Source organism: Microbacterium sp. 1.5R (assembly GCF_007667425.1).
Classification (GTDB): domain Bacteria; phylum Actinomycetota; class Actinomycetes; order Actinomycetales; family Microbacteriaceae; genus Microbacterium.
Window position 1 is genome coordinate 1,612,047 of record NZ_VDRC01000001.1, and the last position, 113,280, is coordinate 1,725,326.

Annotated in this window: 110 protein-coding genes and 3 tRNA genes (2 of these 113 running past the window's edge); 59 read left to right on the plus strand and 54 right to left on the minus strand. The window is 68.4% G+C overall.

Annotated features, from left to right (window positions below):
• Together trxB and trxA are read left to right on the plus strand one after the other, a co-directional pair.
• On the plus strand, positions 1–13 hold the final stretch of the coding sequence (gene trxB, locus FSY98_RS07760; RefSeq protein WP_144875477.1) for a thioredoxin-disulfide reductase. Its footprint begins 962 nt before the window's first position; the window shows 13 of its 975 coding nt (coding positions 963–975); its start codon lies off the left edge, out of view; its stop codon occupies positions 11–13.
• 67 nt (positions 14–80) lie between these two features.
• On the plus strand, positions 81–404 hold the full coding sequence (gene trxA / locus FSY98_RS07765; RefSeq protein WP_144875479.1) for a thioredoxin: 324 nt from the start codon (positions 81–83) through the stop codon (positions 402–404).
• A 51-nt stretch (positions 405–455) separates the two neighbouring features.
• On the opposite strand, the gene FSY98_RS07770 is transcribed toward trxA, so the two are convergent.
• From FSY98_RS07770 to rpmH, 12 genes are all read right to left on the minus strand, one after another.
• Positions 456–1,001, minus strand: a complete 546-nt coding sequence (locus FSY98_RS07770) for a GrpB family protein (protein ID WP_144875481.1) — start codon at positions 999–1,001, stop codon at positions 456–458.
• A 31-nt stretch (positions 1,002–1,032) separates the two neighbouring features.
• Positions 1,033–1,368: a tryptophan synthase subunit alpha gene (locus tag FSY98_RS07775; protein WP_096713593.1), complete on the minus strand. Its 336-nt coding sequence runs from the start codon at positions 1,366–1,368 to the stop codon at positions 1,033–1,035.
• A gap of 9 nt (positions 1,369–1,377) precedes the next feature.
• Positions 1,378–2,826 carry a sugar porter family MFS transporter gene (locus tag FSY98_RS07780; RefSeq protein ID WP_144875483.1) on the minus strand — a complete coding sequence of 483 codons (1,449 nt, stop codon included), beginning with the start codon at positions 2,824–2,826 and terminating at the stop codon, positions 1,378–1,380.
• 62 nt (positions 2,827–2,888) lie between these two features.
• Positions 2,889–3,854: a ParB/RepB/Spo0J family partition protein gene (locus FSY98_RS07785; protein ID WP_186307579.1), complete on the minus strand. Its 966-nt coding sequence runs from the start codon at positions 3,852–3,854 to the stop codon at positions 2,889–2,891.
• On the minus strand, positions 3,854–4,729 hold the full coding sequence (locus FSY98_RS07790) for a ParA family protein (protein ID WP_313955858.1): 876 nt from the start codon (positions 4,727–4,729) through the stop codon (positions 3,854–3,856). Before FSY98_RS07790 ends, FSY98_RS07785 begins: the two co-directional genes overlap by 1 nt.
• 1,814 nt (positions 4,730–6,543) lie before the next feature.
• Positions 6,544–7,002, minus strand: a complete 459-nt coding sequence (locus tag FSY98_RS07795) for an AAA family ATPase (protein ID WP_144875490.1) — start codon at positions 7,000–7,002, stop codon at positions 6,544–6,546.
• Between the two features lie 306 nt (positions 7,003–7,308).
• Positions 7,309–7,941, minus strand: coding sequence for a 16S rRNA (guanine(527)-N(7))-methyltransferase RsmG (rsmG, locus tag FSY98_RS07800; protein ID WP_260857317.1), 633 nt, complete (start codon positions 7,939–7,941; stop codon positions 7,309–7,311).
• Positions 7,942–7,975: 34 nt separating this feature from the next.
• Complete coding sequence (locus FSY98_RS07805; protein WP_144875494.1) at positions 7,976–8,467, minus strand: R3H domain-containing nucleic acid-binding protein; 492 nt, start codon at positions 8,465–8,467, stop codon at positions 7,976–7,978.
• Entirely contained in the window at positions 8,464–9,534 is a 1,071-nt protein-coding gene (yidC, locus tag FSY98_RS07810) for a membrane protein insertase YidC (protein ID WP_144875496.1), read from the minus strand. Before yidC ends, FSY98_RS07805 begins: the two co-directional genes overlap by 4 nt.
• 3 nt (positions 9,535–9,537) lie before the next feature.
• Positions 9,538–9,888 (minus strand): membrane protein insertion efficiency factor YidD, encoded by a 351-nt coding sequence (yidD, locus tag FSY98_RS07815; RefSeq protein WP_144875498.1) that lies wholly within the window; start codon positions 9,886–9,888, stop codon positions 9,538–9,540.
• Complete coding sequence (gene rnpA, locus FSY98_RS07820) at positions 9,885–10,229, minus strand: ribonuclease P protein component (RefSeq protein ID WP_144875500.1); 345 nt, start codon at positions 10,227–10,229, stop codon at positions 9,885–9,887. Before rnpA ends, yidD begins: the two co-directional genes overlap by 4 nt.
• 6 nt (positions 10,230–10,235) lie before the next feature.
• Positions 10,236–10,373 carry a 50S ribosomal protein L34 gene (rpmH, locus tag FSY98_RS07825; RefSeq protein WP_005054680.1) on the minus strand — a complete coding sequence of 46 codons (138 nt, stop codon included), beginning with the start codon at positions 10,371–10,373 and terminating at the stop codon, positions 10,236–10,238.
• A 319-nt stretch (positions 10,374–10,692) separates the two neighbouring features.
• Here rpmH and dnaA point away from each other — a divergent pair, with 319 nt between their 5' ends.
• From dnaA to FSY98_RS07885, 12 genes are all read left to right on the plus strand, one after another.
• Positions 10,693–12,087: a chromosomal replication initiator protein DnaA gene (gene dnaA / locus FSY98_RS07830; RefSeq protein WP_144875502.1), complete on the plus strand. Its 1,395-nt coding sequence runs from the start codon at positions 10,693–10,695 to the stop codon at positions 12,085–12,087.
• Between the two features lie 493 nt (positions 12,088–12,580).
• Positions 12,581–13,723 carry a DNA polymerase III subunit beta gene (gene dnaN / locus FSY98_RS07835; protein ID WP_144875504.1) on the plus strand — a complete coding sequence of 381 codons (1,143 nt, stop codon included), beginning with the start codon at positions 12,581–12,583 and terminating at the stop codon, positions 13,721–13,723.
• Positions 13,724–13,772: 49 nt separating this feature from the next.
• Complete coding sequence (gene recF, locus FSY98_RS07840) at positions 13,773–15,032, plus strand: DNA replication/repair protein RecF (protein WP_144875506.1); 1,260 nt, start codon at positions 13,773–13,775, stop codon at positions 15,030–15,032.
• Positions 15,025–15,543, plus strand: a complete 519-nt coding sequence (locus FSY98_RS07845) for a DUF721 domain-containing protein (RefSeq protein ID WP_144875508.1) — start codon at positions 15,025–15,027, stop codon at positions 15,541–15,543. Before recF ends, FSY98_RS07845 begins: the two co-directional genes overlap by 8 nt.
• Positions 15,544–15,661: 118 nt before the next feature.
• On the plus strand, positions 15,662–17,731 hold the full coding sequence (gene gyrB / locus FSY98_RS07850; protein WP_144875510.1) for a DNA topoisomerase (ATP-hydrolyzing) subunit B: 2,070 nt from the start codon (positions 15,662–15,664) through the stop codon (positions 17,729–17,731).
• Between the two features lie 174 nt (positions 17,732–17,905).
• Positions 17,906–20,464, plus strand: a complete 2,559-nt coding sequence (gene gyrA, locus FSY98_RS07855; RefSeq protein ID WP_144875512.1) for a DNA gyrase subunit A — start codon at positions 17,906–17,908, stop codon at positions 20,462–20,464.
• On the plus strand, positions 20,461–20,865 hold the full coding sequence (locus FSY98_RS07860; protein WP_144875515.1) for a DUF3566 domain-containing protein: 405 nt from the start codon (positions 20,461–20,463) through the stop codon (positions 20,863–20,865). Before gyrA ends, FSY98_RS07860 begins: the two co-directional genes overlap by 4 nt.
• 139 nt (positions 20,866–21,004) lie before the next feature.
• On the plus strand, positions 21,005–22,273 hold the full coding sequence (locus FSY98_RS07865; protein WP_144875517.1) for a histidine kinase: 1,269 nt from the start codon (positions 21,005–21,007) through the stop codon (positions 22,271–22,273).
• 52 nt (positions 22,274–22,325) lie between these two features.
• Positions 22,326–23,015 carry a response regulator transcription factor gene (locus FSY98_RS07870; protein WP_144875518.1) on the plus strand — a complete coding sequence of 230 codons (690 nt, stop codon included), beginning with the start codon at positions 22,326–22,328 and terminating at the stop codon, positions 23,013–23,015.
• Positions 23,012–23,983 carry a DUF4097 family beta strand repeat-containing protein gene (locus FSY98_RS07875; RefSeq protein ID WP_144875520.1) on the plus strand — a complete coding sequence of 324 codons (972 nt, stop codon included), beginning with the start codon at positions 23,012–23,014 and terminating at the stop codon, positions 23,981–23,983. The genes FSY98_RS07870 and FSY98_RS07875 overlap by 4 nt, the downstream gene beginning before the upstream one ends.
• An 83-nt stretch (positions 23,984–24,066) precedes the next feature.
• Positions 24,067–24,140 (plus strand) — tRNA-Ile (locus FSY98_RS07880).
• Between the two features lie 26 nt (positions 24,141–24,166).
• Positions 24,167–24,239: transfer RNA gene (locus FSY98_RS07885), tRNA-Ala, on the plus strand.
• A gap of 69 nt (positions 24,240–24,308) precedes the next feature.
• On the opposite strand, the gene FSY98_RS07890 is transcribed toward FSY98_RS07885, so the two are convergent.
• Complete coding sequence (locus FSY98_RS07890) at positions 24,309–25,133, minus strand: helix-turn-helix transcriptional regulator (protein ID WP_144875522.1); 825 nt, start codon at positions 25,131–25,133, stop codon at positions 24,309–24,311.
• 76 nt (positions 25,134–25,209) lie between these two features.
• Between FSY98_RS07890 and ilvD the strand changes: the two genes are divergently transcribed.
• The 3 genes from ilvD to FSY98_RS07905 all read left to right on the plus strand — a co-directional run bounded on the left by ilvD (position 25,210) and on the right by FSY98_RS07905 (position 28,408).
• The gene (gene ilvD / locus FSY98_RS07895; protein WP_144875524.1) at positions 25,210–27,111 is read left to right on the plus strand and encodes a dihydroxy-acid dehydratase; all 1,902 of its coding nucleotides are present in this window, start codon (positions 25,210–25,212) and stop codon (positions 27,109–27,111) included.
• Between the two features lie 169 nt (positions 27,112–27,280).
• Entirely contained in the window at positions 27,281–27,571 is a 291-nt protein-coding gene (locus FSY98_RS07900) for a hypothetical protein (protein ID WP_260857318.1), read from the plus strand.
• An 81-nt stretch (positions 27,572–27,652) separates the two neighbouring features.
• Positions 27,653–28,408 carry an MBL fold metallo-hydrolase gene (locus tag FSY98_RS07905; protein WP_144875526.1) on the plus strand — a complete coding sequence of 252 codons (756 nt, stop codon included), beginning with the start codon at positions 27,653–27,655 and terminating at the stop codon, positions 28,406–28,408.
• 32 nt (positions 28,409–28,440) lie between these two features.
• Here FSY98_RS07905 and FSY98_RS07910 read toward each other — a convergent pair whose 3' ends face one another.
• The 3 genes from FSY98_RS07910 to FSY98_RS07920 form a co-directional block, all read right to left on the minus strand.
• Complete coding sequence (locus FSY98_RS07910; protein WP_186307580.1) at positions 28,441–28,914, minus strand: DUF4383 domain-containing protein; 474 nt, start codon at positions 28,912–28,914, stop codon at positions 28,441–28,443.
• A gap of 113 nt (positions 28,915–29,027) precedes the next feature.
• Positions 29,028–29,531, minus strand: a complete 504-nt coding sequence (locus FSY98_RS07915) for a DUF3253 domain-containing protein (RefSeq protein ID WP_144875528.1) — start codon at positions 29,529–29,531, stop codon at positions 29,028–29,030.
• A gap of 70 nt (positions 29,532–29,601) precedes the next feature.
• Positions 29,602–30,609, minus strand: coding sequence for a LacI family DNA-binding transcriptional regulator (locus FSY98_RS07920; RefSeq protein WP_144875530.1), 1,008 nt, complete (start codon positions 30,607–30,609; stop codon positions 29,602–29,604).
• Between the two features lie 235 nt (positions 30,610–30,844).
• On the opposite strand from FSY98_RS07920, the gene FSY98_RS07925 reads away from it, so the two are divergent.
• Positions 30,845–36,892, plus strand: a complete 6,048-nt coding sequence (locus FSY98_RS07925; RefSeq protein WP_144875532.1) for a GH92 family glycosyl hydrolase — start codon at positions 30,845–30,847, stop codon at positions 36,890–36,892.
• A gap of 138 nt (positions 36,893–37,030) precedes the next feature.
• Here the strand turns inward: FSY98_RS07925 and FSY98_RS07930 are convergent, their stop codons facing one another.
• The 3 genes from FSY98_RS07930 to FSY98_RS07940 form a co-directional block, all read right to left on the minus strand.
• Positions 37,031–38,146, minus strand: a complete 1,116-nt coding sequence (locus tag FSY98_RS07930) for a Xaa-Pro peptidase family protein (RefSeq protein ID WP_144875534.1) — start codon at positions 38,144–38,146, stop codon at positions 37,031–37,033.
• A 112-nt stretch (positions 38,147–38,258) separates the two neighbouring features.
• Positions 38,259–39,443 (minus strand): lytic polysaccharide monooxygenase, encoded by a 1,185-nt coding sequence (locus tag FSY98_RS07935; protein ID WP_144875536.1) that lies wholly within the window; start codon positions 39,441–39,443, stop codon positions 38,259–38,261.
• Positions 39,444–39,553: 110 nt separating this feature from the next.
• A complete protein-coding gene (locus FSY98_RS07940; protein WP_144875537.1) occupies positions 39,554–40,000 on the minus strand; it encodes a hypothetical protein in 447 nt (148 codons plus the stop codon).
• A 147-nt stretch (positions 40,001–40,147) separates the two neighbouring features.
• Between FSY98_RS07940 and FSY98_RS07945 the strand changes: the two genes are divergently transcribed.
• Positions 40,148–40,570, plus strand: a complete 423-nt coding sequence (locus FSY98_RS07945; RefSeq protein WP_144875539.1) for an NUDIX hydrolase — start codon at positions 40,148–40,150, stop codon at positions 40,568–40,570.
• A gap of 11 nt (positions 40,571–40,581) precedes the next feature.
• Here FSY98_RS07945 and FSY98_RS07950 read toward each other — a convergent pair whose 3' ends face one another.
• Entirely contained in the window at positions 40,582–41,010 is a 429-nt protein-coding gene (locus tag FSY98_RS07950; RefSeq protein WP_144876661.1) for a YbaK/EbsC family protein, read from the minus strand.
• 83 nt (positions 41,011–41,093) lie between these two features.
• Positions 41,094–41,606, minus strand: a complete 513-nt coding sequence (locus tag FSY98_RS07955; protein WP_144875541.1) for a DNA helicase — start codon at positions 41,604–41,606, stop codon at positions 41,094–41,096.
• 145 nt (positions 41,607–41,751) lie between these two features.
• Here FSY98_RS07955 and FSY98_RS07960 point away from each other — a divergent pair, with 145 nt between their 5' ends.
• Positions 41,752–42,309 carry a peptidylprolyl isomerase gene (locus FSY98_RS07960; RefSeq protein ID WP_144875543.1) on the plus strand — a complete coding sequence of 186 codons (558 nt, stop codon included), beginning with the start codon at positions 41,752–41,754 and terminating at the stop codon, positions 42,307–42,309.
• A gap of 20 nt (positions 42,310–42,329) precedes the next feature.
• Positions 42,330–43,229 (plus strand): rhomboid family intramembrane serine protease, encoded by a 900-nt coding sequence (locus FSY98_RS07965; protein WP_144875545.1) that lies wholly within the window; start codon positions 42,330–42,332, stop codon positions 43,227–43,229.
• 201 nt (positions 43,230–43,430) lie between these two features.
• On the opposite strand, the gene FSY98_RS07970 is transcribed toward FSY98_RS07965, so the two are convergent.
• The gene (locus tag FSY98_RS07970; protein ID WP_144875547.1) at positions 43,431–43,670 is read right to left on the minus strand and encodes a cell division protein CrgA; all 240 of its coding nucleotides are present in this window, start codon (positions 43,668–43,670) and stop codon (positions 43,431–43,433) included.
• An 85-nt stretch (positions 43,671–43,755) separates the two neighbouring features.
• On the opposite strand from FSY98_RS07970, the gene FSY98_RS07975 reads away from it, so the two are divergent.
• Genes FSY98_RS07975 through FSY98_RS07980 form a run of 3 tightly spaced genes read left to right on the plus strand, consistent with a single transcriptional unit; the run spans position 43,756 to position 45,359 of the window.
• Positions 43,756–44,550: a class E sortase gene (locus tag FSY98_RS07975; protein ID WP_144875549.1), complete on the plus strand. Its 795-nt coding sequence runs from the start codon at positions 43,756–43,758 to the stop codon at positions 44,548–44,550.
• A gap of 21 nt (positions 44,551–44,571) precedes the next feature.
• A complete protein-coding gene (locus tag FSY98_RS16670) occupies positions 44,572–44,727 on the plus strand; it encodes a hypothetical protein (protein ID WP_186307581.1) in 156 nt (51 codons plus the stop codon).
• Positions 44,724–45,359, plus strand: coding sequence for an aminodeoxychorismate/anthranilate synthase component II (locus FSY98_RS07980; protein WP_144875551.1), 636 nt, complete (start codon positions 44,724–44,726; stop codon positions 45,357–45,359). Before FSY98_RS16670 ends, FSY98_RS07980 begins: the two co-directional genes overlap by 4 nt.
• A gap of 102 nt (positions 45,360–45,461) precedes the next feature.
• Here the strand turns inward: FSY98_RS07980 and pknB are convergent, their stop codons facing one another.
• From pknB to FSY98_RS08015, 7 genes are read right to left on the minus strand one after another with little or no spacing between them, the layout of a single operon-like run.
• Positions 45,462–47,165: a Stk1 family PASTA domain-containing Ser/Thr kinase gene (pknB, locus tag FSY98_RS07985; protein WP_144875553.1), complete on the minus strand. Its 1,704-nt coding sequence runs from the start codon at positions 47,163–47,165 to the stop codon at positions 45,462–45,464.
• A gap of 55 nt (positions 47,166–47,220) precedes the next feature.
• Positions 47,221–48,945, minus strand: a complete 1,725-nt coding sequence (locus FSY98_RS07990) for a serine/threonine-protein kinase (protein WP_144875555.1) — start codon at positions 48,943–48,945, stop codon at positions 47,221–47,223.
• Complete coding sequence (locus tag FSY98_RS07995; RefSeq protein ID WP_144875557.1) at positions 48,942–50,399, minus strand: penicillin-binding protein 2; 1,458 nt, start codon at positions 50,397–50,399, stop codon at positions 48,942–48,944. The genes FSY98_RS07990 and FSY98_RS07995 overlap by 4 nt, the downstream gene beginning before the upstream one ends.
• Before the next feature lies 1 nt (position 50,400).
• A complete protein-coding gene (locus tag FSY98_RS08000; RefSeq protein WP_144875559.1) occupies positions 50,401–51,786 on the minus strand; it encodes an FtsW/RodA/SpoVE family cell cycle protein in 1,386 nt (461 codons plus the stop codon).
• Complete coding sequence (locus FSY98_RS08005; protein ID WP_144875561.1) at positions 51,783–53,084, minus strand: PP2C family serine/threonine-protein phosphatase; 1,302 nt, start codon at positions 53,082–53,084, stop codon at positions 51,783–51,785. Before FSY98_RS08005 ends, FSY98_RS08000 begins: the two co-directional genes overlap by 4 nt.
• Before the next feature lie 7 nt (positions 53,085–53,091).
• Complete coding sequence (locus tag FSY98_RS08010) at positions 53,092–53,622, minus strand: FHA domain-containing protein (RefSeq protein WP_144875563.1); 531 nt, start codon at positions 53,620–53,622, stop codon at positions 53,092–53,094.
• Complete coding sequence (locus tag FSY98_RS08015) at positions 53,622–54,347, minus strand: DUF3662 and FHA domain-containing protein (protein ID WP_144875565.1); 726 nt, start codon at positions 54,345–54,347, stop codon at positions 53,622–53,624. Before FSY98_RS08015 ends, FSY98_RS08010 begins: the two co-directional genes overlap by 1 nt.
• Positions 54,348–54,618: 271 nt before the next feature.
• On the opposite strand from FSY98_RS08015, the gene FSY98_RS08020 reads away from it, so the two are divergent.
• From FSY98_RS08020 to FSY98_RS08050, 7 genes are all read left to right on the plus strand, one after another.
• Positions 54,619–54,701, plus strand: a tRNA-Leu gene (locus tag FSY98_RS08020).
• Positions 54,702–55,103: 402 nt separating this feature from the next.
• The gene (locus tag FSY98_RS16925; RefSeq protein ID WP_144875567.1) at positions 55,104–55,457 is read left to right on the plus strand and encodes a lactococcin 972 family bacteriocin; all 354 of its coding nucleotides are present in this window, start codon (positions 55,104–55,106) and stop codon (positions 55,455–55,457) included.
• A 183-nt stretch (positions 55,458–55,640) separates the two neighbouring features.
• A complete protein-coding gene (locus FSY98_RS08030; RefSeq protein WP_144875569.1) occupies positions 55,641–56,303 on the plus strand; it encodes a hypothetical protein in 663 nt (220 codons plus the stop codon).
• Complete coding sequence (locus FSY98_RS08035) at positions 56,300–57,340, plus strand: hypothetical protein (protein ID WP_144875571.1); 1,041 nt, start codon at positions 56,300–56,302, stop codon at positions 57,338–57,340. Before FSY98_RS08030 ends, FSY98_RS08035 begins: the two co-directional genes overlap by 4 nt.
• Positions 57,331–57,951 (plus strand): ATP-binding cassette domain-containing protein, encoded by a 621-nt coding sequence (locus tag FSY98_RS08040; protein ID WP_144875573.1) that lies wholly within the window; start codon positions 57,331–57,333, stop codon positions 57,949–57,951. Before FSY98_RS08035 ends, FSY98_RS08040 begins: the two co-directional genes overlap by 10 nt.
• The gene (locus FSY98_RS08045) at positions 57,948–59,015 is read left to right on the plus strand and encodes a hypothetical protein (RefSeq protein WP_144875575.1); all 1,068 of its coding nucleotides are present in this window, start codon (positions 57,948–57,950) and stop codon (positions 59,013–59,015) included. Before FSY98_RS08040 ends, FSY98_RS08045 begins: the two co-directional genes overlap by 4 nt.
• Positions 59,016–59,070: 55 nt before the next feature.
• Positions 59,071–59,625, plus strand: a complete 555-nt coding sequence (locus tag FSY98_RS08050) for a LysM domain-containing protein (RefSeq protein WP_144875577.1) — start codon at positions 59,071–59,073, stop codon at positions 59,623–59,625.
• Positions 59,626–59,699: 74 nt separating this feature from the next.
• Here the strand turns inward: FSY98_RS08050 and FSY98_RS08055 are convergent, their stop codons facing one another.
• Entirely contained in the window at positions 59,700–60,398 is a 699-nt protein-coding gene (locus FSY98_RS08055) for a GntR family transcriptional regulator (RefSeq protein WP_144875579.1), read from the minus strand.
• Between the two features lie 182 nt (positions 60,399–60,580).
• Here FSY98_RS08055 and FSY98_RS08060 point away from each other — a divergent pair, with 182 nt between their 5' ends.
• The 10 genes from FSY98_RS08060 to FSY98_RS08105 all read left to right on the plus strand — a co-directional run bounded on the left by FSY98_RS08060 (position 60,581) and on the right by FSY98_RS08105 (position 68,848).
• Complete coding sequence (locus FSY98_RS08060; RefSeq protein ID WP_222119126.1) at positions 60,581–61,927, plus strand: sugar ABC transporter substrate-binding protein; 1,347 nt, start codon at positions 60,581–60,583, stop codon at positions 61,925–61,927.
• Between the two features lie 32 nt (positions 61,928–61,959).
• Positions 61,960–62,928, plus strand: a complete 969-nt coding sequence (locus FSY98_RS08065; RefSeq protein WP_144875581.1) for a carbohydrate ABC transporter permease — start codon at positions 61,960–61,962, stop codon at positions 62,926–62,928.
• The gene (locus tag FSY98_RS08070; RefSeq protein WP_144875582.1) at positions 62,925–63,758 is read left to right on the plus strand and encodes a carbohydrate ABC transporter permease; all 834 of its coding nucleotides are present in this window, start codon (positions 62,925–62,927) and stop codon (positions 63,756–63,758) included. Before FSY98_RS08065 ends, FSY98_RS08070 begins: the two co-directional genes overlap by 4 nt.
• On the plus strand, positions 63,755–64,507 hold the full coding sequence (locus FSY98_RS08075) for a glucosamine-6-phosphate deaminase (protein WP_144875584.1): 753 nt from the start codon (positions 63,755–63,757) through the stop codon (positions 64,505–64,507). The genes FSY98_RS08070 and FSY98_RS08075 overlap by 4 nt, the downstream gene beginning before the upstream one ends.
• Positions 64,504–65,406, plus strand: a complete 903-nt coding sequence (locus tag FSY98_RS08080; RefSeq protein WP_144875586.1) for an N-acetylglucosamine kinase — start codon at positions 64,504–64,506, stop codon at positions 65,404–65,406. The genes FSY98_RS08075 and FSY98_RS08080 overlap by 4 nt, the downstream gene beginning before the upstream one ends.
• A gap of 2 nt (positions 65,407–65,408) precedes the next feature.
• Positions 65,409–66,101, plus strand: a complete 693-nt coding sequence (locus FSY98_RS08085; RefSeq protein ID WP_186307583.1) for an N-acetylmannosamine-6-phosphate 2-epimerase — start codon at positions 65,409–65,411, stop codon at positions 66,099–66,101.
• Positions 66,098–67,108: a Gfo/Idh/MocA family protein gene (locus FSY98_RS08090; protein ID WP_144875590.1), complete on the plus strand. Its 1,011-nt coding sequence runs from the start codon at positions 66,098–66,100 to the stop codon at positions 67,106–67,108. The genes FSY98_RS08085 and FSY98_RS08090 overlap by 4 nt, the downstream gene beginning before the upstream one ends.
• A 116-nt stretch (positions 67,109–67,224) precedes the next feature.
• The gene (locus tag FSY98_RS08095) at positions 67,225–67,818 is read left to right on the plus strand and encodes a sulfite oxidase-like oxidoreductase (RefSeq protein ID WP_144875592.1); all 594 of its coding nucleotides are present in this window, start codon (positions 67,225–67,227) and stop codon (positions 67,816–67,818) included.
• On the plus strand, positions 67,815–68,582 hold the full coding sequence (locus FSY98_RS08100; RefSeq protein ID WP_144875594.1) for an FAD-binding oxidoreductase: 768 nt from the start codon (positions 67,815–67,817) through the stop codon (positions 68,580–68,582). Before FSY98_RS08095 ends, FSY98_RS08100 begins: the two co-directional genes overlap by 4 nt.
• Positions 68,582–68,848, plus strand: coding sequence for a DUF6510 family protein (locus FSY98_RS08105; RefSeq protein WP_144875596.1), 267 nt, complete (start codon positions 68,582–68,584; stop codon positions 68,846–68,848). Before FSY98_RS08100 ends, FSY98_RS08105 begins: the two co-directional genes overlap by 1 nt.
• 75 nt (positions 68,849–68,923) lie before the next feature.
• Here FSY98_RS08105 and FSY98_RS08110 read toward each other — a convergent pair whose 3' ends face one another.
• Genes FSY98_RS08110 through FSY98_RS08125 form a run of 4 tightly spaced genes read right to left on the minus strand, consistent with a single transcriptional unit; the run spans position 68,924 to position 74,235 of the window.
• On the minus strand, positions 68,924–71,014 hold the full coding sequence (locus tag FSY98_RS08110) for a glycoside hydrolase family 2 protein (protein WP_144875598.1): 2,091 nt from the start codon (positions 71,012–71,014) through the stop codon (positions 68,924–68,926).
• Between the two features lie 2 nt (positions 71,015–71,016).
• Positions 71,017–71,928 carry a carbohydrate ABC transporter permease gene (locus FSY98_RS08115; RefSeq protein WP_144875600.1) on the minus strand — a complete coding sequence of 304 codons (912 nt, stop codon included), beginning with the start codon at positions 71,926–71,928 and terminating at the stop codon, positions 71,017–71,019.
• 2 nt (positions 71,929–71,930) lie between these two features.
• Complete coding sequence (locus FSY98_RS08120; RefSeq protein ID WP_144875602.1) at positions 71,931–72,848, minus strand: carbohydrate ABC transporter permease; 918 nt, start codon at positions 72,846–72,848, stop codon at positions 71,931–71,933.
• A 13-nt stretch (positions 72,849–72,861) separates the two neighbouring features.
• Complete coding sequence (locus tag FSY98_RS08125; RefSeq protein ID WP_144875604.1) at positions 72,862–74,235, minus strand: ABC transporter substrate-binding protein; 1,374 nt, start codon at positions 74,233–74,235, stop codon at positions 72,862–72,864.
• A 147-nt stretch (positions 74,236–74,382) separates the two neighbouring features.
• Here FSY98_RS08125 and FSY98_RS08130 point away from each other — a divergent pair, with 147 nt between their 5' ends.
• Positions 74,383–75,393 (plus strand): LacI family DNA-binding transcriptional regulator, encoded by a 1,011-nt coding sequence (locus FSY98_RS08130; protein WP_144875606.1) that lies wholly within the window; start codon positions 74,383–74,385, stop codon positions 75,391–75,393.
• A gap of 100 nt (positions 75,394–75,493) precedes the next feature.
• On the opposite strand, the gene FSY98_RS08135 is transcribed toward FSY98_RS08130, so the two are convergent.
• From FSY98_RS08135 to FSY98_RS08145, 3 genes are all read right to left on the minus strand, one after another.
• A complete protein-coding gene (locus FSY98_RS08135; RefSeq protein WP_144875608.1) occupies positions 75,494–76,330 on the minus strand; it encodes an aldo/keto reductase in 837 nt (278 codons plus the stop codon).
• A gap of 67 nt (positions 76,331–76,397) precedes the next feature.
• Entirely contained in the window at positions 76,398–77,198 is an 801-nt protein-coding gene (locus tag FSY98_RS08140; RefSeq protein ID WP_144875610.1) for a hypothetical protein, read from the minus strand.
• Positions 77,195–77,761 carry a mismatch-specific DNA-glycosylase gene (locus FSY98_RS08145; protein ID WP_260857319.1) on the minus strand — a complete coding sequence of 189 codons (567 nt, stop codon included), beginning with the start codon at positions 77,759–77,761 and terminating at the stop codon, positions 77,195–77,197. Before FSY98_RS08145 ends, FSY98_RS08140 begins: the two co-directional genes overlap by 4 nt.
• Positions 77,762–77,834: 73 nt before the next feature.
• On the opposite strand from FSY98_RS08145, the gene FSY98_RS08150 reads away from it, so the two are divergent.
• Entirely contained in the window at positions 77,835–78,311 is a 477-nt protein-coding gene (locus FSY98_RS08150) for a heme-binding protein (RefSeq protein ID WP_144875612.1), read from the plus strand.
• A gap of 120 nt (positions 78,312–78,431) precedes the next feature.
• Here FSY98_RS08150 and FSY98_RS08155 read toward each other — a convergent pair whose 3' ends face one another.
• Positions 78,432–79,043, minus strand: coding sequence for a hypothetical protein (locus FSY98_RS08155; RefSeq protein WP_144875614.1), 612 nt, complete (start codon positions 79,041–79,043; stop codon positions 78,432–78,434).
• Between the two features lie 881 nt (positions 79,044–79,924).
• Positions 79,925–80,407 (minus strand): hypothetical protein, encoded by a 483-nt coding sequence (locus tag FSY98_RS08160; protein ID WP_186307584.1) that lies wholly within the window; start codon positions 80,405–80,407, stop codon positions 79,925–79,927.
• 708 nt (positions 80,408–81,115) lie between these two features.
• Between FSY98_RS08160 and FSY98_RS08165 the strand changes: the two genes are divergently transcribed.
• Positions 81,116–82,105 (plus strand): 4-hydroxythreonine-4-phosphate dehydrogenase PdxA, encoded by a 990-nt coding sequence (locus FSY98_RS08165; RefSeq protein ID WP_144875618.1) that lies wholly within the window; start codon positions 81,116–81,118, stop codon positions 82,103–82,105.
• Complete coding sequence (locus tag FSY98_RS08170) at positions 82,102–83,418, plus strand: four-carbon acid sugar kinase family protein (protein ID WP_144875620.1); 1,317 nt, start codon at positions 82,102–82,104, stop codon at positions 83,416–83,418. Before FSY98_RS08165 ends, FSY98_RS08170 begins: the two co-directional genes overlap by 4 nt.
• Before the next feature lie 43 nt (positions 83,419–83,461).
• Here the strand turns inward: FSY98_RS08170 and FSY98_RS08175 are convergent, their stop codons facing one another.
• A complete protein-coding gene (locus tag FSY98_RS08175) occupies positions 83,462–84,613 on the minus strand; it encodes an ROK family transcriptional regulator (RefSeq protein WP_144875622.1) in 1,152 nt (383 codons plus the stop codon).
• Positions 84,614–84,800: 187 nt separating this feature from the next.
• Here FSY98_RS08175 and FSY98_RS08180 point away from each other — a divergent pair, with 187 nt between their 5' ends.
• The 4 genes from FSY98_RS08180 to FSY98_RS08195 are packed head-to-tail and all read left to right on the plus strand — an operon-like array spanning position 84,801 to position 90,253.
• Positions 84,801–86,963: an alpha-galactosidase gene (locus tag FSY98_RS08180; protein WP_222119127.1), complete on the plus strand. Its 2,163-nt coding sequence runs from the start codon at positions 84,801–84,803 to the stop codon at positions 86,961–86,963.
• The gene (locus FSY98_RS08185) at positions 86,963–87,892 is read left to right on the plus strand and encodes a carbohydrate ABC transporter permease (protein ID WP_144875624.1); all 930 of its coding nucleotides are present in this window, start codon (positions 86,963–86,965) and stop codon (positions 87,890–87,892) included. The genes FSY98_RS08180 and FSY98_RS08185 overlap by 1 nt, the downstream gene beginning before the upstream one ends.
• Before the next feature lie 4 nt (positions 87,893–87,896).
• Positions 87,897–88,853 (plus strand): carbohydrate ABC transporter permease, encoded by a 957-nt coding sequence (locus FSY98_RS08190; protein WP_144875625.1) that lies wholly within the window; start codon positions 87,897–87,899, stop codon positions 88,851–88,853.
• A 41-nt stretch (positions 88,854–88,894) separates the two neighbouring features.
• Entirely contained in the window at positions 88,895–90,253 is a 1,359-nt protein-coding gene (locus tag FSY98_RS08195) for a sugar ABC transporter substrate-binding protein (protein ID WP_144875627.1), read from the plus strand.
• Between the two features lie 79 nt (positions 90,254–90,332).
• On the opposite strand, the gene FSY98_RS08200 is transcribed toward FSY98_RS08195, so the two are convergent.
• Together FSY98_RS08200 and FSY98_RS08205 are read right to left on the minus strand one after the other, a co-directional pair.
• Entirely contained in the window at positions 90,333–91,322 is a 990-nt protein-coding gene (locus tag FSY98_RS08200; RefSeq protein WP_144875629.1) for an aldo/keto reductase, read from the minus strand.
• Positions 91,323–91,354: 32 nt separating this feature from the next.
• Positions 91,355–91,906 (minus strand): hypothetical protein, encoded by a 552-nt coding sequence (locus FSY98_RS08205; protein WP_260857320.1) that lies wholly within the window; start codon positions 91,904–91,906, stop codon positions 91,355–91,357.
• A gap of 207 nt (positions 91,907–92,113) precedes the next feature.
• On the opposite strand from FSY98_RS08205, the gene FSY98_RS08210 reads away from it, so the two are divergent.
• The 3 genes from FSY98_RS08210 to arr are packed head-to-tail and all read left to right on the plus strand — an operon-like array spanning position 92,114 to position 92,999.
• Positions 92,114–92,347 (plus strand): hypothetical protein, encoded by a 234-nt coding sequence (locus FSY98_RS08210; protein WP_144875631.1) that lies wholly within the window; start codon positions 92,114–92,116, stop codon positions 92,345–92,347.
• Entirely contained in the window at positions 92,344–92,601 is a 258-nt protein-coding gene (locus FSY98_RS08215; protein ID WP_144875633.1) for a hypothetical protein, read from the plus strand. The genes FSY98_RS08210 and FSY98_RS08215 overlap by 4 nt, the downstream gene beginning before the upstream one ends.
• Before the next feature lie 41 nt (positions 92,602–92,642).
• Complete coding sequence (gene arr / locus FSY98_RS08220) at positions 92,643–92,999, plus strand: NAD(+)--rifampin ADP-ribosyltransferase (RefSeq protein ID WP_144875635.1); 357 nt, start codon at positions 92,643–92,645, stop codon at positions 92,997–92,999.
• 46 nt (positions 93,000–93,045) lie between these two features.
• On the opposite strand, the gene FSY98_RS08225 is transcribed toward arr, so the two are convergent.
• From FSY98_RS08225 to FSY98_RS08245, 5 genes are all read right to left on the minus strand, one after another.
• Complete coding sequence (locus FSY98_RS08225) at positions 93,046–93,825, minus strand: Pr6Pr family membrane protein (RefSeq protein WP_144875637.1); 780 nt, start codon at positions 93,823–93,825, stop codon at positions 93,046–93,048.
• A gap of 47 nt (positions 93,826–93,872) precedes the next feature.
• The gene (gene manD / locus FSY98_RS08230; protein ID WP_144875639.1) at positions 93,873–95,099 is read right to left on the minus strand and encodes a D-mannonate dehydratase ManD; all 1,227 of its coding nucleotides are present in this window, start codon (positions 95,097–95,099) and stop codon (positions 93,873–93,875) included.
• Positions 95,100–95,187: 88 nt separating this feature from the next.
• Complete coding sequence (locus FSY98_RS08235) at positions 95,188–96,588, minus strand: MFS transporter (protein WP_144875641.1); 1,401 nt, start codon at positions 96,586–96,588, stop codon at positions 95,188–95,190.
• A 54-nt stretch (positions 96,589–96,642) separates the two neighbouring features.
• Positions 96,643–97,647, minus strand: coding sequence for an L-idonate 5-dehydrogenase (locus FSY98_RS08240; RefSeq protein ID WP_144875643.1), 1,005 nt, complete (start codon positions 97,645–97,647; stop codon positions 96,643–96,645).
• Positions 97,644–99,158, minus strand: coding sequence for a mannitol dehydrogenase family protein (locus tag FSY98_RS08245; protein ID WP_144875646.1), 1,515 nt, complete (start codon positions 99,156–99,158; stop codon positions 97,644–97,646). The genes FSY98_RS08240 and FSY98_RS08245 overlap by 4 nt, the downstream gene beginning before the upstream one ends.
• Positions 99,159–99,308: 150 nt before the next feature.
• On the opposite strand from FSY98_RS08245, the gene FSY98_RS08250 reads away from it, so the two are divergent.
• The 3 genes from FSY98_RS08250 to FSY98_RS08260 all read left to right on the plus strand — a co-directional run bounded on the left by FSY98_RS08250 (position 99,309) and on the right by FSY98_RS08260 (position 101,819).
• Positions 99,309–100,277 carry a LacI family DNA-binding transcriptional regulator gene (locus FSY98_RS08250; RefSeq protein WP_144875648.1) on the plus strand — a complete coding sequence of 323 codons (969 nt, stop codon included), beginning with the start codon at positions 99,309–99,311 and terminating at the stop codon, positions 100,275–100,277.
• Positions 100,278–100,377: 100 nt separating this feature from the next.
• Positions 100,378–101,565, plus strand: a complete 1,188-nt coding sequence (locus FSY98_RS08255) for an NAD(P)/FAD-dependent oxidoreductase (protein WP_144875650.1) — start codon at positions 100,378–100,380, stop codon at positions 101,563–101,565.
• Positions 101,566–101,633: 68 nt separating this feature from the next.
• A complete protein-coding gene (locus FSY98_RS08260) occupies positions 101,634–101,819 on the plus strand; it encodes a hypothetical protein (protein WP_144875651.1) in 186 nt (61 codons plus the stop codon).
• An 11-nt stretch (positions 101,820–101,830) separates the two neighbouring features.
• On the opposite strand, the gene FSY98_RS08265 is transcribed toward FSY98_RS08260, so the two are convergent.
• Positions 101,831–102,526: an aspartate/glutamate racemase family protein gene (locus tag FSY98_RS08265; RefSeq protein ID WP_144875653.1), complete on the minus strand. Its 696-nt coding sequence runs from the start codon at positions 102,524–102,526 to the stop codon at positions 101,831–101,833.
• Positions 102,527–102,584: 58 nt separating this feature from the next.
• A complete protein-coding gene (locus FSY98_RS08270) occupies positions 102,585–103,403 on the minus strand; it encodes a shikimate 5-dehydrogenase (RefSeq protein ID WP_186307585.1) in 819 nt (272 codons plus the stop codon).
• A gap of 555 nt (positions 103,404–103,958) precedes the next feature.
• Between FSY98_RS08270 and FSY98_RS08275 the strand changes: the two genes are divergently transcribed.
• The gene (locus FSY98_RS08275) at positions 103,959–104,165 is read left to right on the plus strand and encodes a cold-shock protein (RefSeq protein ID WP_144875655.1); all 207 of its coding nucleotides are present in this window, start codon (positions 103,959–103,961) and stop codon (positions 104,163–104,165) included.
• A gap of 92 nt (positions 104,166–104,257) precedes the next feature.
• Here the strand turns inward: FSY98_RS08275 and FSY98_RS08280 are convergent, their stop codons facing one another.
• Entirely contained in the window at positions 104,258–104,923 is a 666-nt protein-coding gene (locus FSY98_RS08280; RefSeq protein WP_144875657.1) for an HAD hydrolase-like protein, read from the minus strand.
• A gap of 129 nt (positions 104,924–105,052) precedes the next feature.
• Here FSY98_RS08280 and FSY98_RS08285 point away from each other — a divergent pair, with 129 nt between their 5' ends.
• Positions 105,053–105,460, plus strand: a complete 408-nt coding sequence (locus FSY98_RS08285) for a GPO family capsid scaffolding protein (protein ID WP_144875659.1) — start codon at positions 105,053–105,055, stop codon at positions 105,458–105,460.
• Between the two features lie 7 nt (positions 105,461–105,467).
• Here the strand turns inward: FSY98_RS08285 and nucS are convergent, their stop codons facing one another.
• Positions 105,468–106,163, minus strand: coding sequence for an endonuclease NucS (nucS, locus tag FSY98_RS08290; RefSeq protein WP_144875661.1), 696 nt, complete (start codon positions 106,161–106,163; stop codon positions 105,468–105,470).
• 34 nt (positions 106,164–106,197) lie between these two features.
• Positions 106,198–107,433: an MFS transporter gene (locus tag FSY98_RS08295; protein ID WP_144875663.1), complete on the minus strand. Its 1,236-nt coding sequence runs from the start codon at positions 107,431–107,433 to the stop codon at positions 106,198–106,200.
• Between the two features lie 60 nt (positions 107,434–107,493).
• Here FSY98_RS08295 and FSY98_RS08300 point away from each other — a divergent pair, with 60 nt between their 5' ends.
• The gene (locus tag FSY98_RS08300; RefSeq protein WP_144875665.1) at positions 107,494–108,555 is read left to right on the plus strand and encodes a LacI family DNA-binding transcriptional regulator; all 1,062 of its coding nucleotides are present in this window, start codon (positions 107,494–107,496) and stop codon (positions 108,553–108,555) included.
• A gap of 58 nt (positions 108,556–108,613) precedes the next feature.
• On the opposite strand, the gene FSY98_RS08305 is transcribed toward FSY98_RS08300, so the two are convergent.
• Together FSY98_RS08305 and FSY98_RS08310 are read right to left on the minus strand one after the other, a co-directional pair.
• Positions 108,614–110,119, minus strand: coding sequence for a hypothetical protein (locus FSY98_RS08305; RefSeq protein ID WP_144875667.1), 1,506 nt, complete (start codon positions 110,117–110,119; stop codon positions 108,614–108,616).
• Positions 110,120–110,164: 45 nt separating this feature from the next.
• On the minus strand, positions 110,165–110,638 hold the full coding sequence (locus FSY98_RS08310) for an L-rhamnose mutarotase (RefSeq protein ID WP_260857321.1): 474 nt from the start codon (positions 110,636–110,638) through the stop codon (positions 110,165–110,167).
• Positions 110,639–110,761: 123 nt separating this feature from the next.
• Between FSY98_RS08310 and FSY98_RS08315 the strand changes: the two genes are divergently transcribed.
• Positions 110,762–113,280: the 5' portion of a Na+/H+ antiporter subunit A gene (locus FSY98_RS08315; protein ID WP_144875669.1), read on the plus strand. Its footprint extends 424 nt past the window's final position; the window shows 2,519 of its 2,943 coding nt (coding positions 1–2,519); it begins with the start codon at positions 110,762–110,764; the stop codon falls past the right edge of the window.

Genomic DNA, 113,280 nt, shown 5'->3' on the forward strand with positions numbered 1-113,280 from the left:
CCTCACCGCCTGACCGGTCGGGAACACTTTCCACTCGCCCGCTGTTGTAGCAGGCGAACCTCGAATCAAGGAGAACTCTGATGAGTGCAAAGGCTACGAGCCAGGCGACCTGGGAGCAGGACGTTCTGCAGGCCGAAGGTCCCGTGCTGGTGGACTTCTGGGCCGAGTGGTGCGGTCCGTGTCGCATGGTCGCGCCGGTGCTGGACCAGATCCAGGCCGACAACCCCGACAAGATCACCATCGTGAAGCTGAACGTGGATGAGAACCCGCAGCTGGCGATGCAGTACCAGATCACCTCCATCCCCGCGATGAAGGTGTTCCAGGGCGGTGAGGTCAAGACGACCATCATCGGCGCAAAGCCGAAGCACGCCCTCGAGCAGGATCTCGCCGCCTACATCGGCTGATCCCCTGTCATGAGCCCACGGGCCGTCACCCTTCGGGGTGGCGGCCCGTTCTCACGTCCGCGGGGCCACGTGCTTGTCCGACACCGGCACAGAAGGCAGCCCCCGGGCGTCGCGAGCGGCATCCACGAGGTCCTGGATGACCGGCGTCTTCGCAGCGTTGTACGACGAGATGCCCCGCGCGGCCGCCGCGACCGCACCGCACTTCGCACGCGCGTATCGCGCCGCGTCCGCGGGATTCTCCCTCAGCCAGTCGCGGAGAATTCGCTGGTTCACCGTATCCCACTCGGCCGCGGTGAAGAAGTGGGCGATGGCCGAACGGATGCCGTCGCTCTCCCGCACCATCACCGGATGCGTCGTGACCGAGCTGCCGAGAGCCCAGCCGGAGGCCTCGAGATCGGGTCGCCGGGCTTCGAAGTCCTCGTGATCGCGGATTCGGATGGCGAGGTCGATGACGGGCTTGGCGCGCATCCCGGGAACAGCCGTCGACCCGATGTGCTCGACGATCCAGTCACCATCACCTGCAGAGCGGATGCCGTCTGCCAGTGCTGCGAACAGCGAAGGCCATGCGGGGTCGTAGTCGACGAGCATCCGTGGCATCGCTGCGCTCCCTGCGCTCCCTGCGGCGCCGTCAGGAGGCGTCGGCGATCGTGGGATCCCAGCGCCGATGGCGCTGCTTCTCGTCGAGAAGGCCCCACACGGCCGGTGTGAGCTCGGGGTACTCGAGAGCGATCTGACGGAGCACGCGGTAGTGGCGGGCCTCATTCGGGCGCACACCGTCGTTGGCGGTGATGTTGTCGGCCCGGAGCAGATACACGACGAGCTCGTCGACGCTGGGCAGCTCCTCCATGAACTCCCACGGGTCTTCACCGCCCAGCAGGCGCTCCTGGATGAGCACGGCGAGTTCGTCGGACGCCTCGGCGCGCAGCACTTCCAGGCTGGCGCGGCGGGGAACGGACTCGGTCATGCTTCCAGCCTACGTCTGCTTCCGACGCCCCCGGCGCTCCACGACCAACTCGTCGGACATCTCCTCGAGCTCCCGGCCCTTCGTCTCCGGCACCTTGAAGTACACGAAGAAGAACGACAGCAACGCGAAGAGCGCGTAGAAGCCGTAGGCGAAGGTGAGACCGATCTCAGCGAAGACGGGGAACGTGGTGGAGATGAAGAAGTTCGCCGCCCACTGCGCCGCCGCCGCGACCGCCAGGGCGCCCGCGCGGATGGAGTTCGGGAAGATCTCGCCCAGGAGCACCCAGACCAGGGGGCCCCAGGTGGCGCCGAAGAACACCACGAACCCGTTGGCGCAGATCAGGGCGACCGTCGCCCACGGGTCGGGCAGTGTCGCCGTCCCCTCGGCGTTCAGAGTGCCGAACGAGAACGCCAACGCCATCAGACCGAGAGTCACGGTCATGCCCACGGAGCCGACGAGGAGCATGATCCGTCGGCCGATCTTGTCGACCAGCAGGATCGCCACGATCGTCACGACGATGTTCGTCACCGAGGTGATCACCGAGGTGAGCAGGGCGCTGGACTCGTCGAAGCCGACGGACTGCCACAGCGTGGTCGAGTAGTAGAAGATGACGTTGATGCCGACGAACTGCTGGAACACCGACAGCAGGATGCCCACCCACACGATCGGCTTGAGCCCGAGCCGGCTGCCGCGCAGATCGCGCAGCGATTCCGACTTCTCGGTGTCGATGGTGCCGGTGATCTCCTTGATCTTGGCGTCGACGTCGACGGTTCCCGTGACGGTCTGCAGCACCTCCGACGCCTTGTCTATCTCTCCCTTGCGCACGAGATAGCGTGGCGACTCAGGGAGCCGTAGCGAGACCAGCCCGTACACGAGCGCCGGGATCGCCGCGACCATGAACATCCACCGCCAGGCCGTGAGGCCCCACAGCGGCTGATCCGCCTCTCCTGCGATGCCGGCGAGCAGCGCGTCGGAGAGGAGCGCGGCGAAGATACCGGTCACGATGGCCAGTTGCTGCAGCGATCCGAGTCGCCCACGGATGGCCGCCGGTGACACTTCGGCGATGTACGCGGGCGCGATGACGGATGCCGCGCCGACTCCGAGGCCGCCGATCACCCGCCAGATGATGAGGTCGACCACGCTGAACGCGAGGCCGGAGCCGATCGCGGAGATGAAGAACATCGCTGCGGCGACGACCATGACGGGGATGCGTCCCCGTTTGTTCGCGATGGGCCCGGCGAACCAGGCACCGACGGCGCAGCCGATCAGGGCCGACGACACCGCGAAGCCCTTGAGACCCACGTTGAGGTCGAAGCCCGACACGGTGCCCGCGAGAGCATCCACTGCTCCGTTGATGACGGCCGTGTCGAATCCGAAGAGGAAGCCACCGAGAGCCGCTGCGATGCTGACTGCTATCACCCGGCGCTGGATGCCCGTTGGATTCTTTGCTGTGGACATTGTCGTCCCCCTATCCTCACGATGACGCGAGTCTAGGGGACGCCTCCCTCAGCGCGGCGGCATCACGCCGATCCGTAGCCGGACTGGCCGAGCTCCTCGAGAATGCGGTTGAGGTCCTGGATCGACGCGAAATCAATCGTGACCTGGCCTTTGCGGGCGCCGAGAGAGATCTTCACTCGCGTGTTGAGTCGGTCGCCGAGCCCCCCGGCGACCTCATCGAGGTAAGCGCGGCGCGCACCGGGTGTGGGCTTCACCGAGCGACCGGGAGCCGAGGGCGCGTTCTTCGCCGCCTCCTCCGTCGCCCGTACCGACAGATCCTCATTGACGACCTTGTCGGCGAGGCGCTGCATCGCCTCGGGCGAGTCGAGGCTGAGGATCGCGCGCGCGTGGCCGGCCGTCAGCACGCCGGCGGCGACGCGCTGCTGCACCGGCACGGGCAGCTTCAGCAGGCGGATCGTGTTGCTGATCTGCGGACGCGAGCGCCCGATGCGGGTGGCCAGCTCTTCCTGGGTGATCCCGAAGTCCTCGAGCAGCTGCTGGTACGCAGACGCCTCTTCCAGAGGATTCAGCTCCGAACGGTGCAGGTTCTCGAGCAGAGCGTCGCGAAGAAGATCCTCGTCGGCCGTCTCGCGGACGATAGCCGGGATGGCGTCGAGACCCGCTTCGCGCGCTGCACGGGTGCGCCGCTCCCCCATGATCAGCTCGTAGTCGCCGTCGCCGTTCTTCCGCACGACCACCGGCTGCAGCACCCCGAACTCGCGCACGCTGTGCACGAGCTCGGCGAGGTCTTCAGGATTGAAATGCCTACGCGGTTGGCGAGGGTTGGGAACGATCTTCTGCGGGTCCACCTGTACGAGGTGGATGCCGGGGACCGATTCGAGGTCGGGGGCGTCGACGATCTCCGGGGCCGCCTGCTCAGCCGGGCGGATGTTCGCTCCGGGGAAGAACACGTCCACCGGACGCTCCGCCTGATCAGCCGTGGGGATGAGGGCCCCGATCCCGCGACCCAGCCCGGTGCGCTTCGCCATCATTTCTCCTTGCTCGGCGCCGCGGTGCGCGACGCGATCTCGACTGCGGCCTCGCGATAGGCGATCGCGCCGGCAGATTGCCCATCGTAGGCGATCACGGTCTGTCCGAAACTCGGTGCTTCCGATACCCGCACCGAGCGCGGGATGACGGTGTCCAGCACCTGCGCCGGGAAGTGACTGCGTACCTCATCCGCCACCTGCTGGGCGAGACGCGTACGTCCGTCGTACATCGTGAGCAGGATGGTGGAGAGGTGAAGACTGGGGTTCAGGTGCTTCTGGATCATCTGGATGCTGCCCAGCAACTGACTGAGACCCTCCAGTGCGTAGTACTCGCACTGGATCGGGATGAAGACCTCGGATGCCGCAGTGAAAGCGTTGATCGTGAGCAGCCCGAGCGACGGCGGGCAGTCGATGATCACGAAGTCCATCGGTGTCGTCTCGAGGTATTCGTGGAGTGCTCGTCGCAGGCGATGCTCGCGGGCGACCTGTGCGACGAGTTCGATCTCCGCCCCTGCGAGATGGATGGTGCTCGGCGCGCAATACAGGTTCTCGTTCTCCGGGCTCTGCTGCACGATGTCAGCGAGCGGGAACTCCTCGATGAGGACGTCGTAGACGCTGGGGGTGTCCGCATTGTGCGGCACACCGAGTGCCGTGGAGGCGTTGCCCTGCGGATCCAGGTCGATCACGAGGACTCTCGCACCGAGGTTGGCCAGAGCGGATGCGACATTCACCGCGCTCGTCGTCTTCCCGACGCCACCCTTCTGGTTCGAGACGGTGAACACACGCGTCTCCCCCGAGAACTCGACGTGCACGTTCTCCAGAGCCCGTCGACGAGCGGAGAGGTCTGCGATCTCCCGCGCGAGCGGTGTATCCATCCCGAAGGAGTCCTTCGGCGATGCCTGTTCGGATGGTTTCACGTGAAACATCCACTCCTTTCGGGGCCGTCTTCCACTCTAATCGCTCGGCGCGACGTTGCTGTTTTCACGGATGGGTACACGCTCGCCGTGTCCGCCTGTCAGGTCGGCAACTGTCTCGAGCCGATGCCCGATCTCCGTCACATCCACGTTTACGCCGTGTGAACGCCTGCCTGTCGATGAAAGAGCTACCCCGACACTCGCTGGAACGAGCGCAATCCTCGCTGGAGCCGCCGCAGTGCCCGCAGGAAACGTCTCAGTCGTCGCATGAGGCCCCATCCGCCGATGCAGGAGTCGACGCGTCGCTTGCTGGAACGAGCGCGGTCCCCGCTGGAGCGGGCGCGGTCTCCGACGAGATGCGCTCGGGCGACGTAGGAGACGCCGAGTTGTCCATGCAGGAGCCCGCGTGTCCCCCGCTGGAACGATGCCTCCGCTAGAACGCTGCGCACGCTGATCTTCTCGCCACCGACTCGCCGCATCGTCGTCCCGGGCATCGGCGTCGGATGGGAACGCACCCATCGAAGGAGCACCGACCGTCGAGGGGGCACACAGTGAGTGCACTCGAAAGGCGCGTTGAGTGCTTTGCCTTGCCGAGTCTCGACGTCGCCCCCAGGCGCGGAGTCAAGAAGGCCTACGCAGAGCTCCTAAGAATGCGTGTTTCACGTGAAGCGATGGACCTTCTCGTACGGCTGCGAGGACGCCGGTGTTCGTAACCGCCACTAGCCTGCGCCAGCGTCTGATGCGCGGTCGCGACCGACCTGTCGACCACTGCACGTGGCTCGAGGTCGGTTGCATGCGCGACCAGGAGGCCCACGAGTAACTTCGACAAGCGCGTTTCACGTGAAACAACCACCGGTCGACGGCTGCGTGACTGCAACAACCACTTACCTTCGTCCCGGCCGCCCATCAGTGTGGGGCGCAGATACGCGGTCAGGCGGTGACGGTGCGAGGACATCGGTTGCATAGTCGTGACGCCCGCCCGATGTGTGGCACTGAGGAACCGGGGGTATTTCCCCGGCTGTGCAGTAATCATTTCGCGCGCGGATGCATGCTGATACTCGCCCAGTGGGTGCCCTTGCGTGCCAAGCGCCCCAATGCGTGCCAAGCGCCCCAATGGGTGCCGAAGCTCGCCTATGCATGCCGACCCCCTCCGATGTGCACACGCACCAACTTCTACTCCGCCGACCGGACCGATGTACCCCGCTGCCGGTTTCGGCGATCCGTTACTGGGGCGACCGGCGTCCACTCCGGCGGTAGCCGCTGTGCCGAATCGCCCCTACCCTCTCGCCCTGCGCCATCTCCCCGCGACTGCGACTCAGCCTGTTTTGGGAAGCTTCGGTGTGGCCGCGTCTCTGCGATCGGTATTAGACCATCCCGCTCCCATGGCCAGTTCCGCGACCGCAGCCCGACGTCCTCGACATCATCATGCGCTCACGCCTCTCATTTCCGCCGAATCGCCTCGCTGGTGAGGATATCCGCGCCCGCGCCTATCGCGCGTCAGAGCCGGCCGCCTCGGCGCTGCAACCCACGGATCGCGTCCACGTTTCACGTGAAACATGACGTGCACGCGGCCAAGGTCCGCAGGGTCAGGACGAAAGATACGACGGTACGAGGTGGTTGATGCATGACGACCCGCGCTGCCTACCTGACCGTCCGTTTCACGTGAAACATCGACCTACAGCTCAGGCTTGCGGTGCCCACCTCCGCAGCGTCCCCTTCACCTGATCTACAACCGACACGCAACCCTGCTCATCCAAGCGAGCGCACACGATGTTTCACGTGAAACGCCGCGGCGTGTGAAGGAGATCACGGATCCGTTCCACGGTTACTTTCGCGGGGTGGGTTGTGTCCAGCTCGACCGTCGCCGTGGCGCGCAGCAGCGGCTCGACGGTAGCGGTGTACTCGAGGATCTCCTGGCGTTCGGCGTCCGTCTTCCCATACGGATTCCCGTGCCGGTCCGCGATCCGTTGAATCATGACTGATGTCGGCGCGGAGAGCAGAACCACGTGGTCGAACAGGTCGTAGAGAAGTCCTTGGTTCTCGACGGTCCCCGCGACGACGACGTCCTCGTGCGCGTCCAATAGAGCCCGGACTCGGTCGAGGTCCCACAGCTCTGGTGAGACCTTCCAGTCTCCGTAGTCCGTATCGACCGCAGTCACTCCTGCCACCGACAACGCTTCGACCACCGTCGACTTGCCGACTCCCGACATTCCCGTCACCAGTACTCGCGTCACACTCTCAACCTAGGCCCCAAACCCGCGCTGGAGACTCAGTGCTTGTGTTTCACGTGAAACAACCACGCCGCGAAGCGCCGCCAGGGTGCTCCTACCTGACGCCTTCGACGAGCCCCGGAAGGGCCCAGTCACACAAAGGACGTGAATACGACACATTCCTCCCTCACGCACAGAGTGCGACCAACAGGCAGGGCGAGGACGTCTCGTAGGACCGATGTCGGAAACCAAACCCTGCCGGACGGGTCTGGCTCCGCGGAGGAAGGAGTTCCCGCACGCGCTCGCACGAGATATGCGGAACAACCGAGCCTAGGAACGAACGCGAGCCCGAACCACTCGAGTGACCTCAGCCGCGGGGAGGACGCCTTCACCCAGGACCTCGACCCGAACGTCCGACAGGCGGTACTTCTTGATCTGCTTCTGTGCTGCGTCGATCTCGTTCGCCGCGTTCTGACCTTTGAGAAGGGCGAGCTCCCCTCCGTCACGCACGAGCGGCGCCGTCCACGGAAGGAGCGTGCGCAGCGCGCTGACTGCTCGCGCCGTCACGACGTCGAACCGCACAGAGCCGTCGACATCTTCCGCTCTCGCACGCAGAACGTCGACGTTGTCGAGTCCGAGATCCGCTACCTGCTCCGTGAGCCAGGCGACGCGACGTTCCATCGGCTCGATCAGCGTCAACTGGACGTCAGGTCGCGCGATGGCGAGCACCAGCCCTGGCAGTCCCGCCCCGGAACCGATGTCGGCCACCGAGCCGTGGAACAACGGCGCGGCAATGGCACTGTTCAGCACGTGCCTCGTCCAGAGCCGCGGGAGCTCGAGCGGACCGATGAGGCCACGTTCCTCCCCTTGCTCGGCGAGAGCCGCCGTGTACTGACGCGCGAGCTCGATGCGATCGCCGAAGAGATCCCTCGCGATCAGCGGCTCGGATTCGACCTCACTCACGCGGGGAACCGACCTCGATGTTCCACGTGAAACGTCAGCGCCGACGCAGAACGGTGTGACGCTCCGCGCCCTCGCCGTAGGACTCCGACACCAGGCCATGATCCGCCGCGATGTCGTGCACGAGCTTGCGCTCATAGCTCGACATGGCCGGCAGGGACGCCTGGGATGCACCATCGTCGAGCTTGACGACGGCCGCACTGACCAGCGTCTCGAGCTCACGGCGGCGGGTGTCGCGCGACCCCCCGATGTCGAGGATCAACCGTGAGAACGAGCCCGTCTTGTTCTGCACCGCGAGACGAGTCAGCTCCTGAAGAGCCTGAACGGTATCGGGAGCTGACAGCAGCGAGAGGGCATCACCCTCGGCCTCGACGGAGACGTACGCACGTCCCTGTCGCACGTCGAGGTTGAGGTCACCGTCGATGTCGGCGATGTCCAGCAGCTCTTCGAGGTAGTCCGCGGCGACGTCGCCCTCGTTCTCCAGCTGAGCGACCGTCGGCTCGACGGTCTCGGTCAGGTGGTCGGTCATGAACCGCTCCCCTTCTTCTTCGCACGCTTCTTGCCGACGGGCTGCTGACGCTTAGGTGCCTCGGACTTCACCCGCTCGGCTTCATCCAGCAGGCGCTGCTGCTCGGCCTCGTAGCTCGCCATGGAGACGACCTTGCCCGACGAATCGATCGCCTTGCCCTTCCGAGCGAGGCGCTCCTCGCGAGCCTTGGCGGCGTCGGATCCGGGAGTCGGCATCTCGCGGATGACGAGGAACTGCTGACCCATGGTCCAGAGGTTCGAGATGAACCAGTAGATGACCACACCGAGGGGGAAGAACACACCCGAGAAGATGAAGCCCAGCGGCAGGACGTAGAGCATGATCTTCTGCATCTGGTACGCCTGGCCGGTCTTGGCCTCGGGCGACAGGTTCTTGGAGATGATCTGCAGCTGCGTGAAGAACTGCGAGGAGATCATCAGCACGACGAGCGTCACGAGGATGATGATCGCGGTGGTGTTCTGCGCGTCGATCGCGTTGCCGAGCGTCTCGTGCAGCGATGCGACACCGAAGAGCTTGGCGTCGTAGAACTCCTTGGTGAGCTCCGGGCTGAGGAAGCCGACGCCGCCGATGCCCGCCTTGGCGTGCTTGCTCACATCGCTCAGCACGCTGTACAACGAGAAGAAGACGGGCATCTGCACGAGCAGAGGCAGACAGCTCGACATCGGCGTCGTGCCGTGCTTCTTGTACAGCGCCATGGTCTCGCGGCTCATCGCCTCACGGCTGAGCTGATCCTTCTTACCGCGATACTTCTCCTGAACTTTCCGCAGTTCAGGAGCGATTTCCATCATCTTTCGCTGGCTCTTGATCTGCTTGACGAACAGCGGGATCAGGGCAGCACGGACCACGATCACGAGGCCGACGATCGAGAGCACCCAGGTCAGGCCGGATGCCGCCGGCATGCCGACCGCTGTGAGCAGCCAGTGCCACGCGACGAGCACCATCTCGACGAGCCACTTGAGCGGCCACAGGATGGTCCCGAGCAGATCGAAGCCGCCGGACGCGGGCTCCGGCGAGGGGGTGGTACTGGCGAGCAGGAGGTCTAGACCCACCGTTCAATCCTTTCGGGCAGGGACGACGAAACCGCGAACGGTCAGGTCATGGCGGAAGTGTTCATGCGGACGGACGTCATCGACGCCGCCGCGAGTCCAGGGATTGCAACGGAGGATGCGCCACGCCGAGAGCAGGGCCCCCTTCACCGCGCCGTGCTGTTGCACCGCCCCTACAGCGTAAGCGGAACACGAGGGGTAGTAGGCGCACACGTCTCCATACAGAGGAGAGATCACCCTGCGGTACCCGGCGAGGAACCCGAGCACGAGGTTCCTCGGGACCAGTGGGATGCTGCGCACCACGTCACGGGAATCGAGGTGCGCTGACCCCACCGACGACGCCGGCAGCGCGGTCATGATCGCACCTGCGTCAGGCGCCCGAGACAGCGGTTCACATCGGCGCTGAGTTCGGCGTAGCTGGCGGAGGCGGACGCAGGAAGGGCACGGATGACGACATCCGTGCCCTCGGGCACTCGCTCGAGCGCCTCCGCACAGACGGCTTTCAACCGCCGACGCACGGTGTTGCGCACCACAGCGGTGCCGACCTGCTTACTGATGATGAACCCGAACCTCGCGGTCCTGCTCTCGCCCGTCGTCAGCATCGAGGTGACGACCCGGGCCCCGCCACAACGCGAACCGCGTCGAACGACCAGTCGATAGTCGCTCCCGCGTGTCAGACGAAACGGGCGGGCGAGCACAGCGGATTACGCGGAGAGCTCGGTGCGGCCCTTCGCACGGCGGGCCGAGAGGATGGACCGGCCGGCGCGGGTGCGCATGCGGGCGCGGAAGCCGTGCTTCTTGGCGCGACGACGGTTGTTGGGCTGGAAGGTGCGCTTGCTCATGGGATCACTCCGGGAATGCTGCCACCGGAACCTGTTTCGACCGGAGACATAGGGAACTGCCGTTCAGGCATAAGTCAACCGATTAAGGGTACGTCCTGGCAGCGCGCAGAGCAAATCTGCGCGCTGGGCCGGTCAGAGCAGCCGAGATCCGCACAGCTATTATCCACAACCTGTGCGCCGTACCTCCGTGCAACACGCACGCGTGTTTCCCAGGCCAGGTTGCCGTTGTCGGCGCCGGTGACTACCGTGGCATCCGAAGTTATCCACAGGGGGGCGCGTCCGACGGCGACCCTCCTCGAACCCCCACTCCCGGAGCGTCATGTCGTCACCAGCCCAGCCAGACGTTCCGATCTGGACCACGGTGCAGGAACTCCTCGAGGCGGACGATCGGGTGACACCCCAGCTGCAGGGCTTCCTGAGTCTTGCGGTGCCGGCCGGAGTGATGGCTGCGACCCTGTACCTGGAGGTTCCGAACGACCTGACGGCGGCGCAGATCAACAAGCGCCTGCGGCTTCCGATCATGGAGGCACTGTCGCACATCGGCGACGAGGTCACCTCCTATCGCACCGTGGTCAATCACGAGCTGGCCGAGCAGCCGACCGCTCCCATCGCCGTCGCCGATTTCGGCCGTCAGGAGCAGGTTCGCATCGACTCGCCGATGGAGCAGGCGCAGGCGCCGGTCCGTCACGAATCGCGGCTCAATCCGAAGTACACCTTCGACAACTTCGTCATCGGGCAGTCCAACCGCTTCGCGCACGCGGCGGCGGTCGCTGTCGCCGAAGCGCCGGCGAAGGCCTACAACCCGCTCTTCATCTACGGCGATTCGGGCCTCGGCAAAACCCACCTCCTGCACGCCATCGGCGACTACGCGCAGTCCCTCTATGCGGGTGTGAAGGTGCGGTACGTCTCGAGCGAGGAATTCACCAACGACTTCATCAACTCGATCGCCAACAACCGCGGAGCCGCTTTCCAGGCCCGCTACCGCGACGTCGACATCCTGCTCATCGACGACATCCAGTTCCTCCAGGGCCGCGCGGAGACGCAGGAGGCCTTCTTCCACACGTTCAACACGCTGCACGACCACAACAAGCAGGTCGTCATCACGAGCGATGTCGCGCCGAAGCACCTGACCGGATTCGAAGATCGGATGCGCAGTCGCTTCGAGTGGGGTCTGATCACGGACGTGCAGGCCCCCGACCTCGAGACCCGCATCGCGATCCTCCGCAAGAAGGCGCAGAGCGAGGCACTGCACATCCCCGACGAAGTGCTCGAGTACATCGCCACCGTCGTCTCGTCGAACATCCGCGAACTCGAGGGAGCATTGATCCGGGTCTCGGCCTTCGCCAGCCTCAACCGCTCCGCACTCGACATCTCCCTCGCCCAGACGGTCTTGCGCGACATCATCGACACCGCCGAAGACAACGTCATCTCGCCGACCGACATCATCACGGCGACGGCCCAGTACTTCAAGCTCACCGTCGACGACCTGTACGGGTCGAGCAGATCGCAGCAGATCGCGACCGCACGGCAGATCGCCATGTACCTGTGCCGTGAGCGCACGAGCCTCTCGCTGCCCAAGATCGGTCAGCTCTTTGGCAATCGAGACCACACCACGGTGATGTACGCCTACAAGAAGATCAGCGAGCTCATGAAAGAGCGCCGCTCCATCTACAACCAGGTCACCGAGATCACCACGCAGCTCGGTCGGCGCTGAACCGCGTCGCCGTCGTGAAGAGGGGTGCAGGGTCCGTGAGGGCGCTGCACCCCTCTTCTCGTCTCTGTGCGTGCCGATTCCGGCATCCACTCGATGCCCTTTTACACATGTGGATAACTTGTGGATGGATGGACCCGACATCGGGACGGATGTGGGGGAAACCCGGGAACCTGTGGATAACCGCGTGAGGAGTCGAGGGAGTCGGAATGCCCTCCACCCGCGGATTCCTCAGGGATTCCACAAGTGACAAACGTGTAGTTCCCTACTCGCGTCTGCTTTCCACCGACTTATCCACAGTATCCACAGGTGTTAACACCGTTAAGAAGTTAATTCGATTCAAGGGCGATCCGATCACCAGACGGTGGGGATACTCGACGGCGTCGGCGGAATCGGACAGGCGTAGGGAACGGAGCGACTGTGGGGCTAGCATGGGAAGCCCTGCACTGGCAGGACCCATCACCACGCGTCAGAGAACGACGACAAGGGAGCACCCGTGAGGTTTCAGGTCAACCGCGATGTCTTCAGCGAGGCTGTGTCCTTCGTCGTCAAGCTCCTCCCCCAGCGCAACCCGCAGCCGATCCTGGCCGGAGTGCTCATCGAGGCGGATGACACGGGTCTGACCCTTTCCGCCTTCGACTACGAGGCATCGGCGCGCACGACCATCGAGGCAACGGTCGAGACACCTGGCACGATCCTCGTCCACGGCCGTCTGCTCTCCGACATCGCGAGCCGTCTCCCCAACGCTCCGATCGAGATCGCCGTCGAGGACGACGGAGGCATCACGGTCACGTGCGGATCCGCGCGGTTCACTCTCGCGGCCATGCCCGTCGAGGAATATCCCTCGATCCCCGAGGTCTCCGGCTCATCGGGCGTCGTACCGGCTGACGACTTCGGCACGGCCATCGCGCAGGTCGGCTTCGCGGCCTCCCGCGACGACGTGACCCCCGTGCTCACCGGTGTGCAGCTCGAGGTCTCGGGTCAGAGCCTGAGTCTCGTCGCGACCGACCGCTACCGGGTGTCGCTGCGCGACGTGCCGTGGGATGGCGAAGCCGTCGAGAACACCGCGCTCGTCCCCGCTCGGACGCTGCTCGAGGTCGGCAAGACCTTCGGCCACGCCGGGACGATCCAGGTCGCGTTCTCCGGGGCGGGCGATCGCGAGATCATCGCGTTCACGGCCGGCAACAAGACCGTCACCTCGCTGCTCATCAAGGGCAACTTCCCGCCGGTCCGGCGACTCTTCCCCGAGCAGACCGACCACTACGCGGTGGTCAACACCGCCGATCTCGTCGAGGCCGTCCGCCGTGTATCCCTCGTGCTCGATCGTGCAGCGCCGCTGCGCTTCACGTTCTCGAGCGACAGCGTCACGATGGACGCGTCCGGGAGCGAGCACGCCAGAGCGTCCGAGTCGGTCGACGCGATCCTCTCCGGCGGCGACGAGGTCACTCTCGGCCTCAACCCCCAGTACCTCATCGAGGCGCTCGGTGCCGTCAAGAGCGAGTTCGTTCGCGTGACGTTCACCTCGAGCGACAACGCCAACAAGCTCAGCCCGGTGCTCATCACGAGCCAGACGTCCGTCGACCAGGCCGGTCTCGATTCGTTCAAGTACCTGCTGCAGCCGAACCTGCTCCTGCGCTGATCCCTGTCGCCGGCGGTCGACTGTCGGGGGCCGAAGGTAGGCTGACTGCGTGATCGTGGAGCATCTGAGTCTGGTGGATTTCCGCAATTACGCGACCGCCGAACTCGCTCTGCACAGGGGGCCGAACGTCCTCGTCGGCCGAAACGGACAGGGCAAGACCAATCTGGCCGAAGCCGTGGTCTTCCTCGCGACTCTGGGGTCGCATCGGGTGTCGTCAGATGCCCCGATGGTGCGCGACGGCAAGGACTTCGCCATCATCCGCGCCCGTCTCTCGCACGGCGAACGCCGGGTGCTGGCCGAGGTGCAGCTCAACCGGCAGGGCTCGAACAAGGCCCGCATCAACGGATCGCCGTCCAAGACGAGCGAGCTTCCGCGTTACGCGCACGTGGTGCTCTTCGCCCCCGAAGACCTGCAGATCGTGCGCGGTGATCCGTCGTCTCGGCGTCGCTTCGCCGACCAGCTGCTCATCCAGCGCACCCCTCGGCTGTCGGCGGTGCTCGCAGACTACGACCGCGTGCTCAAGCAGCGCACCGCTCTGCTCAAGTCGGCGAGGGCACGCGGCATCCGGGGCGACGCGCTGAGCACCCTCGAGGTCTGGGACGACAAGCTCGTCGCGCTCGGGTCGGAGATCATCGCCGCCCGCCAGCGGTTGGCCGCCGATCTGCAGCAACCGGTGAGCGACGCCTACACGGCGATCGCCGGCGCCGATCATCAGCCGCAACTCGAATGGGCTCTCTCGATCAGAGGGGGCGATCCCGAAGAGGGCGAGGCTGAGACGCTCATCGGCGACGACGGATCGCTGAGCCTCGCGAAGTGCGCGGAGATGTTCCGTGCCTCGCTGCTCGCGAAGCGCACCCAGGAGCTCGACCGCGGTCTCACACTCACCGGGCCGCATCGCGACGACCTGATCCTGCGCGTGCGGGGACTTCCTGTGAAGGGGTACGCCTCGCACGGGGAGTCGTGGTCGGTGGCGCTGGCCCTGCGACTCGCCTCGGCCGAACTCCTGCGCAGCGAATCCCCGGCCGGGGATCCCGTGCTGATCCTCGACGACGTCTTCGCCGAGCTCGATGCCGATCGCCGTCAGCGGCTCGCGACGCTGACGGCCGGCTACGAACAGGTGGTCGTCACTGCGGCGGTGGAGGAGGATATCCCCGAGATCCTGCATGCTCACGTGGTGCGGATCGCCGCCGGCACCATCAGCGACGAGCGGCAGACACCGACGGAGGAGTCGACGAACGGAAATTCGCCGGCACTCGACGTCACCGACACCGAGGGCGCGACCGGAGAGGAGGCTGCGGACGATGACTGAGACGACGACCGCTCCGGCCTCCGACGGCCCGGCCTCCGACACCCCTGAGACCGTCGCGACCTACCTGCGCCTGCGCGGACTCCAGCCCAGCTCGAAGAATTGGAAGCGCAAGCGACGCCTCGTCACCGATGACGACAACGCCCCGTTCACCCCCGGACGCGACCCCGGCTCGCTCGGTGCGGTGCTCGACAAGCTCAGCCGCGACTCCGGCTGGCAGACCACCCTCGCCAGGGAGGACCTGGTGCGGCAGTGGGCCGACCTCGCCGGTGCGGACACGGCGAAGCACTCCGAGCCGGTGTCGCTGGAGCGCGGGCTGCTCACGGTCAAGTGCGACTCGACCGCCTGGGCGAAGAACCTCCAGTACATGCGCGGGACCATCCTCACCGAGATCGGCCGACGCTATCCGGATGCCGGGGTCGAGAACCTCCGCTTCATCGGACCGGACGTACCCTCCTGGAAATGGGGTCCCAGAGTCGTTCCAGGACGGGGCCCGCGCGATACCTACGGGTAGGGCACCGTGCGAGGGGTCTGACACGCTCAGAAGGCCACACGCGGCCTCTGAGCCGCATTCCGCGTCGAAAGACCGCTAGACTGGGAGTTCGACATATCGATGTGGAGACTGCCCGCTGATGACGCCTGAATCCCCTGCTGACGAGACGGAATCGACCGACGGAGGCACCCCCGAGAACGCGGGCACCCCGGCACCGAAGGCTCAGCAGCCCGGTGAGTACGGCGCCGACTCGATCCAGATCCTCGAAGGACTCGAGGCGGTGCGCAAGCGCCCCGGTATGTACATCGGTTCGACCGGACCGCGTGGCCTGCATCACCTCGTGTACGAGATCGTCGACAACTCCGTCGACGAGGCCCTCGCCGGGTACGCCGACACGATCTTCGTCACTCTGCTCGAAGACGGCGGCGTGCGCGTGATCGACAATGGCCGCGGCATCCCCGTCGACCCGCACTCGTCCGACCCGAGCAAGTCGACCGTCGAGGTCGTGCTGACGATCCTGCACGCCGGCGGCAAGTTCGGCGGCGGCGCCTACGCCGTATCCGGCGGTCTGCACGGTGTCGGCTCGTCGGTCGTGAACGCCCTCTCCACCCGCTTCGAGGTCGAGGTCAAGCAGAAGGGCTTCGTCTGGCGGCACAGCTTCGCGAACGGCGGCGCTCCGCAGCAGCAGCTCGAGAAGGGCGAGGCCACCGACCAGACGGGTACGGCGATCACGTTCTGGCCGGATGCCGAGATCTTCCAGGAGACCGTCGAGTTCGACTACGACACGCTCCGCACCCGCTTCCAGCAGATGGCATTCCTCAACAAGGGTCTGCGCATCGAGCTGTCGGACGAGCGTCCGGGCTCCGCCTACGAGGTCGAACACGAGGGCGAGACCGTCACGAAGCAGCCGAATGACGTCTTCTTCTACGAGCGTGGCCTCGTCGACTACGTCGAGTACCTGAACAAGGTGCGTCACGCCGAGGTCGTGAACGAGGAGATCATCGCGTTCGAGTCGGAGGACACGGCGCGCAAGATCTCGCTCGAGGTCGCGATGCAGTGGACGACGTCGTACACCGAGAACGTGTTCACCTACGCGAACACCATCAACACGCACGAGGGCGGCACGCATGAGGAGGGATTCCGCGCAGCGCTGACCACACTGGTCAACCGCTACGCACGCGCGAACAACCTCCTCAAGGAGAAGGACGACAACCTCTCGGGCGACGACGTGCGCGAGGGCCTCACGGCTGTGATCTCGATCAAGCTCGGCGAGCCGCAGTTCGAGGGCCAGACCAAGACCAAGCTCGGCAACACCGAGGCCAAGGCCTTCGTGCAGAAGGTGGTCGGCGATCAGCTCGGCGACTGGTTCGATCGCAATCCGACGCAGGCCAAGAACGTGATCCGCAAGGCGATCGACGCCGCGACCGCACGCATGGCGGCCCGCAAGGCGCGCGAGACCGCCCGCCGCAAGAGCGTCTTCGAGTCGGCGGCGATGCCCGACAAGCTCAAGGACTGCACCAGCAAGGACCCCTCGATCAGCGAGATCTTCCTCGTCGAGGGCGACTCGGCCGGCGGCTCCGCGGTGCAGGGCCGCGACCCGCACACGCAGGCGATCCTCGCGTTGCGAGGCAAGATCCTCAACGTCGAGCGCGCCCGCCTCGACAAGGCCCTCGGCAACAAAGAGGTCCAGGCGATGATCCAGGCCTTCGGCACGGGCATCGGCGAGGACTTCGACATCGAGAAGGCCCGCTATCACAAGATCGTGCTGATGGCGGATGCCGACGTCGACGGTCAGCACATCACCACCCTGCTGCTCACGATGCTCTTCCGTTACATGCGCGGGCTCATCGAGGCGGGCTTCGTGTACCTCGCCATGCCGCCGCTGTACCGCCTGAAGTGGTCGAACTCCGCGCACGAGTACGTGTTCAGCGACGCCGAGCGCGACGCGCTGCTCAAGTACGGCCTCGACAACGGCAAGCGCATCCCGAAGGACGCCGGCATCCAGCGATACAAGGGTCTCGGCGAGATGAACGCCAAGGAGCTGTGGGAGACCACGATGGATCACACCACCCGCACGCTGCGGCAGGTGACCATCGAGGACGCCGCGGCGGCCGATGAGATCTTCAGCGTGCTGATGGGCGAGGACGTCGAGTCGCGACGCAGCTTCATCCAGCGCAACGCCAAAGACGTCCGCTTCCTCGACATCTGATCCCCATATACACACATCTACATATCCACGCTCGGGGCGCAGACCCGGCGGACGGCAGAGGGCGGAGGAATCTCGTCGGAGTGAGCATCGGGAGGGGCCCGCGAAGCGGGAGGGTCCCCGCTCTGCGAACGAAGACGAGATTCCGTAGCCCGGTCACCAGGACAGAGAAGACACATGACTGACGAAGAACGCCCCGAGCCGGAACACGACCACGGCAAGATCGACCAGGTCGATCTGCAGTCCGAGATGCAGCGCAGCTATCTCGACTATGCGATGGCCGTGATCGTGGGGCGCGCGCTCCCCGACGTGCGCGACGGGCTCAAGCCCGTGCACCGCCGTGTGATCTACGGCATGTACGACGGCGGATTCCGCCCGGACAAGTCGTTCTCGAAGTGCGCCCGTGTGGTCGGCGAGGTCATGGGTCAGTACCACCCGCACGGCGACTCCGCGATCTACGACGCCCTCGTCCGCCTCGTGCAGCCGTGGTCGCTGCGGTACCCGCTGGCTCTCGGCCAGGGCAACTTCGGCTCCCCGGGCAACATGGGTGCGGCGGCCCCTCGGTACACGGAGACCAAGATGGCTCCGCTCGCGCTCGAGATGGTGCGCGACATCGAAGAGGACACGGTCGACTTCACCGACAACTACGACGGGCAGACGCAGGAGCCGACCGTGCTCCCCGCACGCTTCCCGAACCTCCTCGTCAACGGCTCGGTCGGCATCGCGGTCGGCATGGCGACCAACATCCCCCCGCACAACCTCCGCGAGGTGTCGGCCGCGGCGCTGTGGGCACTCGACAACCCCGGTCTGCCCCGCGAGGAGCTGCTCGAGGGTCTGATCCAGCGCATCCCCGGTCCGGACTTCCCGACCGGTGCGCAGATCCTCGGCACCAAGGGCGTGCAGGAGGCGTACCGCACGGGTCGCGGATCGATCACGATGCGCGCGGTCGTCAACGTCGAGGAGATCCAGGGTCGCACCTGCCTCGTCATCACCGAGCTGCCGTACCAGGTGAACCCCGACAACGTCGCGGTGAAGATCGGCGACCTGGCGCGCGACGGAAAGATCACCGGCATCGCCGACATCCGCGACGAGTCGTCCGACCGCACCGGTCAGCGTCTCGTCGTCGTCCTCAAGCGGGATGCCGTCGCGAAGGTCGTGCTCAACAACCTGTACAAGCACACCCAGCTGCAGGAGAACTTCGGCGCGAATATGCTGGCGATCGTCGACGGCGTGCCGCGCACGCTCGGCGTCGACGGGTTCATCACGAACTGGATCACCCACCAGCTCGAGGTCATCGTCCGCCGCACCCGCTTCCGGCTGGCGAAGGCCGAGCGCCGCATGCATATCCTGCGCGGGTACCTGAAGGCGCTCGACGCCCTCGACGAGGTCATCGCGCTCATCCGCCGGTCGGCGACCGTGGAAGACGCCCGCGACGGGCTGAAGACGCTGCTCGACATCGACGACGACCAGGCGCAGGCGATCCTCGACATGCAGCTGCGTCGACTCGCCGCCCTCGAGCGTCAGAAGATCCTCGACGAGGCTGCCGAGCTCGAGCGCCTCATCGCCGAGTACAACGCGATCCTCGCCGACGAGGCGTTGCAGCGCGACATCATCCGCGAGGAGCTGACCGGCATCGTCGACCGCTTCGGCGACGACCGCCGCACCCACATCCTGCACGGGTTCGACGGCGACGTCTCGATGGAAGACCTCATCGCCGAAGAGGAGATGGTCGTCACCGTCACCCGCGAGGGATACATCAAGCGGACTCGCAGCGACAACTACCGGTCGCAGCACCGGGGCGGCAAGGGCGTGAAGGGTGCGCAACTGCGCGCCGACGACATCGTCGAGCACTTCTTCGTGACTACGACGCACCACTGGCTGCTGTTCTTCACCGACAAGGGTCGCGTCTACCGGGCGAAGACCTACGAGGTGCCGGAGGCCGGTCGCGACGCCAAGGGCACGCACGTCGCGAACCTGCTCGCTCTGCAGCCCGACGAGAAGATCGCGCAGATCCTCGACATCCGCGATTACGAGGTCGCCGACTACCTGGTCCTCGCCACGCGCGACGGCCTCGTGAAGAAGACGACGCTCACGAGCTACGACACCAACCGTCAGGGCGGCGTCATCGCGATCCGTCTGAACGACGAGGACGAGCTGGTCTCGGCGCTCATGGTCAACGCCGAGGACGACATCCTGCTCATCAGCCGGCGCGGCATGTCGGTGCGCTTCAGTGCCACCGACGAGGCTCTCCGCCCGATGGGTCGAGCCACCGCCGGTGTGAAGGGCATGAAGTTCCGCGAGAGCGACAGCCTGCTCTCGGCCTCGGTCGCGGCGCCCGGTCAGTACGTGTTCGTCGTCACCGACGGCGGGTACGCCAAGCGCACCGCGATCGACGAGTACCGGGTCCAAGGACGCGGTGGATACGGCATCAAGGTCGCCAAATTGAACGACGATCGAGGCACTCTCGCGGGGGGCCTGATGGTCTCCGACGACGACGAGGTCTTGGTGGTTCTGTCCAGCGGCAAGGTGGTACGCTCTGCCGTGGCCGAGGTGCCCGCCAAGGGCCGCGACACCATGGGAGTGGTGTTCGCGCGGACGACGGAAGCCGACCGCATCCTCGCCATCGCCCGCAACGGTGAGCGGGGCCTCGCCGAGGAGCTGGAAGCGGCCGAGGCGGAGTCGGACTCCCCCAGCGCCTCCCCCGAGACACAGAACCCTGAGGACACAGACGCATGAGCACAGTAGCCGACAAGCTGGCGAAGAAGTCCACGCGCAAGACCAGTGGCAAGCAGGTCCGCCTGCGCCTCGTCTACGTCGACTTCTGGTCGGCGGTGAAGCTCTCCTTCCTGGGGGCCGTCGCTCTCGCGATCGTGACGATGGTGTCCTTCTTCCTGATCTACCTCGTGCTGCAGGCCACCGGCATCATCGTGCAGGCCGATGACTTCGTCGGCACCATCACCGACAACTCGGTGCGGATCTCCGAGATCGCCGGTCTGCCGCAGGTCATGGCCTTCGCCGCCGTCGTCTCGATCCTGAATCTGATCGTCTTCACGGTGCTCGGCGCGGTGGTCGCCGGCATCTACAACCTCGCCGTGAAGGTGACGGGCGGGCTGCTCGTCGGTTTCATGTCGAACTGATCTCCTCGCACGACGAGAGGGGCGGATGCTGCGGCATCCGCCCCTCTCGCGTATCCGGCCCGACCGGTAGGGAAAACCCGAAACGGGGTGTCGGGATCCCTCGGTGTCGGCGCGATCACCGCGCCCGTACTTTGGAATCATGACCACACAGACAGCCACGCCTTCTCGGGCCACGGCCGCGAAGCCGCCGCTGCGCCTCTTCCTCACACTGCTCCATGTCGCGGGTGTCGGGGTGCTCGGCGGGATCATCTTCACCACTCTCTCCGGACTCCTCAGCGCCGGACTCGGTCTGCTCCTCGTCGCCGGCATCGGCATCGTCCTCCTCGTCGGTCTCGTGTACGCGCTGTTCGCCGTCGGCTGGTTCGAGGTGGCCCGCGTGAGCGGCCTCTACCGCACCCCGATCGCCCCGCTGCGCTGGCGGCCCCGCGATCGCCCCGGCTTCTCGGGGTGGATCCGGGCCCTCGGCAGGCAGGCCATCGACGGACGCATGTGGCGGGCGCTCGCGAACTTCGCCATCTCGGCGGTGCTCGGCTGGATCGTGCTGCGGCTCGCCTGGGGACTCGTCTGGTCGATCGCGATCTGCTTCGCGCCGCTCGTCGGCACGGGTACCGTGATCGGTCCGTTCGGTGGGATGGGGATCACCGCTCCCTGGGCGCCGCTCGTCGGCATCCTCGGCATCGCCGCCTGCGTGTTCGGCATGATCGGCCTGGCCGCGCTCCACCGCGTGCTCTCGCTCTCGATCGTCATCCGCGCGAAAGAGGCCGAGCTCACCGAGCGCGTGCGCACCAGCACGGCCCAGCGCGAGGGCGCCGTGCGTGCCGCCGACGTCGAGCGCACCCGCATCGAACGCGACCTGCACGACGGGGTCCAGCCGCGCCTCGTCTCGGTCGGCATGACACTCGGACTCGCGCAGCAGAAGATCGACAGCGATCCGCATGCCGCCAAGGAGCTCATCTCCGAGGCGCACACGTCGACGAAGGCGGCGATCACCGAGCTGCGACAGCTCGCCCGCGGCATCCACGCCTCGGTCCTCGACGACCGCGGTCTCGACGCGGCGCTGTCGGCGCTGGCCGGGAGGTCGCACATCCCCGTGAATCTCGACGTGCGGATGGACGGACGTTGCAGCCGCGAGGCGGAGGCCGCCGTGTACTTCTCGATCGCGGAGTCGCTGACCAACGCCGCCAAGCACTCTCGGGCCAGCGAGGCCAGGGTGACCGTCCGGCTCCGCGATGGAGGGACGCTGTGGGCCCGCGTCGAGGACAACGGCATGGGCGGCGCGCAGGTGCAGCCGGGCGGTGGCCTCGACGGCATCGCGAACCGCATCCTCGCCGCCGGAGGCACGTTCCGCCTCGAGAGCCCCCTCGGCGGACCCACCAGCCTGGAGGTGAACGTGCCATGCGCATCGTGATCTGCCTGCTCTCGAACAAGCGCGCCGACATCGACACGGACAGGGGTGGATCATGCGCATCGTGATCTGCGAGGACTCGGTCCTGCTGCGTGAGGGCCTCGTGCGCCTGCTCGAGGACGCCGGGCACACCGTGGTCGCCGCGCTGCCGGACACCGACGGGCTGACCGAGGCGGTGCGGGCCGAGGCGCCGGAGCTCTGCATCCTCGACGTCCGCCTTCCTCCCACGTTCACCGACGAGGGCATCCGCGCGGCGCTCGCCCTGCGGGCCTCCGATCCGTCGCTTCCGCTGCTCGTGCTGTCACAGTACGTCGAGGAGCGCTACGCGTCCGATCTCATCGCCGCGCAGGGCGGTCCGCTCGGCTACCTGCTCAAGGATCGGGTTGCCGACGTCGCGGAGTTCCTCGGCTCGGTGCAGCGCATCTCCGAGGGGGCGACGGTGCTCGACCCCGAGGTGGTGGCGCAGCTGCTCACCCGTCGTAACCGCGACGACCGGATGATGCGCCTCACCGAGCGGGAGCGCACCGTGCTCGCGCTGATCGCCGAGGGGAAGTCGAACCAGGCGATCGCCGGGCTGCTGTTCCTCTCGGAGGCGAGTGTCGAGAAGCACATCACCGCCATCTTCCAGAAACTCGGGTTCGAGCCCGACGAGTCGGGGAACCGACGCGTGCTCGCCGCCCTCGCCCACATCGAGAACACCGGCGGGACCACCCCGCCCACCGGCCAGACAGGAGCCGCACGATGACCACTCCCCGGAACGACGACGCTCACGACCCCCAGAACGGGCAGACGCCGCTGACCCCTCCGCCGGCTCCCGCAGCCGAGGCTCACCCGTCGGCCACCGAGCAGCCGCACGGAGGGCCGACGTCGACTCCCCCGGCCGCCGGGCCGGGGCGCTCAGGCCGCGGCCCCGGAGTCACGGCGATCGTCGTCAGCACGGCGGTGATCGGCGGCATCGCACTGCTCGGTTCGGGCGCCACGGCCGCGGTCGCCGCGACGGGCACCATGCTCTCCACCTCGGGTGACCGAGGCGATTCGGTGCAGACGGTGGATGCCGACGGCATCCGGAGCATCGACCTCGACGTCGACGCGGGCAACATGCGCGTCGAGTTCGGTGACGTCGACGAGGCCGAGTTGTCGGTCACCAACGCGCGGAACCCCGGCTGGACGCTCGACCGCCGGGGCGACGAACTCGTCGTGCGCAGCCCGGAGTTCCGGTGGGGCTGGTGGTTCGGCGGCTGGTTCGGCGACGACCAGTCGGCGGTGCTGACGCTTCCCGAGGATCTGCGCACAGAGACGGTCGCCGCCGACCTCACTCTCGACGCCGGCAGCCTCGACGTCCTCGGCGATTTCGGGGCGCTCGACCTCACGGTCAACGCCGGGGCGCTCGACGTCGAGGGGTCGGCTGCCAGCCTGGACATCGACATGAGCGCCGGTCGCGCCGACGTCGCACTCGACGACGTGGATCAGGCGGATCTCAGCGTCGCCGCCGGCGACATGAACGTCGAGCTGTCCGGTAGCGCGCCGACGCGGACGAGCATCGAGGTCAGCGCGGGCTCGCTCGACCTCACGGTGCCTGACACCTCGTACGCGATCGAGCAGGATGTCAGCGCCGGGACTCTGAACGCGAAGGTCGAGCAGGACGCGAGCAGCACGCGCACCATCGATGTCTCCCTCTCGGCGGGCAGCGCGACCATCCGTCCTGGTTCCTGATCAGTGCCGAGCGCGGGACTCTCCCGGGTCCCGCGCTCGATTGGGTAATTCCGAGAATCTCCGGTAAAGTCTTGGAGGTTGACGGGGCTATAGCTCAGGCGGTTAGAGCGCTTCACTGATAATGAAGAGGTCCCAGGTTCAAGTCCTGGTAGCCCCACTCCGTAACTCAAGAAGAACCCTCACGGGGCCTTAGCTCAGTTGGTAGAGCGCCTGCTTTGCAAGCAGGATGTCAGGAGTTCGAATCTCCTAGGCTCCACACTGTGTTGAGACAGTTCGAGAAGGCCCCGCCATCGTGCGGGGCCTTCTCGTTTCTCCGCTCGACCCTCTAGGCGCCCCCGGCGAAGCGGCGGCGCGTCTCGGCATCCGCGGTGTAGACGACCAGCTGCACGTCGGTCTGGTCAGACGGGCGCATCTGGTGATGCTCGAACACGAGTCGCCCCAGAGTCGGATGCTGGAACACCCGCTCCCGCGACTCGAACCCGCCGACGCCGTGGCTCTCCCAGCGTTCGCGGAAGTCGTCGCTCTCCTGCACGAGGCGTCCGATGAGGTCGCGATACCGAGGGTCGCCGAGACGCGGGCCGGCTTCGGCGCGGAACTCGGCGAGGAAGCGCCGACTGGTGTCGTCCCAGTCGTCGAGCAATGACCGCACGGCGGGGTCGGTGAAGATGAGCCGCAGCAGGTTGCGCTCCTCGGCGGGAGTGGTGGCGACGTTCGGGTAGAGCTTCTCGTAGGCGACGTTCCACCCGGCGATGCCCCAGTCCGGCGCGAGGGCGTACGCCGGGTGCTCGTCGAGAGCGTCGAGGAACCGCTGCACATGCGGCGGCGCGGTCTCGACGGCTTCGCCTCCGCCCGGCCGCTGCGGCGCGAATCCGGCGAGGGTGAGCACGTAGTCGTGCTCGGCGACGGTGAGGTGCAGGGTGGTGGCGACGGCATCCAGCACCTGCCTCGACGGATTGATGTCGCGCCCCTGTTCGAGCCAGGTGTACCAGGTCACGCTGACGCCGGAGAGGAACGAGATCTCCTCGCGGCGGAGGCCCACCGTGCGGCCGCGCCCGGCCGGAGGCAGGCCGTACCCGGTGCGGTCGAGCTGTTCACGACGGGCGCGAAGGAATGCGCCGAGTTCCTTCCGCTGCTGCTCGTCGGTGGCCACCTCACAAACCTAGTGCTCCCACTACTAGTTTCAGCGGCGACTTCCGGAACGTCGCACGACGCAGGAGGGTGGGAGGATGCCCACTCCCCTTCGCTCCCGCACCGTGACGCACGGTCGCAACGCCGCCGGTGCCCGCGCTCTCTTCCGCGCGGCCGGCGTGAACGCCGCCGATTTCGGCAAGCCGATGATCGCCGTCGCCAACAGCTTCACCGAGTTCGTCCCCGGCCACACGCACCTGCAGCCGGTCGGCCGCATCGTGTCCGACGCCATCAGCGCAGCGGGCGGCATCCCCCGTGAGTTCAATACGATCGCGGTCGACGACGGCATCGCGATGGGTCACGGCGGGATGCTGTACTCGCTCCCCTCGCGCGACCTCATCGCCGATTCCGTCGAGTACATGGTCAACGCGCACCAGGCCGACGCCCTCGTGTGCATCTCGAACTGCGACAAGATCACCCCGGGCATGCTGATGGCCGCGCTGCGCCTGAACATTCCGACCGTGTTCGTCTCGGGTGGTCCGATGGAGTCGGGCCGAGCCACCCTCGTCGACGGCAGCGTGCGCACCCTCGACCTCGTCGACGCGATCTCCGAAGCGGCGAACGACACGGTGTCGGACGCCGACATCCAGCGCATCGAGGAGAACGCGTGCCCGACCTGCGGGTCGTGCTCGGGCATGTTCACGGCCAACTCGATGAACTGTCTCGTCGAGGCGCTCGGTCTGGCGCTGCCCGGAAACGGCTCGGTGCTCGCCACTCACACCGCCCGCCGAGCGCTGTACGAGAAGGCCGGCGAGGTCGCGGTGCACATCACCCGCCGCTTCTACGACGAGGACGACGCGTCGGTGCTCCCCCGCGCCGTCGCGAGCTACAACGCCTTCGAGAACGCCATGGCGCTCGACATCGCAATGGGCGGCTCGACGAACACGATCCTGCACCTGCTGGCCGCCGCTCACGAGGCGGGCGTGGCGTTCGGCCTCGATGAGATCGACGCCGTCTCGCGCCGCGTGCCGTGCCTCGCGAAGATCGCCCCGAACCCCGCCTACGGCCGCATGTACTACATGGAGGACGTGCATCGGGCCGGAGGCATCCCTCGCATCCTCGGGGAGCTGCACCGAGCCGGCGCGCTCAACGACGACGTGTCGTCGATCCACTCGCCCTCACTGACCTCGTGGCTCGATGCGTGGGACATCCGCCGCGACTCGGTCTCCGACGAGGCCGAGGACCTCTGGTACGCCGCGCCCGGGGGCGTGCGCTCGTCGAGCGCCTTCTCGCAGTCCGAGCGCTGGCTCGAGCTCGACACGGATGCCGAGAACGGCTGCATCCGCGACGCCGCGCACGCCTACTCGGCGGATGGCGGGCTCGCCGTGCTCCGAGGCAACATCGCCGTCGACGGCGCCGTGGTGAAGACCGCCGGGGTCGATCCGTCGATCCTCGTCTTCTCCGGGCCCGCGGTGGTGTGCGAGTCGCAGGAGGAGGCAGTCGCGAAGATCCTGGGGAAGAAGGTGCAGCCGGGCGACGTCGTCGTGATCCGCTACGAGGGTCCGAAGGGCGGACCGGGCATGCAGGAGATGCTGCACCCGACGTCGTTCCTCAAGGGCCGAGGGCTCGGCAAGGTGTGCGCGCTCATCACCGACGGGCGCTTCTCGGGCGGCACGTCGGGGCTCTCGATCGGGCACGTCTCACCGGAGGCGGCGTCCGGCGGGGTGATCGCCCTGGTCGAGGACGGCGACATCATCTCGATCGACATCCCGACGCGCGACCTCACACTGCAGGTCGACGAGTCCGAGCTCGAGCGCCGTCGCGCGGTCCTGCTCGAGAACGGCGGATATCGTCCGCGGGAACGCCAGCGCGCCGTGTCTCTGGCGCTGCGCTCGTACGCGACGATGGCGACCTCGGCCGATCGCGGAGCAGTGCGCGACGTGGAGGCGGTGGAGCGCGCGCTGCGCGAACAGGAGCGCCGTGCGGCATCTCTCGTGTGAATCTCCTGATTGCGGTCCGGAATTCATCCACAGCTGTGGATGAATCTGTTAACAACTCTGACCTGGGATTCATGAGATTCACAGGAATGGATCGGCTGGCTCTTGTCACCTCGGCGACAGGATTGCAACCCCCCTTTTGTCGAACCCCGATACGGCGTACCGTGCAGGCATGAGTAACGTCGAATCTGTGCAGACGATGGTGCAGATCGAGGTGACGTTCGACGGGCGGGGATTCCTGCTCGCGCAGGAACAGGATCTCGGCGAGCTGAAGCACCAGATCGAAGAGGCCATGGTCACCCCGGGCACCTTCGTCGACCTCATCGTGGTCGGTAACCGCAAACTCAGCGTGCTCATCACCCCGCGCAGCCACGTGACGATCACCGAGGCGACCGTGCCCTTCGACGCGCGCGACACCGGAGACGTCGACTCGCCGTTCGGCGGGTACTACGACCTGCTCTGAACCGGCAGCCATCGGCTACCACCGAAGGACGCATCCGGCAAGGCTCCTGCGGGGTCACCGCGTGCAGCGCATCGTAGTGCGATGAGCATCCGAACCCGATGGACCGCGGTCGCAGACGGCGTGTACCGCCTCGAGACCGCGAACGTGAACTGCTACCTCGTCGTGACACCCGACGGGATGACTCTCGTCGACGGCGGTCTGCCCCGCACGCTCCCAGTGCTCGACGACCTCCTAGCCCATCTCGGTGCGCACCGCGGAGACATCGATGCGCTGATCCTCACCCACGCGCACTTCGATCACGTCGGGATGGCTCACCGCCTGGTCTCCGAGCGCCGCACGCCGGTGCACGTGCATCCGCGCGATCAGCGTCTTGCTCGGCATCCGTATCAGTACGCACATGAACGGCCGCGCATCACGTACCCGTTCCGCTACCCGAAGGCAGTGCCGACGCTGCTGGCGATGGCGGCGAAAGGTGCGCTCGGAGTGCGCGGCGTCGAGGCGGCGCCGACCGTGCATCACGCCACGCCAGTGGAGGCACCCGGTCGACCCGTCGCCCTGTGGACGCCGGGTCACACCGACGGGCACTGCGGCTTCTGGTTCGAGGACCTCGGTGTGCTGATGACCGGCGACGCGATCGTGACCCTCGACCCCTACACGGGAGGGGCGGGACCGCGGATCGTCGCCGGGGCGGCGACCGCCGACAGCGGGCGAGCCCTGAGCGACCTCGACGTGTTCCTGGCATCGAGCGCACGCACGCTGCTGCCGGGCCACGGAGAGCCGTGGCACGACGGAGCCGGGGCCGCTGTGGCCCACGCTCGTCGCGTGGGCCGCAGCTGACCCCGGCTCGGTTCTCGCCGGGTGGGCGGCGATCAGGCGCGGGCTGCGCGCCCATCGTTGCCGGGGACCCGCGGCGAGCGCGAGACGAAGACCCCGAGCAGGATCATGCCGATGCCGAGAACGAGGTGCAGCCAGTTGTCGGCGTCGTTCACGGGGATGAAGTTCAGCTGGTCGTTGCCGACCGCGATCAGGCCGTAGATCCAGACGACGAGGTAGGCCGCGCCACCCACGATCAGGTACAGGCGGGACCACCGTGCGCGGGCGGCCAACGCGATCCCGGCGACAGCGAAGGCGAGGTGCACGAAGTTGTGCAGCACCGAGACCTGGAAGAGTCCGAGCAGGTGCGCTTCGGAGCCCGCTCCCGCACCGTGCAGGTGCTCTGCGGAGTGCGTGAGACCGGGGATGAAGCCGGCGATGCCGACGAGGAGGAAGACGATGCCCACGACGAGGGCGGTCTTCTGGATGGGGGTTGCTGCGAAGCGCTCAGCGCGCGCGGTGTCACTCATGGTGTCCTCCGTGATCGGTGCTGCGGATGTCTGACGCTATCGATCTGCTGAGCGTCCGCAGCAGGCCATTGACGCCGGTGGGCGTCGAGGAATACCATCTCTGCCTTCTTCGCTCAGAGCGACGGGCCGCGCACGATCCGCACGGGCCCGCGGGCGTCGCGGATGCCGACCGGCGAACCCTTCTGCGTCACCACGATCTGATCGGCGTCGGCGAGGTCGGCGGCGACGCGCCGGACTTCCGGCATGAGCGTCCGCCACGACTCGCCGCCGACCGTTCGCGCGACGTCGCTCGGGCAGATCGAGGACTCCGAGCGTTTGCGCACGAGCGCCCGGATCGCCGCAGCGATGCGGGCGTCGAAGTCCTCGCCAGATCGCTCCTCCCACCAGGGCGCACCGCGCTCGCCGAGGGCGGTCTTGGCGTCGTTCACCCTTCGGCGCGCATCGGGCTCCGCGGCTTTCACCGCCCGGCGGGCCGCCATCAGCTCATCGACCAGCTCCTGCCGGAAGGAGTCGGGGATGGTGGGGTCGGTTGCCCGCCACCGCCTCCCGTCGATGACGACGTGATGACCGTCCTCGGTGAGCTGAGGTCCATCCGTCGCATCGCTGTCCTTGGTCATGACGGCAGTCTCGCGTGAGCGCCCCCGCTGCCGACAGGGTCTTGACGCGGGTGTCGGTCGTGCCCGCGTGTCACGCCCCGGTCGAGCGACGTGCGACGAGCCGCATCGGCACGGTGACGCTCTCGAACGGACGGGTGCGATCACTCAGCCGCGCGATGGCGAGACGCGCGGCCTGACGACCGAGTGTCTCGACGTCGCCCGCGACGACGCTCACGCCGAGCACGCGCGCCCACTCCGGGTCGTCGAATCCGATCACGGCGGGCCGGTCGGAGTGGCCGGCGACCTCCTCCATGACTCCGAGGAGGATGCGGTTGTTTCCGGCCACGACCGCCGTCGGCGCGGCATCGAGGGCCTGCAGCTCCCGCATGCATTCCCGCGCGGCGCTCGCGTCATGGATGTCGGTGCGGAGAAGGCGGCGCCAGTCGGCGCCGGCGGAGTCGAGCACATCCCCCATGCCGGCGAGGCGTTCGCGGTAGGTGGGGAGCCATGCGTAGTCACCGATGAAGGCGATGCGTCGGTGCCCGGCATCCAGCAGGTGCTGAGCGGCCAGCCTGCCGCCCTCGCGGTTGTCGAAGACGACGGAGTCGGCGGCCAGGTTCTCGGCCGGCCGGTCGACGAACACGACGGGGATGCCGCGGGCCTGCAGCTGGGCGTACTCACGGTGGTCCGTCATCGCCGACACCGTGATGACGGCTGTGGTCTGCCGGTCGGCGAGGTCGCGGGCCACCCGCCCCTCCTGCTCGGCCGACTCCCGTGAGTTCGCGACCGAGAGGTGCACACCGCGCGGACGGATCTCGTCTTCGATCGCCTGCGCGAGTGCCGAATAGAACGGGTTGGTGACGTCACCCGTGATGAGACCGAAGGATGCCGCGAGGCGACCGCTCGCGAGCAGGCTCGCCGCCGCGTTGCGCTGATAGTCGAGTTCGGCCGCGGCCGACAGCACGCTGGCGAGGGTCTTCGCGCTCACGTACGACTCCCCGGCGAGAGCGCGCGATGCCGTCTTCAGACTGACCCCGGCCCGCTCCGCGACCTGGGCCAGCGTCGGGCGCGACGTCGCGCCGGTCTGCGTGCTGGTCATGGATCCCCTTGTCGCCCGCGGATCGCGGATAGCTCATTATGGCCGTCGGCCACTGCTCCGGCCTCGAGTCGCCCCGTGAATCGGCCTGCCGTCGGCCACTGCATCGGCCTTCCGTCGGTGACGGACGCTGTGATAGCGTCCAGCGTATGACAGCGATGTCATATATCGGTCATCCCGACGACGAGTCGGAGAGGCCGCATCAGCGACACACCGTAGTGGAGTTAGAGGAGCAGTCATGAGGGTCCCCACCCCGAGCACCCACCGAGCCGCCAGACGGTCCTGGGCGGCCGCCGGTGTCGCCGTCACCGTCGGTCTGGGCATGCTCACTCCGCTGTCGGCGTCGGCTGCGGGCGAGACGACCTTCTCCTCCTCCTCCTTCGAGTCCGATGACGCGACGCCCGCCCTCACCGGTACCGGTGAGTCCGTGAACGTGACGGGCAGCCGCTTCGAACCCGGCAGCGTCCTCGGCGACGTAGTCGCCGTGACGGCATCCGCAGAGAACGCCCCGAACGAGTCGGCGGCCTTCGTCGCCGACGGCAACGCCTCATCGAAGTGGCTCGCCTTCGCGAACACGGGCTGGGTGCAGTATCGGCTGGGTGCCGCCCAGCCGATGGTGCGGTACACGCTGACCTCGGGCAACGACGCCCAGGAACGAGACCCCAGGGACTTCCGAGTGCAGGGCTCCAACGACGGCACCGACTGGGTGACCGTCGACGAGCGCTCCGGCGAACTCTTCTCCGGACGCGGTGAGACCCGCTCGTTCACCCTGGATGCGCCCAGCGCCGAGTACCTGTACTACCGCCTCGACGTCCTCGCCACGCGCACTCCGAGCGCGGGCATCGTGCAGCTCGCCGGATGGGAGCCGATCGCCGTGGACGGCGCGACCCCCGCGCCCGGCGACCTCTTCCTGCAGGTCGGCAACGGACCCTCCAGCTCCGACACGGCGAAGACCGGCGTCGGCTTCACGGGAACCCAGGCTCTGCAGTACGTCGGACGCCACCTCGACGCCGGTCCCGCCTCGTCGACGAGCGTGCTCTACGACGACGTGGCGATCGACGTCACCGACGACAGCGAGCTGTCGTATCTCGTCTTCCCCGTGCTCGACGGCGAGCAGACGTACGCCGCGACCTTCGCGGCCGTCGATCTCACGTTCGACGACGGCTCGACGCTGTCGGCGAGCGACGCCACGGACTCGTACGGCTACGGGGCGAACGCGCGTGCGCAGGGTCAGGCGAACGTGCTCTGGCCCAACCAGTGGAACAAGGTGACCGTCGACCTGAGCCAGTTCGCCGGGCGGACCATCGACGACATCCTCTTCCGATACGACCACCCGGGCGCCGACGTCACGGGCGTCGAGGTGCCGACCGGGGCGACCGCCTTCGGCGGGTGGCTCGACGACGTCACGATCGACGCGGCCGCGCAGCGCGACACGTCCGACGGACTCGTCTCATACGTCGACACCCGCCGCGGCACGAATTCGACGGGCGGATTCTCGCGCGGCAACAATCTGCCCGCGACCGCCTGGCCCAACGGGTTCAACTTCATCACCCCGATGACGAACGCCGACAACGTCGGCACGATCTATCAGTACCAGCGGGCGAACAACGCGCAGAATCTCCCCGCGCTCAACGGCATCGGGTTCTCGCACCAGCCGAGCATCTGGATGGGGGACCGCAACCAGATCGCCGTACTGCCCGCCGCGAACGGCAACCCCACATCGTCGCTAGACGACCGCAAGCTCACCTTCCGCCATGAGAACGAGACCGCTCGGCCCGACATCTACAGCGTCGAGTTCGACAACGGCATCGAGACGTCCGTCACCGCGACCGATCACGGCGCCGTCTACCGCTTCGCCTTCACCGGTGACGCGAGCTCCGTGCTCATCGATCAGCTCGTCGACTCCTCGAAGCTCCGCATCGACGGCGACACGGTCTCGGGTTGGGTCGACGGCGGCTCGGGGTGGCCAGGACGGACGCGCATGTTCGTCTACGGCACCTTCGATCGCGCGCCGCTGGCATCCGGGGCCACCACGCAGGGCGACCGCAACGACACCGCCCGATACGCCGCCTTCGACACCAGCAGCGACCGCACGGTCGAGTTGCGCCTGTCTTCGTCGTTCATCTCGCAGGATCAGGCGCGCAAGAACCACGAGTTCGAACTGCAGGGAGTCTCGTTCGATGGGGCGCACGCAGCGGTCCGAGACGCGTGGAACGAGCGCCTGGGCGTCATCCACGACGTGGAGGGTGCGACCGACACGCAGCTCGTGACCCTGTACTCGAGCCTGTACCGCCTGAATCTGTACCCGAACTCGCAGTTCGAGAACACCGGGTCGAAGGCCGACCCGGTCTACCAGTACGCGAGCCCGGTCTCGGCGACCGACGGCAGCGCCAGCGATGACCGGACCAACGCCAAGATCGTGGATGGCAAGGTGTACGTCAACAACGGCTTCTGGGACACCTACCGCACGGCATGGCCGCTGTACTCGCTGCTGTACCCCGACGTCACCGAAGAGCTCGTCGACGGATTCGTGCAGCAGTACCGTGACGGCGGGTGGGTGGCGCGGTGGTCGTCGCCCGGGTACGCCGACCTGATGACGGGCACCAGCTCCGACGTCGCGTTCGCCGAGGCGTACCTCGCGGGTGCGCTCGACACCGACACGGCGCTCGAGGCCTACGATGCCGCGGTCAAGAACGCCACCGTGCTGCCGGCATCCAACGCCGTCGGCCGGAAGGGACTCGCCCAGTCGATCTTCCTCGGATACACCGAGGCGACCACGCATGAGAGTGCATCTTGGGGCCTCGAGGGCTACATCAACGACTTCGGCATCGCGGAGATGGCGAAGAAGCTGGCGGAGGACCCGGCCACCCCGGCGGACCGCGTCGCGCAGCTGAGGGAGGAGGCGACGTACTTCGAGGCTCGTGCCGCGCACTACGTCGAGATGTTCAACCCCGACGCCGGGACCTTCACCTCCCGGAACGCCGACGGGTCGTGGACCTCGGGTGCCGACTTCGACAAGAAGGCGTGGGGCGGCGCGTTCACCGAGGCCAGCGCCTGGACCTTCGGATTCCACGCCCCGCACGACGTCGACGGCCTCGCCGCCCTCTACGGCGGCCGCCAGGGCCTGCTCGATGTCATGCACGACTTCCTCACCGTCCGCGAGAAGGCCGACTACTCCGGCATCCACGAAGCCCGCGAAGCACGCGACGTGCGACTCGGCATGCTGGGCATGTCGAACCAGATCGCCCACCACATCCCGTACGTGCTCGCCGAGGCCGGCGACCCCGCGGGAGCGCAGGCGCTGATCCGCGACATCCAGGACCGTCTCTTCGTCGGATCCGACATCGGCCAGGGCTACCCGGGCGATGAGGACAACGGCGAGTTCTCGGCCTGGTACGTCTTCTCGGCGCTCGGCTTCTACCCGCTCGAGGTGGGTTCGGGCGACTACACGATCGGCACTCCCCTGTTCGACAGCGCGACGCTGTCGATCGGCGGCACCGATCTCGTCGTGAACGCCCCGGGGGCCTCGGCAGGGGCCGACTACGTGGGCGGCGTGACCCTCAACGGTCAACCGATCACCGAGACCACGTTCGACGGCGACCTGCTTCGTTCCGGCGGCCGCCTCGACTTCTCGATGAGCGCGACACCGCAGGCATGGGGCGCGAAGGACCTCACCGAGAAGCTCGATGTGCCGACCACTCTCGTCGACGCCACGAAGGCCGGTCGCGGTGCGCTCGCCGCAGCGGACGGCACTCCCGTCGGCGCTCTCGTCGACGACAACATGAACTCGACCGTCGCGTTCGACGGCGACTCCGCCGAGCTGGTGTGGACCTCGCAGTCCGGCCCGGTCTCGATCGGCCAGTACACGCTGACCAGTGCGTCGAAAGCGGCCGCTCCCGCGAGCTGGACGCTCTCCGGTTCGCTCGACGGCACGTCGTGGACCGAGCTCGACAGCCGCGAGGGTGAGACCTTCGCGTGGGACTCTCAGACGCGTCCGTTCACGGCGCAGGGCAACAGTGGCTACACGAGCGTCAAGCTCGAGCTGAAGAGCGGTGGGCCCGCGCTGGCGCTGTCGGAGATCGAGCTGTTCGCCTCCGCATCCGCGGCCGACGGCCTCACGATCTCGGCCGGCGCCCCGCAGCGCATCGCGGTCGGGACGGAGTTCACCGGACCCCTCGCCACGATCGTCGGCACCGAGACCGAGGCCTCCGGGTACGACGTCACGGTCGACTACCGCGACGGCGAGGCCGTGGACGACGTGGTCCTCACCCGCGACGAGCTCGGCGGATGGAAGGTCACCGCCCCGCACACGTTCACGGCGCCCGGCACGTACTCGGCGGTCGTCACCGTGCGCGACTCCTCGGGGGCGACGGCGCAGGCCGTCGCGACGATCGAGGTGTTCCGCGACGAGACGCTGGTGGGCGGGTTCAACAACGTCTGCATCGGCGATCTCGGCGTGACCGCGGCGAACTGCGACTCGCAGGGCCACGGCTACTTCCGCGACAAGCTCGCGGCGGACGGCTTCGTGCAGGGCGAGACCCTGACGGTGCCGGGGACGACGCTGACGTACGACCTGCCCGCCGTCCCGGCCGGCGCGCCCGACAACATCACGGGCGAGGGCCAGACGGTGAAGTTCTCGCTCGGGACGGGCGCGACGCAGATCGCGTTCGTCGGCACCGCCACCGAGAGCAACCGCGACTCGGATGCCGTGCTGCACTTCACCGACGGCACGACGCAGACCATCACCATCAGCCTCGGCGACTGGGTGGGCGCCTCGGGCAACCCGTACAAGGGGAACACCGTGCTCACCGTGTCGGAGGGTCGCCTCTCGGGCACGGCGGCGGAGTCGAGCGTCAAGAACACGGCGATCTACGCCACCGCGCCGATCGCCCTTGCTCTCGACGACGACGGCGCACCCAAGGTGGTCGAGTCGCTGACGATGCCGAAGGAGGCGGGGTCGCTCAACGACGGACGCGTGCACGTGTTCGCGATCGCCTCGGACGGCGACCGCTCGGCATCCACCGAGCTCGCGGTCGAGGCCGGCGTCGTCGACGAGCAGGTCACCGACGTCGAGTTCACCGCGGCCTTCGCCACCGTGACCGGCGGTCTCGGCGAGACGACCGCGGTCGTGAACTGGGGCGACGGATCGCCCGTCTCCCGGGTCGACGTGGTCGACGGCGCGGTCGAGGGAACCCACACCTACGGGCGGGCCGGCACCTACACGGTCAGCATCACCGCCGACGACGGCGTGAAGTCGGCTGCTACGCAGCTGACGATCGTGGTGGCGGACCCCGTGCCGGTGTACACCCCCGAGATCCAGGCACCGGCCCAGGCCGCGCCGGGCGAGACGGTCGAGATCACCGGCATCGGCTTCGCTCCCGACGAGAACGTGTCGCTGCGCATCGATGACGAGCAGCCGGTCGCGGTGCAGGCCGGCCGGGACGGGTCGATCAGCGGATCGATCGTCGTGCCGAGCGGCGCCCTCGACGGCGACCACCCGGTCATCGCGCTCGGTGACGTGTCGCTGGTCGAGGCGAGGACGTCGCTGCTCGTCGTCGGCGAGACGACGATACCGAAGTCCACGTCCGTCTCACTGACGGCGGGCTCTGACGACCCCGTCGCCGGCGAGACCATCCCGCTCGTCGCCACGGTGACGCCGTCGGGCGCCGCGGGAACGGTGGAGTTCGTCGAGGGCGACCTCGTCGTGGGGTCGGCGAGTGTCTCCGCCGGAGTCGCCACCGCCGACGTGCGCATCGCGACCTCGGGGCAGCACACCTACACGGCCCGGTTCGTGCCGGCCGACGCGGACGCGTTCCTGCCGTCGACGTCGTTGCCGCTGACGATAGACGTCCGAGACACCCCGGTGCTGCAGGCCGAGATCGTGATCGGACAGGATCGTGTCGTGCAGGGCGGGACGGTCGAGATCGTGGGTCGCGGCTTCGCCGCCGGCGAGCTCATCACCATCACGCTGTTCTCGGAGCCGGTGCGCCTCGCCGAGGTCACGGGCGACGGGACGGGAGGGTTCCGCGCGACGGTCACCATTCCGGCGGAAACCGCGGTCGGCGTCCACACGGTGGTGGCCGAGGGAACGGCATCCGACCTCAGTGCGGAGGGTGCGCTCGAGGTCACCGCGGCAGCATCGACGGGTGGCGGTCTCGGTGGAGGTCTCGGGGACGGCCTCGCCGGCACCGGTGGTGCGGTGCCCATCGCCCTGATCGCGCTGATGCTCGGTCTGCTCGCGACGGGCGGCGTGCTGTTCCTGCGGCGTCGGCGGACCGAGGTCTGATCAGGCTCACCGTCTCGGGAGGAGAACTCGCCCTTGGGAGGAGGATCCGCGCGGATTCCTCCTCCCAAGGCCGAGATGTTCGCCCGCACGACACGCGGCGAGGCGGATGGGACCGAGGATGCCGCGGCCGACGCCGCCTCAGACGGCGGTGAGAGCGTGCGGGGTCTCGTTCAGCCGCTCGCACCCGTCGGCGGTCACGACGACGATGTCCTCGATGCGGGCACCCCACTCCTTCGCGAAGTAGATGCCGGGCTCGATGCTGAACGCCATGCCCTCGCGCAGCACCAGGTCATTTCCCGGGGCGATGTAGGGCTCCTCGTGCACCGAGACGCCGATGCCGTGCCCGGTGCGGTGCAGGAACGCCTCCGCCAGGCCGGCCTCGGCCAGCACGCCGCGCGCCGCCGCGTCGACCTGCTCGGCGGTGACCCCCGGCCGCACGGCGTCGACGGCAGCCTGCTGGGCACGCACGAGCACCGCGATGCGCTCGGCCGCGACGGAGTCGGGCGTGCCCACGACATAGGTGCGGGTGCTGTCGGAGTTGTAGCCGCTCGGCACCGCTCCCCCGATGTCGACCACGACGACATCGCCGTCGACGATCACCCGGTCCGACACCTCGTGGTGCGGGTCGGCGCCGTTCGGCCCGGAGCCCACGATCACGAACTCGACCGTGCGGTGACCCTCGTCGACGATCGACGCGGCGATGTCAGCGGCGACCTCGCGCTCGGTGCGCCCGGCGCGCAGCCACTCGGGCACGCGCCGATGCACGGCATCGATCGCCCTGCCGGCTCGGCGCAGTTCGGCGATCTCGTCGGCATCCTTGATCATGCGCCCTTCACGCAGCACGGGTGTCGCGAGTTCGAGGCTGACCCCGAGAAGGTCGGCGAGCGGGATGACGTGCAACGCCGGCAGGGCGTCGGACACGCCGACGCGGCTCGCGCCGGTGAGGATGCCGGCGACGAGACCATGCGGGTCGTCGCCGTCGACCCAGTCGGAGATCGCGAGACCGAGATCCCCGACGGCGGTGCTGCGCACCTTCGCGAGCTCCATGCGCGGCACGACGACGGTCGGAGCGATGCCCGGCCCGAGCACGAGGGCGGTGAGGCGCTCGATCGTGTCGCCCTCGACACCGACGAGGTACTGCAGATCAGGGCCGGGGCCGACGACGATGCCGTCGAGACCGGCCTCGGCGGCGAGGGCGGAGGCGCGGTCGAGACGCGAGGCATGGACGGATGCGGGGAACGACGTGGTGGTCACGGCATCCACGCTACTGCGCGACGATCCGCAGCGAACCCGAGCCTCGCCCTCCCGGCGGACCGGGAGGGCGAGGTCGGCAGCGGTCCAGCGACCGCGGTCGGTGACCGGACGGTCAGTGGCTGTGCGTCACGGGCTGCCAGAGCGACAGGGCGGTGATCCACGACGGGTCGCCCCAGGAGCGGTGCGTCTGCACCGCTCGGTAGACTACGCCGTCATGCTGGCGCAGGTCGCCACGCGTGTAGACCCCGGTCGGGCTCCAGACCGCGACGCCCTCGACGGGCGGGGCCACCGGGGGAGTGGGGGGTGTCGTCGGGGTGGGCGGCGATGTGGGCGGTGCGGTGGTCGGAGTGGTGGTCGGTGCCGCGTTCGTCGTCACGGTGAGGACGGAGCCGGTCGTCTCGCCGGCGGCTGAGACGGCGACGATCCGATAGCGGTAGGTCGTCGAAGCGGCGAGTCCCGTGTCGAGATGACGCGGTTGCGTCGCCGTGCCGACCGACGTGAACGCGACGCCGTCGGTCGACCGCTCGACGCGGTACGACGTTGCCCCCTGGACGCCCTCCCACATGAGGTCGACGCTCGAGGCGGTTCGGCCCATCGCGTGCAGCCCGGTGGGTGCGCCCGGCGCCGACGGTGTGGCCGGCGGAACCACCGGCGGGGTCGGGGGCGTGGTCGGGGGCGTGATGCTCGGGCCGCCGCCCCGCACGTCGATGTCGATCGTGTTGTAGAAGGCGTTCGCCGTGTCGGCGATGTCCCACACGGCGTAGATCACGTGATAGCCGGTGCGGTCCGACGGGATGGTGAGGGTGTGCGTGGTCGGCACACCGGGGATCCCGCCTCCGCCGTCGAAGGTCGCGAGCAGCTCGAGGTCGCCGCGGTCCAGGGGCGCGTCGACGTCCCATCCCTGCGTCGTGATGAAGTAGCGCCACTGCGCGGTGCGGTGCGCTGCCGTGAGGGTCCACGAGACCTGCACCGGTCCCGCCTGCACGACGTTCTTCGCCCAGCGGGTCGCGGACTGCTCGTCGAGAGTCTCGCCGAACAGGCCGCCGGCCGAGGCGAGCCGGCCGTCGGCCGGCCCGCCCGCGGGGAAGCCCTTCGGAGCCTCGAGGCTCTGCGGCTCGTAGGCGACATCGCCGCGGTCCGTGTTGGCCGTCCAGGCCGCGCGCGAGATGAGAGATGACGTGTCACCGCCGACGTATCCATGTGCGAGGGCCGACGGTGCGGGAGCGGCGAGCAGCCCGGTGGCTGCGACGGCGGCGACCGCGAGGGACGCGAATCCGATTCTGGGGAGAGTTTTCACCCTCCAGGAATACCGATGTGCGTCTCGGCATCCAAGGATCCGGCGGTATATAGCGTCGTGTCGCGGAGCAGGGACCGCACCCGGCAGGTCAGCCGCGCCGAGCCCTCAGGTCATGCCACCGCCGCTCGAACCCGCTCGGTCAGGAACTCCCTGTTCGCCGCATCGAGTTCCAGCACGGCGTAGGCGGTCGGCCACAGGGTGCCGTCGTCGAGGTTCGCGGGCTGCTCGAACCCGAACGTGCCGTACCGCGTCTTGAACTTGCCTGCCGGCTGGAAGAAGCACAGCACCTTGCCGTCCTTCGCCCACGCGGGCATGCCGTAGTACGTGCGGGGCACCAGGTCGGGGGCAGCCTCGGACACGAGCACGTGCAGGCCCTCGGCGATCGCGCGATCGTCGTCGCCGAGCTTCTCGATCGCCGCCTTCAGGTCCGCCTCGCCCTCGGCTCTGGCCTGTTGGGGTGACTTCTTCGCCCGCGACCGCGCCTTGCGCTTGTCGGCCGCGGCCGCCTTCATGGCGTCGCGTTCTTCGGCACTGAATCCCGCGTCGTTCTCGGCCATCGTCGGCTCCTCTTCCAGGTGATTCGGTATGCACTCACCATACGGATGCCGACTCCTCGCCGCACCATGAATCGTGACCGATCGCCCGTGCCGAGCCGGCGGCGTCGGATCCGACCGCAGTGCATGCGGGGCGATTAGGGTGGACGCATGGACATGCGTGTCGCGGCATATGCGGTCGTCACCGACGACGACGGGCGGGTGCTCCTGGCGCGCTGGATCGAGGGTCGCCGTGTCGCCTGGACCATGCCGGGCGGCGGACTCGAGCCCGGGGAGGCACCCGACGCGGCGGTCCGTCGGGAACTCGTCGAGGAGACCGGCTACACCGTGAAGGTCGGTGAGCTCCTCGGCATCCACTCGCGCGTCATCCCCGCCTCGCAGCGCGTCCAGAAGACGGATCAGCCGCTGCACACCCTGCGCATCGTCTATCGTGCGACGGTCTCGGGCGGGCACCTGCAGTACGAGACCGACGGGTCGACGGACATGGCCGAGTGGTTCTCGTTGGATGCGGTCGCTGACCTGCAGCGGGTCAAGCTGGTCGACATCGCGCTGCGCATGGCAGGGCTCATCTGACGAGCGTCGCGTCAGTCGCGGGGCTGCTCCGGCACGGAGATGTCGGCGACCGTCGCACCGTACGCGGCGATGAGGTCGTCGGCGTCGACGAAGAGGCTGTATCCGTGCGTGCCGGCTCCCATGGCGATGCGCTGACCGACGATCGTCTCGTCGGCGAACACGGGCCACTCGGTGGTGCTGCCGATCGGCACGATGGTGCCGCGCTCGTACCCGGTGGCGGCGAGAGCCAGATCTGCCTCGGGCAGTCGGAGCTTGTTCACCCCAACGACAGCGCGCAGCTTCGCCCAGGAGATGGAGCGACCGCCCGGCACGAGTGCGAACAGGTAGGTGTCGTCGGATCGCTTGACCACGAGGGTCTTCACGATCCCCTCCGGAGGGATGCCGAGGAGCTCGGCCGCCTCGAAAAGACTGCGGGCCGCCGGCCGCTCGCGGATCTCGATGTCGAGATCACGAGCAGCGGCGGCCTCGCGCACGCGTGCGTGGATGTCCGCCGACTCCGCAGCCGGGGACTCGAAATCGCTCGTCACGCCTCGGGGGCGGACAGCGGGTCGTCGGCGACCCAGAGCTCGTCGTCTGCGCGAAGGGCCTGCCATGCGGCGTACAGCACGCCTGCCGCGGCCGCGGCACCGAGGACGATGGCGACGATGGAGCCGAGGCCGGGGCCCGACTTCTTCGACTTCGTGGCCCTGCGCACCTTCTTCTCGATCTTCTTCTCGATGCCCTGACGCTTTGCGTTGGCTACGTCCCAGGCCGTCAGCGCGCTGCCGACGACGCCGCCGACGATCGGCACGACCTTGTCGTCGACGACGTGTTTGCCGAAGCGCACGCTCTGGTCGACGACCGGCGCCACGCGGCGGTCATAGGTGTGCTGCACGGCGGGTCCGACCTGCTCGCGCCCGAAGTGGCCGAGCTGACGCCCCGCCTCGCGCGCGACATCGGCAGCATGACCGACGATGACCTGCTGGTTCTCCCAGAGCTGGTTCGCCTCTTTCTGAAGACGGCGAAGTTCCTTCTTCCGCTTGCGGCTGATGCTCACGATGCTCTCCTGTCGCTTGGAGTACGGGTTCCCCATCTTGCCACGCCACCCTGGATGGGGCGAGGGAATCCCCGAGGCCTTGCGTCGCGCGACGATCAGCGCTAGATCAGGGCTCGTACACGGGAAGCTCTGCGAGAATGAGGTCATGCCTCACGCTTCTCACGTCGCAACCCTGCACACCAACCACGGTGACATCGTCATCAACCTCTTCGGCGACCACGCCCCGAAGACGGTCAAGAACTTCATCGGCCTCGCCGACGGCACCCAGTCGTGGACCGACCCCGCCACCGGCAAGCCGGGCGATGGGCCGCTCTACAAGGACGTCATCTTCCACCGGATCATCCCGAACTTCATGATCCAGGGCGGCGACCCGCTCGGTCAGGGCGTCGGCGGCCCCGGCTACAACTTCAACGACGAGATCCACGGCGACCTGAACTTCAACGAGCCGTACATCCTCGCCATGGCGAACGCCGGCCTCCGTCGCAACGCCATCACGGGCGAGGTCGAGGGCACCAACGGCTCGCAGTTCTTTATCACCACGGATCCCACCCCTTGGCTCCAGGGCAAGCACACGATCTTCGGCGAGGTCGCCGACGACGCGTCCAAGGCCGTCGTCGCCGCCATCGGCGCCGTGCCGACCGCTGCGGGCGACCGTCCGATCGAGCCTGTCGTGCTGCAGTCGATCGATATCGTCGCGGCCTGACACCGAGCTGGCCGATCCGGATGACCACGCCTGAGTTCGCGGACAACCGCGACAACTTCTGCTACCGGCATCCGGATCGGCAGAGCTTCGTGCTCTGCCAGCGGTGCCTCCGCACCATCTGCGGCGAATGCCAGACACCGGCCGCTGTCGGCGTCATCTGCCCGGAATGCATGCAGAAGGAGCGCAAGAACCGCACCCCCGCGCAGAAGCGCGCCGAGCGACGCTGGGGCGGACGCTCGTCGACCATGACCGCCGTGCGCAGCGGCAAGCCCGTCGTGACGTATGCACTCATGCTCGTCACGGCGATCATCGGCCTGCTGCAGCTCGTCCCTGGTCTGGGCCCTGCCATCACCCAGCAGCTGCTGTTCGCCGGGCCCTACCTCTACCCGGACCTGTTCGGTGCCCCGTTCGAGCCCTGGCGTCTGATCACGGCCGTCTTCGCACACGGCGGATTCATCCACCTCGCGCTGAACATGCTCGCGCTGTGGATGCTGGGGCAGAGCCTAGAGCCGATGCTGGGCCGGGCACGCTTCCTTTCGCTGTACCTGATCAGCGGTCTCGGCGGATCCGTCGCGGTGGCCCTGCTCGCTCCTGGCACGGCCACGGTCGGCGCATCCGGCGCGATCTTCGGCCTCATGGCCGCGCTGCTGATCGTCGGTCGGCACATCGGCGCCAACGTCACCGGCATCCTGGTGATCCTCGGGATCAACTTCGTCGTGGGGTTCTTCATCGGCGGCATCGCCTGGCAGGCGCACCTCGGCGGCGCGATCGTCGGAGCGCTCCTCGCCTTCATCCTCACGCGCACGCGCCGACGAGAGCAGCGCACGTGGCAGATCGTGCTCATCGCGGCCGTGGCGGTGGCGCTCCTCGTGATCGTCGCCTTCATCCCTCCGCTGCTGATCACATCGATCTACGCCTGATCAGCGGTTGTTAACAGGTTCGTTAACAGGTGTGAATAACACGGGTGTAATTCTCCCCAGGTGTGCACAACCCTGTGGATAACTCTGTGGTGACGTTGTGGACACCTTGTGGACGGGGTGTGGAGACCGTGCGCCGACACGGTGGCCGATACGACGAAGGCCCCTCGCTGAGCGAGGGGCCTTTCTCTGTCGTGGGGCGCTTCAGCGCCAGCGAGTGGTCATCAGGAAGCCGATCAGGGCGATGCCGAGGCCGATCGCGAGGTTCCAGTTGTCGAGACCGGGGATAGGGAACTGCATGCCCGAGATGTAGAACACGAGGATCCAGGCGAGACCGAGCAGCATGAAACCTACCATCACCGGCTTGAACCACACGGCGTTCGGGGCGGACTCTCCCTCGGTGCGGGGGGCGTCGGGCTCTTCGGTCTTCGGGTCTCGGGCCATGCCGACATTGTACCCGGGTCGTCTTCGATCCCGCGAGGAAGCGGCGACCGGCTCCCCGCACAGGCCGGAGGGATAGGATCTCGCCATGACCGCATCCGTCGTCTCGGGGGAGCGACGTGGCCGCAACCGCCGCCCTCGATCGCGCGCCACCTTCACGAGCGTGCTGGGCGAGCTGCTGCTCACCGCCGGGGTGCTCGTGCTGCTCTTCGTGGCCTGGCAGATGTGGATCGGCGACATCATCATCAGCGCGCAGAAGAACGACGAAGGCGCTGCCGTCTCGCAGGAGTGGGCGGCGGCGCCGCCGCCCGCGCTGCCCGAGACCTTCGAGCGCCCGGACGGCACCACGACGTATGAGCCGGTGATCCCCGCGCGGCCCGCCGACACCGAGCACCTCGGGCAGATGCACATCCCGCGCTTCGGTACCGAGTACAACGTGGGCATCTTCGGAGGTACGACCCGCGCCCGCACACTCGACAAGCTCGGCATCGGGGTCTACACCGACTCGAAGATGCCCGGCGAGGCCGGCAACTTCGCCATGGCGGGGCACCGGACGACGTGGGGCAAGCCGTTCAACCAGCTCGACAAGCTGCAGGTCGGCGATGCGATCGTCGTCGAGACGATCGACGGCTGGTTCACCTACCGTTTCCGCACCCTCGAGTACGTGAAGCCGACGCAGACCGACGTGCTCCTCGACGTGCCCCAGGTTCCCGGAGCTCAGACCGGCGAGCAGTACATCACTCTGACAGCCTGCTCGCCGCTCTACTCGCTGGCCGAGCGCATCGTCGCCTACGGTGTCTTCGAGAGCTTCCAGCCCCGCGCCGAAGGGCCGCCCACGGCGCTCACCGACCCGCCTCCACCGCCGGCTGCGCCGTCGCTCTGACCGAAGGGACCGAGAGGAATCATGTACGCCGCACTCTGGCGCCTGCTGCCCGGCCCGTGGTGGGTCAAGCTGTTCATCCTGATCGCGCTCATCGCGGCGGTCCTCTACGCCCTGTTCTGGTTCGTCTTCCCGTGGGTGAGTCCCCTCATCACCCCGGGCGAGGTCGATCTCGAATGACCCGCGTGCTGGTTGTGGACAACCACGACAGCTTCGTGCACACCCTGGTCGGCTACCTGCGCGAGCTCGGCGCGGAGGTCGAGATGGTCGAGGCGGATGCCGTCGACTCAGCCGACTTGGACCACCTGCTCGCAGGCTTCGACGGCGTGATGCTCTCGCCCGGGCCGGGGAGACCGGCGCAGGCGGGGGCGAGCCTCGACGCCGCGCGCGTGGCGATGTCGAGGCGCCTGCCGCTGCTCGGCGTCTGCCTCGGGCATCAGGTGATCGGCGAGGCGCTCGGCACCCCGGTGTCAGAGGCTCCAGAGCTCATGCACGGGATGGTGTCGCAGGCGCGTCACGACGGGTCGGCGCTGTTCGACGGCCTCCCGTCGCCGTTCTCCGTCGGCCGATACCACTCGCTCACGCTGGACGCGGCATCACTGCCGGACTCGCTCGTCGTCACGGCGCGCACCGAGACCGGCACGGTGATGGCCGTCGCGCACACGACACTGCCCGTCGTGGGAGTGCAGTTCCATCCCGAGAGCGTCCTCACCGAGGGCGGGTACCGATTGCTCGCCAACTGGCTCGCGCAGTGCGGCGATGAGGATGCCGTGGCCCTCGCCGAGCGGTTGCATCCGCTCACCCGGGCGTAGCGCGTTTCGTCTCGATCGCTGCGTTCCCTCGCTCAACGACCCGCGGGAGGGGGAGTGCTGCGTGAGCTCGCTCGACCGGCCACGGGAAGAGGTCGCGCGGGATCAGCCGTCGGCAGCGGCGGCGCAGTATCGCAGCTCGACCGTCGAGCCGATGGGCACGTCGCCGGGCGCGACCGACATCGAGACCACCGTCGGCGGCTCCGTAGGGGCGCAGTCGGGCAGCTCGACGGCGCTCGGCGTCAGGCCAATCCGCTCCAGCTCGGCCGTCGCGGCCTCCACCGTCCATCCGGAGACGTCGGTCAAGGTCATGCGTCCGCTGGCGACCACCAGGTTCACGACGGTCTTCGGGGCCACCTCGGACTCGGCGGTCTCGCTCGCCTCCATGACGGTGTCGGCCGCGAGTCCCTTGTCGTTGCGCTGGATGACGGTGCCGAGCTCCAGGCCGGCCGCCGCGAGAGCGTCCTTCGCTGAGGTGAGCGAGAGGCCCTCCAGCGTCGGCACGACGACCGTCTCCTTGCCCGACGAGACGTAGACGGTGATCGAATCCCCCTCGGTCACGGTCGTCCCGCCTTCGGGATCGGTGCGGGTGACGTTGCCCTCGGCGATGTCGTTGCTCGATTCGAGCACCAGTCTGGCCGTGAGGTCGAGCTCGTTGAGGTCTTCCTGCGCCCGTTCCGACGACACGTTCACGAGGTCGGGCACGGTGCGCGAGCTCGAGGGGAGCTCGTCGGGGCGCATGCTGATCGTCCACACCCAGAACAGCACCGACGCGAGCAGCACCGCCAGCAGTGCGACCCCGGCCCAGATCCAGGCCACGGGGGGACCGGACTGCGTGCGGGTCATCGTCGTGTCGGTGCTCAGCTGCCGCAGCGATCGTGCCGTCTCCTGCGCCTGCCGGGGGCTCGGACCGTACAGCTCGCTGGTGAGGGCGCCGATCTCCTTGCGGGTCGGCGCCTGGCCGGAGACGGCGGCATCGAGCGCGGCGCGGAAGTGCGCGGCATCCGGATAGCGCTGATACGGGTCTTTCGCGAGAGCGCGCAGCACGATCGGGTCGAGGGCGCCGGGCGCGTCCTCGTTCACCTCGGTCGGCGCGAGCGGCGTCTCGCTCACGTGCTGGTAGGCGACGGCGACGGGGGACTCGCCGCGGAACGGCTGGCGTCCGGTGAGCAGCTCGTAGAGCACGACGCCGGTGGAGTAGAGGTCGGCGCGCGCGTCGACCGGCTCGCCCTTCGCCTGCTCGGGGGAGAAGTACGCGGCGGTGCCGATGATCTGGGTGGTCTCGGCGACCGTCGACGAGGAGTCCGACACCGCGCGCGCGATGCCGAAGTCCATGACCTTGACCTGGCCCTTGTCGGTGACCATGACGTTGCCCGGCTTGATGTCGCGATGCACGACCCCGGCTCTGTGCGAGTAGTCGAGGGCCTCGAGGATGCCGTCGACGTACCGCACCGCGTCGTCGACGGGCACGGGGCCGCGCGCGATGATGTCTTTCAGCAGCGTGCCGCTGATGAGCTCCATGATGATGTACGGCGGCTCGCCCGAACCGTCGCCGGAGCCGCCCGACGGGTCGCCCGCGTCGTACACGCGCACGATCGAGGGGTGCGACATGCGAGACGCGGACTGCGCCTCGAGGCGGAAGCGCGTGCGGAAAGCGGTGTCGCGGGCGAGGTCGGCGTCGAGGATCTTGATCGCGATCGCACGACCGAGCGTCAGATCGTAGCCCCGGTAGACCTTGGCCATGCCGCCATGCCCGATGAGCTCGTCGACGCGGTAGCGTCCCGCGAGAACGCGTGGCTCTGTCGACACGTACTGACCCCCTGATACGACCTGATGAAGTGCTCAGCCTACGGCGTGGAAACCCCTAATCCCCTGTATCCTCGCCGCCTGCATCGTCTGCGGAGGTGATCTGGGCGGTGAGCTGCGGCGAGTTGCCGGACGGGCGGTCGCCGCAGAACGCGCGGTACACGGCCGTGACCTGCAGAGCGGGGTCGTCGGCGGGGGTGATCTGAGCCGTGAGCTCGCTCGGACCGAAGCTGCGGGTCGTCTTGCCGTCGCTGAACGTGGCGTTGGTGATCGTCACCTCGTACGAGCTGACCGTTCCCGCACCGGACGGGCACGAGAACGACGTCCAGTTGAGGGCGACCTTCTCGCCCGCGGTGGGGGTGCCGGACAGGCTCGGCGCCGAACCGGGTGCGCCGATCTCGACCCGGGGCGCGTAGGTGATGAGCGTGATCGCGTCACCCTTCTCGAGGGTTCCGCGCGGGTCGACGGTCTCGACGACGTCGACGAGGTCGTCGGACGGGGCCGGGGTGTTGCCCACGCGGCACTGGGGGAGGAGTCCCGCCTCCGTGGCCCTGTTCAGCGCGTCCTGGCACGACAGGCCGACGAGGGACAGGGAGTCGACGTTGATCGGCGTCTCGGTGGGCGTCGGCGTCGGGGTCGGGGTGGGCGTCTCCGGCGGAGCCGACGAGATCGACGGAGAGGGCGTGGGATCGGCATCCCCGTCGCCCTGGTTCATCAGCGCGAAGACGGTGCCGCCGAGCACGATGATCAGCAGCAGGATCAGCGCGATGAGGGGCCAGGTCCACCTGCTGCGCTTCTTCTTCTCGACCTCGTCCGGGGCGGCCGCCTCGGTGGGGACCTGCGCGGTCGTGGGCAGCACGCGGGTCGCGCCGGCGTCGCCGGATGCCGTCAGCAGCCGCGTCGCGTCGTCTGCCGCCACTCCGCCGGTGGCGATGGCGGGAACGGCGATCGCCGCGGAGTTGAGGTCGCCGCGGCGCAGGGCCTGGGCCGCACGGGCGACGGTCGCCGCGGAGGAAGGCCGGTCGGCCGGCTTCTTCGCGATCATCGCCATGACGAGGTTCTGCACGGGGATCGGCACGGTCGGCGGCAGCGGCGGGGGCTGCTCGTTGATCTGCGCCATCGCGATCGCGACCTGCGACTCGCCCGTGAACGGACGCTTGCCGGCCAGGGACTCGTACGCGACGATGCCGAGCGAGTAGATGTCGGTCGCGGGGGAGGCGGGGTGCCCCGAGGCCTGCTCGGGCGACAGGTACTGCACCGTTCCCATGACCTGGCCGGTGGCCGTGAGCGGCACCTGGTCGGCGATGCGGGCGATGCCGAAGTCGGTGATCTTGACGCGCCCGTCGGGCGTGATCAGCAGGTTGCCCGGCTTGATGTCGCGGTGCACGAGACCGGCCGCGTGCGCGGCCTGGAGAGCGGATGCCGTCTGCGCGACGATGTCGAGCGTCTTGTCGGCGCTCAGTGCACCGTCGCGCTCGAGGATCGTCGACAGGGCCTCGCCAGGGACGAGCTCCATGACGAGGTAGGCGCTGCCGTTCTCCTCGCCGTAGTCGAACACGCTGGCGATGCCCTCATGGTTGACGAGCGCGGCGTGGCGCGCCTCGGCGCGGAAACGCTCGAGGAACCCGGGGTCCCCCATGTACTCGTCCTTGAGGATCTTGATCGCGACGGTGCGTCCGATGACGTGATCCGTCGCCTCCCACACCTCGCCCATGCCGCCGATCGCGATTCGCGACTGCAGCTCGTAGCGACCACCGAACGACACACCCTGCGTCGGTCTCATCTGCCCAGCACCGCCTCTATGACCTTCTTTGCAATCGGAGCGGCGATGGTGTCGCCGGATCCTGACTGCCCCTGTCCGCCGCCGTCTTCGACGAGGACCGTTACTGCGACCGTCGGGTCGTCCGCCGGAGCGAAACCGGTGAACCACAGCGTGTACGGCCTGTCGTTCCCGTTCTCCGTCGTGCCGGTCTTACCGGCCACGTCGACCCCGTCTATTCTTGCACCCTGCGCTGCGCCGTTTGAGACGCTGGCGACCATGGATGCCGTCACCTGATCGGCCACGTCGGCGTCGAGCGCCCGCCCGAACTCGGTGTCGTCGTACGACCTCACGACCGAGAGGTCGTTGCCGATCACCGAATCGATGAGGCGCGGGTTCATCACGACGCCGTCGTTCGCGATCCCGGCCGCCACCATGGCCATCTGGAGAGGGGTGGCGGTGACCTTGCCCTGGCCGAATCCGGAGAGCGCGGTCTGCGCGTCGTCGAGTCCCTGAGGATAGCTCGACGCCGTGGACTCGAGCGGGGTCGAGAAGGTCTTGTTGAAGCCGAACTTCTCGGCCATCTCGCGGATGGCGTCGTCGCCGAGCTGCACGGCGAGCTCCGCCATCGGGATGTTGCAGCTCAGGCGGATCGCCTCCGAGATGGTCACGGTCTCGCCGTCTCCGCAGGTGCCGCCCCACGCATTCGCCACCGTGTTGTTCGAGCCGGGCAGCTGGTAACGGGCGGGGTTCGGCAACGCGGAATCCGGGGTGAAGTCCCCCGACGCGTACGCGGCGGCGGCGACCACGAGCTTGAACGTCGACCCGGGCGGGTTGAGATCGCCGGCGATGGCACGGTTGGAGAGCGGCTTGGTCGGGTCCTCGACGAGCTGGTCGTAGGTCGCGTTCGCGGCATCCGCGTCGTGCGTCGCGAGGGCGTTCGTGTCGAATCCGGGCGTCGAGACCATCGCGAGGATGCGGCCGGTGCTCGGCTCGATCGCGATCACCGCGCCCTCGAGACCCTGCAGGGCGTCGTAGGCGGCCCTCTGGGCGTCGGCGTCGAGCGTGAGCTGTGCACTGAACCCGGCCTGCGGCTGACCCGAGAGGATGCGCTCGATCTCGGAGAAGAACGCGCTCGATCCGGTGCCCGAGAGGTCGGCGTTGAGCGCCCGCTCGATGCCGGTCGCCGACTGCAGCGCCGGGTTGAAGTACCCGGTCACCGGCTCCCACATGGCGCCGTCGGTGTAGACGCGCTGGAACTGGTATCTGTCGTCGGCGGGCACGGACGTGGCGATCGCGACGCCGTCGACGATGATCGACCCGCGCTGGATCTCGTAGCTGTCGAGCAGAGTGCGTCGGTTGTTGCTGTTCTGCCCGAGGGCATCGGCCTCGACGACCTGGATCCAGCTGGTCGCGGCGAAGAGCGAGAGGAACATGAACAGCATCACGATGCTGAGGCGGCGGAGCTCCTTGGTCATGTCAGCCGATCACCGTCCTCGGTTGGCTGCGGACTCCGTCGGAGATGCGGAGCAGGATCGCCACGATCAGCCAGTTCGCCACGAGCGACGATCCTCCGGCCGCGAGGAACGGCGTCGTCAGACCCGTCAGCGGGATGACGCGGGTCACGCCGCCGACCATGATGAACACCTGCAGGGCGATCGTGAACGCGAGACCGGTGGCCAGCAGCTTGCCGAAATCGTCCTGGCCGGCGAGACCGATGCGGATGCCGCGGCTGATGAACACCATGTAGAGGCAGAGGATGGCGAAGAGGCCGATCAGGCCGATCTCCTCGCCGAGGCTCGTGATGATGTAGTCGCTGTGGGCGAGGGGGGTCTCCTCCGGACGGCCCTGGCCCCACCCGGTGCCGAGCAGTCCGCCGTGCGCGAGTCCGAAGAGACCCTGCATCGGCTGGTATCCGGCGCCGTCGGGGTCGACCTTCTCGGGGTCGAACAGGAACAGCCAGTTCGTGAAGCGCCCCTGCACGTAGCTGAGGATCTGCGTCGCGACCGCGACACCGGCGGCGACGAGGGTGAGACCGATCAGCACCCAGCTGGTCTTGCCCGTGGCGACGTAGAGCATCGCGACGAACATGCCGAAGATCAGGGTTCCGGTGCCGAGGTCGCGCTGGATCACGATGATGCCGAGCGAGATCGCCCACACCACGAGCACCGGTCCGAGCTCGCGCATGCGCGGCCACGTGATGCCGAGCACCTTGGTGCCGACCGACGTCAGACTCTCACGCGTACGCACCAGGTAGCCGGCGAAGAAGATCGCGAGGCAGATCTTGGCCAGTTCGCCCGGCTGGAAGGCGAACATGCCGCCCAGCGACACCCACACCTGCGCGTTGGCGTCGGGGATGCGCAGCCCTGGCACGAAGGGCAGCAGGAGCAGCAGGATGCCGGTGAGGCCGAAGATGTACGTGTACCGGAACAGCACGCGGTAGTTGCGCAGCATGATGACGACCGTGATCGCGCCGGCGAGCGAGATCGCGGTCCACGCGAGCTGCTTGGTGGAGTAGGCGTTCCAGCCCGTGAGCGACTTCGCGATGTCGATGCGGTAGATCATCGCGATGCCCAGACCGGTGAGCAGGGTCGCGATCGGCAGCACGAACGGGTCGGCGTCCGAGGCCACGGCGCGCAGCACGAAGTGCACGGCGAAGGCCAGCACCGCGAGGCCGCCGCCGATGGCGAGGATCATGGGGTCGATCAGACCCAGCGCTCCGAGCTGCACGAGGGTCAGTGAGGCGCCGCTGATGACGACCGCGAACAGCAGCAGCCAGAATTCCCGGTTGCGCTGCGTCTGCGGCATCCGGAGGCGGCGGAGCGCCTTGATGACGGTGGTGTCGGCCTGGACGTCGGTGCTCATCCCTCGCCCTCCATCGGTGTCTCCGAGGGTGTCGGCACGGGGGTCGGCAGCGGGGTCTCGCCCGTGACGCGGTCTGCGCCGGCCTGGAGGCGGGCGACGATGGCCTCGGCATCCGACAGCGATCGCGCCGTGATCGTCCGCTCGACCGAGTCGCGCTGGTACGGCGGGAGATCGGCGAGCAGGATGTCGGTGTCCTGGATGGGTGTCGACAGGATGATCGGACCGATGTTCTGCTGCACGCCCTGATAGATCACGACGCTGTCCTCATCGGCCCCGACGAAGTAGCGGGTCTGCGTCCAGCTGTACGCGGCGAAGGCGGCGAAGGCGAGAGCGGCGAGGACCACCAGCATCCCGGCGATCCAGCCGAGCCGGCGGCGCTTGGCGCGTCGGCGGTCCTCTTCGATGAGCTCCTCGAGGTACTCGGAGGACGGCTCGAAGTGGCTGGGTTCGTTCGCGGCCTGACGCACCGGATGCAGCCAGCTGCTGCGCGGGGCCCGCACGGGCGGCACCGTGATGTTCGCGGGATTCGAGGCCGAGCCGACGATCGTCGCCGTGCCGGAGTGCATCGCGTGCGCTCCGCCGACGTCGACGAGCACGATCGTGACGTTGTCGGGTGCTCCGCCGTCGAGTGCCTGCTTGAGCAGGTTGTCGGCCGTGCGGCCAGGGGGGAGCCCGAGCCGCATCGCCTTCAGCACATGCGCCTCGTCGACGACGCCCGAGAGTCCGTCCGAGCACAGCAGCCAGCGGTCGCCGGGCTGCGTGTGCATCACGAACATGTCGAGCTCGGGGTCGGAGTCCATGTCGCTGAGGACGCGCATCAGCACCGAGCGCCGAGGGTGGTAGCGCGCTTCCTCCGGCGTGATGCGCCCGGAGTCGACGAGACGTTGCACGAACGTGTGGTCGGCCGTGATCTGGGTCAGCGCGTCATCGCGGTACAGGTAGATGCGCGAGTCGCCGATGTGGCCGATGACCGCGAAATCGTCGACCATGATGACCGCGCTGAGCGTGGTGCCCAGGCCCGCGAGCTCTGGGCGGTCCTTCGCGGCGCGGATCAGGTCTCCGGCGGCCGTCGTCGCGGCCGCCTGCAGCGACGCCTGCGCGTCTTCGGTCGACGAGTACGGCTGGTCGAGCGGCTGCATCCGCTGGATGGCGATGCTCGAGGCGACATCACCGCCGGCGTGACCGCCCATGCCGTCGGCGACGACGAACAGGTTCGCTCCGGAGTACCCGGAATCCTGGTTGTTGGAGCGGACCTTGCCCGTATGGGAGATCGCGGCGCTCGAGCCTTCGAAGACCATGCCCGGGTCAGGCTCGCAGCTCGAAGGTCGTGGCGCCCACCTTGATGGGAACACCGAGGCCCAGGGCGACCGGTCCGCCCGTCACACGGTTTCCGGCGACGAAGGTGCCGTTCGTGGATTCGAGGTCCTGGATGGCCCAGGCGTCGCCGCGCAGCAGCAGCCGGGCGTGGTGACTGGACGTGTAGTCGTCGCGGATCACCAGCGCGCACTCGCTGGAGCGGCCGATCGTGAGCGTCTCGGTGCCGAGGGGCAGCTCGAGGCCGGCCTTGGGTCCGGACGTGATCACGAGGCGCTTGGCGGTGGCGACGGTCGCGGGTCCCGTGTTCGCCTTCGACGACGTCGGGCGCTTCGCCGGGGCCGGGGGAGTGGCGGGGGATGCCGCGGCGGCGGCGGCGTCGCCGTCGGCCGGCAGCTTGCGCACCTTCATGCCGAAGAGATCGGCGCGCAGCGAGTAGACGACGCCGAACACGAAGAACCACAGCAGCACCAGGAACCCGATGCGCATGAGGAGGAGGACGAGCTCACTGGGCGTGGTCATCAGATCACCCCGAACGCACGGGTGGCGTCGTCGTCGCGCGGGCGCGCCGGGCGCACGGGCGCGGCGACCGGCACGATGCGGAAAACGAGGTCTGTGCGGCCGATCGTCAGAGTGGTGTCGGTGGGCAGGGCGGCCTCTCGGACCTTCGATCCGTTCACCTTCGTGCCGTTCGTCGAGCCGAGGTCGCGCATCATGGCGCGCTCCCCGTCCCACAGCACCTCGACATGCTTGCGGCTCGACCCGGCATCCGCGATCGTGATGTCGGCGTCCGAACCGCGGCCGATCACCGTGCGAGCACGGGTGAGCGAGTGGCGGCGTCCGTCGACGTCGATGACGGCCTGCCAGTTGACGCGTCCCTCGACCGTGCCCGAGCTGACATGCACGGTGCCGGTGGGGATCTTGTCGTCGGACTCGAGGACGATCGACAGCGGGCCGGCGAAGCTGTAGCCCTGCGACTTCGCGTGCGTCGTCAGCAGCGCGTGCAGCTCGTCGGTCAGCGCGCCGCCGAGCCCCTGCATCCGCTCGCCGTCGTCGGTGCTGAGACGCACCACGTAGTTGTTGGGCGTGAGGATGCGATCGCGACTGACCACAGCCGCCTTCGTGTCGGCCTCGCGCCGCAGCGCCGAAGCGATCTCCACGGGTTGGATGCCGCTGCGGAAGGTCTTCGCGAAGGCGCTGTTCACAGCGCGCTCGAGACCCTTCTCAAAGCTGTCAAGTAGTCCCACTGGGCTCCTCTGGCATGCCGACCGGTAGGGACATCGTAGCCAGGTGACCTGGATGTACGCCGCTTCGCGGGTGGTCGACGCCTGATTTCCCAGGGAATCCGGGGTGTGCGGGCGGTGGAGGAGAACCCCGTGATGGGAGGAAGGATGCCGCGGATTCCTCCTCCCTACGGGCGAGATCGCCTCCCGTGTGGGAGGGGCTGTGGTCGGTTTCATGAGGGGCGGGAACGCGTGATAGCCTTGCGAAGTTGAGTTCTTCGGAACGAGACGACTCGCGCGAGTGGCGGAATGGTAGACGCGCTGGCTTCAGGTGCCAGTGTCCGTATGGACGTGGGGGTTCAAGTCCCCCCTCGCGCACAGCGATGAAGGCCCGGTTTTCGAACCGGGCCTTTTCTCATGTTCGGGGCCGATCGAGGGACATTGCTTTCGAGCCGTGGGATGCCGGTATCAAGCGCTGTTGTCCCCCGAATGACCGACAGACACGTGACAGCGTGATCTCCCGTTCGCGACCGAGCGGGGCCAATCCGGTCAGTAGCGATCCGGACCTCGCGAGAGTGAGGAGCGATGATGAAACTCCGAATGTGAGGCGCTCGGCGGCATTCGTCACCACAGCCGCCGTTGCCGGCGCATTCCGGTATGCCGATATGGCTTTACTCGATACGACGTTGGGAAGCGAACGGGGAGATTCGTCCCTGCTACCTTCCGAGCCGGGGGGCGATTTCGCCATCCATTCGCATACGCAGATTGGATTGATCGATCATGAGGAAGCGCACTTCAGCGACTCTGGCAGGCCTGCTCGCACTTGGGATCGTAGCCGGGGGGACAGTTTCCGCTAGCGCCCACGACCTGGGCCACGGATGGGCGGCGAGCTCAAGAGTCGAGGGCGCGGCGGTTGATGGTGGGAAGCACTGGTACGGCGTGCACGAGAACCTGAACGGATCCAACCGCGGCAACGACAGCAGCTACTACCACGCCTCCAAGAGGCACCGTTCGAGCGTGAAGAACAGCACGGGTGCCATCGTCCGGTCCTCCGACCAGAACGGCGGAATCTGGGCACGTGCATGGCAGCCCGGGACGCTCTGGGGTAACGAGGCGTACTGGTTCACCTACTGAGCTGACCGCTCGCGCGCCACGGCCCTAGCGGCCACCGCGGAGGGGGGCACGCAACGTGTTCCCGGAGCTCCGGAGGGTCGGACCGACATTCGCGTCGGTCCGACCTGACCAGTCAGGCAGTTACGAGCCTCATCGCGACTGCGATACACAACGGAAGCGATGGTGACCTATGGCACCCTACGCATGGCCGAACACAGGAATGGCGCCGGAATCGAAAGGTACGCGATGAGAATCAAGTCGAGGTCGTTCCGGCTCGCAATGACTGCGACGGTGCTGACGGCGCTCATGACCGGGTGCAGTGCCGAACAGGCACCCGGCTCGTCCAGTCCAGATGAGCCGGAGAGCGTCTCTGGGATGCCGGCCTTTCAGGGGAACTTCGCCGCTGAGTATCAAGAAGCGTGGACGAAGAGCAAGACAGAGGACGTGAAGGCGATCCTTGAGGACGAGCAGATCACCGACCAGGAATGGTCGCATGTGCTCAACAAGCTCGAAACATGCCTTGACGAGAACGGGATCTCGTTGACTGGGTACAAGCCTGACGGAAGCTACGAAGTGAACGCCGGTGAAATGGATGGCGAGATCGCCAATCAGAGAATGGGAGAGTGCGAGGAGGCAAGCGGTGAGGCCTGGGTCGGGTACCTCTACCGCTCCCAGACGTCCAATCCAGAGAACGTTCCCGCGACCCGGATGCTCACCGAGTGCATGATCCGCAACAAAGCGGTGCCCGCGTCCTACACCGAAGAGCAGTACCTCGAGGACGCTCCGAACCTCGCATTCCCGTTCACAGATGAACACGGCTTCGAGATCTTCGAGTCGTGCAACGGCGACTTCTCGTTCGATAAATGAAAGGTTCCGTCTCCTCGAGCTTGACGATTGTCGCGTGCACGCTTGCAGTGGGCGCCGCGCTCGGCGTCGGCCTGGCCTATTCTCTTCTGGCCGCGAACACCCCGGATGCATTGAGGAGTGAAGATGAACTCCGCACCATCGCCGTGACGATGCAGGAGTTCGATGACCCGCGAAGCGTCGAACTCACGGCGAGAATACTGCCGCCCGTGAGTGTCGCGGTGAACCGCGCCGGGACCGTGACGTCGTGGGCGTGCGCTCAAGGGACGGTGCTGAGCTCAGCGACGTCATCTGTGGCGGTTGATGGCGTCAATTTGATCAGCCTCTCGACATCTGTGCCCCTGTGGCGAGACCTCGCGCCCGGAGATAAGGGACGGGACGTGCGGGCGCTCGAAGAGGAACTCGCTCGTCTCGGGAAGCCCGTCAACGTTGACTCCACTTTCTCTCGCGACGAGATGAGTACGCTGGCCATGGTCGCGAAGACTGTCGGCGTCGAGCTCAATGGGAGTCTGACGCGAGACCTCGTCGTCTGGCTCCCGTCACCCGCGGTGACGGTGCAGAAGTGCGATACGCAGGTGAGTGGCTCCGTGACTCCCGGCGACATACTCGCCACAGTTGACTCAGGGGTCGTCGTTTCTCCGGTGTCGCTCCCCGAGGGCCGGCTGCCCGGCGCACGATATCTCGATCTGCTTCGCGAGCCAGTAGCGCTCGGTGGCGCAGGCGAGCTGCCTCCCGAGGTGACCAGTGACGCCGTCCGCAACTCTGATGCTTTTCGGGAGGCGGCAGGCGCAGCCCCGGAAGCGACGTCGCTGACGCTCAAAGCCAAGGTGCTTCTGCAGGCGCCCGTTCAGGTTGCGGCCATTCCGGCGACGACCTTAGTGACAGATTCCACGGGCGCGTCCTGCGTCTTCGTAGACGAGGATCCAGTGATGGTCACAGTGGCCGGGTCGGAGTTCGGCAACTCGTTCGTCGTGTTCGCGTCGGCCGAACCACCCGCCTCGGTCGATGCGCAACCCGGGGTGCGGTCGACGTGCGGGTAGAGGTATCGAACCTGGGACACGCGTACTCGCGTGATGCATGGCTGTTCCAGGGGCTGACGTATACGTTCACGCCGGGGCAAATCTACGCTCTGACCGGCGCATCCGGGTCAGGGAAGAGCACCCTGATGGCGATTCTTGCGGGGTGGACCGCACCGGCGGCCGGCCGACTGAGCATGGTCGGCGTGGACTCGATCGGCTGGGTGTTCCAGAACCCCTACGGCGTGGCGAAAAGAACCGCGATCGACCATGTCATGTTCCCGTTCGTCGCCTCCGGCATGCGCGCCGATGAGGCAGACGAGAGCGCCTCCGAGCTCCTCCGCCGATTCAACTTGCGCGATGTCCGCGACAGACAGTTTCGTCACCTCTCCGGTGGGGAGGCGCAGAGGCTGATGCTCGCTCGGGCGGCGGCATCATCTCCTGACCTCCTTCTCGTCGATGAACCGACCGCGCAGCTAGATCGCGCAACTGCCCATGTGGTGAATGCTGTCCTCTCGAACGTCACGTCCTCCCGAACTATCGTCATCGTGGCAACGCACGATGAGGAAACGCGCGACGCCTGCGACGTCAACCTCGACCTCGCCCAGTACTCCGCGAGGGCATTCATCGAATGAGAGCACACGCCCTGCTCAGGGAGATCTTCCGCAATCTGACGTCAGGCACGTCCCGCCTCGGGGCGCTGTTCCTGATCTCCGCCCTGGCCCTGACCCTCGCCGTTCTTTCCGACGTCCTCACCATCTCGCGGACGGTGGACGACGCCATTGAGTATCGCGCGTCCGGCGCGGCCGTGGTTACCCTGGCGCTCCCCGGGCGAATCAACGGAGCATCCTGTGACGCACTCTCCGAGGCCCCGAACGTTCTCGCCGCCGGCGCGATGCGTCCGGACGGCAAGGTGTCTGCCGCCACGCTTCCTGGCGCGCCGCTCGACCTGTACACGACGACCCCTGCGTTCGCGCGGGTACTCGGGGCTGAGGATGTCGGTGCTGGAGTTTATGTCAGCACCGAAGTCGCCGCGAATCTCGGGTCGACTGCTGTTCCTCTGACGGCGGGGGCGCCCACCCCTGTTCGCGGCACCTACCCGTACCCGCCGGATGGCCGCCGCGCCGGCTTCGGCTGGGCAGTGCTGTCGCCGACCAGCGCGGGCGATGGGGCATTCGATGAGTGCTGGGTGCTGTCATGGCCGCAACGGTCCGACCTCCGACAGCTGCTTCTCACCGCTGTGACGCCTGGCACAGGTGGCGCCGCAAGCCAGCAGCCCATCGTCTCTCAGCTGAACACGAAGCATGGTCTCGCTTTCGCTGGCTCCAGTGAGTACCAGTCTCGAATCACCCGCTACGCGCCTTATCTTGCAGCGCTGGTCGGCCTCGTGTTGTCGGCCATGGCCATACGGTTCCGCCGCATAGAGATCGCATCGAATCTGCACGCCGGCGCCGCCCGCGGCACACTCTACCTCCAGCACCTCATCGAGAGCGCGGCCTGGTCGCTGCCCGCTGTCGCGACAGCGTGGATCGTCGGTTTTGTCGTGGCGACGCTCACGGCGCCCACCGAGTTGTCCAGCCTTGCGCTCAGATCCGCAGAGATCGCGCTGTCGTTCTCCGTGGGCACGCTCGCGGGAACGGCGTTCAGCTTTCTCATGGTTCGTGAGAGTCGGCTCGGACACTACGTGAAGGGCCGTTAGCTTGCATCGACTCCTTGTGCTGCACGCATCGCGAGTTGACCCCAATCACGGAGGCATGATGTTCGACCGTCGTCTGAGGCTCCCTACTCAGGTCTTCGTGGTCGCTGTGATCACGGCGACGCTGACGGGTTGTACTTGGGCAGTTGAGCGCGAAGAATCAGCGCCCACCGGGACGACAAGCTCGTCGTCATCCCCACCGGCTCATGAAGAGAGTGCCGAATGCAAGTGGCCAGTCGCGCAGATCGAGGCGCACGCCGGCGAGGTGCTGAACCTGGATGACTTCGATGACATGGAGGACTTGGGGCCGTCAGAGAATGCCAACGGAGCGATCGCACGTACGGATGACGGGGTTCTTGCCTCCTACACCGTCGCCGCGGGGGACACGTACGATGCGATAGCGGAACGAGTCTGCACGTCGGTATACGGACTCACCGCACTCAATGCGGTCCGTCGAGGCGGCGTCTACGCGTCGGACGATCTCGGTTCACGAAGTACCCTGTACGCCGGAGATACGCTCAACCTGAATCCATTCACGATCGCCTCGGTCGGGGATCAAAACGGGGTGGTGCACGAACACACCCCGAGCTTCATTCTGCCGCCGCAGGACTAGTGCATTCGGCCCGCGAGAGGACGCCCCTCGTCACGCCTGCGGGCTGCGCTCGCCGCGGCCGACCCGGACGACGCTCAGGTGTCTTCGGGCTCGATGAGCAGCTCGTACAGGTCTCCGCGGTAGATCGACCGGGTGACCTCGACCACGCGTCCGTCCCCGAGGCTGCCGCGCGCGACGACGCGCAGGCACGGCTGATCCGCGGTGATGCCGAGCAGTTCGGCCTCTCGCGCGGTGGGCAGCACGGCGGCCACTCGTGACGACGCGCGGGTCAGATGCACGTCGTACCGCCGGCGGAGGATCTCGTAGAGCGAGCCGGTGAGGTCGTTGCCGAGCAGGTTCGGGAACAGTTCGGCGGGGAGCAACGATCGGTCGATGCTCAACGGGGTGTCATCGCCGAACCGCAGTCGCTCGACCGTGTACACCGACGATCCGCTCTCGAGCCCGAGGCCCTCGGCGACATCTGCAGACGCGGGGGAGACGCTGGCCGACAGCACTTCGGCTCGCGCCGTGCGGCCGGCCGCGCGCATCGAATCCGTGAACGACGCGAGCGTCATCCGCTTCGTCAGGGCCGGCTCGGCCACGAAGGTGCCCTTGCCGCGGATGCCGACGATCCTCTTCGCGTGCGTGAGCGCTTCGAGCGCGCGCCGCACCGTCATCGAGGAGACGTTGAACCGCGCCGCGAGCTGCTGTTCGGTCGGCAGCTGGTCACCTGCTCGCATCTCCGCGATCTCCGCCGAGAGCTCCTTCATCACGAGCTCGTACTTCGCAGCCACGTCCCCTCCTTCCGCGGATGGTCAGGTCCATGACTATCACGCTTCCATCGATGCATCCGATCCCCTCGGCGATTGCGGAAGCTCGGAGGACCGTGTACCTTCTCGTTAACCCTAGGGTGCTACGTCTACCCTATGGTAATCAAGACCCATCCCGAATGCACCACGTTCCCACGGAGGATTCCATGAGCGCTGCAACACCCGCCCGCTCGCGTGCACCACGGCTCGCCGTCCGAATCGGCGTCGGTTTCGTCGGCATCGCGACGGCAGCCGGAAGCATGACAGCTTGCGCACCGTCCGGCTCCGGCGACGGGGGTGACGGCTCCGGCGTCACCATCAACGTCCTCGCGGAGGACATCTCGTACACCGACAACTGGAAGGAGCTGCTCCCCGAGTTCGAGGAGCAGACCGGCATCAAGGTCAACATCGAGACCGTTCCGTACAGCGACCAGGCGGCGAAGATCCTGCTGAACTTCAGCCAGAAGTCCAGCGACTACGACGTCGTGTTCACCGACAACACGTACGGCACCGGATACTTCGAGTCCGGCTACATCGACGACCTCTCCGAGCACGAGACCGAGGGGGCGGACTTCGTCGGCTTCGACGAGTTCTACCAGCCCTACCTCGCGCCCATGCAGAAGGACGGCGCGACGTTCGGCCTGCCCGTCTACGGCGAGAGCACCTGGCTGATGTACCGCACCGACCTCTTCGAGCAGTACGGCATCGACGGCCCTCCGCAGACGATGGATGAGCTAGAAGCGGCGGCGAAGACGATCAGCGAGGGCTCCGGCGGCGACGTCGCCGGCATCACACTGCGCGGTGCCCCCGGCATCCAGAGCGTGTACCCCTGGGCCGGATTCCTGCGCGCCTTCGGAGGCGACTTCTACGACGGCGACACCCTCGCCGTCGACTCGCCGGAGGCCGTCGAGGCCGCGCAGTTCTGGGCTGATCTGCTGACGGAGTACGGCCCCTCGGGCGTCGGCAACTTCGATTGGGAGCAGAACCGCATCGCCTTCACGCAGGGGAACGCGGCGATGACCATCGACGCCACCGCCAACGGGCCGTTCAACGAGGACACCGAGGCCAGCGTCATCGCCGGCAAGGTCGGATACGCGCCGATTCCCTACGCGATCTCGGACCCGCCCGCCAGCGGCAACACCGACAACTCGCTCAACGTCCACGCTCTGTACCTCAGCTCCTTCTCGCAGAAGAAGGATGCCGCCTACAAGTTCATGGCCTGGGCGACGAGTGAAGATGTGCAGGCGAACGCCGTCGACAACACCGAGGCCGTGGGCGTCACGCTCAACTCGGTGCTGGAGAGCCCGGCCTACGACGAGAAGTACGGAGCCTTCAAGGATGCGCTGCTCGCGCAGCTCGCGACCGGCAACGTCGACTACCTGCCCGCGGGCACCGACGCCAACGCGATCATCACCGAGGTCGGTCAGGCGCTGTCGCGCACCCTGGCCGGAGAGGCGGATGCGAAGGACGCACTGACCGCCGCGCAAGAAGCCCTCTCGGCTCAGCTCGGCTGAGAGAACGAACGCCGGAACGGAAGAACAAGACGATGACGAAGCTCATGACGCCCCCACGTCCCGATGCCGAAGACACAGTCGCGGACCCTCCGTTCCGGCGTTCCCCCCGCCGCACGGCGCTGCGGCCACGGCTCGCTCAGGCGAGCCTGGCGCTGCCGGCGCTGATCGTCATCGTCCCGCTGCTGGTGATCATCGTCATGCAGGGGGCGAACCTCGTCACCCACGCGGAGAACCTTCTCCGCCCGGGGAGCGAGAACATCTTCGTCGGCTGGGACAACGTCACCAGGGCCCTCGCGGATCCCACCCTGCTCGGCTCGGTCCGCGTCACGCTCATCTACGTCGTCGCGGGCGTGGCCATCGAGCTCGTGCTCGGCGTCTCCATCGCACTCGCCCTGCACGGCCGCATCCCGGGCAAGGGAGTGCTGCGCGCACTCATCCTCATCCCGATGGTGCTGACGCCGGTCGTCGCCGGACTTATGTGGCGACTGCTCATGGACCCGACGTCCGGCTTCATCAACTGGTTCCTCGACACAGTGGGCATCGGCGGGCATGCGTTCCTCGCCGACCCGGCGACCGCCCTCGGCGCCGTCATCCTCGTCGAGGTCTGGCAGAACACGCCCTTCGTGGTCATCATCGTGCTGGCCGGGCTCGAGTCGCTCGATCCGTCACCGTTCGAGGCGGCGCAGCTCGACGGCGCAGGCGGGTTCCGGCTGCTGTGGAACGTCACGCTGCCGATGCTCGCCCCGGTGCTGTCGATCGTCGTGCTGCTCCGTGTCATCGACGCCGTGAAGACCTTCGCGATCGTCAACACGATGACGAAGGGCGGACCGGGCACCTCGACCCTCGCCATCAGCAACTACGTCTACCGCCTCGGGTTCGAGACGTTCGACATCGGCTACGCCACCACGGTGGGCGCACTGGTCTCGCTCGTCGTGCTGATCGTCCTGTTCCCCACCGCCACGCGCCTCATGGGCCTGCGAATCTGGAAGGCCCGTCGATGAGAACTCGTCGCAGCATCCTGCACACCCTCCGCGTCGTCGCCGTGTACGTCTTCGTCATCTGGTGCATCCTCCCGGTGGTGTGGCTGGTCAGCACGTCGCTGAAGAGCGACGTCGACGCCTTCAGCCGTGAGCCGGTGTGGTTCTTCGTCCCCCAGTTCGGCAGCTACGTCAGCGCGTGGGTCGACGGCGGGATGGGCCAGGCGATGGTCGTCAGCACCCTCGTCGCCGTCATCAGCAGCGTCGTCGGCATCGTCGTCGGACTCCCGCTCGCGTATCTGACGACGCAGGTGTGGCCGCCCGAGTCGGCGTGGTCGGCCCGGGTGACGCTCGCGATCCTGCTGCTGACGACGGTTCCGCCCGTGCTGACGCTGACGCCCTTCTACCGGGCCTTCTTCGGGATCGGTCTGACCGGCAACCCCGTCGGGCTGACGATCGTGCACTCCTTCTACGCGATCCTCCTCGCCGTGCTCATCTTCCGCTCCTTCCTCGTCGCCTTCCCGCGCGAGATACGGGAGGCCGCCATGATCGACGGTCTCGGCGAGTGGCGCACCCTGTTCCAGTGCGTGCTCCCCAACGTGTGGGGTGCGGCGTTCGCGACGTTCGTGCTCGCGCTCATCCAGTCGTGGAACGAGTTCCTCTACGCGCTCGTGCTGACCAGCGGCGACAGCCAGACGGTGCCGGTCACGATCGCCGGGTTCCTCAGCTTCTTCGGCACCAACTGGGCCCGCCTCACCGCCGCCGGCGTCATCGGCGCCCTGCCGATCGTCATCTTCGCCATTCTCGTGCGCAAGCACATGGCTCGCGGCCTCTCGTTCGGAGGCGTGAAATGACGCTCACCGCGCAGCGCCGAACGGTCACGGCGACCTACCCCAGCGCGGCCGCCGCGGCATCCGCAGCAGTCGACGTCATCGATGAGCTCCTGCGCGCCGGTGCGCTCCGCAACCTGGGCGTCGCGACCGGGTCGTCGCCGAGCCCCGTCTACCGCGAGATGGCGCGGCGCCGGATCGACCTCTCCGCCGTGACGCTGTTCGCGCTGGACGAGTACATCGGGCTGCCGGCCGGCCACCCCGAGACCTACCGCGCCGTCGTCGAACGCGAGATCGCCGAGCCGCTCGCCGTACCGCGCGCACGAGTCCATCTGCCCGACGGCGACGACCCGGAGGCGTACGACGACCTCATCGCCGCCCGCGGCGGCATCGACCTGCAGATCCTCGGCATCGGCCGCAACGGCCACATCGGATTCAACGAGCCGGGGTCGTCGTTCGACTCGCGCACGCGCGTCGTCGACCTCGACGCATCGACTCGTGCGGCCAACGCCCGCTTCTTCGACGATCCGGACGACGTGCCGCGTCGCAGTGTGACGCAGGGCATCGGCACGATCCTGGAAGCCCGCCGCCTCATCGTCGTCGTGTCAGGCGCTGAGAAGGCCGCCGCCGTCGCCGCGGCCATCGACGGGCCGCGCACCGAGGCGATGCCCGCCAGCGTCCTCCGAGAGCATCCCGATGTCACGTGGCTCCTCGACGAGGCCGCCGCCTCGCACCTCTCCTCCCGCTCCCTGCGCGACAGGGTCGGCGCATGAGCGGCACCCTCGCGGTCGACATCGGGCAGACCGGCCTCCGCCTCCGCCTAGACGGCGGCGACGTGATCGGCGCACCGATCGGCGTCACGGCGCTGACCGACGGCGACCAGGTGCGCGCGCTCGCCCAGCGGATCGTCGACCGGATGCCGGCGGGGGCGCGCCTGGAACGCATCGGTGTGGGGCTCTCGGGATTCGTGGAGGGGTCGGACGCGCCGGCGGCGCTCGCCGCGAGGCTGCAGGGCTCACTCGGCGCCCACAGCGTGGTGGTCGCGGCGGATGCCGTGACGGCGTTCCTCGGCACCGTGGGCGCACGTCCCGGGACGGTCGCGATCTGCGGCACGGGTGTCGCCGCCCTCGGGATCGGCGTCGATGCCGCGCCCCGGCGCATCGACGCCCGCGGGTACCTGCTCGGTGACTTCGGGAGCGGCTTCTGGATCGGTCAGAAGGGGCTGCAGGCCGCCCTCGACGCCCAGGAGGGGCGCGGAGAGCCGACGAGCCTCGCCGACCGGAGCGGCCGTCTCGGCTCGGCATCCGACATCTATCTCCAGGCGATGGCATCGACACCGCCGCCGAAGTTCGTGGCCGAGTTCGCCCCGGATGTGCTGGAGGCTGCGACCGACGGAGACTCCGTCGCCCTCGACATCGTGCGCGCCGCCGCCGCCGAGCTCGCCCGCACCATCCGGGCCGCGCGCATCTCCGCCGGACCCGTCGGACTGACGGGCGGCCTCGTTCGCGCAAGCCTGTTCGTCGACGAGGTCCGTGCAGCCCTCGACCGCGCCGATGTGCCGACCGATGGGTTCCTGGTGCGTGCCGACGCGGCGCTCGACGGCGCTGGTGTCATCGCGGAAGACGTGAGTATCCGATCGGCATTCGCCGGTCTCATCGCAGTGAAGGAGTGAGAATGCTCGACCTCGAGACGCTACGTGGACGCCTCATCGTGTCCTGCCAGGCGCCGGACGGGTCGCCGTTGCGCGATCCCGGAATCATCGCCGCCATCGCCGAGGCCGCGGTGCTCGCGGGCGCTGCCGCTGTGCGCATCAACAGCGCAGAGCACGTCGCAGCGGTGCGGTCGCGCGTCGACGTGCCCATCGTCGGCCTCGAGAAGGTCGTCGCCGACGGCGTCCAGTGGATCACCCCCACGGTCGACCGCGCGAAGGCGCTCCTCGATGCCGGGGCGGACATCGTCGCCCTGGACGCGACCCTGCGCGTCAAGGGGGAGTTCCCGCTCGTGGACACGCTGCTCCCCGCCGTCCGCGAACTCGGCGCCCCCGTCATGGCCGACATCGACGGGTTCGAGGCGGGCGCGCACGCCGCCGACCTCGGCGCAGAGCTCGTCGGCACGACGCTCTCGGGATACACGAGCGTCCCCCAGAATCGCAGCGGCGACCCCGACATCGCCCTCGTCGCCCGGCTCGCCGCCCTCCCCACGCCGGTCATCGCCGAGGGGCGGATCAAGTCGCCCGACGAGTTGCGCGCCGCGTTCGAGGCCGGCGCGTTCGCGGTCGTCGTCGGAACATCCATCACCGAGCCGATGGCGCTGACCAAGCGCTATCTGGCCGCCGTACCCACGCTCACGAAGGGAGCATCAGCATGACCACCAACATCGCCGTCGTCGGCGCCGGCCGCATGGGCCAGGTGCACTGCCGGATCGTCGCGGAAAACCCGCGCGCGGCACTCGCCGCGATCGTCGACCCGTTCGAGGAGAGCGGACGCCGCGTCGCGGAGCAGTACGGGGCCCCGTGGTACCCGACGCTCAGCGCGGCGCGGGAGGCCGTCGCTCTCGACGGCGTCATCATCGCCGTACCCGACAGGCTCCACGTCGGGGTCACGGTCGAGGCGCTGGAGGCCGGGCTGCACGTGCTCGTCGAGAAGCCGCTCGCCGACACCCTCGACGGAGCGCGCACGATCGCCGATGCGGCAGCGGCGGCCACCGAGTCCAAGGTGCTCGTCGGTCATGTGCTGCGTCACGACCCCCGCTTCCGCTCGGCGGCGAAGACCGTCGCCGCCGGCGCGGTCGGAGACCCCGTCCACTTCCGGGCCGCGCGCATCGTGCCCCGCAGCGTCGGCTTCGCGAACAACGGCGCGTCGCCGATCTACATGTACCAGGGCATCCACGACATCGACCTCGTGCAGTGGATCGCGGGCAGCCCCATCGTGCGGGTCTCGGCGACCACGGCCGCCAAGGTGCTTCCGGCCGCGGGCAAGGAGGGCGTCGACGTCGCCCTCATCCTCGCCGAGCTCGAGAACGGCGCGATCGGCACGATCGAGATCTCCTGGGTGCTGCCCGAGTCGACGCCCAGCGGACTCGCCTCGCAGTTCGACCTGTACGGCACCGACGGCAACATCAAGGTGGACGTCACCGCGGAGGGCATCTCCCTCGACACCCTCGACGACTTCCGGCTGCCCAACACGATGCTCGATCCCGAGCTCGACGGCCGCCTCGAAGGCGTGGTCCCGCAGCAGTTCGACTACTTCCTGCAGATGGTGGAGTTCGACCTGCCGAGCCGCATCGGCATCGACGAGGCGGTCTCCGCCGCGCGCGTCCTCGACGCCATCGACGAGTCGCTGCGCACCCGGACCTGGGCCGAGGTCGATCGCTGACACGGGCTCTGCCGCAGCGGGCCCCCAGATGACCGGGGGCCCGCTGTCGTGTCGCCCTTGCACGGAAGCGGTATATCGGACCATGCTGGCGCCATACGCACGGGAGGAGACGACGGATGGCTGTGATCTCGCGAGGGTTCGGCGGGCGACGACGTGAGAGCGATCCGAACCTGCCACCCGGGCAGTACCTCACCGAGGACTTCCCCGTGCTCTCCGCCGGCCCCACACCGCGGATCGAGACGTCGGAGTGGAGCTTCGGCATCCGCGACGAGAACGGCGCGGTCGCCTCGTGGACCTGGGATGAACTGCACGCGCTGTCCGTCGAGGACGTGCACACCGACATCCACTGCGTCACGCGCTGGTCGAAGCTCGGCACGAACTGGCGCGGGGTCTCACTCGACACGCTCCTCTCGGAGATCGACACCGGAGCGTCGTACGCGATGGCCCACTCCTACGGCGGATACACGACGAACATCCCCCTCGACGACCTGCTCGGCGGCAAGGCCTGGATCGCGTCGGAGTTCGAGGGCGAGCCGCTCGACCCCGAACACGGCGGCCCCGCTCGGCTCATCGTGCCGCACCTCTACTTCTGGAAGAGTGCGAAGTGGGTCAGGGGACTCACGCTCATGGACGACGACGCCCCGGGGTTCTGGGAGCAGAACGGCTACAACATGCACGGCGACCCCTGGACCGAGGAACGCTACTGGTGATCGTCGCCGGATGGCACCCGGCGCGCGTGACGGGGGTCACGCGGCAGACGACGTCTGCGCGCAGCATCCTGCTCGATGTCGCCGACTGGCCCGGCAATGACCCGGGGCAGCACATCGACGTGCGGCTCACCGCCGAAGACGGCTACCAGGCCGTGCGGTCGTACTCGCTCGCTTCGTCGGGGGCGTCGACGGTCATCGAGCTCGGGGTCGACGAGATCCCCACGGGCGAGGTCTCGCCCTATCTCGTGCGCGACGTGATGGTCGGCGACGAGCTCGAGGTGAAGGGACCGCTCGGGCGGTTCTTCGTCTGGAGGCCCGAGCAGGAGGGCGCCGTGCAGCTGATCGCCGGCGGGTCGGGCATCGTCCCGCTCGTCGCGATGGTCCGCGCGGCGCAGGCGGCGGGGGTCGGTGCGTCGATGCGTCTGCTCTACTCCGTGCGCAGCGCGGACGACGCGATGTTCGGCCCGGAACTCGGCGGCGGTGCCGCGGCTGCCGGTGGGGCCGCGGCGGCCGCCGCTGCCGGTGGTACCGCCGCGGGCGTCGACGTGCGATGGGCGTACACGCGCTCGGCTCCCGAGGGATGGAACGGCAGGGCGGGCAGGCTCGACGCGGATGCCGTCGCCGTCGCCGTCTGGCCGGCGGATCAGCGTCCGCTCGTCTTCGTCTGCGGGCCGACCGGGTTCGTCGAGCACGTGTCGAGGATCCTCGTGCAGCTCGGCCACGACCCCGACCGCGTGCGCACCGAGAGGTTCGGAGGCAGCTGATGAACCGACGTCATCCCGCCATGACGGTCGACGGCAACGCGATCGCCGGTCAGGTGCTCGACATCCTCGGCATCGACGTCACGGCGCTCCACGGCACGTGCGACGGATGCGGGTGCGACGCGTGCCTGGCCGAGGCCGTCGTGGAGATCGACACCAGCGCCGCCATCGTGCGGTGCCGCACGTGCACACGCACGCTGTTCACGGTGCTGCACGCCGACCCGACGCCACGACTCGTGTTCGGCAGCCTGCGGTCGCTCAGCGGCTGACAGTGCGGCGGCTGAGCGACCGGGGGCTGAGCGACCGTGGCGGCTCAGCGATCGAGGCGGCTGAGAGACCGTGGTTCAGGCGCCCGAGAGGTCGTCCGCCCGTGCTCCGCGCCGGTTCGGCTCCTCGACCGCGGCGGCGTCGAGGAACGACCTCGCCACGACCGATCCCGTCGCATCCTCCGCCCACAGCAGCAGGCGGGCCGCCCGCTCGGAGGCGGGAACGGTCATCGACGTCGCCTCCGACAGGGTGAAGGGCGAGACGAGGAGCGGGTCGGAGCTGAACTGCGCGGAGACGGGGTCGGTCGTCGGGGTGCCCGCCGATGTCCAGCATCCGTGCAGGGTCACCGCAAGGTCGGCGGAGCCGTGGTGAGACACCCTGACTCCGAGGGTGAACGACTGCACGGGGGTCGCGAGGTCCGCCCCCGCGCGCTCGGGGACGAGGTCGAGGACGAGCACCGTCTCGGCATTGACGTCGGCGGGAACGCATCCGCCCCAGTCCTTCGTCTCGCGATGCTCGGTGAGGAGCCCGGCGCACTCGTGCTCGACATCGGCGAACTCGGTGTAGACGTATCCGGCGTAGCGGTCGTGACGTCGGAGCTCCTGGGTCTCCCAGCGGAGGTGCCACGCCCTTTCCAGGCTGGTGAATCCCTCGCCGTACTCGCTGTTCACGATCGGCACGCCGGCTCGGGGGAAGTCCGTCGACCCGTAGAACGACTTGTCGACGACGAAGTCCGGACCGAGGCGCACGGGGAAGGATTCGCGCGCACCGGCCGCCAGGTCGGCGACGGCCTGCTTCCACGTCGCGATGTCGGGCTCGTAGTAGTGCCAGTCGACGAGGTCGCTCTTGACGTGCGCCCATCCGGAGTTCTCGACGATCGGCCGGGTGTCGTCGAGTGCGCGGAGCAGGTCGTAGGCGCGCACTGCCGCGTCGGCACGCGCCGAGCTGCCGGGGATGTCCCAGTCGAGCCCCCATTCCTCGTTGTACAGCCCCCAGATGACGATGCTCGGGTGATTGCCGTCGCGCTCCACCATCGCGGGCAGCTGCGCGTCGAACGCCGAGGCCGCCTCGTCCGAGAACCGACTCGGGCAGGCGGGCTCGGCCCAGACGAGCATGCCGGTGACGTCGGCCTCGTGCAGCCACAGCGGGTCCTCGAACTTCAGATGCTTGCGCACGAGGTTGTACCCGAGCTCGCGCGCGAGGGCGATGTCGCGCCGCAGCGCCTCCGCGTCCGGCGCCGTCAGGCCGCTGCCCGGCCAGTAGCCCTGGTCGAGCACACCCCGCATGTAGAAGCGAGAGCCGTTCAGCACGAGCTGCTCGCCGCGGGTCTCGATGCGCCGCAGTCCGGTCGTCGCGACGACGCGGTCGGCCCGCTCGTCCGAGCCCACCGAAATCTCCACACGGTAGAGGTGCGGGTCTTCGGGCGACCAGAGTCGTGGACGGTCGAGCTCGATGCGCGCAGTGGCGGCGCCCTCGGCATCCGTCGTCATCTCGACCGATTCCGTTCCGCACCGCGCCACCACGACGGCACCCGCGACGGCATCCCCGCTGAGGGCGACGGCGACGTCGATTCCGGTCAGGCTGTCGCCGCGGAGCACGACGGACCGCGCGTAGGTGCGCCCCCGGGCCTCCAGCCACACCGACTGCCAGATGCCGGACGTGGGGGTGAACGAGACGCCGTCGTAGTCGTCGCGGGGGATGGAGCGCTGCTTGCCGTGCGCGATGGCCCGCTTGTCGGCCGGAGCTTCGACCTCGACACTGAGTTCCGAGGCGATCCCCGGTACGACGAACTCGGTGATGTCGAGCTCGAACGATTCGTAGCCCCCGATGTGCTCGCCCACCGCACCGCCGTCGATGCGCACGATCGCGCGGTGGTGCACGGCGCCGAAGCTGAGCACCACGCGGTGCCCGCTCCAGTCCGACGGCACCACGATCGAGCGACGGTAGGTGGCGCGTTCGAGCCATGTGCGCCGGATTCCCGACGCCTCGGTCTCCCAGGCGAACGGCACGGTGATCGAGGAGCGGATGCCGTCGGCCTCGAAGTCCCATCGACCGTTGAGCGTCAGCCATCGCTCGGAGCGGTCGCGGTCGGGCCGCGGGTACTCGGGGCGGGGGACGGGGTCCGCATCGAACGACGATGCGGGAGGGGAGGTGAGGGAGAGGGACACGTTCAGCCTTTCACGCTGCCGGCGAGGATGCCGTTGATGAAGTGACGCTGGAGCACGATGAAGAGCACCAGCAGGGGGATGAGAGCGACCGAGCTCGCCGCGAGGAGTTCGCCGGTGACGGTCGCGTAGTCGGCGCCGATCCGGTTGCCGGTGATGTTCTGCGCCAGGGTCGAGAGCACGACCTGCAGCGTCGCCATGCGCTCGCTGCTCGCCACGATCACCGGCCACACGAAGTCGTTGTAGATGTTCATGATCGTGAGCACGGCGAGACCCGCGAGGCCCGGACGGATGACGGGCACGACCACGCGCCAGAAGATGCCGAACTCGCTGCATCCGTCGACGCGCGCCGCGTCGAGCAGTTCGTCCGGCACAGCGCTGATGACCTGCCGCATCCAGAAGATCGCGAACGCGTCGACGGCCCCGGGCAGGATGAGCGCCTGATAGGTGTTCACCCATCCGAGCGTCTTCATCTCGAGCAGCAGGGGGATGATCAGCACGATCGTCGGCAGCATGAGCGTGATGAGCACGGCGCCGAAGATGACGTTCTTGCCGATGAACTGATACTTCGCGAACGCGAAGGCCGCGAGCGGGGCGAAGAACAGCGTGATGCCGCCCTTCACCACGAGCACGACCGCCGTGTTGAGGAACCCGTGCAGGATCGGCACGTCTTCGAACATGGCGGTGAAGTTATCGAGCGTGAACGTGGTCACGTCGAAGCCCAGCGGATCGCGGACGATGTCGTTCGGCTGCTTGAACGACGAGACGAGCGCCCAGACGACGGGTGCCAGGAACGCGAACAGCAGCAGCATCAGGAAGACGTGGGAGCCGATCGCCGGCCGCGCGGCGCGCGGGCGGCGCTCGGGAGAGGTGGATGCCGCAGCCTGTGCGGTCGGCCGGAGGAGGGTGTCGGTCATGATCAGTCCTTGGCTCGCAGCATCCGCACGAAGAAGAGCGAGAGCACCATCACGAGGATGACGAGCAGGAACGAGTTCGCCGCCCCGGTGCCGAGGTCGCCCCGGGTGATGTGGTTGTAGAGGTAGTACCCGGCGGTGGTCGTCGAGTTGTACGGACCGCCCTGGGTCACCACGAACGGTTCCGCGAACATCTGGAACACCGCGAGGGTCTGCAGCACGACCGCGAACATGATCGTGCGGCGCAGCAGCGGCACCGTGATGCTCCACAGCTGCCGGATGCGGGAGGCCCCGTCGAGGTCGGCGGCCTCGTACAGGGAGCTGTCGATGGACTGCAGCCCCGAGAGCAGGATGATCACGATGAATCCGGTGGTCTTCCACAGGAACAGCAGCGCGAGCGTGGGCTTCGCCCAGGCGCTCGTCGTCAGCCACCCGATGTCGGGGATGCCGAACACCCCGAGGACCGCGTTGACCGCGCCGTACTGCTGGTCGAACAGCACCACCCAGATCTGCGCGACCGCGACGAGCGGGGTCACGAAGGGCACGATGAACGCGACCCGGTAGAGGCCGCGCAGTCGCAGTTTCGCTGAATTCAGCAGCACCGCTACGACCACGCCGAGCGCGATCTGGACCGGCACGATCAGCAGCCACAGCACGGCGGAGTTGCCCAGCGACGCCCAGAAGGCCTCGCTGCCGAGCAGATACGTGTAGTTGCCCCAGCCCACCCACTCCGCGGTGCCGGCGCCGCGCCAGTTCGTGAAGCTCAACCGCGCCGTGAAGATCAGCGGATAGACGCTGAAGGCGAGGAAGATCACCACGAACGGCAGGACGAAGAGATAGGGCGCCGAGCGGCGTCTCAGCGTCGCCGCGCCGAGGCGACGGGCGCCCCGGGGCGCCGCGGAGGGGAGGGTGGAGGTCGTCATCTCGGAGTGCCCGTCACTGCCTGTCGACGAGGTTGGTCTGGATGCCGTCGGTCGAGGTGGTGAGCACTTCGGCGGGCGTCAGGTCGCCGTCGAGCATCTTCTGCAGGTCGTTGCCGAGGTAGTCCACCGCGCCTCCCCACCACGCCGGGATCGCGGTGCCGCTGGGGATCTGCGCCCCGGCCGCGGTCGCCACAGCCCAGAGGTCTTGACCACCGAGAGCGTCGATCGGCTCGAAGAGCGGCTTCGAGGGGTCGGCCGCGGGCGAGTACGCGGGGATCGAGGTGTTCAGCCCGGTCGGATAGATGTCGTTGACCCCCCAGACCGCGCTGTAACCGGCCTCGTCGTACATGAGGTACTCGTAGAACAGCCAGGCGAGGTCGGCGTTCTCGCCGTCCTTCGGCAGCACGAACGACGAGCCGCCCATCGCGCCGCTGCGTGCGCCGCCCTCCTCCCAGGCGGGGAGTTCCATCGCGCGCCAGTCTCCGCTCGTCTCGGGCAGCAGCTGCTGTGGGGCGAAGTCGAACCAGATCGCCCACGGGTAGAACACCTGGTTCCCGTTCTCGAGCTCGGCGATGTCGGTCGGGGTCAGATACTCGGCGCGGGTACCGAGGCCCTCGGTCTGCACGGTGTCGAGGAACGTGAGGATCTGCTCGTACTCGGGGCTGTCGAGGCGCAGTTCGCCCGCCGAGTCGGCGATCGACGTGCCCAGCTGGCTCGCGTACATCTCGAGCTGCAGCTGACCGAGGAACGCGCTCTGTTCGAGATGGATGGGCTTCGCCGATGGGACGGCGGCCTGATACTCCTTGGCGGCGGCCAGCAGATCGTCGTAGGTCTCGATGGTCGTGGCGTCGATGCCGGCGGCCTCGAGCGCGGTGGCGTTGTAGTAGAGCAGGCCGGGGTTGAGGTCGAACGGCACACCGTAGATGCCGTCTCCGACGGTGGTCGCGTCGATCTTCTGCGGCGCGATGTCGTCGATGTACGGCTCGAGCACGTCGGTCACGTCCCAGAGATGCTCGGCGAAGCCGCCCACCAGCGCGTCGTCGAGGAACACGCCGTCCGGCACGTCCGATCCCGTTACGAGGGTGTTCTGCAGCTTGGCGTTGATGTCGACCGCCTCATGGTTCACCGTGATGCCGGGGTACTTCTTCTCGAAGTCGTCGATCACGGCGTCGAACACCTCGTACAGGTCGCCGGAGCGATCCCAGATGGTGATCTCGCCTTCGGGCTGCGCGTCGGACGGCGCCTGCAGGCGGTCGGACGCCGTCTCGTCGCCGGCGTCGGCGCCCCCTGCGATGTCGGGGCCGCAGGCGGTGAGGACCAGGGCGGCGACGGCGATGCCACCGCCGACGGCGAGGCGGAGACCGCGCCGGTTCGGGTTGCGGTTCATGGACACTCCTTCGTGTGTGGAACAACGGGTGAGGCTGTGCGTGCGTCTGGCCCCGCCGAGGTCGTCTGGTCTGATCCTCGTCGCGTTTGCCAACGTATGCAAACAGTAACCCAACTTTGCACACGTTGCAAACGATAGAATGCGAGGATGCCGGCCACACTCCGCGACGTCGCAGAACGTGCACAGGTGTCGATGCGCACCGTGTCGAACGTGGTGAGCGGCTACACCCACGTCAGTGAACGCATGCGCGCCAAGGTGCTCGCGGCGATCGAAGAACTCGACTACCGCCCGAACCCCGTCGCCCGCACATTGCGCACCGGACGCACGGGGATGCTGGCGCTGGTCGTGCCCGAGATCGACGTCCCGTACTTCAGCGAACTCGCGCGCGACGTCATCGACGCCGCCGCCGAGGTGGGCTACCGCGTCATGATCGATCAGACGGGCCACGACCACGAGCGCGAGCGGCAGCTGCTCACCGGCGACGACCGCACGATGCTGTTCGACGGGCTGCTGTTCAGCCCCCTCGTCACGAAGACCGAGCTGCTCGACATGCACGGTTCGATGCGCATGCCCCTCATACTGCTCGGCGAGCACGAGTTCGACGGGCGTTACGATCACGTGGCCATCGACAACGTCGCCGCTGCGTGCGACGCCGTCGATCATCTCATCGCCATCGGACGCACGAAGATCGCGGCGATCGGCTCTCAGCCGCAGGAGGAGTACGCGACCCCGCTGCAGCGCTCGGCGGGGTACGACGCAGCGCTGGCGGATGCCGGGATGCGTCGCCGGGCGGACTACATCAGGACCGCCGCGCATTACAGCCGCAGCGACGGCTACGCCGCAGCCCAGGCCCTGCTCGCGCTCCCCGAGCCCCCCGACGCGATCTTCTGCTTCTCCGACCTGCTCGCGATCGGCGCGATGCGGGCGGTCTTCGATGCCGGGCTGCGGGTCCCCGACGACATCGCGGTGATCGGCATCGACGACGTCGAGGAGGGGCGTTTCGCGCGGCCGTCGCTCAGCACGATCTCCCTCGACACCCCGTTCATCGCCCGCGAGTCGGTCCGCCGCATCCTCGCTCGCATCGACGACCCCGACCTCGAGGCGACCGAGATCGTCGCGCCGCACCGACTCATCGTGCGCGAGAGCACGACCGGCTGACGAGGAACCGGATCACCACCCCACCCCGGCATACACGAGGGGCGGATGCCGGGCGTCCACCCGGCATCCGCCCCTCGCTGTCAGCGGTGCGGTCGCTCGCTCAGTTGAACTCGAGCGGGTGCGAGCCGACGCGGCCGGAGCCGTCGAGCGGGTCGAGACCGTCGATCGCCGCGATCTCGGCATCCGTCAGCTCGAAGCCGAACACGTCGAAGTTCTGCTGCATGCGCTCCTTGCGGCTGGACTTCGGGAAAACGATGAAGCCCTTCTGCAGGTGCCAGCGGATCACGGCCTGCGCCGGGGTGACGCCGTGCGCCTCGGCGGCCTGCGCCACCGCCGGGTTCTCGAACAGCGGGTACTTGCCCTGGCCGAGCGGGCCCCACGACTCGATCTTCGTGCCGTTCTTCTCGGCCCAGTCGAGCACGTCGCGCTGCTGGTACGCCGGGTGCAGCTCGATCTGGTCGATCGCGGGCACCTCGCCGGTCTCGGCGACCAGGCGGTCGAGGTGCTCGGGGAGGTGGTTCGAGACGCCGATCGAACGCGAGAGGCCGGCGTCGCGGATCTCGATGAGCTTGGTCCACGCGTTGACGTAGGTGTTCTTCTCGGGGGTGGGCCAGTGCGTCAGGTACAGGTCGACGTAGTCGAGGCCGAGCTTGTCGAGGCTCTCGCGGATCGCCTCGTGCGGCTGCTCGCCGGACTGGCGGTCGTTCCAGAGCTTCGTCGTGACGAACAGCTCGTCGCGGGGGATGCCGCTCTTCGCGATCGCGGCGCCGACACCCTCCTCGTTCTTGTAGATCGCGGCGGTGTCGATGTGGCGGTATCCGACCTCGAGGGCCTCGGTGACCGCCTTCTCGGCCTCGTCGGCAGGTACGAGGAAGACGCCGAAACCCAGCTGGGGGATGGAGTGGCCGGAGTTCAGGGCGATGGTGGGAACAGTCATGAGTCCAGCCTAGAAGTCCGGTCGACCGCGCGGCTCGGACGTTGACATCTGCACGCGTAGGGCGTAATCATTCCGCCGCGGGTGTGCGGTCGGCGCGCACCTCGACCGTGTCGCCGCGCAGCGTGAACTTCAGAGACGTGCCGTCCGGATAGCGGTCGCGCAGGGAGTCGGGCGAACCGGAGGCGACGGTGAACTGCAGGGATGCCGGGAACGCGCCCGCCGAGCATCCCATGCCGAGACCCATGATGGATCCGCCGGCGGAGTCGAGCATCTTGGTCGACAGGGCCATGAGGCAGCGCTGGTCGTCGATCTCGGTCCAGCCCTCGTTGCGCACGAAGGTGACGCCGAAGTAGTCCTCGAAGAGGACGGAACCGGCGGTCTGCTCGCCGAGGGAATCCCACCAGACGCCGTCCTGATCCACGCCGATCGTGTCGACGACGCCCGGTTCGGCCGGGCGAGCGGCGGCGGTCACGGACGCGGCGACGGATGCCGAGGCGGCCGCGGCGATCGCGACGGCCGCGCACGAGGCGATGATCCAGGCGCTCCGCGGCGGCTGGCCGAAGAGTCCCTGTCGACGCGCGGATCCGGGTGCTGCACCGCTGCCCTCTGGCCGATCGGGGGAGCCGGTCGGGGCGGCTGTCGTGGGCGAGGCGGGCACGCCGGTCGCTCCCGTGGCGCCATGCGCGGTGGGGGGTGGGAGCGGTGCAGGTGCGGGCGCCGTGGCGGACGCGGGCGATGAGGGCGTGGGTTGTGCGGGTGTCTCGAGGTCGGCGAGGCGCCGCATGGCCTCGGGGTCGCGTGCGATGTCGGCATCCCGCCCGTACGCCCGCGACTGCAGGGCGCGGAGCTCGGCATCCGTGTCGGTCATCGTCCGCCGCCCTCTCCGTCGAGGATGCCGGCGGCGACGGCCGCCTCGCGGAAGGCGGTGGCGAGGTCGGCGAGTGTGGATCCGGCGTTCAGCCCGCTCGGGTTCGGCAGTACCCGCAGCTCCGCCCCGCCGAGCGACTCCTCCTGCACGCCCTGACGTGCCTTCCGGCGCCCGAAGCCGGTGCGGTAGGCGCCGATGCCGAGCATCGCGACCACCGAGAGGTCGTACTCCGCGACGAGGATGCGCAGGTCGTCGACGGCGGCGACGAGCTCTTCGGGGGCGAGCTCGTCGGCGGCCCGCGTCGCCCGCTGCACGAGCGTGCTGACACCCACTTCCCGCGCGAGGATGTGCTCGCGATCGTCGGGTGTGAGCCCGTCGTAGGCGTCGACGACCCGGTCGAGGATGCCGGCGGCGTGCAGCGCCTTCCAGAAGCGGTTGCTGCGATGCGCGAAGGGAGCGGCGACCTCGGCCGACCGCAGTCCGGGGTTGATGCCGACGAAGAGCAGCCGTGTGCGCTCGTCGATGAGCGGCGGCATGATCAGAGCGGTGCGGGGATCGGACACACTCGGACTCTACGCCCGCTGGTGGACCGGCAGACTGTGGGGAGCACCCACTGATCGGAAAGGATCGATGACGATGACCGACGATGCATGGCTCGCCCGCCTCGAGGAGGAGCACCTGAGTTTCGAGCTCGACCGGTTCGACCGGGCGGATGCGTGGAGCCTCGGCCGCGCCATCGCCGAGCGCGGGATGGCGGAGTCGGCGCCGATCGCGGTCGACATCCGCACGGCATCCGGTGTGCTCTTCCATGCGTCGCTGCCCGGCGCGACCGCCGACAACGACTCCTGGGTCGCGAAGAAAGCCGCCACCGCGCTGCGCTTCGAGACGAGCACGGCGCTGCTCGAAGCCCGGGTGGCCGCGGGCGGACGGGATCCGATGGAGCCGGGCTGGCTCGACCCCGCGACCTACGCTGTCGCCGGAGGAGCGGTGCCCGTGCGCGTGCGGGGTGTCGGAGTGGTGGCGGTGGCCACGGTGTCGGGGCTGCCGTCGGCCGACGACCACGCGCTCGTCGTCGATGCGTTGCGAGCGCTGGCCGCAGTGCAGCGCACCTGACGGCGCCGGCGGCCGCACTCGGTGGAGTTGCACGATCCTCTGACCCACGAACAGAATCCGGATAACGGTGATCGCGCGGGTACGGTGTGGTCTCGCCCGGCGGATCGGTAAACCTTTCGCCTACCTCGAGCGCAGTTCGGCAGCCGGAGTAGGGGGCGGGATGATGCGCGGCGAGCTGAGGGCGTCGCGTTGCCACTCGAGTTCGCGCCCGAGAACCACGGACCCCGCGAGAATCTGTTGCGTGCGGCTGGAGACGAGTGAATCGTCGATGTGCCCGTGAGACCACTCGACGACGACGCGCAAAGTCAGGTGGGCCCATTCTGTGACGACGCGCACTTGAGGCACTAGCCGCATCACGGGAAAAAGACGCCAAAGCGGAACCCACCGGACTGCCTGCAGTGCGCGCACGATGAGGGGGTTGGCTATCCCGAATGTTTCCGCATGTATCCATTTGCCGAGCCATCTGCTCCGCGGGTCATCGGCTGTATCGAGCGAGTAGGCGACCGCGACGAGAGCACGCAGGTGTCGGTCCCACGACGTGGTTCCGAATCGCTCGGATGTAAGGCCCGCCAGCGCGGAGACGGTGCGGTCGACCAGCGCTTCGGTACGCACGGCCGCTCGATCATTGCGTGCAGCCTTTCGCTCGCTAGCTGCGATCCACACCGAGATCAGTGTGGATATGAGAATCGCCAAGCCGGGTATCAGGACACCGGTGAATAGCTGAACATCCATGTCTTGAGCCTACGGACAGCGCAGCATGGTCCTTCCCCGGGTCGAGTCGGTCGCACCTGCGGTGCAGGCGGGATTGTGCCGCGCTCGTAAGGTCTGTGGAAGCGCCTCCGGCGCATACCGCGGTGGTTGTCGGGGGCCGTTCAGACGGAGTCGCGCAGCCGTGTGGTGTGTCCGCCACCCGCTAGCGACCGGCGTACATCGAGCGGACGCGTGTCGTCGACCAGCCACAGCGTGGCGGTGGCAAACGGTCCAGGCGTTCCTGATTCCAAGACAAAAGAACTTTCTGCCGGGGGGACGGGCGCAGTGCCGGCATGGGACGAGCAAGCGACCTGCCCCGCTTTTCCGACATGCACGCAGCATCATTCCATCGCCGACCGATGGCGAGCTCGCGCGCTCCACGCCTCGCGTCGCCGGCGTCGAGTTCAGAGCCGAGGGGCGCAGGCGCGAAGTTTGCTGCCGCGAGATCACGTTGGAAACGGCAAGCGGGCGGATCGGGTGTGTCGCGGAGAGCTTCACTAACGCGCGCCTCTGCTTCGGCCTCCCGCATGAGTGGTCGGCGGTCAGTGGACGGAAGCTCAAGCTCGAATCGACGCGAGGGTTCGAGCTCGTGCCAGGGCGACCCCAGCGTCAGCCGAGTCCACCCGCCGTGTCCGGCCCGCGGGCTATCGTCGTGATCGGGGTGATAAAGGATCAGCACTCGCGACGCACGGATGGAACGCCGCCGCTCCTCTGTACGACAGTCTCACCGCCCCCTTTACGACCTACGACGTAACGGCCTGTGACCGCGTTGCGCTCGACAGTACGTCCGGAGCGCCGGAGATTCGTCGCAGCCTTCTCAGCAAGCTCTTTCGCGAGCTTCTGTGACTGTTCGCTGTACCCGCTCATCGTTGCCACCACCTCTTGGCCGGTGCTGCCGTCATCGCGTCGTTGATGACGTTTGCCACGCCGATCGCCATTTCATTATCCTCCTCCCTCGCCCATGGCGCATCTATCAGTGAGGTTAGAACCGACAGCCCCATCTCGGATTCACCGCGTTTGGTACTGACCGCCTTCTCGCAAGCCCAGGTGAACCGCCCCCACCACTGCGCAAGATCATCCGCATCTCGCTTTTGACTTCGGTCGCTGCGGGAGTTGTGAAAGGCGATAGCTGCCGCGATACTCGCACCGACAACCGCGAGGCTGCCGCCGAACCCAGCGGAGGTGAGGAACATTCCCCACCACTGCCCATCCGGATACGGCGGCGGGATGATGAGCCCAGTGATCACGCCGACAGCGAGCCCCAGCGTCGCGAATAGCCACCACAACGCCGGCAAGCGCTTCTGTCGAGCCGACGACATAGGTGACTTTGGGTCCGTGCTACTCATCGGGTCAGGCCGCCTCTGCCGTACTGTCGCTGCGGTTGCGAGACCCTGGGGTGCTGCGGTCCCCTGCGCGGCCGTTGAAGGCGCGGTCGGCGGTGTCACTCCTTGTAGCGCGCCTGGTACTCCCGCACTTTCTCGGGACGTCGGTGAGGATGATCATTCGCCACTCCATCGCGTATGCCATCGCTCGTCGATGGCCTCACCGGAGAGGGTAGCGGGCCGGCTTTATGCATATATGCTCCAGGAGGTTTCCGTGGATCGATTCTCGACGCGTCACAGTGGCTGGCAACTCGCGGCTGGTCGCCCCGGAGCGGTCATGCTCGGCGGCTGGCCGACGTCGACGGCCAGGTGCTCGACATGGCCGAGAACGATCTGCCGAGGCCTCATGTCGAAGCGATCCACGCCGAATCTCCGGCGACACCGTTTTCGTCATGACAGACTATGTCGGCCGCACGCGCTTCTTCAAGCGCAGCAACGACCCATCAGCCAGGTGGCTGGGTTCTGAGGCAACGGCCCAGAGCGGGAGATTGTCGAGTGCGCCCAGATCGCGACCTCCCACGATCTCGCCATGCCGTTGTCCGGCGGCGTCGCTTGTGTGATGGAGGGTGAACTTCCGACCGCGGGCACGTCACGACGACAATTTGCTTTCTCCTCCAGCTGTTATGCTTTCTGTGACGAAAAACATAGTCACGTTCCCGCCGGAGGCCCTCAATGACGAATGCACACACGACGCAGCAGCGCAGGACGGTCGCTCTGACCGCTGGCGATCCCTCCGGCGTGGGGCCCGAGCTCCTCGTGCGGGCGATCCAGCGCCGCGCTGAGGGGGAGGGCGACGACCTCCTGGTTTTCGCGTCGGAAAATGAGATCGAGCGCGGGCTGGCTCATGCGGGTCTCGCCGGATGCAGCGCCGAGCTGCGCTCCGCCGCGGGCGTGACGATCCGCGCGCTCGCCGGATACGAAGAGACCCCGGTCGGCGAGGTCAGCGCGCGATCCGGCCGGTGGGCCCTGACCGCGCTGCGCGCCGCTCTCGACGCGGTGCGCGACGGCGACGCGGACGCCCTGGTGTTCGCCCCCCTGAACAAAGCCTCGCTGCATGAGTCGGGCATGGCCGAGTACGACGAGATGCGCTGGTTCGAGAAGCAGCTCGACGCCACCACCGAGGTGTCCGAGCTCAACGCCACGGCGGGCCTCTGGACCTCGCGAGTCACATCGCACGTCCCGCTCCGTGCCGTCGCCGACCTCATCACCGAAGACCGCATCGTGGCGGTCACGCAGCTGCTGCACGACCAGATGACGGCGGCGGGCTACGACCGACCGAAGCTCGCGGTCTGCGCGCTCAACCCGCACGGCGGCGAGAACGGCAGCTTCGGACGCGAGGAGATCGATGTGATCGCGCCCGCCGTCCGGGCGGCAGCGGCGCGCGGTCTCGACGTCGAGGGTCCGTTCCCCGCCGACACGCTCTTCGTCACGGCGAAGCGCCGCGGATACCAGGGGATCGTGACGATGTTCCACGACCAGGGCCAGCTGGCCCTCAAAGCCATGGGCTTCGCCGGGGGAGTGACGGTCGAGGCCGGACTCGGCGTCGCGATCGCCACGCCCGCGCACGGTACCGCGTTCGACATCGTGGGTCGGGGCGAGGCGGACACGGCGTCGATGTTCAACGCCATCGACATCGCCGGCCGGCTCTCCTCGGTCTCGTGACCCCGACCTTCGTCATCCTCGACGACGACCCCACGGGGACGCAGGCCGTCGCCGACGTCCCGGTGGTGACGGTCGCGAATCCCGCCGTGCTGCAGTGGGCGTTCGAGACGTCGCCGCGCGGCTTCTTCGTGCTCACCAACTCGCGCAGCCTCGACGAGTGGACGATGCGCGAGACCATCCGCTCCACCGTGATCGAGGTCCTGTATGCGGCCGCCGGACGCCCGGTGGTCTTCGTCAGCCGCAGCGACTCGACACTGCGCGGGCATATCGTCGCCGAGCCGGAGGCCATCCGCTCCGGCATCCACGCCCTCGGTCTTCCGGTGCCGCCGACCACCGTGCTCGTTCCCGCGTTCCCCCGAGCCGGGCGGGTGACGCGTGGCGGGGTGCACCTGCTCCACGGACCCGATGGCGAGCAGCCCGCCCACCTCTCGCACTACGCGACTGATGCGACCTTCGGCTACTCCACGTCGTATCTGCCCGACCTGGTGATCGACCGATCGTCCGGTGCCCTCACGCCGCAGGACGTCGTCGTGGCGACGCCCGACCGGATCGACGACGCGCTGCGCGAGCAGGTGCCCTGGATCGTCGGCGATGCCGAGGACGACGCCGACCTGCAGGCCATCGTCGCAGCGACTGCGGCCGTCGACCCCGACGGAGCCCAGGTCATCTGGCGCGTCAGCCCCGGCATCCTTCCCGCGCTGCTGGGCCTGCCCGCGAGCGACGAGATGCCGCACGTCGGGGAGCCGCCGCACCATGGGGGGCTCGTCATCGTCGGCTCGCACGTCGCACAGACCACCCGGCAGCTCGAGCGGCTGCTCGTCGACCCCGACACCGCGCTCCTCACCCTCGACGTCGACGCGCTGATCGACGTCGACGACGCGCACATCGACGAGATCGTCGCCCCCCTGGTGTCGGAGGCCGTCGACGCGCTCGCCACGCGACACGTCGTGATCGCGACGGAGCGGACGCTGCGCTCCTGGGACGATCCCGAGCGGAGTCTTGCCTTCGCCAGGACTGTCTCGTCGGCGCTCGTCGCGGTCACGCGCGCGGTGTGTGCGCGGTATCCGGTGGAGTTCGTCGTGGCGAAGGGCGGCATCACGTCGAGCGACATCGTCACCCGGGCGCTTGGTGTGGAGCGGGCCATGGTTCGAGGGCGCGTCGGCGCCGGCATCGTCTGGGAGCCGGTCGACGGTCGCAGCCGCCCTCCCGTCGCGCTCGTTCCCGGCAACATCGGCGACGACGACGGACTCGTCGACGCGGTGCGCGGACTCTCCTACCAGCGGTCGGCGCAGCAGCCGTCAGTCCAGCAGTGACCGTCCCGACGGTCGTCGGTCCTCCGGGCTGGCGGCCGTCGGCCTACCAGCGGTCGTCTGCGGAGTAGTTCTCGATCATCGCCCAGATGGCGACGGATGCCGCGCCGCGCGCCCAGTCGCGCATCGTCGTCGGCGCGACGTCGATGTCGAGCGGTGTGCTCCAGCCGGGGCGCGACTCGGCGATCGCGTCGTTCATCGCGTCTTCGCCCACCTCGGCGATCGCGATCCCCTCGCCGGAGAGGATGAAGCGGGTGACGTACGACAGGGTGGCGATGCCCGCGATGAAGCGCCCGAGGTAGGCGGCCCGCTCGGTGATGACCTGGCGGACGACCGTGTCACCGTCGCGCGCGAGCTCGATGGCCTCGTCGAACGAGAGCACTCGGCCGCTCGCCGCTGACGCGGCGATGGCCACGTTGGTCGACGCGAGATACGCGAGGGCGCTGCCGCGGGGGCCCTCGGGGACCGTCGGGCCGGCCGGGTTGAGGATCATCATGCTCGGCGACGGCGAGGTCGCGTCGAGTTGTCTCACGACGTCTCCGTTGATGACCAGGCCGCAGCCGACGCCGACGCCGACCGTGACCAGGGCGAAGCGGTCGCTGTCGCGGTCGGAGGAGAACAGGTGGTGCGCCACGGTGAGTGCGGTGACGTCGTTCTCGACGACGACGGGGAGCCCTGACACCTCGGTCAGCCGCTCGCCGAGCGCCACGGAGCGCCAGCCGAGACTCCGCGACAGCACGACGGACGAGTGATCGTCGGTGTGGCCGCCGAGCGAGACGCCGACGCTGTGCACTCGCTCGCCCGCGCTGAGGCGGTCGATCAGCACGCCCGCGGCGCGGATGACCTCGTCCGGGTCGGAGGTCGTCAGCGGCTCGTCGAGATGAGCGAGAATCGTCGCGCGCGCGTCGGTGAGCACACCGTGCACGGCGCCCACGGCGATCTTGATGCCTACAAACCGCAGGGCCGCCGACACGTCGAGAGGACGGACGAGCCTGCCATGGCCCGGGTCGGCCACGACGTCGGATTCGACGAGGAGGCCCTGCTCGATGAGGGGCTTCGACAGTCGCGTCATGCTGGCCGGCGAGAGGCCGAGGCGCCGAGCGACCTCGCTGCGCGAGACGGGGCCGTGCAGCACGACGGCGCGGGCGACGGCGCGTGCGGTGTCGATGGTGTGGGTGCCGTTCTCGTTCGTCGCCATAGACCACAGCGTAGTGCTGGAGCATTCCGGGCCGGAATGATCTTCTGGGGCGTGATTACCGCTTCAATACTACCTACGGTGACGGGAGCACCGTTTTACGCGAAGTTACGCGCCTCGCACGGCGCGGATTGACCTGAATGTGTTTTGCGGCAATAATGATGTCTACCGATGGAAGGCAAGGGTGCTGATGGGAACGACCGACTCAGGCGTGTTCGTACTGGACGGCGATGACGTGCAGGTGATCGTGGATGCGCGGTCAGCCGAGGTTCCGCGCATCGTGCACTGGGGTCGCCCGCTCGGCCTCGATGCTGACGGCCTGCGCACGTTCGCCGACGCCAGCGTCCCGCAGATCGCGTCGAACAGCGTCGACTCCCCCGTGCCGTTCAGCATCGTCCCCGACGCCAGCCGTGGCTGGAACGGAGCCCCCGGTGTAGAAGGCCACCGCGCCGGGTCCGATTTCGCCCTGCAGCTCTCCCTGCGCTCCGCGGCTCTCGACACGGCATCCGACCCCCGCGTCGCCGCCCGCCTCGTCGTCGACCTCGTCGACGACGACCTCGCCGTCTCGGCCCACCTGCTGCTCGACGTGCTGCACTCCGGCCTCGTGCGATCGCGGCTGTCGGTGCGCAACGACGGCACTGCGCCGTACACCGTCGACGCCGTGCGCCTCGGTCTCCCCGTCCCGACCAGGGCGACCGAGGTGCTCGACTTCGCGGGGCGGCACATGCGCGAGGCGCAAGCGCAGCGGCATGCCCTCACCGTCGGCACCCACGCACGGGAGGGGCGCCACGGGCGCACCGGGCACGACGCCAGCCTGCTTTACGCCGTGGGCACCGCGGGGTTCGGCTTCCGTCGCGGCGAGGTCTGGGCGGCGCAGACGGCGTGGAGCGGCAACCACCGCACCTTCGTCGAGCGCCAGACGAACGGCCGCACGATCCTCGGGGGCGAGGAGATCCTGCTCCCCGGCGAAGTCGTGCTCGCCGCCGGTGAGGAGTACGAGACGCCCTGGATCTACGGTTCCTACGGTCGTGGGATCGACGAGGTCGGCACCCGCTTCCACCGCCACCTGCGCGCGCGCTCTAGGCACCGCGCCACCGTGCGCCCGGTCGTGCTCAACACCTGGGAGGCCGTGTACTTCGACCATGAACCCGGCGCGGTGTTCGACCTCGCCAGCAGTGCCGCCGCGGTCGGCGTCGAGCGCTTCGTGCTCGACGACGGATGGTTCCTCGGCCGCCGCAGCAAGCAGGCCGGTCTCGGCGACTGGACGGTCGACCGCACCATCTGGCCCGATGGCCTGCGCCCGCTCGCGGATCACGTCCGCGGCCTCGGCATGGAGTTCGGTCTCTGGTTCGAGCCGGAGATGATCAACCCCGACAGCGACGCCGCGCGCTCGCACCCCGAGTGGATCCTGGGGGCGGGGCATCGCAACCCGCCCACCTCGCGCTACCAGCAGGTGCTCGACCTGCAGAACCCCGAGGCGTACGCGCACGTGCGCGACGCGATCGCCGGACACGTGCGCGAGCTCGACCTGGCCTTCATCAAGTGGGACCACAACCGCGACCTCATCGACGCCGGTCGCGAAGGCGGGCGCGCGGCGGTGCACGGGCAGACCCTCGCGTTCTACCGGCTGCTCGACGACCTGCATGCGGAGTTCCCCGACCTCGAGATCGAGTCCTGCTCGTCCGGCGGCGCGCGTTCCGACCTGGAGGTGCTCGAGCGCTCGGACCGCATCTGGGCGAGCGACTGCATCGACGCGCACGAGCGCCAGCGCATCGACCTGTGGACCGGCGTGACGGTGCCGCCCGAGCTACTCGGCTCGCACATCGGCTCCGACGTCGCGCACGCGACCGGTCGCCGGCACCGACTGTCGTACCGGGCGATGACCGCGCTGATGTCGAACCTCGGCATCGAGTGGGACCTTCGCGAGGCGAGCGAGGACGACCTCGAGGCGCTGCGCGGCTGGGTCGATCTCTACAAGCAGCTTCGTCCGCTGCTGCACAACGGCGACGTCGTGCGTTCGGACCACCCCGACCCCTCGCTCAGCATCCGCGGCGTGGTGGCACCCGACCGCGGTGACGCGGTGTTCTCGATCGCGGCGGTCGCCACGGGCGTCGGCGCTCCTCCCGGTGCGGTGACGCTTCCGGGACTCGACCCGACCGCGCTCTACGACGTGCGGTCCGCGGCGCCCGCCGACGGCGTGCTGCAGTACAACGGTCACCCGCTCCCCGCGTGGTGGGCCTCCGGCATCCGCACCACCGGCGAGGCGCTGGGCCATGCCGGCGTGCAGCTGCCGGCGCTCGCGCCCGACAACGCCGTGCTCATCCGCGCCACGCGGGTGCAGGAGGTGCGCTGATGGCCACCGAGACCGTCGTGATCGCCACCGAGGGGCGCACCCGCCGACGTCCGCACCGTCCTCTCGGCCGTGAGAACCTTGCGGGCTGGCTGTTCGCCGCCCCCGCGATCATCGGCTTCGCCGTGTTCTTCGTGTGGCCGGCGCTGCGCGGAGCGTACTTCAGCTTCACGAAGTACAACCTGCTCACCGAGCCCGAGTGGGTCGGGTTCGACAACTACACGCGACTGTTCTCCGACGCCGTGTTCTGGAACGCCCTCGGTGTGACCGCGTACTACGTGCTCCTCAACATCGGGCTGCAGACGGTCCTCGCGCTCGGCGTCGCGGTGCTGCTGCACCGATTGACGCAGTCGCTGATCATCCGCGGCATCGTGCTCCTGCCGTACATGATCGCCAACGTCATCGCCGCGCTCGTCTGGTTCTATCTCTTCGACTACCAGATCGGGCCGATCAACGAGATCATCGCGTGGGCGGGACTCGACCGCATCGCGTTCCTCGGCGATCAGGCGTGGGCGATCCCCACGATCGCGTTCATCAACGTGTGGCGGCACCTCGGCTACACCGCGCTGCTCATCTTCGCGGGTCTGCAGATGATCCCGCGCGACGTCTACGAGGCCGGCGCGATCGACGGGGCGGGCGAGGCGCGCATGTTCCGCAGCATCACGCTGCCCCTGCTCCGACCTGTGCTCGCGATGGTGCTCGTCATCACGGTGACCGGTGCGTTCCAGGTGTTCGACACCGTGGCGGTGACGACCGGCGGAGGCCCCGTCAACGCCACCCGCGTCATCAACTTCTACATCTACGACGTGGCCTTCACCCGGGGCGACTTCGGCTACGGCTCGGCGCTCGCGGTCGCACTGTTCGTGCTGCTCGCAGTGTTCACCTTCATCCAGCTCCGCGCGACGCGCGCCAACCAGACCGACCTGGGGTGACCGCATGACCACCACCGTTCAGACCCGTCCGCTCGACGCCGACACCCCCGGCGCGCCGGGGACCACTGCCGAACGCCCCCGACGCCGCAAGCGCTCGGTCGGCAAGATCGTCGCGTGGGCGCTGCTCGGCATCCTGCTGGTGATCACGCTGTTCCCGTTCTTCTGGATGCTGCGCACGTCGTTCTCGAACAACCTCTCGCTCTCGAGCGATCCGGGGTCTCCCTTGCCGGTCGACTTCACCCTCGGTGCCTACCAGCGGGTGCTGGGTCTCGCGAGCACGTCGGAGGCGATGGCCGAGGGCGGCTCCGGCGCCTCGATCGACTTCTGGCTCTATCTGCGCAACTCCGTGATCGTGGCCACCCTGATCACCCTCGGGCAGGTCGTCTTCTGCTCGATGGCCGCGTACGCGTTCGCGCGGCTGCGGTGGACGGGCCGCGACCTCGTGTTCGGCGTGCTGCTGTGCGCGCTCATGGTGCCCGTCATCTTCACGACGATCCCGAACTTCATCACGATCCGCGACCTCGGGCTGCTGAACACGCACCTCGGCATCGCCCTGCCGACCATGCTGATGACGCCCTTCGCCATCTTCTTCCTGCGGCAGTTCTTCCTCGGCATCAGCCGTGAGGTCGAAGAGGCCGCGATCCTCGACGGCGCCGGTCACGTCCGCCGCTTCACCTCGATCGCGCTCCCGCTGTCGATCTCCCCGATCGCGACCCTCGCGATCCTCACCTACATCAACAGCTGGAACGAGTACTTCTGGCCGCTCGTCGTCGGCCGGGCGGAGGACGTCCGCGTGCTCACCGTCGCCCTCGGAGTCTTCCGCTCGCAGACACCGCAGGGCGGCCCCGACTGGGCGGGCCTCATGGCGGCGACGCTCATCGCGGCGCTGCCGGTCATCGTGCTCTTCCTCCTGCTGGGCAAGCGCATCATCAACTCCATCGGCTACTCGGGCACGAAGTGACCCGGGCTCTCCTCAGAAGCACCCGAAACGAAAGGCACTCAATGAAGACCGTGCAGAAGATCGCCGTCGCAGCGCTCGCGACCGGCACCCTCCTGGCCGTGACCGCCTGCTCAGGCGGCGGCGGCGGTGGCGGCGCCGGCGGCGGAGCGGAGGGCGAGGCCTCGCTGCGCTACTGGCTCTGGGACTCGAACCAGCTCCCGGCGTACGAGCAGTGCGTGGCCGACTTCACCGAGGCGAACCCCGACATCTCGGTGAAGATCGAGCAGGTGGGGTGGAACGACTACTTCGAGACCCTCACCACGAGCCTCGTCGGCGGCGACGCCCCCGACGTCATCACCAACCACGCGTCGTTCTACCCCGAGCTCGCCTCGTCGGGCAAGCTCCTCGCTCTCGACGACGTCGACGTCGACCTCGACTCCTTCCGCGACGGCCTGGCCGAGCGCTGGGTGGGGGAGGACGGTCAGCGCTACGGCCTGCCGAAGGACTGGGACACGGTCGCCACCCTCTTCAACGCCGGCTACCTGACGGAGGCGGGATACACCCCCGAAGACCTCGCCCAGCTCGAGTGGAACCCCGACGACGGCGGCACGTGGGAGGAGACCATCGCGCACCTGACCGTCGACGCGAACGGCGTGCGCGGCGACGAGCCCGGTTTCGACAAGGGCAACGTCAGCGTCTACGGCCTCGGCCTCAAGGCGAAGTCGGGCATCGGCGCCTTCGGGCAGACGCAGTGGAGCCCGTACGCGCTCACGAACGACTGGACCTACGCCGACAAGAACCCGTTCGGCACCGAGTTCAACTACGGTGACGACGCCTACATCGAGACCATCGAGTGGTGGGCCGGCCTCATCGAGAAGGGCTACATGCCCTCGTACGAGTCCGCGATCTCGGGCACGAGCATCCAGGAGGCGTACGGCGCCGGCCGCTATGCGCTCGTCACGGACGGCAGCTGGAACGCCAAGGCGTACTTCGGCATGACGGGTGTCGAGACGGGCATCGCCCCGCTCCCGGTCGGCCCCAGTGGAGACCGCGCGGGCGTCATGAACGGCCTCGCCGATTCGGTCATCGCCGGCACGAAGTTCCCGGAGGCGTCCAAGAAGCTCGTCGCCCACCTCGCGACCCCCGAGTGCCAGGACATCGTGGCCGACGCGGCCGTCGTGTTCCCGGCGGTCGAGTCGTCGAGCGAGAAGGCGCGCACCGCCTTCCTCGACGCGGGCATCGATGTGTCGGTCTACTACGACGCCTTCGAGGCCGGCGACTACGTCGAGGCGCCCATCGCCAACAACTGGAGCTCGATCCTCGCGATCATGGAGCCTGCGGTCGAGGCCGTGCTGCTCGGCCAGGGCGACGCCGGCACCCTCAAGCAGGGCGCTGACGAGGTCAACAACCTCTTCCAGTAGTCACCTGCGATAAGGGCCCGGATGCTGCGCGATGCGGCATCCGGGCCCTGTGCGTGTCCGCGGCGAGTTCGCGAGGCTCTCAGAACCCCTCGGGCGCCCTGGGCGTGTAGGCGCTCTCGAGGATCTCGACCTCGGAGTCGTCGAGGCGGATGCCGACGGCGGCCACCGCATCGTCGATGTGCCCGACGCGCGTCGCGCCGACGATCGGCGCGGTCACGGCATCCTGCTGCGCCACCCAGGCGAGGGCGATCTGCGCGCGGGAGACGCCGCGGGCGTCGGCGACGCGGGCGACCGCCTCGACGATCGCGCGATTCGACTGCTCCTCGCTCCGGTAGAGGGTGGAGCCGAACGTATCGGATTCGGTGCGGGTCGTCGTGTCGTCCCAGTCGCGGGTCAGGCGTCCGCGGGCGAGCGGAGACCACGGCAGCACGCCGGCGCCGGAGTCGAGGCAGTACGGGTGCATCTCGCGCTCCTCCTCGCGCTGCAGCAGGTTGTACTGGTCCTGCATCGAGACGAACGGCGTCCATCCGTTCTGCAGGGCGACGTGCTGCGCGGTCGCGAACTGCCAGGTCCACATCGACGAGGCGCCGATGTAGCGCGCCTTGCCAGATCGCACGACGTCGTTCAGCGCCTCCATGGTCTCCTCGATGGGTGTCTCAGGGTCCCACCGGTGGATCTGGTACAGGTCGACGTAATCGGTGCCGAGGCGGCGCAGGCTCGCGTCGATCCCGCTCAGGATGTGCCCGCGACCGAGCCCCGCCTGGTTGGCGCCCGCTCCCATGCGGCCGTGCACCTTCGTGGCGATCTCGATCTCGTCGCGCTGCGCGAAGTCGGCGAGGGCGCGCCCGACGATCTCCTCGCTTGTGCCGTCCGAGTACACGTCCGCCGTGTCGAACGTCGTGATCCCCGCTTCGACCGCGTGCCGGATGAGCGGACGGCTCGCCTCCTCGTCGAGAGACCACGGATGCGCTCCCCGGTCGGGGACGCCGAAGCTCATGCATCCGAGCACCACCGGCGAGATCCGCAGACCGGAACCGCCGAGCCTCACACTGTCCTTCGCCTCGAGCATGCGTCTCCCTCTCGTTCGGTGTCGGTTCGACACTAATCCGCGGGAGGGGTCACACAGCCCGGCGGCTCGGAATTGCCGCTGATAGTGAAGTCGTCGCAGGTCAGGAAGAGCGCCTGCGACGTGCCGAGCAGGAACGACGCCCCCGCGATCGCGACCACCGTCAGCAGCACGCCGAATCGCGCCCGCAGTCGCAGCTCGGAGAAGAGTTCGGGCCACACGATGCGGCAGATGCTCCACAGGGTGAACGGGATGCCGACCAGGCCGACCGCGATTCCGAGGAGCTCCACGAGCGAGACGGCGAGATCGCCGTCGGAGGTGCCGGTGGCGAACGACAGCGCCAGCCAGAGCGACGGGATGCTCAGCGCGATGACGCGACCCCATCGACGTCGACCGCGGGGCTGCGCGAGCACGACGACCAGACCGGCGATCGAGACCACCCAGACGGTCAGCAGCTGATCGAAGAACAGCTCGCCCCAGGCGCCGAGGGTGAAAACGGGCCACCACACCGCGATCGACATGCCGATGAGGACGAGGGCGAACGTGCGCGTCGATGGCCGGGCGGCATCCGTCGTGTCGGTGCTCATACGCCGATCCCCAATCGTCGTGACTCTCGCTCGCCGACGCGCTCGCCGCGTCGTGATGATGCTACGCCCGCCGCGCGCTCGGGCGACGGAGTCCACAGTCGTCGACCGACGGATCGGATACCCGCGCTGCCAGGCGCTGTCAACCGCCCTGCGCTCGCCGTGGATACGCGCGACCATGGACGTCCGCCACCCCTACAGGAGGACTCCATGACGAACATCGACGCATTCGCGAACAGCTTCGAGCCGGAGATGCCCGGCGTGCCGCACACGGAGGACCCGACCGACGGAACCTTCCCGACCGACACCGAGCAGCCGGAGACGCAGGGCGACGAGCCGCTCGAGGCCGAGATCGGCGAAGACGGCCAGGGCGACCTGGCTCCGGAGGACGAGGGGTCGCAGCACAGCGGCGACGCTCCCGACGACCTGCGGGTCTCCGAGTGAGCGACGCAGATCGCGCAGACCACACGCCGGACCCCGCGGCGGAGCCCGACGCGAAGGATCGCATCGCCGCACTGCTCGACGAACGCGGCGGAGACGATCCGGATGCCGTGGGCGACGTTCCGGCCGGCGGTGCCGGTGCCGACTCGGGCGGTGCGGGCGCCGTGCGCGTCGACCCCGCCTCGAAGGGCGAGGTGAAGGACGAGTCGATCCACAACGACGAGCCGGGTATCGGCACACGCCGCTCGGGAGACTGACGGCTCTTCTGCGAGGCGGAACGCGGTCGTAGGCTGTGCGGGTGACAGGCGCACTCGACGACGGCCCGTTCTTCCACGGTACGAAGGCCGACCTGCAACACGGTGAGCTGCTGACCGCGGGGTTCCGGTCGAACTATCGACCAGAGGTCGTGATGAATCACGTGTACTTCACGGCATTCCGCGACGGTGCCGGTCTCGCGGCCGAACTCGCCCCGGGTGACCGCGAGCCGCGCGTCTACGAGGTCGAGCCCCTCGGCGCCTTCGAGAACGACCCGAACGTCACCGACAAGAAGTTCCCGGGCAATCCGACGCGGTCGTACCGCAGCGCAGAGCCCCTGCGGGTGGTGGGCGAGGTCGTCGACTGGACGCGATCGTCTGCAGAGGCGCTCGCCGACTGACGCTCGAAACTCGCCGCCCTGCACGCCGACCCGCGGGCCGAGATCCTCAACTGAGGCGCGTGTGGTCTCGCTCTGCGCGCTGGCGACCGGCGACGCGTGCGAGCAGGCGGTCGATCACGACGAACACGAATCCCACCGCGACCAGCGCGATCGTCAGGGCGACGACCCACTGCGTGACACCCGGGATTCCGAGGGCGCCGACGTCCATGAACGGGTACGGGTACCGCTGACCCGGCACGAACTCGCCGCCGAGCGCACCGTACACGAAGGCCCAGACGAGATACGCGTACGGGACGAGGATCCAGGCGAGCGGGTCGGTCCAGCGGAACGCCCCCTTCGGTACGAACAGCAGCCAGTCGGCGATCAGCAGAGCCGGTGTCGCCACGTGCACGAGGGTGTCGGTCAGCGAGAAGATGTCGGTGTCGCCGGCGGTGACCCGCGTCGGTACGAGCACGACCAGGTAGATGAGCATCGTGACGGTGATCGCCATCATCACGGCTCCGCTCAGGCGGGCGCTGGGCGTCGACGTGCCTCGCGTTCCGGATCCGCGCAGGTCGCCGGTCGTGCGCGCGACGAGCACCAGCATCCACCCCAGGCAGATGAGGTTGCTGACCATCGTGTAGTACAGCAGGGTCGTCGCGTCGAACGTCCCGTCGACGATCCCCGCATTGCGTGCGACGCCCGTGGCGATGAGGGTCACGGCGATGAGTCGGTACGCGAGGGCCAGCGGACGCCAGCCGATGGCAGCGTCAGCGAGGAGGGGTGCGTGCGGCTCGACGGCCGGGAGATCGGATGCCGCGGGCGGGGTCACGACGGCTTTCGACATGCTTCGAGGCTACGCGCCCTCGGCCGGTGCGTGCTGCGCGCGAGGAGTCACCAGTCGTGGACTGTGCCGTCGAGCAGCCGGTTCACGGGCAGGTAGGCCTTGGCATACTCGTGGCCGGCGGCGGCATCCTCGTCGAGCTCGACGCCGAGTCCCGGCTGCTCGCCCGGGTGCAGGAAGCCCTTGTCGAAGGTGAACGACGTCTGGAAGACCTCGAGCGTCTGCTCGTTGTGCGGCATGTACTCCTGGATGCCGAAGTTGTGGATCGCGAGATCGAGGTGGAGCGCTGCGGCCATGCCGACGGGCGAGATGTCGGTCGGACCGTGGATGCCGGACTTGATGCCGTAGATCGCGGCGAAGTCGAGGAGCTTCTTCATGGCGGTGATGCCGCCGGTGTGCGTGACCGCCGAGCGGACGTAGTCGATGAGCCGCTCTGTGATGAGCGTCTGGTAGTCGTGCACGGAGTTGAAGACCTCGCCGATCGCGAGCGGCGTCGTGGAGTGCTGGCGCACGAGGCGCAGCGCGGTCTGGTCTTCGCCCGGTGTGCAGTCCTCGAGCCAGAACAGGTCGTACGGCTCGATGTCCTTGGCGAAGCGCGCTGCCTCGATCGGCGACATGCGGTGGTGGCCGTCGTGCAGGATGCGCAGGTCGGTGCCGAAGTCCTCGCGGATGCGCGAGAAGATCCCCGGCATGTGGTTCAGGTAGTTGCGCGTGTCCCAGGTCTCCTCGCTGGGGCGGTCCCCCGAGCGCTTGGCGGGCTCGTAGTCGTAGCGCACGCCGGGGCCGGCGTTCGAGACGCCGTAGATCTGACCGAGGCCCGGCACGCCGGTCTGCACGCGCACGGCGGTGTAGCCGAGCTCTTCGTAGCCCGCGATGGCGTTCTTGAGCGCCTCGTAGTCGGTGCCTGACGCGTGCGCGTAGACGCGGACGCCCTCGCGACTCGCGCCGCCGAGCAGCTGGTACAACGGCATCCCGGCCTTCTTGGCCTTGATGTCCCACAGCGCCATGTCGACGGCGGCGATCGCGGCCATCGTCACGGGTCCGCGGCGCCAGTACGGTCCACGGTAGAGGTACTGCCAGGTGTCTTCGATGCGGTCCTCGTCGCGGCCGGTCAGTGTGGAGGCGACGTGGTCGGAGAGGTACGAGGCCACGGCGAGCTCGCGGCCGTTGAGGGTCGCGTCGCCCCAGCCGACGATCCCGTCGGAGGTCGTGATCTTGAGCGTGACGAAGTTGCGCCCCGGGCTGGTGATGATGACGTCGACGTGCTCGATGGCCATGGTGTTCTCCTGCGTATCGGAAAGGTGGTCGGGTGCGGCCGCCGTCGGGTCGGCGGCCGCACCCCGTCTCAGTGGTGGTCTCTCGGCGTCACATGGCGGCGCGCGGATCGGTGAGATCGCGCCCCGTCCACTCGGGAGCCCAGATGGCGGCGATGAGGGCGGATGCCGTGAACACGCCCATCAGGATCATGACGGGCACGATGCTGCCGGTCGTCGCCGAGACCCATGCCGCGACGATGATCGGACCAAGGCCGGTGGCGACGATGGCGGCGATCTCGCGCACCACGGCGGTGAGCGTGTAGCGGTTGCGGGCGCCGAAGATCTCGGGGATCGAGATGTTCTCCATCGACGCGAGGCCGAGCACCGACACGTTGTGGATGATGGCGTAGCCGACGAAGACTGCGCCGACCTCGGCGGTGTTGATGAGCAGCAGCGTCGGGACGATCAGCAGCAGCGAGAGCGACGACATGATGATGTACATGCGACGGCGGCCGAACCTGTCGCCGAGGAAGCCCATGAGCGGGATCGTGAGGAAGCCGATCAGCGACGAGACGATGACGACCTCGGGGCCGACCTCCTTCGACATCGCGAGCGTGATCGTGATGAACGAGATGAGATACGTCTGCACGAGACCCGAGTTGCCCGCCTGGCCGAAGCGCAGGAGGAACGACACGATGATGGCCTTGATCGGCTTGCGCTGCAGCGACTCCAGGGTGCGGATGTCGTTGGTCTCGGTGGCGAGCTTGACGACCTCGTCGCGCGACAGCGCCTTGCCGTCGACGACGTCGGTGCGCTCCTCGAAGACCGGGCTCTCCTTGAGGTTGAACCGCACCCACAGGGCGAAGAGCATGATCACGGCGCTGCCGATGAAGGGGATGCGCCAGCCCCACTCGATCACGTCGGACTCGAGCATGACCGCGAGCAGGATCGCCCAGATCGCCGAGGCGAACAGCGTGCCGCAGTTGGTGCCGAGCGCGACGAGGGACGCGACGACGCCGCGGCGGTTGTCGGGTGCGTACTCGGAGAGCATGACGCCGGCGCCCGAGATCTCCGCACCGGCGCCGAAGCCCTGGGCGAGTCGCAGGATGACGAGGAGGATCGGGGCGAGGATGCCGACCTGCTGGTACGTCGGCAGGAAGCCGATCAGCGTCGTCGCCGCGCCCATGAGCAGGATCGTGTAGAACAGCACCTTCTTGCGACCGATGCGGTCGCCGATGCGGGCGAACACGAAGGCGCCGATCGGACGCGCGATGTAGCCGACGCCGTAGGTCGCCATGGCGAGGACGACGGCGACGCCGGGGGAGTCGCCGGCGAAGAACAGCTGGCTGAACACGAGCGCGGCGGCGAGCGAGTACAGCTGGAAGTCCATGAACTCGAGGGCCGTGCCGAGCCAGCCGGAGACGGCCGCGCGGACGAGGTCGCCCATGGAGCGCTTGGCGACGGGCGGTGGGGCGGACACGTCCGCACCGGGGAGGGAGGAACTGCTCATCGGAATACTCCTTTGTAGTGATGTGCGCTCGGGCGCGCGGGGCAGTGGGTGTCGCTAGAGGGCCAGCAGGACCTTGGCCGAGGCGGACGAGTCGCGGGCGAGCTCGAAGGCCTGGACGGCGTCGGATGCCGGGAGGACGTGGGAGATGACGGAATCGAGGGCGTCGGACTCGGCCAGCAACGCGACGGCGTCGTCAATCTCGGTGGAGAAGCGGAAGGCGCCGCGGATGGTGAGCTCCTTCGCGAGCATCGGTGCGAGATTCACGCCGATCTCCGCGTTCGCGAGCATGCCCACCTGCACGACCGTGCCCGCGCGTCGCGCTGCGCGCACGGCCTGGGTGAGTGCCACACCCACCCCCGAGCACTCGAACACGACGTCGTACGACCCGTCGTCGATCGCGTCGCGGCCGACGAGGGCGATCTCGGTCGCGCCGAGAGCCTGAGCGCGGGCGAGGGGCTCCTCGCGCACGTCGCTCGCACCGACCGTCGATGCGCCGGCGTGCACGGCGGCCGCGACGACGAGGAGTCCGATGGGACCCGACCCGATCACGAGCACGCGCTTGCCGCGGATGCCGTCAGCGAGGCTCACGGCGTGGATCGCCACGGCCAGCGGCTCGGCGAGGGCCGCGCGCTCGAGCGGCAGGCTCTCGGGGAGGACGCGGACCATGTGGCCTTCGACGATCAGCAGCTGGGATGCTCCGCCCTGACGGTGCGGATTCGCCGCGGCGCTGCCGAGGTAGTCGCCGCCGGGGCGCAGGTGCGGACGCTCCTCCAGACCCGGGACGGAGGCACCGTATCGGGCAGGGTGCACGGTCACCGGCGTGCCGGGGGCGAGACGGCCGGACGGGTCGAGGTCGACGACACCGGACAGCTCATGCCCCGGGGTCAGCGGTTCCCGGATGGTGTACTCGCCGTTGGCGCCGTGGAAGTAGTAGTGCAGGTCGGAGCCGCAGATGCCGACGTAGTTCACCCGCAGGCGCACCTCGCCGTCGCCGGGGATCGGGGCCTCGCGGTCCTCCCAGCGGATGTCTTCCTTGCCGTGGATGGCGAGAGCCTTCATGGCTGCATCTCCTTCGTGGGGGTTCGTGAGGCGTCGACCGCATCGGTGATCGCCGCGTCGACGCCGCGGCGTCGGATGGTGTCGACGAGGTCGCCGACGCGCTCGATGAAAGCATCCTGCTCCCCGAGCTCCGCACCGAACAGGTGCAGTTCGGCGATCACGCGGCGCGCGAGTTCGAGCCCGTCTCGCGCGGTGGCGGCGAGGGCGCCGAGGCGTTCGCGCGCGGCATCCGTCATCGCGGCCGCGTGGAGTCCGGGGTCGAAACCGGGCAGCGGGGCGACGCACGACAGGTATCCGGCGACGGTGAGCGCGATGAGGTGCGGCATCTCTCCGCGCGACAGCGACAGCAGTGCGGGTTCGGGGATGCGCTGCCGCAGCTTGACCGATCCGTCGGTGCCGACCTGGCTCGTGCGATGGCCCAGGGCGGTGTTCGCCCAGCGCTCGAAGAGCTCGGCCTCGTATGCGCGGATGTCGACGCCCGAGGGGACCTCGATCGACGGCTCGTACTCGTCGCGGAGCACTGCGCGCGCCGCCCGCTCGATGCCGTCGATGCCGATGGCGGCCGGGATCGTGGCTGCGCCGCGCAGCGCGCCGAGGTACGCGATGAGGGAATGGGTGCCGTTGAGCAGCCGCACCTTCATCTGCTCGTAGCGGGCGACCTCGTCGGTGAACACCGCGCCGCCGGCCTGCCACGCGGGTCGACCGCCGGCGAAGGCGTCTTCGATGGCCCACATCGAGAACGGCTCGCCCGGCACCGGGATGTCGTCGCGAGCGCCGAGCAGGGAGCTCACGCGTATCCGCAGCTCGGGGGTCGTCGCCGGCACGATGCGGTCGACCATGCTCGAGGGGAAGGCGACTGCGCGGTCGAGGAAGGCCAGTGCGTCCGCGCCCTCGGCGCCGGGCAGCTCGTGCAGGAACTCGCGGACGAGCTTCTCGGTGTGCTTGCCGTTGGCGGCGAGGTTGTCGCAGCTGAGGATCGAGATCGGTGCGCCGCCGGCGGCCGCGCGCGACTGGAGCCCCCGAGCCAGCTGTCCGATGGTGGATCGCGGTGCGCCGCCGCGCAGGTCGGCCCGCACGGTCTCGTCGTCGAGGTCGAGCCGCTGGCTGGCGGCGGAGTAGCTGTAGCCGTTCTCGGTGACCGTGAGGGTGACGATGCGGATGCCGGGGTCGGCGATCTGGGCGACGACTCGGTCGGGTTGCTCCGCGCCCACGAAGGCGTCGGTATGCGCCCCAGGGATCGAGAGCGAGGTGGTGTCGGGAGAGATCGTCGCGACCGAGTACAGCATGTCCTGCGCGTGCAGTGCGTCGACGATGGTCCGGGAACGAGAGGCGACGCCGACGATGCCCCAGTCGCCGCCTTCGGCCTGGAGCGCGGCGGCGGTGTACACGGCCTGGTGGGCGCGGTGGAAGCTCCCGAGACCGAGGTGCAGGATCCCGGCGCGGGCGGGTTCTGCCTGCGCCGTCGTCGAGGTGCGAGCAGTGCGGCTGAGGGCCGGTGCGGGATGGCTCACGCTGTGGCTCCTTCGCTGTGGGCCGCGCACCACGCAGGGTGATCGGCGATGATCGTCATGTAAGAAGTGTGTATCAGTTGTACAAACTTGTCAAGCAGTCTTACATCGCCGCGGGGGATCGTAGGATTGCACGAAAGACGGAGGATGCTCGTGGCAGCGACACTGACGGACGTGGCCCGCCATGCGGGCGTGTCCATCGCGACCGCGTCGCGGGCCTTCGGCGAACCCGATCGCCTCGCCCCCGGCACCTTGGGGCGTGTGCTCGAAGCCGCCACCGAGCTCGGCTATGCGACTCCGCAGTCGGCGGCCACCGCGACGCGGACGTTCGGCGTGATCCTGCCCGACGTCGCCAACCCGGTGTACGGGACTCTGCTGAAGGCGATTCAGGGGCAGGCCTGGCACGGTCGGCATCGCATCGTCGTCTTCGATGCCGACGAAGACCTGCGCCGCGAGCGGGAGCAGATCGAGCAGGCTCGGAAACTGGACGGGATGCTGCTCTGCTCGCCGCGTCTGCCGGACGCCGAGGTGCTCGCCCTGGTCGGCGACACCCCGTACGTGGTCGTCAACCGTCAGATCGACGGGGCTCCGTGCATCGTGATGGATGCCGAGCACGGACCCGCGCAGGCGATCGAGCACCTCGCCGCCCTCGGCCATACGCACATCGCGTACGCGTCGGGTCCGCGCGGGTCGTGGGCCGACGTGCACCGCGCCGACACCGTCGCCCGCGCGTGCGAGCGCCACGGCATCCGCCTCACGCTCCTCAGTCATCAGGCCGCGTCGATCCAGGGCGGGCGCGCCGCCGCCGCACCCGCCGCCGCAAGCGGCGCCACCGCCGTCGTCGCGTACAACGACCTCGTCGCCCTGGGACTCGAAGCGGGGATGCTGGAGCTCGGCCGTCGGTGCCCCAGCGACGTCAGCATCGTCGGCATCGACGACATCGACCTGGCCGGCGCCGTCACCCCCGCGCTGACCACGGTGCGGATGCCCATCGACCGCAGTGGTTCGGTCGCCGTCGACCTCCTGCTGCAGATCCTCGCGGGCGGCGAGGTCGGCGATCTCGCCCCTCTCGCCTCGCAGCTCATCGTGCGCGGGTCGACCGCCGCACCGCCCGCAGCCTGACGGTCTGCGACGGGCCGCTCCCGCTTTCCGACCGAAGGGGATGCGAGGCCCGGATGCAAGAGGCTGGCGCAGATCCGTTCTCGGCGGGATGCTCGGGGTCATGAGCAGATCTGCGACGAAGTCCCTCGGTCCGATCGTCATCGTCGGCGGCGGCAATGCCGGCGTCTCGATCGCGGCCCGTCTGCGCCGGCGCGGAGTCGCCGACGTGACGATCGTCGAGCCGCGGCGCGAGCACGTGTACGCGCCGCTGCAGTCGCACATCGCCGGAGGCGTCGCCGAGCGACGCGAGGTCGTCCGCTCGCAGGCGCGCGTCACGCCCCGCGGGGTGACCTGGGTGCCGGAGCGGGTCGTGGCGGTGCACGCCGGGGAGAATTCCGTCGAGCTGGAATCCGGCACGCGCCTCGACTACGGCCAGCTGATCATCGCGGCGGGCATCGATCAGCGGTGGGACGCGATCCCGGGACTGCAGGAGGCGGCGGCCGACGGATCCCTGGTCTCGAACTACACCCTCGACCTGGCCGAGGCGGCGTCGACCGCGCTCCGCGATCTCGATGCGGGCACGGTCGTCTTCACGCAGTCGGCGGAGCCGGCCTCCTGCGCCGGTGTCGCGCAGAAGCCGATGTACCTCGCCTGCGATCGGTGGAGGGAGCGCGGAGTGCTCGACCGCATCCGAGTGGTCTTCGTCTCTCCGGAGCCGGCGCCCTTCCACATCGGAGCCGTCGCGTCCGAACTGCGCCGGACGCTCGACGCCTACGGCATCGAGGCGATCTACAACGCCGACCTCGCCGAGGTGCGGCCGCAGGCCTCCGAGCTGGATGTCGTGGTCGACGGGCAGACCACCACGATCGGCTACGACGTCCTGCACGCCTCGCCTCCGCAGGCGGCTGCCGCGTGGATCGCCGAGAGCGGACTGCAGGGCGAGGACGGATTCGTCGACGTCGATCGCGAGACCCTCCGTCACCGGCGGTGGGACAACGTCTGGGCACTGGGCGATGCCGCCTCGCTCACCCGCATCCGCTCCGGCGGGGCGATCCGCTCGCAGGCGAAGGTCATCGCCGACGCCCTCACGCGCCCGGACAGGAAGCGACGGTACGACGGCTACAGCGAGACGCCGTTCACCGTCACCGCGCACTCCGCGGTGTTCGCGGAGTTCGATCGTCGCGGGCGGCTGCAGCCGTCCATCCCGTGGTGGCGGACGCTCTATCGCGAACGACGGTTCACCTACGTCATGGACAGATGGGTGCTGCCGTGGGTGTACTGGAACCTCATCCTCACCGGAAGGGCGTGACGGTCCGATCGGCGGGCGGCTGCGCGTCGTCCGATCGACTCCCGGATCGCAGACAGAAGGAGATCACCGTGTCGAACACCGACGGATCCATCCCCGCAGGGCGAGCCGCGGTCGGCCGCACCACCGACGGTGCGGAGCGCCGGCCGGGGGACGTCGGCGCCCCCGCGGACTCCGACGCTCAGGCGGTCATCACCGCGCACCTCGAGGCCAGGGAGGGCGAGGGATCAGGGGAGCTCCTGTACGTGGGCGACTGACCCCCCGCGGGTCAGGCGACCCCGAGCGCCCGGTCGACGGCGGCCTCGACGTGCAGGGCCGTGGTCGGGAAGACCGGCACGGGGGCGTCGTCGGCCGAGACGAGCAGCTCGATCTCCGTGCACCCGAGGATGATGCCCTCGGCGCCCTCCGCGACGAGGCGCTCGATCACCTCCCGATAGCACTCACGCGATTCCTCGCGGATCTGACCGTGTACGAGCTCGTCGTAGATCACGCTGTGCACCCGGTGGCGGTCGTCGGCGCCGGGCACCAGGGTGCGGATGCCGCGGGCGGCCAGTCGATCCCGGTAGAAGGGCTGCTCCATCGTGAACGCCGTGCCGAGCAGGCCCACCGTCGACAGGCCCGCGCGGGTCACGGCGTCGGCCGCGACATCGGCGATGTGCAGGAACGGGATGCCGACGGCCTCCTCGATCCGGTCAGCGACGAGGTGCATCGTGTTGGTGCAGAGCACGAGCAGCTCCGCTCCCGCGCTCTCGAGGGCGCGGGCCCGCGTTGCGAGCAGCTCGCCGGCGGCATCCCACTCGCCCCGCGCTTGCATCGCCTCGACCTCGGCGAAGTCGACCGAGTCGAGCACGATCTTCGCCGAGTGATGCCCGCCGAGGCGGTCGCGCACCCGTTCGTTCGCCAGGCGGTACCACTCGAGCGAGGACTCCCAGCTCATGCCCCCGAGTACACCGATCGTCTGCATCTCCGGTTCCTTCCCGGCACCGCCTGTGCCCGTCGTTTCCGCTGTCGTGTGAGGCGCGTCACTGCGCGCGCATGAACTCCTCCGCCGCACGCACCTGCTCGGTCGACGGACGGATGCCGGTGTAGAGCACGAACTGCTCGAGCGCCTGCAGCGTGGCGACCTCTGCGCCCGTGATGACGGTCTTCCCCGCGGCCCGAGCCGCCTGGATGAGCGGCGTCTCAGCGGGAAGGGCCACGACGTCGAACACGACGGATGCCGCGGCGATCTGCTCCGCGTCGAACGCCAGTGACTGCGCCTCGGCGCCGCTGGCCATGCCGATCGGTGTGATGTTCACGATGACGTCGGCGGACGCCCCCGCGGCATCCGGGATCCAGGCGAAGCCGTAGAGGTCGGCCAGAGCACGACCGCGCTCCTCGTTGCGGGCGGCGATGGTTACCGCGGCGAAACCGGCGTCGCGGAAGGCAGCCGCGGTGGCCTTCGCCATCCCGCCCGATCCGCGCAGGAGCACCGATGACCCGCGGTCGAGACCGCGGCGTTCGATGAGCTGGGCGATCGCGCTGTAGTCGGTGTTGTGCGCCGAGAGCACGCCGTCGTCGTTGACGATCGTGTTGACGGAGTCGATCGCCGCTGCGGAGGCGTCCATCCGGTCGACGAGGGCGATCACGTCCTCCTTGTAGGGCATCGACACGGCGCAGCCGCGGATGCCGAGCCCGCGCACACCCGCGATGGCCTGCGCGAGGTCGGTCGGAGCGAACGCCTTGTAGATCCAGTTGAGCCCGAGCTCTTCGTAGAGGAAGTTGTGAAAGCGGGTGCCGTTGTTGCTCGGTCTCGCCGACAGCGAGATGCACAGCGTCATGTCCTTGTTCAGCATGGTCACCGGATCAGGCTACCCAAAGGGTCGTGAGGGGCGTCTGCGGGAACGCTCTCAGGACACGGCGGCAGCCCCTTGGCGCGGTCGCGTTTCCTCGTTTATGGTGAAGGTGCATGCACAGGGGATTGATCGCTCCGTCTCCCCCAGATGACGGACTGCCTTCCCCAGAGGCAGAAGCGATCCGTGCATGCGATTGGGCCCCCTCGAGTCGCTCAGTCCCCAATGGGCCACTCGAGGGGGCCGCTCTTTGTTGTGGGTTTCCTCGATTTTCGCGTTTTGTCCCCCTTTTGGGGGACAAAAACTTCTCGGAGGGGTTACGCTGGAGTCTGACGCACCCTCCGGTCGTCTTCGGCCCTCATCGCTCCCCCCGCGGTGAGGGCCACACCATTTCCCGGGCGAGAACCGCGCTCCGGTCGCCTCCCCTTGTGACGACGAGGGGTCACTCGTGCAACATTTGGGTTACGGGCTGACACCGGGACTTCCGCTCGGCGCGTGCTCCGCTAGCGTGGAGCGCGTCGGTGCATCCTGCGTCGGCTTCTTTTCCAGCAGAACAGGCAGTAAATGGCTACTCAGGGCACGGTCAAGTGGTTCAACTCGGAGAAGGGCTTCGGCTTCATCTCCCCCGACGACGGCGGCGCTGACGTTTTCGCGCACTACTCCGCCATCCAGTCTTCCGGCTATCGCTCGCTGGAGGAGAATCAGCGAGTCGAGTTCGACGTCGCGCAGGGCCCCAAGGGCCTGCAGGCCGAGAACATCCGTCCTCTCTGAGGCGGGCGATCTTCAGAGCTCCCTGACCGGGTGCCGCAACGAGCGCGGCATCCGGCGGGGAGTTCTGTGCTTTCGCAGGGTCTCGAGCGCTCTCAGCCGAGCAGAAGCGAGCGCAGATCGGCAGCCGTCGAGACGCGGAAGGCCGCGTCGTCGCCCTCGTGCGATGCGCTGAATCCCCAGTCGACGAAGATCACCGGCACGTCGTTCGCCGCGCCGCCTTCGACGTCGTGGTGCCGATCGCCGATGAGGACGGGCCTCGACGTGTCGACACCGCGCGCGTCCAGGCGGCGCAGCGCCTCGGCGACGATGTCGGTCTTCGTCGCGAGGGTCGCCTCGTCCGGCGTTGCGCCGACCGTCGTGAGGAAGTACGGGCGCAACTCGAGGAAGTCGACGATGGCGTCGACCTGGATCTCGGGCTTCGAACTGGCCGTCGCCTGCGGGACGCCGGCCGCATGCAGGTCGCGGAGGATCTCCGGCACCCCCGCGTAGGTGGCGATGTCGGTGGTGTAGCCGTCGGCCTTGCCGAGCGTGCGGTAGAACGACACGGCCTCGGTCGCCTGCTCGGGAGTCATCCCCGCCTGAGCCTGGAACGAGTCGAACATGGGCGGACCGATCCAGTGGATGAGCTCGTCGCGCGTCGGGGCGGGACGGCCGAAGTGCGTCAGCGCGATGTCCAGTCGACGGAGGATCCCGACGGACGCGTCGACGATCGTGCCGTCGACGTCCCACAGCACGCAGGAGTAGGGGGAGAGAGGCATACGTTCCAGCCTATGGCCACTCTTCCCGCACAGAATCCGGGCCGGCGAGGTTATCCCCGGATGCCGGGATGCCGGATCTCATGAGGCTAGCCTCGGGACACCCCTACGGCAGGGGCGGAGACTGGGGGGATGTACGTGTCGATGGAAGTGATCGCGATCATCGCGTGCGGGGTGTCGGTGATCGTCGCGTTCGTCACCGCCTGCGGCTGGTTCCTCTCGAGGATGGATGCCCGATTCGCGAAGATGGATTCGCGGATGGACGCCCGCTTCGCGGAGATGGATTCCCGGATGGATGGGCGCTTCGCGCAGGTGGATGCTCGTTTCGCCCAAGTGGATGACCGTTTCGCCCAGGTGGATGATCGCTTCGCCCAGGTGGATGCTCGTTTCGCCCAGGTGGATGCTCGCTTCGTACAGGTGGATGCGAGCTTCGCGCAGGTGCAACAGGCACTCGGGGAGCTGCGCCAGGGCCTGCAGGATGTCACGGTCGCCGTCGCCCGGTGGGAGGGTCCGCCGCGGCGGCTCATCGTCGGCGGCTGACCGGACGTCAGAAGAGCCGCGGGATGCCGGACTCGATGCCCTTCATGTCGTCGTAGTCGAGGACGAGACACCGGATGCCGCGATCTTCCGCGAGAACTCGCGCCTGCGGCTTGATCTCCTGCGCGGCGAACACGCCTTGCACCGGGGTGAGGTGCGGGTCGCGGCGAAGGAGTTCGAGATAGCGCGTGAGCTGCTCGACTCCGTCGATGTCGCCACGGCGCTTGACCTCCACCGCGATGGCCACACCCTCGGCATCCCGGACGAGCAGATCGACCGGGCCGATCGCCGTGGGGTATTCGCGGCGGACGAGAGTCGCGCCGTCGGCGATGCGCTCCACCTGCTCGGCGAGCAGACGCTGCAGATCGGCCTCGACGCCGTCCTTCTGCAGTCCTGGGTCGACACCGAGGTCGTGATTCGAGTCATGGATGAGCTCGTAGATCTGCACGCGCAGGGCGTCGCCCGTCTTCTTGTGCGTCACGCGCCAGACCTCGGTGACACCGGCGATCGACTCCTCTTCGCCCGGCTCCTCGGTCGCGAGGGTGCAGGGAGGGCTCATCCAGTTGAGTGGCTTGTAGCTGCCGCCGTCGGAGTGCACGAGCAGACTCCCGTCGCCCTTGTGCACGAGCAGACGCGTGGCGAGGGGAAGGTGGGCATTCAGCCGCCCGGTGTAATCGACGGAGCAGCGGGCGATGACGAGACGCACCCGACGAGCCTAACCGCATCGGGGGCGACCGCTGTCAGCCGGTCGCCGCCGGGGTCTTCTCGTCGTCACGAAGAGGACGTGCGGCCCCCGAGAACAGGCCGGAGAGCACGGCGAGCCCCACGAGGATGAAGAGCGTGTCGAGCAGACCGATGTGCTCGCTGATGAAGCCGAGCACGGGCGGGCCACCGAGGAAAGAGATGTAGCCGATGGTGGCCGCCGCGCTCACGCGGGCCGCGGCCTTGGCCGGATCGTCGGCCGCGGCGGACATGCCGAGCGGGAACCCGAGCGATGCGCCGACCCCCCACAGCGCGGCGCCCAGAAACACCAGCGGCAGCGACGGCGCGAGGATGAAGAGCAGGATCCCGGAGGCAGCCGTGAGCGCGAGGATGCGCAGCACGACGACGCGACCGAATCGGTCGACGAGCGGACCGCCGGAGATGCGGACCGCGGTCATCGCGACGGAGAAGGTCGCCAGCGCGGCGGCGCCGACAGCAGTGCCGCCACCGTGGTCCTCCGCCACACCCAGCGCGAGCCAGTCGTTGGCGCCGCCCTCGGCGAACGACATGCCCAGCATCACCACGCCGATCGCGTAGGTGCGCGGCTCGCGCCAGGCCGCGAGGGCCACGTGCATCCGCTCGCTCCGGCGGGGCCGGTCGTCGACGTCGTGCACAGGGTCGGGCAACGCGGCGCGGGCCGGCACATTGGCGATGCCGACGATGCCGATCGCGGCGATGAGCGCGGCGGTGGCGAGCGTGTGTGCGAACACGTCGATGCGCAGCTGTGCGGCGAGGGCGCCGAGACCTGCGCCGATCACGGTGCCGAAGCTGAAGAAGGCGTGGAACAGCGGAAGGATCGTCTTCTTCGCGTACTGCTCGATCGCGGTCGCCTCGACGTTCATCATCACGTCGACGCTGCCGTTGCCGAGGCCGAACAGGGCGAGTCCGAGCAGCACGACCGGGAACGCGCCGAACACGTTCGCGCCGATGCCGATCAGGGCGATGCCGGAGGCGAAGGTGGCGATCGAGGCGAGCATCCCCCGCCGTACACCGATCCGAGCCATGACGGCCGGGCCGGAGGAGATGCCGACGATCGAGGCGATTCCCGCGCCCAGCAGCAGCATGCCCACCTGTGCCTTGTCGATCTCGAGCGCTGTCTTGATGTCGGGTACGCGCGACGCCCACGTTGCGACAGACAGTCCGCTGATGAAGAAGATCGCGAAGACCGCCGTACGCCACCGGACGTACTGAGTGCGCGAGAGGAGGTGCTGCATGGCGGACAGCCTATCGAATCGATTCGATCAGGCCCACTGCCGCCGGGTTATCCTCGGAGTATGAGCAGTCGTGAATCGCCGCGCCGTGCGACCATCGCCGATGTCGCGCGCGCAGCCGGTGTCGCGACCTCGACGGCATCGGTCGTCTTCAGCGGCAAGGCCAACGTCGCACCGGCCACTCGCGAGAGGGTGCTCATCGCCGCAGCCGACCTCGGCTACGCCGGACCCGATCCGCGCGCCGCTTCGTTGCGCCGCGGTCGGAGCGGCATCGTGGCGGTCGTGCTCGAAGGGCACTTGCGCGCGGCCTTCCTCGATCCGGTGACGACGGCGATGATGGACGGCCTCACCGACGGCCTCGCCGAGTTGAGCGCCGGCATCCTGCTCATGCGTGACGAGCCGGGCGACGACGGATCGCCGCTCGCCAGCGCCCCCGTCGACGCCGTGGTGCTGATCGGATGCTCGGGGCGCACGCGCGCCTCGCTCGACATCGTCCGGGGGCGGCAGCTGCCCGTCGTCGTGATCGAGGGCGATGCGGGCGACGGCATCCCGCGCATCACGCTCGACAATCAGGCGGCGGCAGCCGACGTTGCGGAGCATCTGCGTGGACTCGGCCACCGCGACGTCGCGCTGGTCACGCTGCCGCTGGATCAGGATCGCGTGCGGGGAGCGGTGACGCAGGAGCGCATCGACGTCGCGACCGTCGACGTCACCGTGGATCGTCTGGCCGGTATGCGCGAGGTCTTCCCCGATGCGCCGGCGATCTCGGCATCGGGCAGTCTCATCGACGAGGGGCTCCTGGTCGGCCGGATGCTGCTGGAGAACGCGTCGTCGAGACCCACCGCCGTCATCGCGCAGAGCGACCTGCTCGCCGTCGGAGTCATCCGCGCGGCGGAGGAGCTCGGACTGCGTGTGCCGCAGGATCTGTCGGTCGCCGGGTTCGACGGCATCGATGCCGACGGCCTCGGCGATCTCGTCCTCACGACGAGCGTGCAGCCGGCGGTGGAGAAGGGACGGGCCGCGGGGGAACAGGTCGCGCGAATGCTGCGGGGCGAGCCGGGGCTGTCGCAGCATCTGACCTGCCGCTTCCTCGTGGGGACCACGACGGCGGAACCCCGTCGCTGAAGGCCCCCGTCGCTGAGGGCCCCCGTCGCTGGCGGCTGAGCGCCGCTGCGGCTGCTGGTCAGGAGTGCGCCGTGCCGAGCGGCAGCGGGGTCGACGCGAAGTCGAGGATCGACCACCGACCGCAGTCCACGATCTCGTCCGGCACTGCGGAGACGGGCAGCTCCCAGGGCGCCGACTGCGAGTCCTGCACCAGGAAGGTGACCTCGCCCACCCGGAAGTCCGCGCGATTCACGAGCCAGGCATAGCCGTTCAGGCGGTGGTCGACCTGCACGAGCCGGGCGGGGTCCTCGAGGTGGAGCTTCGGCAGCCGTGCGGTCCAGAACTGCCCCGCGCCCGTGCGACCCGCCGCGTCGATCCAGTCGGTGACGCAGGCGAGATCGGGATCGGCCGACGAGCCGGATGCGGCGGTGGCGAGGTGGGGTGCGCTCACCGCGCCGCCGACGAGCATCAACGCTGCGGCGCCGGCCGCGACCCGGCGACGCGCCACGAGGGGAAGTCGCAGCGGGCGGGGGGAGGCGACGAGCGCGAGCATCGGCAGGAACGCGATCGGCTCCAGGTACCGTGCGGCGTGGGTGCCGAGCGCGATCGCGCCGAGGGTGACGGCGAGGGGAAAGGTCCACGATGCGGCGGCGACGAAGCGGGGCCCGGGGCCGTCGGCACGGATGCTGCGCACGACGCCGAGGATCAGGAGCGCGATCACGATGAACAGCGCGACCACCCCGAGCGGCGCCTGCAGACGTTCCGCGGTCAGGTGCGCGTAATAGTCGACCGACTCCCGCCAGAGGGTCGGCTGCGCGTATCCCGCACCCGTGTTCGCGATCCATGACCCGAACGGAATACGGAGGAGCAGGCCGAGCCCGACGCCCGTCAGCGTGGCGGACAGCAGACCGAGGACGGGCACCCGGTGTGCACGGCGGATCAGGAACGCGACCGACACGATGACGAACGGCGCCGCGAACCACGCGGCGTAGAGCGGATTCGTCAGGGTCGAGAGCGCGGCGACCGCGCCCAGGGCCACCACGAGGCCGACTGGTTGACTGCTGCCGTCGAGCACCCGACGGACGAGGCCGATCGACAGCACCACGGCGACGACCGTGGCCGAGTAGTAGGTCGTCGTGAGCTGCAGCGACGCGAGCTCCAGGGCGTCACGAGACGCCGACGCCTCGGTCATCGCCAGCAGTCCGAACACGGAGATCGCGCCGACCGACCAGCCGACGGGGGCGCGGTCGTCGCGCGCACGACCGGCGACGAGGCGGATGGCGCCGTAGAGCGCGAGGATGCCGATGACCGCACTCACCGCGAACAGTCCGTCGACCCCGAGGGGAAGCAGGACGCGGAGCACCGAGAACACGGCCGTCTCGGGGAGGAAGAGCACGCTCGACATCGCCCAGTCCAACGGCTCGCCGCTGAGGATCGATCGCGACAGGAGCGCCACGACGAGCGAGTCGCCGTCGCGGAAGAGCAGCTCGGCGCGAGGCGACGACGCCACGATCGCCGCCGTGGTCAGCGCGACGGCGGCGGCCAGCATCCATCCGGTCAGCTCCCGCACCCACGTCCGCGTCACGCGCCTACTCTGCCACGCGATCGCCCGGGGGAGCGGGCGGTGCGGTCAGGCGTCGCGCTGGGCGGCGAGGTCCCACACCTGCTCGAGCGGCGCGGTGCCCTCGGCGCCGTCGGCATCGCGGAAGAGCTCGACGAAACGACCGATGTCGGCCTGCCAGGCGTGGTCGGCAGGATCGTCGGCGAGCGCCGCGACCGCGGCATCCCAGTCGTCGCATTCGACGAGGTGGAACAAGCGACGGCCCGATCGCCAGATGGTCCAGTCGTGGATGCCGATGCGCGCGAACGTCGCCGCGAGGTCGTCGGGGATCCGTTCGTGGTTCGTGCGGTAATCGTCGATCGCGCCGTCGCGGATCTCGGAGTGCAGGGCGATGCGCATGTGTGGGGGCCTTTCGTCGGTTTCGGACCAGTGGCAGATCGCGACGGGCCCATCGGCATCCGTCGCCTCGACCAGGATGGCATCCCCGATCCCCTCTGCGGAGAGCGGCGCGGCCGGGCAGCGGGCCGTCGTCTCGTCGGGCATCGCGGCGAGATCGCGGGCAATCCGACGCTCGTGGCCTTACGACTTCCTTACGCCAGGTAAACTGGTCTACGACACCCGCCCGCCTGTGCCGATTCTCGGCCGACGAGCCTTGAGGAGCCGCTTATGCTGACGCTCCTCGCTGTGTTCCTTCTCGGGTCGCTGCTGATGCCCGTCCTGGTGCGCTGGCTGGGGGCTCAGGCCTTCGCGGTCGCGGCACTCATTCCGGCAGCGGCATTCATCCACGCGCTCGTGCTCACACCGCAGGTGCTCGACGGCCCGGCGCCGTTCGTCTCGGTGCCGTGGATCCCGCAGCTGGGGCTCGACCTGTCGATGCACATGGACGTCCTCGGCTGGGTGCTGACGCTCATCGTCACCGGCGTCGGCGCGCTCGTGCTGCTGTACTGCCGGTGGTACTTCCACGACGACTCCGCGGGGATCGGCCAGTTCTCGGCCGTGCTGCTCGGCTTCGCCGGCGCGATGTACGGCCTCGTGCTCACCGACGACCTCGTGATGCTCGTCATGTTCTGGGAGGTCACGAGCATCCTCTCGTACCTCCTCATCGGCCACTACCGCCGCCGCGCCGCCAGCCGTCGAGCCGCCCTGCAGGCGCTGCTCGTGACGACCCTCGGCGGACTCGTGATGTTCATCGGCGTCGTGATGCTGGTGGTCGACGCAGGGACCGGCAGCATCCGCGAGATCCTCGAGCTCGCCCCCACCGGCCCGATGGTCGATGCCGCGATCGTGATGCTCCTCGTCGGCGCGATCAGCAAGTCGGCGATCTTCCCCTTCCACTTCTGGCTGCCGGGAGCGATGGCGGCGCCGACGCCCGTGAGCGCCTACCTGCACGCTGCCGCCATGGTGAAGGCCGGCATCTACCTCATCGCCCGGTTCGCGCCGATCTTCGCGTTCAGCGGTCCGTGGCGGCCGATCATCATCTCGCTCGGCATCGTCACCATGCTGCTCGGCGGATTCCAGGCGCTGCGCGAGACCGACCTCAAGCGCATCCTCGCGTTCGGCACCGTCAGCCAGCTGGGCTTCTTCGCGGTCGTGGTCGGCTACGGCACCCAGGCGAGCGCCCTCGCCGGGCTCGCACTCGTCATCGGCCACGCCCTCTTCAAGTCGGCGCTGTTCCTCATCGTCGGCGTCATCGACCGCCAGCTGTCGACCCGAGACATCACGGAACTCAGCGGCGTCGGGCGTCAGGCGCCGGTCATGGCGACGGCGGCGTTCATCTCCGTCGCCTCGATGGCCGGTATCGCGCCGACGGTCGGATTCGTCGCGAAGGAGTCGACTCTCACGGCCCTGCTCGACGATGCGATCGGGGGCTCGCCCTGGGGTCTCGTCGCGATCATCGGCGTGAGCCTCGGTTCCATGCTGACAGCGGCATACGGCATCCGCTTCCTCTGGGGTGCCTTCTGGAGCAAGCGCGACGCCATGGGCGACCGCCTGCCCGACACGGCGTGGCCGGACCCGCCCGTGGGATTCCTGTCGGCGCCGATCATCCTCGCCGGGGTCACCCTGGCCGCGGGCATCGGTGCACCCGCGATCGACAAGGCGCTGCAGGGCTACGCGCTCACCGCGACCCCCGGACTCGACCACGCCGGCGAGGCGGTGGAAGGCCCCGGCCACCTCGCGCTGTGGCATGGTTTCGAGCCGGCGCTCGGCATCTCGATCCTCACCGTGCTGCTGGGCGCGGCGCTGTTCCTCGTGACCGTGCGCTCTGGCTGGGACCGCAAGTCCCGGGTGCTGCCCTTCACGGCGGCCGACGTCTACTACCTCGTGGTGCGCGGAGTCGACCGCCTCTCGGTGCTCAGCACGACCCTCACCCAGCGGGGCTCGCTGCCGGTGTACGTCGGCACCATCTTCGTGGTGTTCGTCGCCGCCGAGATCACCGCGCTGCTCGCCAGCGACATCGACCGCTTCCAGCTCTCCGCGTGGCACACACCGGTGCAGATCGTCGTCGCCCCGCTCATGGCCATCGCCGGCGTGATCGCGGTTCGTGCGCAGAAGCGCTACACGGGCGTGGTGCTCGTCTCGGTCACGGGTCTCGGCATGGTCGTCCTCTTCGCGACGAGCGGCGCTCCAGACCTCGCGCTCACCCAGATCCTCGTCGAGACCGTCACGCTCGTGACGTTTGCCCTCGTGCTGCGGCGTCTGCCCGCGCGTCTCGGCGAGCACAACGCCTCGGTCGGCCGCATCCCGAGGGCGCTCCTCGCGATCGGCACCGGTCTGACGATGGCGTGGGTCGCGATCGTGGCGACGCAGTCGCGGGTGGCTGAGCCCATCTCCGAGATGTTCCCGAAGCTCGCGTACGAGATCGGCCACGGCAAGAACGTCGTCAACGTCGCGCTCGTCGACCTCCGCGGCTGGGACACGATGGGCGAGCTCTCGGTTCTCGTGCTCGCCGCGACCGGCGTCGCCTCGCTCGTGTTCGTCACGCACCGGGCCGACATGCTCGCCTCGACCAAGACGCTCCCCAAGGCGAAGCGCCGCCGCACGCTGAGCCGCCCGCTGGTCGAGACGACCGACGGCATCCGCTTCCAGACCTCCGAGAACGAGAGCAGCCCTCGGGCGTGGCTCGTCGGCGGACAGAAGATGAAGCCCGAGAACAGGTCGATCCTGCTCGAGGTCATCGTCCGCAT

What these genes read in the sequence shown, in the direction of transcription:
- trxA (WP_144875479.1), top strand. Translation starts at nt 81, where the DNA reads ATGAGTGCAAAGGCTACGAGCCAGGCGACCTGGGAGCAGGACGTTCTG.
- FSY98_RS07770 (WP_144875481.1), bottom strand. Translation starts at nt 1,001, where the DNA reads ATGCCACGGATGCTCGTCGACTACGACCCCGCATGGCCTTCGCTGTTC.
- FSY98_RS07775 (WP_096713593.1), bottom strand. Translation starts at nt 1,368, where the DNA reads ATGACCGAGTCCGTTCCCCGCCGCGCCAGCCTGGAAGTGCTGCGCGCC.
- FSY98_RS07780 (WP_144875483.1), bottom strand. Translation starts at nt 2,826, where the DNA reads ATGTCCACAGCAAAGAATCCAACGGGCATCCAGCGCCGGGTGATAGCA.
- FSY98_RS07785 (WP_186307579.1), bottom strand. Translation starts at nt 3,854, where the DNA reads ATGGCGAAGCGCACCGGGCTGGGTCGCGGGATCGGGGCCCTCATCCCC.
- FSY98_RS07790 (WP_313955858.1), bottom strand. Translation starts at nt 4,729, where the DNA reads ATGGATACACCGCTCGCGCGGGAGATCGCAGACCTCTCCGCTCGTCGA.
- FSY98_RS07805 (WP_144875494.1), bottom strand. Translation starts at nt 8,467, where the DNA reads ATGACCGACCACCTGACCGAGACCGTCGAGCCGACGGTCGCTCAGCTG.
- yidD (WP_144875498.1), bottom strand. Translation starts at nt 9,888, where the DNA reads ATGACCGCGCTGCCGGCGTCGTCGGTGGGGTCAGCGCACCTCGATTCC.
- rpmH (WP_005054680.1), bottom strand. Translation starts at nt 10,373, where the DNA reads ATGAGCAAGCGCACCTTCCAGCCCAACAACCGTCGTCGCGCCAAGAAG.
- dnaA (WP_144875502.1), top strand. Translation starts at nt 10,693, where the DNA reads ATGTCGTCACCAGCCCAGCCAGACGTTCCGATCTGGACCACGGTGCAG.
- FSY98_RS07845 (WP_144875508.1), top strand. Translation starts at nt 15,025, where the DNA reads ATGACTGAGACGACGACCGCTCCGGCCTCCGACGGCCCGGCCTCCGAC.
- gyrB (WP_144875510.1), top strand. Translation starts at nt 15,662, where the DNA reads ATGACGCCTGAATCCCCTGCTGACGAGACGGAATCGACCGACGGAGGC.
- gyrA (WP_144875512.1), top strand. Translation starts at nt 17,906, where the DNA reads ATGACTGACGAAGAACGCCCCGAGCCGGAACACGACCACGGCAAGATC.
- FSY98_RS07860 (WP_144875515.1), top strand. Translation starts at nt 20,461, where the DNA reads ATGAGCACAGTAGCCGACAAGCTGGCGAAGAAGTCCACGCGCAAGACC.
- FSY98_RS07865 (WP_144875517.1), top strand. Translation starts at nt 21,005, where the DNA reads ATGACCACACAGACAGCCACGCCTTCTCGGGCCACGGCCGCGAAGCCG.
- FSY98_RS07870 (WP_144875518.1), top strand. Translation starts at nt 22,326, where the DNA reads ATGCGCATCGTGATCTGCGAGGACTCGGTCCTGCTGCGTGAGGGCCTC.
- FSY98_RS07875 (WP_144875520.1), top strand. Translation starts at nt 23,012, where the DNA reads ATGACCACTCCCCGGAACGACGACGCTCACGACCCCCAGAACGGGCAG.
- ilvD (WP_144875524.1), top strand. Translation starts at nt 25,210, where the DNA reads ATGCCCACTCCCCTTCGCTCCCGCACCGTGACGCACGGTCGCAACGCC.
- FSY98_RS07900 (WP_260857318.1), top strand. Translation starts at nt 27,281, where the DNA reads ATGAGTAACGTCGAATCTGTGCAGACGATGGTGCAGATCGAGGTGACG.
- FSY98_RS07905 (WP_144875526.1), top strand. Translation starts at nt 27,653, where the DNA reads ATGAGCATCCGAACCCGATGGACCGCGGTCGCAGACGGCGTGTACCGC.
- FSY98_RS07910 (WP_186307580.1), bottom strand. Translation starts at nt 28,914, where the DNA reads ATGAGTGACACCGCGCGCGCTGAGCGCTTCGCAGCAACCCCCATCCAG.
- FSY98_RS07915 (WP_144875528.1), bottom strand. Translation starts at nt 29,531, where the DNA reads ATGACCAAGGACAGCGATGCGACGGATGGACCTCAGCTCACCGAGGAC.
- FSY98_RS07920 (WP_144875530.1), bottom strand. Translation starts at nt 30,609, where the DNA reads ATGACCAGCACGCAGACCGGCGCGACGTCGCGCCCGACGCTGGCCCAG.
- FSY98_RS07925 (WP_144875532.1), top strand. Translation starts at nt 30,845, where the DNA reads ATGAGGGTCCCCACCCCGAGCACCCACCGAGCCGCCAGACGGTCCTGG.
- FSY98_RS07940 (WP_144875537.1), bottom strand. Translation starts at nt 40,000, where the DNA reads ATGGCCGAGAACGACGCGGGATTCAGTGCCGAAGAACGCGACGCCATG.
- FSY98_RS07945 (WP_144875539.1), top strand. Translation starts at nt 40,148, where the DNA reads ATGGACATGCGTGTCGCGGCATATGCGGTCGTCACCGACGACGACGGG.
- FSY98_RS07960 (WP_144875543.1), top strand. Translation starts at nt 41,752, where the DNA reads ATGCCTCACGCTTCTCACGTCGCAACCCTGCACACCAACCACGGTGAC.
- FSY98_RS07965 (WP_144875545.1), top strand. Translation starts at nt 42,330, where the DNA reads ATGACCACGCCTGAGTTCGCGGACAACCGCGACAACTTCTGCTACCGG.
- FSY98_RS07970 (WP_144875547.1), bottom strand. Translation starts at nt 43,670, where the DNA reads ATGGCCCGAGACCCGAAGACCGAAGAGCCCGACGCCCCCCGCACCGAG.
- FSY98_RS07975 (WP_144875549.1), top strand. Translation starts at nt 43,756, where the DNA reads ATGACCGCATCCGTCGTCTCGGGGGAGCGACGTGGCCGCAACCGCCGC.
- FSY98_RS16670 (WP_186307581.1), top strand. Translation starts at nt 44,572, where the DNA reads ATGTACGCCGCACTCTGGCGCCTGCTGCCCGGCCCGTGGTGGGTCAAG.
- FSY98_RS07980 (WP_144875551.1), top strand. Translation starts at nt 44,724, where the DNA reads ATGACCCGCGTGCTGGTTGTGGACAACCACGACAGCTTCGTGCACACC.
- FSY98_RS07990 (WP_144875555.1), bottom strand. Translation starts at nt 48,945, where the DNA reads ATGAGACCGACGCAGGGTGTGTCGTTCGGTGGTCGCTACGAGCTGCAG.
- FSY98_RS07995 (WP_144875557.1), bottom strand. Translation starts at nt 50,399, where the DNA reads ATGACCAAGGAGCTCCGCCGCCTCAGCATCGTGATGCTGTTCATGTTC.
- FSY98_RS08000 (WP_144875559.1), bottom strand. Translation starts at nt 51,786, where the DNA reads ATGAGCACCGACGTCCAGGCCGACACCACCGTCATCAAGGCGCTCCGC.
- FSY98_RS08005 (WP_144875561.1), bottom strand. Translation starts at nt 53,084, where the DNA reads ATGGTCTTCGAAGGCTCGAGCGCCGCGATCTCCCATACGGGCAAGGTC.
- FSY98_RS08010 (WP_144875563.1), bottom strand. Translation starts at nt 53,622, where the DNA reads ATGACCACGCCCAGTGAGCTCGTCCTCCTCCTCATGCGCATCGGGTTC.
- FSY98_RS16925 (WP_144875567.1), top strand. Translation starts at nt 55,104, where the DNA reads ATGAGGAAGCGCACTTCAGCGACTCTGGCAGGCCTGCTCGCACTTGGG.
- FSY98_RS08030 (WP_144875569.1), top strand. Translation starts at nt 55,641, where the DNA reads ATGGCCGAACACAGGAATGGCGCCGGAATCGAAAGGTACGCGATGAGA.
- FSY98_RS08035 (WP_144875571.1), top strand. Translation starts at nt 56,300, where the DNA reads ATGAAAGGTTCCGTCTCCTCGAGCTTGACGATTGTCGCGTGCACGCTT.
- FSY98_RS08045 (WP_144875575.1), top strand. Translation starts at nt 57,948, where the DNA reads ATGAGAGCACACGCCCTGCTCAGGGAGATCTTCCGCAATCTGACGTCA.
- FSY98_RS08050 (WP_144875577.1), top strand. Translation starts at nt 59,071, where the DNA reads ATGATGTTCGACCGTCGTCTGAGGCTCCCTACTCAGGTCTTCGTGGTC.
- FSY98_RS08060 (WP_222119126.1), top strand. Translation starts at nt 60,581, where the DNA reads ATGAGCGCTGCAACACCCGCCCGCTCGCGTGCACCACGGCTCGCCGTC.
- FSY98_RS08065 (WP_144875581.1), top strand. Translation starts at nt 61,960, where the DNA reads ATGACGAAGCTCATGACGCCCCCACGTCCCGATGCCGAAGACACAGTC.
- FSY98_RS08070 (WP_144875582.1), top strand. Translation starts at nt 62,925, where the DNA reads ATGAGAACTCGTCGCAGCATCCTGCACACCCTCCGCGTCGTCGCCGTG.
- FSY98_RS08075 (WP_144875584.1), top strand. Translation starts at nt 63,755, where the DNA reads ATGACGCTCACCGCGCAGCGCCGAACGGTCACGGCGACCTACCCCAGC.
- FSY98_RS08080 (WP_144875586.1), top strand. Translation starts at nt 64,504, where the DNA reads ATGAGCGGCACCCTCGCGGTCGACATCGGGCAGACCGGCCTCCGCCTC.
- FSY98_RS08085 (WP_186307583.1), top strand. Translation starts at nt 65,409, where the DNA reads ATGCTCGACCTCGAGACGCTACGTGGACGCCTCATCGTGTCCTGCCAG.
- FSY98_RS08090 (WP_144875590.1), top strand. Translation starts at nt 66,098, where the DNA reads ATGACCACCAACATCGCCGTCGTCGGCGCCGGCCGCATGGGCCAGGTG.
- FSY98_RS08095 (WP_144875592.1), top strand. Translation starts at nt 67,225, where the DNA reads ATGGCTGTGATCTCGCGAGGGTTCGGCGGGCGACGACGTGAGAGCGAT.
- FSY98_RS08105 (WP_144875596.1), top strand. Translation starts at nt 68,582, where the DNA reads ATGAACCGACGTCATCCCGCCATGACGGTCGACGGCAACGCGATCGCC.
- FSY98_RS08115 (WP_144875600.1), bottom strand. Translation starts at nt 71,928, where the DNA reads ATGACCGACACCCTCCTCCGGCCGACCGCACAGGCTGCGGCATCCACC.
- FSY98_RS08120 (WP_144875602.1), bottom strand. Translation starts at nt 72,848, where the DNA reads ATGACGACCTCCACCCTCCCCTCCGCGGCGCCCCGGGGCGCCCGTCGC.
- FSY98_RS08125 (WP_144875604.1), bottom strand. Translation starts at nt 74,235, where the DNA reads ATGAACCGCAACCCGAACCGGCGCGGTCTCCGCCTCGCCGTCGGCGGT.
- FSY98_RS08130 (WP_144875606.1), top strand. Translation starts at nt 74,383, where the DNA reads ATGCCGGCCACACTCCGCGACGTCGCAGAACGTGCACAGGTGTCGATG.
- FSY98_RS08135 (WP_144875608.1), bottom strand. Translation starts at nt 76,330, where the DNA reads ATGACTGTTCCCACCATCGCCCTGAACTCCGGCCACTCCATCCCCCAG.
- FSY98_RS08140 (WP_144875610.1), bottom strand. Translation starts at nt 77,198, where the DNA reads ATGACCGACACGGATGCCGAGCTCCGCGCCCTGCAGTCGCGGGCGTAC.
- FSY98_RS08150 (WP_144875612.1), top strand. Translation starts at nt 77,835, where the DNA reads ATGACCGACGATGCATGGCTCGCCCGCCTCGAGGAGGAGCACCTGAGT.
- FSY98_RS08155 (WP_144875614.1), bottom strand. Translation starts at nt 79,043, where the DNA reads ATGGATGTTCAGCTATTCACCGGTGTCCTGATACCCGGCTTGGCGATT.
- FSY98_RS08160 (WP_186307584.1), bottom strand. Translation starts at nt 80,407, where the DNA reads ATGAGTAGCACGGACCCAAAGTCACCTATGTCGTCGGCTCGACAGAAG.
- FSY98_RS08165 (WP_144875618.1), top strand. Translation starts at nt 81,116, where the DNA reads ATGACGAATGCACACACGACGCAGCAGCGCAGGACGGTCGCTCTGACC.
- FSY98_RS08175 (WP_144875622.1), bottom strand. Translation starts at nt 84,613, where the DNA reads ATGGCGACGAACGAGAACGGCACCCACACCATCGACACCGCACGCGCC.
- FSY98_RS08180 (WP_222119127.1), top strand. Translation starts at nt 84,801, where the DNA reads ATGGGAACGACCGACTCAGGCGTGTTCGTACTGGACGGCGATGACGTG.
- FSY98_RS08185 (WP_144875624.1), top strand. Translation starts at nt 86,963, where the DNA reads ATGGCCACCGAGACCGTCGTGATCGCCACCGAGGGGCGCACCCGCCGA.
- FSY98_RS08190 (WP_144875625.1), top strand. Translation starts at nt 87,897, where the DNA reads ATGACCACCACCGTTCAGACCCGTCCGCTCGACGCCGACACCCCCGGC.
- FSY98_RS08195 (WP_144875627.1), top strand. Translation starts at nt 88,895, where the DNA reads ATGAAGACCGTGCAGAAGATCGCCGTCGCAGCGCTCGCGACCGGCACC.
- FSY98_RS08200 (WP_144875629.1), bottom strand. Translation starts at nt 91,322, where the DNA reads ATGCTCGAGGCGAAGGACAGTGTGAGGCTCGGCGGTTCCGGTCTGCGG.
- FSY98_RS08205 (WP_260857320.1), bottom strand. Translation starts at nt 91,906, where the DNA reads ATGAGCACCGACACGACGGATGCCGCCCGGCCATCGACGCGCACGTTC.
- FSY98_RS08210 (WP_144875631.1), top strand. Translation starts at nt 92,114, where the DNA reads ATGACGAACATCGACGCATTCGCGAACAGCTTCGAGCCGGAGATGCCC.
- FSY98_RS08225 (WP_144875637.1), bottom strand. Translation starts at nt 93,825, where the DNA reads ATGTCGAAAGCCGTCGTGACCCCGCCCGCGGCATCCGATCTCCCGGCC.
- manD (WP_144875639.1), bottom strand. Translation starts at nt 95,099, where the DNA reads ATGGCCATCGAGCACGTCGACGTCATCATCACCAGCCCGGGGCGCAAC.
- FSY98_RS08235 (WP_144875641.1), bottom strand. Translation starts at nt 96,588, where the DNA reads ATGAGCAGTTCCTCCCTCCCCGGTGCGGACGTGTCCGCCCCACCGCCC.
- FSY98_RS08240 (WP_144875643.1), bottom strand. Translation starts at nt 97,647, where the DNA reads ATGAAGGCTCTCGCCATCCACGGCAAGGAAGACATCCGCTGGGAGGAC.
- FSY98_RS08255 (WP_144875650.1), top strand. Translation starts at nt 100,378, where the DNA reads ATGAGCAGATCTGCGACGAAGTCCCTCGGTCCGATCGTCATCGTCGGC.
- FSY98_RS08265 (WP_144875653.1), bottom strand. Translation starts at nt 102,526, where the DNA reads ATGCAGACGATCGGTGTACTCGGGGGCATGAGCTGGGAGTCCTCGCTC.
- FSY98_RS08275 (WP_144875655.1), top strand. Translation starts at nt 103,959, where the DNA reads ATGGCTACTCAGGGCACGGTCAAGTGGTTCAACTCGGAGAAGGGCTTC.
- FSY98_RS08280 (WP_144875657.1), bottom strand. Translation starts at nt 104,923, where the DNA reads ATGCCTCTCTCCCCCTACTCCTGCGTGCTGTGGGACGTCGACGGCACG.
- FSY98_RS08285 (WP_144875659.1), top strand. Translation starts at nt 105,053, where the DNA reads ATGTACGTGTCGATGGAAGTGATCGCGATCATCGCGTGCGGGGTGTCG.
- FSY98_RS08295 (WP_144875663.1), bottom strand. Translation starts at nt 107,433, where the DNA reads ATGCAGCACCTCCTCTCGCGCACTCAGTACGTCCGGTGGCGTACGGCG.
- FSY98_RS08300 (WP_144875665.1), top strand. Translation starts at nt 107,494, where the DNA reads ATGAGCAGTCGTGAATCGCCGCGCCGTGCGACCATCGCCGATGTCGCG.
- FSY98_RS08310 (WP_260857321.1), bottom strand. Translation starts at nt 110,638, where the DNA reads ATGCCCGACGAGACGACGGCCCGCTGCCCGGCCGCGCCGCTCTCCGCA.